At 33.4% G+C, this 108,223-nt stretch carries 94 protein-coding genes, 1 other RNA gene and 2 pseudogenes; 49 read left to right on the forward strand and 48 right to left on the reverse strand.

Annotated features, from left to right (window positions below; genetic code table 11):
• The 9 genes from ACNQGO_RS09055 to ACNQGO_RS09095 form a co-directional block, all read left to right on the forward strand.
• On the forward strand, positions 1-295 hold a 295-nt coding region (locus ACNQGO_RS09055; protein WP_417985052.1), incomplete at its 5' end, for a transposase.
• A gap of 119 nt (positions 296-414) precedes the next feature.
• On the forward strand, positions 415-1,104 hold the full coding sequence (locus ACNQGO_RS09060) for a hypothetical protein (protein ID WP_417947713.1): 690 nt from the start codon (positions 415-417) through the stop codon (positions 1,102-1,104).
• Between the two features lie 2 nt (positions 1,105-1,106).
• Positions 1,107-1,658, forward strand: a complete 552-nt coding sequence (locus ACNQGO_RS09065) for a fibronectin type III domain-containing protein (protein ID WP_417947711.1) — start codon at positions 1,107-1,109, stop codon at positions 1,656-1,658.
• Between the two features lie 48 nt (positions 1,659-1,706).
• Entirely contained in the window at positions 1,707-2,690 is a 984-nt protein-coding gene (locus ACNQGO_RS09070; protein ID WP_417947709.1) for a T9SS type A sorting domain-containing protein, read from the forward strand.
• A 28-nt stretch (positions 2,691-2,718) separates the two neighbouring features.
• Positions 2,719-3,798, forward strand: coding sequence for a hypothetical protein (locus tag ACNQGO_RS09075; RefSeq protein ID WP_417985053.1), 1,080 nt, complete (start codon positions 2,719-2,721; stop codon positions 3,796-3,798).
• 371 nt (positions 3,799-4,169) lie between these two features.
• Positions 4,170-6,203 carry a tetratricopeptide repeat-containing sensor histidine kinase gene (locus ACNQGO_RS09080; protein WP_417985054.1) on the forward strand — a complete coding sequence of 678 codons (2,034 nt, stop codon included), beginning with the start codon at positions 4,170-4,172 and terminating at the stop codon, positions 6,201-6,203.
• A 4-nt stretch (positions 6,204-6,207) separates the two neighbouring features.
• Positions 6,208-6,963: a response regulator transcription factor gene (locus ACNQGO_RS09085; protein WP_417985055.1), complete on the forward strand. Its 756-nt coding sequence runs from the start codon at positions 6,208-6,210 to the stop codon at positions 6,961-6,963.
• Positions 6,964-7,064: 101 nt separating this feature from the next.
• Complete coding sequence (locus tag ACNQGO_RS09090) at positions 7,065-8,174, forward strand: Lcl C-terminal domain-containing protein (protein ID WP_417947820.1); 1,110 nt, start codon at positions 7,065-7,067, stop codon at positions 8,172-8,174.
• A gap of 10 nt (positions 8,175-8,184) precedes the next feature.
• A complete protein-coding gene (locus tag ACNQGO_RS09095) occupies positions 8,185-8,745 on the forward strand; it encodes a HupE/UreJ family protein (RefSeq protein ID WP_417947819.1) in 561 nt (186 codons plus the stop codon).
• Between the two features lie 282 nt (positions 8,746-9,027).
• Here ACNQGO_RS09095 and ACNQGO_RS09100 read toward each other — a convergent pair whose 3' ends face one another.
• The gene (locus ACNQGO_RS09100; protein ID WP_417985056.1) at positions 9,028-10,077 is read right to left on the reverse strand and encodes an AMP-binding protein; all 1,050 of its coding nucleotides are present in this window, start codon (positions 10,075-10,077) and stop codon (positions 9,028-9,030) included.
• A 37-nt stretch (positions 10,078-10,114) separates the two neighbouring features.
• Positions 10,115-11,026, reverse strand: a complete 912-nt coding sequence (locus ACNQGO_RS09105; protein ID WP_417985057.1) for a CPBP family intramembrane glutamic endopeptidase — start codon at positions 11,024-11,026, stop codon at positions 10,115-10,117.
• 93 nt (positions 11,027-11,119) lie between these two features.
• Between ACNQGO_RS09105 and ACNQGO_RS09110 the strand changes: the two genes are divergently transcribed.
• Together ACNQGO_RS09110 and ACNQGO_RS09115 are read left to right on the forward strand one after the other, a co-directional pair.
• Entirely contained in the window at positions 11,120-11,464 is a 345-nt protein-coding gene (locus tag ACNQGO_RS09110) for an ArsC/Spx/MgsR family protein (RefSeq protein ID WP_417985058.1), read from the forward strand.
• Between the two features lie 97 nt (positions 11,465-11,561).
• Positions 11,562-14,084, forward strand: coding sequence for a TonB-dependent receptor (locus ACNQGO_RS09115; RefSeq protein WP_417985059.1), 2,523 nt, complete (start codon positions 11,562-11,564; stop codon positions 14,082-14,084).
• Between the two features lie 96 nt (positions 14,085-14,180).
• Here the strand turns inward: ACNQGO_RS09115 and ACNQGO_RS09120 are convergent, their stop codons facing one another.
• Positions 14,181-14,378 carry a hypothetical protein gene (locus ACNQGO_RS09120; protein WP_165150931.1) on the reverse strand — a complete coding sequence of 66 codons (198 nt, stop codon included), beginning with the start codon at positions 14,376-14,378 and terminating at the stop codon, positions 14,181-14,183.
• Positions 14,379-14,601: 223 nt separating this feature from the next.
• Here ACNQGO_RS09120 and fumC point away from each other — a divergent pair, with 223 nt between their 5' ends.
• A complete protein-coding gene (gene fumC, locus ACNQGO_RS09125; protein ID WP_417985060.1) occupies positions 14,602-15,999 on the forward strand; it encodes a class II fumarate hydratase in 1,398 nt (465 codons plus the stop codon).
• Between the two features lie 78 nt (positions 16,000-16,077).
• Here fumC and ACNQGO_RS09130 read toward each other — a convergent pair whose 3' ends face one another.
• Both ACNQGO_RS09130 and ACNQGO_RS09135 read right to left on the reverse strand, forming a co-directional pair.
• On the reverse strand, positions 16,078-17,139 hold the full coding sequence (locus ACNQGO_RS09130) for a hypothetical protein (RefSeq protein ID WP_417985061.1): 1,062 nt from the start codon (positions 17,137-17,139) through the stop codon (positions 16,078-16,080).
• Positions 17,140-17,462: 323 nt separating this feature from the next.
• On the reverse strand, positions 17,463-18,665 hold the full coding sequence (locus tag ACNQGO_RS09135; RefSeq protein ID WP_417985062.1) for an NAD(P)-dependent oxidoreductase: 1,203 nt from the start codon (positions 18,663-18,665) through the stop codon (positions 17,463-17,465).
• Between the two features lie 245 nt (positions 18,666-18,910).
• On the opposite strand from ACNQGO_RS09135, the gene ACNQGO_RS09140 reads away from it, so the two are divergent.
• Positions 18,911-20,110 carry a serine hydrolase domain-containing protein gene (locus ACNQGO_RS09140; protein WP_417985063.1) on the forward strand — a complete coding sequence of 400 codons (1,200 nt, stop codon included), beginning with the start codon at positions 18,911-18,913 and terminating at the stop codon, positions 20,108-20,110.
• A gap of 109 nt (positions 20,111-20,219) precedes the next feature.
• Positions 20,220-20,616: a transfer-messenger RNA gene (ssrA, locus tag ACNQGO_RS09145) on the forward strand.
• Here the strand turns inward: ssrA and ACNQGO_RS09150 are convergent.
• Positions 20,571-22,127, reverse strand: a complete 1,557-nt coding sequence (locus ACNQGO_RS09150) for a recombinase family protein (protein WP_417985064.1) — start codon at positions 22,125-22,127, stop codon at positions 20,571-20,573. The genes ssrA and ACNQGO_RS09150 overlap by 46 nt on opposite strands.
• On the reverse strand, positions 22,111-22,260 hold the full coding sequence (locus tag ACNQGO_RS09155) for a hypothetical protein (protein ID WP_417985065.1): 150 nt from the start codon (positions 22,258-22,260) through the stop codon (positions 22,111-22,113). Before ACNQGO_RS09155 ends, ACNQGO_RS09150 begins: the two co-directional genes overlap by 17 nt.
• A 942-nt stretch (positions 22,261-23,202) precedes the next feature.
• Between ACNQGO_RS09155 and ACNQGO_RS09160 the strand changes: the two genes are divergently transcribed.
• A complete protein-coding gene (locus ACNQGO_RS09160) occupies positions 23,203-23,595 on the forward strand; it encodes a single-stranded DNA-binding protein (protein WP_417985066.1) in 393 nt (130 codons plus the stop codon).
• A 45-nt stretch (positions 23,596-23,640) separates the two neighbouring features.
• Positions 23,641-24,708, forward strand: a complete 1,068-nt coding sequence (locus tag ACNQGO_RS09165) for a DUF932 domain-containing protein (RefSeq protein ID WP_417985067.1) — start codon at positions 23,641-23,643, stop codon at positions 24,706-24,708.
• A 322-nt stretch (positions 24,709-25,030) separates the two neighbouring features.
• Here the strand turns inward: ACNQGO_RS09165 and ACNQGO_RS09170 are convergent, their stop codons facing one another.
• The 9 genes from ACNQGO_RS09170 to ACNQGO_RS09210 form a co-directional block, all read right to left on the reverse strand.
• Positions 25,031-25,306, reverse strand: coding sequence for a molybdenum ABC transporter permease (locus ACNQGO_RS09170; protein WP_417944476.1), 276 nt, complete (start codon positions 25,304-25,306; stop codon positions 25,031-25,033).
• A gap of 176 nt (positions 25,307-25,482) precedes the next feature.
• Positions 25,483-26,394, reverse strand: coding sequence for a conjugative transposon protein TraN (gene traN, locus ACNQGO_RS09175; RefSeq protein ID WP_417985068.1), 912 nt, complete (start codon positions 26,392-26,394; stop codon positions 25,483-25,485).
• A 25-nt stretch (positions 26,395-26,419) separates the two neighbouring features.
• Positions 26,420-27,679: a conjugative transposon protein TraM gene (traM, locus tag ACNQGO_RS09180; RefSeq protein WP_417985069.1), complete on the reverse strand. Its 1,260-nt coding sequence runs from the start codon at positions 27,677-27,679 to the stop codon at positions 26,420-26,422.
• A gap of 226 nt (positions 27,680-27,905) precedes the next feature.
• Positions 27,906-28,529: a conjugative transposon protein TraK gene (gene traK, locus ACNQGO_RS09185; protein WP_417985070.1), complete on the reverse strand. Its 624-nt coding sequence runs from the start codon at positions 28,527-28,529 to the stop codon at positions 27,906-27,908.
• A gap of 19 nt (positions 28,530-28,548) precedes the next feature.
• The gene (gene traJ / locus ACNQGO_RS09190) at positions 28,549-29,541 is read right to left on the reverse strand and encodes a conjugative transposon protein TraJ (RefSeq protein WP_417948129.1); all 993 of its coding nucleotides are present in this window, start codon (positions 29,539-29,541) and stop codon (positions 28,549-28,551) included.
• Positions 29,542-29,543: 2 nt separating this feature from the next.
• Positions 29,544-30,176 carry a DUF4141 domain-containing protein gene (locus ACNQGO_RS09195; RefSeq protein WP_417985071.1) on the reverse strand — a complete coding sequence of 211 codons (633 nt, stop codon included), beginning with the start codon at positions 30,174-30,176 and terminating at the stop codon, positions 29,544-29,546.
• Between the two features lie 24 nt (positions 30,177-30,200).
• Positions 30,201-32,705, reverse strand: coding sequence for a TraG family conjugative transposon ATPase (locus ACNQGO_RS09200; RefSeq protein WP_417985072.1), 2,505 nt, complete (start codon positions 32,703-32,705; stop codon positions 30,201-30,203).
• On the reverse strand, positions 32,702-33,034 hold the full coding sequence (locus tag ACNQGO_RS09205) for a DUF4133 domain-containing protein (protein ID WP_417947155.1): 333 nt from the start codon (positions 33,032-33,034) through the stop codon (positions 32,702-32,704). Before ACNQGO_RS09205 ends, ACNQGO_RS09200 begins: the two co-directional genes overlap by 4 nt.
• 11 nt (positions 33,035-33,045) lie before the next feature.
• Positions 33,046-33,351, reverse strand: a complete 306-nt coding sequence (locus ACNQGO_RS09210) for a DUF4134 domain-containing protein (RefSeq protein WP_417947157.1) — start codon at positions 33,349-33,351, stop codon at positions 33,046-33,048.
• Between the two features lie 425 nt (positions 33,352-33,776).
• On the opposite strand from ACNQGO_RS09210, the gene ACNQGO_RS09215 reads away from it, so the two are divergent.
• Genes ACNQGO_RS09215 through ACNQGO_RS09225 form a run of 3 tightly spaced genes read left to right on the forward strand, consistent with a single transcriptional unit; the run spans position 33,777 to position 38,476 of the window.
• On the forward strand, positions 33,777-34,796 hold the full coding sequence (locus ACNQGO_RS09215; protein WP_417947158.1) for a hypothetical protein: 1,020 nt from the start codon (positions 33,777-33,779) through the stop codon (positions 34,794-34,796).
• Between the two features lie 2 nt (positions 34,797-34,798).
• The gene (locus ACNQGO_RS09220) at positions 34,799-35,236 is read left to right on the forward strand and encodes a hypothetical protein (protein ID WP_417947160.1); all 438 of its coding nucleotides are present in this window, start codon (positions 34,799-34,801) and stop codon (positions 35,234-35,236) included.
• 3 nt (positions 35,237-35,239) lie between these two features.
• Entirely contained in the window at positions 35,240-38,476 is a 3,237-nt protein-coding gene (locus ACNQGO_RS09225) for an NB-ARC domain-containing protein (RefSeq protein ID WP_417985073.1), read from the forward strand.
• Positions 38,477-38,800: 324 nt separating this feature from the next.
• On the opposite strand, the gene ACNQGO_RS09230 is transcribed toward ACNQGO_RS09225, so the two are convergent.
• Genes ACNQGO_RS09230 through ACNQGO_RS09240 form a run of 3 tightly spaced genes read right to left on the reverse strand, consistent with a single transcriptional unit; the run spans position 38,801 to position 40,640 of the window.
• Positions 38,801-39,433, reverse strand: coding sequence for a conjugal transfer protein TraD (locus ACNQGO_RS09230; protein WP_417947164.1), 633 nt, complete (start codon positions 39,431-39,433; stop codon positions 38,801-38,803).
• 22 nt (positions 39,434-39,455) lie between these two features.
• Entirely contained in the window at positions 39,456-39,860 is a 405-nt protein-coding gene (locus ACNQGO_RS09235) for a DUF3408 domain-containing protein (RefSeq protein WP_417985074.1), read from the reverse strand.
• A 12-nt stretch (positions 39,861-39,872) separates the two neighbouring features.
• Complete coding sequence (locus ACNQGO_RS09240; RefSeq protein WP_417985075.1) at positions 39,873-40,640, reverse strand: ParA family protein; 768 nt, start codon at positions 40,638-40,640, stop codon at positions 39,873-39,875.
• A gap of 714 nt (positions 40,641-41,354) precedes the next feature.
• On the opposite strand from ACNQGO_RS09240, the gene mobA reads away from it, so the two are divergent.
• From mobA to ACNQGO_RS09265, 5 genes are all read left to right on the forward strand, one after another.
• Entirely contained in the window at positions 41,355-41,795 is a 441-nt protein-coding gene (mobA, locus tag ACNQGO_RS09245) for a conjugal transfer protein MobA (RefSeq protein ID WP_417985076.1), read from the forward strand.
• The gene (gene mobB / locus ACNQGO_RS09250) at positions 41,792-43,108 is read left to right on the forward strand and encodes a conjugal transfer protein MobB (protein ID WP_417985077.1); all 1,317 of its coding nucleotides are present in this window, start codon (positions 41,792-41,794) and stop codon (positions 43,106-43,108) included. The genes mobA and mobB overlap by 4 nt, the downstream gene beginning before the upstream one ends.
• A gap of 104 nt (positions 43,109-43,212) precedes the next feature.
• Positions 43,213-45,213: a conjugal transfer protein MobC gene (gene mobC / locus ACNQGO_RS09255; protein WP_417985078.1), complete on the forward strand. Its 2,001-nt coding sequence runs from the start codon at positions 43,213-43,215 to the stop codon at positions 45,211-45,213.
• Positions 45,214-45,307: 94 nt separating this feature from the next.
• A complete protein-coding gene (locus ACNQGO_RS09260) occupies positions 45,308-45,598 on the forward strand; it encodes a helix-turn-helix domain-containing protein (RefSeq protein ID WP_417969219.1) in 291 nt (96 codons plus the stop codon).
• A gap of 49 nt (positions 45,599-45,647) precedes the next feature.
• The gene (locus ACNQGO_RS09265) at positions 45,648-46,898 is read left to right on the forward strand and encodes a type II toxin-antitoxin system HipA family toxin (RefSeq protein ID WP_417985079.1); all 1,251 of its coding nucleotides are present in this window, start codon (positions 45,648-45,650) and stop codon (positions 46,896-46,898) included.
• A 440-nt stretch (positions 46,899-47,338) separates the two neighbouring features.
• On the opposite strand, the gene ACNQGO_RS09270 is transcribed toward ACNQGO_RS09265, so the two are convergent.
• The 6 genes from ACNQGO_RS09270 to ACNQGO_RS09295 form a co-directional block, all read right to left on the reverse strand.
• Positions 47,339-49,417 (reverse strand): type IA DNA topoisomerase, encoded by a 2,079-nt coding sequence (locus ACNQGO_RS09270; protein WP_417985080.1) that lies wholly within the window; start codon positions 49,415-49,417, stop codon positions 47,339-47,341.
• Between the two features lie 21 nt (positions 49,418-49,438).
• Complete coding sequence (locus ACNQGO_RS09275; protein WP_417985081.1) at positions 49,439-50,479, reverse strand: DUF3945 domain-containing protein; 1,041 nt, start codon at positions 50,477-50,479, stop codon at positions 49,439-49,441.
• Positions 50,480-50,600: 121 nt separating this feature from the next.
• Positions 50,601-50,813: a hypothetical protein gene (locus tag ACNQGO_RS09280; RefSeq protein WP_417948093.1), complete on the reverse strand. Its 213-nt coding sequence runs from the start codon at positions 50,811-50,813 to the stop codon at positions 50,601-50,603.
• Positions 50,814-50,869: 56 nt separating this feature from the next.
• Positions 50,870-51,208, reverse strand: a complete 339-nt coding sequence (locus tag ACNQGO_RS09285; RefSeq protein WP_417948092.1) for a helix-turn-helix domain-containing protein — start codon at positions 51,206-51,208, stop codon at positions 50,870-50,872.
• A gap of 255 nt (positions 51,209-51,463) precedes the next feature.
• Positions 51,464-52,309 carry an RteC domain-containing protein gene (locus ACNQGO_RS09290; RefSeq protein WP_470303450.1) on the reverse strand — a complete coding sequence of 282 codons (846 nt, stop codon included), beginning with the start codon at positions 52,307-52,309 and terminating at the stop codon, positions 51,464-51,466.
• 128 nt (positions 52,310-52,437) lie between these two features.
• Positions 52,438-52,785, reverse strand: a complete 348-nt coding sequence (locus ACNQGO_RS09295) for a hypothetical protein (RefSeq protein ID WP_417985083.1) — start codon at positions 52,783-52,785, stop codon at positions 52,438-52,440.
• Positions 52,786-53,006: 221 nt separating this feature from the next.
• On the opposite strand from ACNQGO_RS09295, the gene ACNQGO_RS09300 reads away from it, so the two are divergent.
• The 4 genes from ACNQGO_RS09300 (at position 53,007) to ACNQGO_RS09315 (ending at position 56,288) form a co-directional block, all read left to right on the forward strand.
• On the forward strand, positions 53,007-53,390 hold the full coding sequence (locus ACNQGO_RS09300) for a DUF7793 family protein (protein WP_417985084.1): 384 nt from the start codon (positions 53,007-53,009) through the stop codon (positions 53,388-53,390).
• 37 nt (positions 53,391-53,427) lie between these two features.
• Positions 53,428-54,348, forward strand: a complete 921-nt coding sequence (locus tag ACNQGO_RS09305; RefSeq protein ID WP_417985085.1) for an AraC family transcriptional regulator — start codon at positions 53,428-53,430, stop codon at positions 54,346-54,348.
• 87 nt (positions 54,349-54,435) lie between these two features.
• Complete coding sequence (locus ACNQGO_RS09310; RefSeq protein ID WP_417985086.1) at positions 54,436-55,920, forward strand: MauE/DoxX family redox-associated membrane protein; 1,485 nt, start codon at positions 54,436-54,438, stop codon at positions 55,918-55,920.
• Between the two features lie 89 nt (positions 55,921-56,009).
• The gene (locus tag ACNQGO_RS09315; RefSeq protein WP_086452579.1) at positions 56,010-56,288 is read left to right on the forward strand and encodes a DUF6520 family protein; all 279 of its coding nucleotides are present in this window, start codon (positions 56,010-56,012) and stop codon (positions 56,286-56,288) included.
• A 44-nt stretch (positions 56,289-56,332) separates the two neighbouring features.
• Here the strand turns inward: ACNQGO_RS09315 and ACNQGO_RS09320 are convergent, their stop codons facing one another.
• From ACNQGO_RS09320 to ACNQGO_RS09330, 3 genes are all read right to left on the reverse strand, one after another.
• Positions 56,333-58,855 (reverse strand): S9 family peptidase, encoded by a 2,523-nt coding sequence (locus ACNQGO_RS09320; protein WP_417985087.1) that lies wholly within the window; start codon positions 58,853-58,855, stop codon positions 56,333-56,335.
• A gap of 64 nt (positions 58,856-58,919) precedes the next feature.
• Positions 58,920-60,329, reverse strand: a complete 1,410-nt coding sequence (locus ACNQGO_RS09325; RefSeq protein WP_417985088.1) for a RagB/SusD family nutrient uptake outer membrane protein — start codon at positions 60,327-60,329, stop codon at positions 58,920-58,922.
• A 19-nt stretch (positions 60,330-60,348) separates the two neighbouring features.
• A complete protein-coding gene (locus ACNQGO_RS09330) occupies positions 60,349-63,342 on the reverse strand; it encodes a SusC/RagA family TonB-linked outer membrane protein (RefSeq protein ID WP_417985089.1) in 2,994 nt (997 codons plus the stop codon).
• A gap of 879 nt (positions 63,343-64,221) precedes the next feature.
• Here ACNQGO_RS09330 and ACNQGO_RS09335 point away from each other — a divergent pair.
• The 6 genes and pseudogenes from ACNQGO_RS09335 to ACNQGO_RS09360 all read left to right on the forward strand — a co-directional run bounded on the left by ACNQGO_RS09335 (position 64,222) and on the right by ACNQGO_RS09360 (position 69,759).
• The gene (locus ACNQGO_RS09335) at positions 64,222-64,521 is read left to right on the forward strand and encodes a transcriptional regulator (RefSeq protein WP_417985090.1); all 300 of its coding nucleotides are present in this window, start codon (positions 64,222-64,224) and stop codon (positions 64,519-64,521) included.
• An 849-nt stretch (positions 64,522-65,370) separates the two neighbouring features.
• Positions 65,371-65,574: pseudogene (locus ACNQGO_RS09340) on the forward strand (peptidase associated/transthyretin-like domain-containing protein); the annotation flags it as partial.
• A gap of 28 nt (positions 65,575-65,602) precedes the next feature.
• Entirely contained in the window at positions 65,603-65,905 is a 303-nt protein-coding gene (locus tag ACNQGO_RS09345) for a hypothetical protein (RefSeq protein ID WP_417947237.1), read from the forward strand.
• A gap of 102 nt (positions 65,906-66,007) precedes the next feature.
• Positions 66,008-66,367 carry a phosphatase PAP2 family protein gene (locus tag ACNQGO_RS09350; RefSeq protein ID WP_417947244.1) on the forward strand — a complete coding sequence of 120 codons (360 nt, stop codon included), beginning with the start codon at positions 66,008-66,010 and terminating at the stop codon, positions 66,365-66,367.
• An 8-nt stretch (positions 66,368-66,375) separates the two neighbouring features.
• Positions 66,376-68,565 carry a TonB-dependent receptor gene (locus tag ACNQGO_RS09355; RefSeq protein WP_417947240.1) on the forward strand — a complete coding sequence of 730 codons (2,190 nt, stop codon included), beginning with the start codon at positions 66,376-66,378 and terminating at the stop codon, positions 68,563-68,565.
• A 9-nt stretch (positions 68,566-68,574) separates the two neighbouring features.
• Complete coding sequence (locus tag ACNQGO_RS09360; RefSeq protein WP_417947242.1) at positions 68,575-69,759, forward strand: MFS transporter; 1,185 nt, start codon at positions 68,575-68,577, stop codon at positions 69,757-69,759.
• Positions 69,760-70,029: 270 nt separating this feature from the next.
• Here the strand turns inward: ACNQGO_RS09360 and ACNQGO_RS09365 are convergent, their stop codons facing one another.
• From ACNQGO_RS09365 to ACNQGO_RS09380, 4 genes are all read right to left on the reverse strand, one after another.
• Complete coding sequence (locus tag ACNQGO_RS09365; protein ID WP_417985091.1) at positions 70,030-72,387, reverse strand: TonB-dependent receptor domain-containing protein; 2,358 nt, start codon at positions 72,385-72,387, stop codon at positions 70,030-70,032.
• Between the two features lie 58 nt (positions 72,388-72,445).
• Positions 72,446-73,813 carry an HTTM domain-containing protein gene (locus ACNQGO_RS09370; RefSeq protein ID WP_417985092.1) on the reverse strand — a complete coding sequence of 456 codons (1,368 nt, stop codon included), beginning with the start codon at positions 73,811-73,813 and terminating at the stop codon, positions 72,446-72,448.
• Positions 73,814-73,815: 2 nt separating this feature from the next.
• Positions 73,816-74,931, reverse strand: coding sequence for an imelysin family protein (locus ACNQGO_RS09375; RefSeq protein ID WP_417985093.1), 1,116 nt, complete (start codon positions 74,929-74,931; stop codon positions 73,816-73,818).
• Between the two features lie 72 nt (positions 74,932-75,003).
• Positions 75,004-76,233: a DUF4856 domain-containing protein gene (locus ACNQGO_RS09380; RefSeq protein WP_417985094.1), complete on the reverse strand. Its 1,230-nt coding sequence runs from the start codon at positions 76,231-76,233 to the stop codon at positions 75,004-75,006.
• A 159-nt stretch (positions 76,234-76,392) separates the two neighbouring features.
• On the opposite strand from ACNQGO_RS09380, the gene ACNQGO_RS09385 reads away from it, so the two are divergent.
• The 4 genes from ACNQGO_RS09385 to ACNQGO_RS09400 all read left to right on the forward strand — a co-directional run bounded on the left by ACNQGO_RS09385 (position 76,393) and on the right by ACNQGO_RS09400 (position 79,473).
• The gene (locus tag ACNQGO_RS09385; protein WP_417947381.1) at positions 76,393-77,559 is read left to right on the forward strand and encodes an imelysin family protein; all 1,167 of its coding nucleotides are present in this window, start codon (positions 76,393-76,395) and stop codon (positions 77,557-77,559) included.
• A gap of 66 nt (positions 77,560-77,625) precedes the next feature.
• A complete protein-coding gene (locus ACNQGO_RS09390; RefSeq protein ID WP_417985095.1) occupies positions 77,626-79,020 on the forward strand; it encodes a di-heme oxidoreductase family protein in 1,395 nt (464 codons plus the stop codon).
• A 41-nt stretch (positions 79,021-79,061) separates the two neighbouring features.
• Positions 79,062-79,328: a hypothetical protein gene (locus tag ACNQGO_RS09395; RefSeq protein ID WP_417985096.1), complete on the forward strand. Its 267-nt coding sequence runs from the start codon at positions 79,062-79,064 to the stop codon at positions 79,326-79,328.
• Positions 79,329-79,365: 37 nt separating this feature from the next.
• On the forward strand, positions 79,366-79,473 hold the full coding sequence (locus ACNQGO_RS09400) for a heavy metal-binding domain-containing protein (RefSeq protein ID WP_417948057.1): 108 nt from the start codon (positions 79,366-79,368) through the stop codon (positions 79,471-79,473).
• Positions 79,474-79,585: 112 nt separating this feature from the next.
• On the opposite strand, the gene ACNQGO_RS09405 is transcribed toward ACNQGO_RS09400, so the two are convergent.
• The 3 genes from ACNQGO_RS09405 to ACNQGO_RS09415 are packed head-to-tail and all read right to left on the reverse strand — an operon-like array spanning position 79,586 to position 82,481.
• Complete coding sequence (locus tag ACNQGO_RS09405) at positions 79,586-80,818, reverse strand: hypothetical protein (RefSeq protein ID WP_417985097.1); 1,233 nt, start codon at positions 80,816-80,818, stop codon at positions 79,586-79,588.
• A complete protein-coding gene (locus tag ACNQGO_RS09410; protein ID WP_417947720.1) occupies positions 80,815-81,255 on the reverse strand; it encodes a Rieske (2Fe-2S) protein in 441 nt (146 codons plus the stop codon). Before ACNQGO_RS09410 ends, ACNQGO_RS09405 begins: the two co-directional genes overlap by 4 nt.
• A gap of 2 nt (positions 81,256-81,257) precedes the next feature.
• Complete coding sequence (locus ACNQGO_RS09415) at positions 81,258-82,481, reverse strand: di-heme oxidoredictase family protein (RefSeq protein WP_417947721.1); 1,224 nt, start codon at positions 82,479-82,481, stop codon at positions 81,258-81,260.
• A 42-nt stretch (positions 82,482-82,523) separates the two neighbouring features.
• Here ACNQGO_RS09415 and ACNQGO_RS09420 point away from each other — a divergent pair, with 42 nt between their 5' ends.
• From ACNQGO_RS09420 to ACNQGO_RS09470, 11 genes are all read left to right on the forward strand, one after another.
• The gene (locus tag ACNQGO_RS09420; RefSeq protein ID WP_417947723.1) at positions 82,524-82,898 is read left to right on the forward strand and encodes a DUF6660 family protein; all 375 of its coding nucleotides are present in this window, start codon (positions 82,524-82,526) and stop codon (positions 82,896-82,898) included.
• Positions 82,899-83,006: 108 nt separating this feature from the next.
• Entirely contained in the window at positions 83,007-87,326 is a 4,320-nt protein-coding gene (locus tag ACNQGO_RS09425) for a CusA/CzcA family heavy metal efflux RND transporter (RefSeq protein ID WP_417985098.1), read from the forward strand.
• Positions 87,327-87,336: 10 nt separating this feature from the next.
• Positions 87,337-88,605 carry an efflux RND transporter periplasmic adaptor subunit gene (locus tag ACNQGO_RS09430; RefSeq protein WP_417985099.1) on the forward strand — a complete coding sequence of 423 codons (1,269 nt, stop codon included), beginning with the start codon at positions 87,337-87,339 and terminating at the stop codon, positions 88,603-88,605.
• Between the two features lie 98 nt (positions 88,606-88,703).
• Positions 88,704-89,396: a HupE/UreJ family protein gene (locus ACNQGO_RS09435; protein ID WP_470303449.1), complete on the forward strand. Its 693-nt coding sequence runs from the start codon at positions 88,704-88,706 to the stop codon at positions 89,394-89,396.
• A gap of 10 nt (positions 89,397-89,406) precedes the next feature.
• On the forward strand, positions 89,407-90,048 hold the full coding sequence (locus ACNQGO_RS09440) for a hypothetical protein (RefSeq protein ID WP_417947536.1): 642 nt from the start codon (positions 89,407-89,409) through the stop codon (positions 90,046-90,048).
• 5 nt (positions 90,049-90,053) lie between these two features.
• Positions 90,054-90,458: a heavy metal-binding domain-containing protein gene (locus ACNQGO_RS09445; RefSeq protein ID WP_417985100.1), complete on the forward strand. Its 405-nt coding sequence runs from the start codon at positions 90,054-90,056 to the stop codon at positions 90,456-90,458.
• A 29-nt stretch (positions 90,459-90,487) separates the two neighbouring features.
• A complete protein-coding gene (locus ACNQGO_RS09450) occupies positions 90,488-90,862 on the forward strand; it encodes a hypothetical protein (RefSeq protein WP_417947539.1) in 375 nt (124 codons plus the stop codon).
• Positions 90,862-91,476 carry a class I SAM-dependent methyltransferase gene (locus ACNQGO_RS09455; RefSeq protein WP_417985101.1) on the forward strand — a complete coding sequence of 205 codons (615 nt, stop codon included), beginning with the start codon at positions 90,862-90,864 and terminating at the stop codon, positions 91,474-91,476. Before ACNQGO_RS09450 ends, ACNQGO_RS09455 begins: the two co-directional genes overlap by 1 nt.
• Positions 91,477-91,714: 238 nt before the next feature.
• A complete protein-coding gene (locus tag ACNQGO_RS09460; protein ID WP_417985102.1) occupies positions 91,715-92,590 on the forward strand; it encodes a bestrophin family protein in 876 nt (291 codons plus the stop codon).
• 11 nt (positions 92,591-92,601) lie between these two features.
• Positions 92,602-93,069, forward strand: coding sequence for an MgtC/SapB family protein (locus tag ACNQGO_RS09465; RefSeq protein ID WP_417944434.1), 468 nt, complete (start codon positions 92,602-92,604; stop codon positions 93,067-93,069).
• A gap of 34 nt (positions 93,070-93,103) precedes the next feature.
• Positions 93,104-95,122 carry a heavy metal translocating P-type ATPase gene (locus tag ACNQGO_RS09470; protein WP_417985103.1) on the forward strand — a complete coding sequence of 673 codons (2,019 nt, stop codon included), beginning with the start codon at positions 93,104-93,106 and terminating at the stop codon, positions 95,120-95,122.
• A gap of 179 nt (positions 95,123-95,301) precedes the next feature.
• Here the strand turns inward: ACNQGO_RS09470 and ACNQGO_RS09475 are convergent, their stop codons facing one another.
• The 13 genes and pseudogenes from ACNQGO_RS09475 to ACNQGO_RS09535 form a co-directional block, all read right to left on the reverse strand.
• A complete protein-coding gene (locus ACNQGO_RS09475; RefSeq protein WP_417947802.1) occupies positions 95,302-96,408 on the reverse strand; it encodes a HigA family addiction module antitoxin in 1,107 nt (368 codons plus the stop codon).
• Between the two features lie 9 nt (positions 96,409-96,417).
• Positions 96,418-96,741, reverse strand: a complete 324-nt coding sequence (locus tag ACNQGO_RS09480) for a type II toxin-antitoxin system RelE/ParE family toxin (protein ID WP_417985104.1) — start codon at positions 96,739-96,741, stop codon at positions 96,418-96,420.
• Positions 96,742-96,926: 185 nt separating this feature from the next.
• Positions 96,927-97,781, reverse strand: a complete 855-nt coding sequence (locus ACNQGO_RS09485) for a hypothetical protein (RefSeq protein WP_417985105.1) — start codon at positions 97,779-97,781, stop codon at positions 96,927-96,929.
• Positions 97,782-97,894: 113 nt separating this feature from the next.
• Positions 97,895-98,383, reverse strand: a complete 489-nt coding sequence (locus ACNQGO_RS09490) for a hypothetical protein (RefSeq protein ID WP_417947896.1) — start codon at positions 98,381-98,383, stop codon at positions 97,895-97,897.
• Positions 98,384-98,403: 20 nt separating this feature from the next.
• The gene (locus ACNQGO_RS09495; protein WP_417985106.1) at positions 98,404-100,167 is read right to left on the reverse strand and encodes an ATP-binding protein; all 1,764 of its coding nucleotides are present in this window, start codon (positions 100,165-100,167) and stop codon (positions 98,404-98,406) included.
• The gene (locus tag ACNQGO_RS09500; RefSeq protein ID WP_417947472.1) at positions 100,160-101,473 is read right to left on the reverse strand and encodes an SIR2 family protein; all 1,314 of its coding nucleotides are present in this window, start codon (positions 101,471-101,473) and stop codon (positions 100,160-100,162) included. Before ACNQGO_RS09500 ends, ACNQGO_RS09495 begins: the two co-directional genes overlap by 8 nt.
• Positions 101,474-101,483: 10 nt before the next feature.
• Positions 101,484-104,654: an Eco57I restriction-modification methylase domain-containing protein gene (locus ACNQGO_RS09505; protein WP_417985107.1), complete on the reverse strand. Its 3,171-nt coding sequence runs from the start codon at positions 104,652-104,654 to the stop codon at positions 101,484-101,486.
• A gap of 629 nt (positions 104,655-105,283) precedes the next feature.
• A pseudogene (locus tag ACNQGO_RS09510) lies at positions 105,284-105,466 on the reverse strand (DUF4133 domain-containing protein); the annotation flags it as partial.
• An 11-nt stretch (positions 105,467-105,477) separates the two neighbouring features.
• Positions 105,478-105,780: a DUF4134 domain-containing protein gene (locus tag ACNQGO_RS09515; protein WP_417944460.1), complete on the reverse strand. Its 303-nt coding sequence runs from the start codon at positions 105,778-105,780 to the stop codon at positions 105,478-105,480.
• A 12-nt stretch (positions 105,781-105,792) separates the two neighbouring features.
• Entirely contained in the window at positions 105,793-106,167 is a 375-nt protein-coding gene (locus ACNQGO_RS09520) for a hypothetical protein (protein WP_417944461.1), read from the reverse strand.
• 75 nt (positions 106,168-106,242) lie between these two features.
• Positions 106,243-106,503: a hypothetical protein gene (locus ACNQGO_RS09525; RefSeq protein WP_417979724.1), complete on the reverse strand. Its 261-nt coding sequence runs from the start codon at positions 106,501-106,503 to the stop codon at positions 106,243-106,245.
• Between the two features lie 45 nt (positions 106,504-106,548).
• Positions 106,549-106,752 carry a hypothetical protein gene (locus ACNQGO_RS09530; RefSeq protein ID WP_417985108.1) on the reverse strand — a complete coding sequence of 68 codons (204 nt, stop codon included), beginning with the start codon at positions 106,750-106,752 and terminating at the stop codon, positions 106,549-106,551.
• A gap of 315 nt (positions 106,753-107,067) precedes the next feature.
• On the reverse strand, positions 107,068-108,223 hold a 1,156-nt coding region (locus ACNQGO_RS09535; protein ID WP_417985109.1), incomplete at its 5' end, for an OmpA family protein.

The following is a 108,223-nucleotide window of genomic DNA, read 5'->3' on the forward strand; positions in this document are numbered from 1 at the left end:
TTTCAATACAGATCAAGGAAGTCAATACACCAGTGAGGTTCACACCAATGTACTATTAAACAATGAAATAAAAATTTCTATGGACGGTAAAGGAAGAGCTATTGACAACATTTTTATAGAAAGATTATGGAGGACAGTCAAATACGAGAATGTATATTTACAAGCATATACTGATGGAATCAGCCTTTATAGAGGACTCAAAGATTATTTTGAATTTTATAATAAACGGCGAATTCATCAGTCACTAGATTATGGAACGCCTTATAATAATTATTACAAAAAAGAAGTGGCATAAAATCAGAATAACTTTTTTTGGCTTCTTAAAATAGCCAAAAGTTATCTCCGATTTTAACCAAGATAATAGAATATAAAACTAAAAACCTATCTTAAATCGTTGAGATTTCTGTCTGAAAAATGGGTACAGCATACTTTATTACTTTTGTAAAATCTTCTTTTTTAATAACCTCCATTTATTATGATACATATATTGTAGAAAAAGAAAATAATGATTTTGTTAATGTGCAAGTAAATGATGGTATTCTGGCAAACTTTAACAATAATTCCGAATTATTGTTGAGAAAATTAGTTCCCAATTCTGACGCAAAAATTGAAACAATTGTAAATAAATTGATTGATTTAAAGAATACTATCATAGCAAAACATCCTGAACTTTCAAGTATGCATACAGATAAATTGAAAGAAATATTTGAGGCCGCATGTGTTGAAAATACATTATTAAAAAATTGCCTTGATGTTATGAAAAATTGTTTCATAACAGTAGGAATATCGATCACTGCAATCACCGTGTGGACCGGATTAATGTGTGCCGTAAGTACAGGAGCCCAACAAAATGCATACATTTCAGTAAATGCGGATGACACAACAACGCCTCCAACAGCAGGATCTTCAACATATAGAAATAGATTGATAGTTTGTGTATTGACGCAATTTTCAAGCCTGGGTATAACAACATATAGATCTACAGTTGCTGGATTGGCTTGTGTTAGTAGTTTTGGCATATGTATGGGTATTGAAGAAATTTTTGCTCAAGGAAAAAGTGCACAGCTGGTTGAGGATGCTAAAAATTTAAGATATAGATTTTAGCTATGAAAAAGTCACTTATAATACTCGTCCAAGTACTCTTTACTTTTGTAGTAAACGAGGCACATTGTCAATCTGGTGCAATACAAGAACCACCTACCGACTTTAAGATATCTACTAATGTCACAAATTATTATAATTCAACGACAGTTTCGTGGACTGGAGCTCCAAATTCTGTCAATGTTAAATCTTATCAGATATATATAAGAAGGAGTACAGAATCTACATGGGTAGCTATAGACCAATCATGCGCAAGTACTGCGCGTTCATACACCCTTACATCAAATCAGTTGCCACCGCCAATGAATTATCAAATCTGTATCACAGCACAACCACTAAACGGTATAGAAAGTGCTAGAAGTAATGTTATTTCTTATGAAGCAAATCAGGGTGCAAATTCTCCTTTATTGGATAATTTAACTACAGGTACAAATGTTACTCCTGAAGGTTTTCTTGTTTCTTGGGCTGGAAATCAAGAGATCAATAGCAACACAGTTGGATATTATATATTTGCTAATGAAGTAATTGTTGGATTTACAAGCAACACCAGTTATTAAATTGTAGGCTTAAGACCAAAAACTTCGTATACTGTTAAAGTTGCTGCAATGGATCAATACGGCAATTTATCGCCATTCAGCGCTACAGATACTAATACTACAAATGACTACTGTGCACCCAATTCTTTAGACAGTAAACATTACAATGCAGATAACTTCATAAGTCAAGTAAAACTCAAAACGCTAAGCTTTCCCTACGCGAGTCAGGGTCCTGCAACTGTTCACTATGGTGGTACTTACAACAATTTTTCAGGTAATAGCAACATAACTGTGCCAACATTATTTATTGGTGGCGATTCAGCTAGTAATATACTAAGTGTAACAGTAGCAAATAAATCTCTTACAAGTGCTCACTTTTTAGTAGCTATTGATTTTGATTATAATGGTGTTTTTGATGTAAGTGAACAAATTCCAATGGGTTCTCTATTCTACAATGGCGGTATTTTACCTAACATAGCATCTATGTCTGGTAGTACAATAGCTGCGGGTATTCCAGTAACTTTTGTATCGGGGCCAATTAAAGTACCACTTTATGCGTATGAAGGAAAAGTTAAAATGCGAATCATGTATGCACGATATGCTGCCCCAATAGATAGTCAACAGTTTAACAGCTATAATAGAACTTGCGATTTCCTTACTTTTGGCAGTATCTCTGCAAGTGGTATACATACTACTTATATTGCAATTGGTGAAATAGAAGATTATGATGTACTGTTATCAAAATCACTTTCAGTAAGCCGAACTAGCACAAATATAAAAGCGTATGCCGCAGAGGACAAACCAAGTGTAACTAGCGGTGCCGATGCAATAAATTCTGTTTTGTATCCTAACCCTGTATCTGGCGACATTATGAATATTACACTAGTTGACGACAACACTCCGTATCGTATCATTAACATATTAGGTCAAGAAGTGGGTGTAGGTACAGTAAAAAACAGTACAATTTCAGTAGAAAAATTAAACTCAGGCACCTATTTAGTTGAGATACTAGTAGAAAATCAACGTATTGTAAAACGTTTTATTAAACAATAAATTAAAAAATTACTTAAATCAAAAAAATATGAAAAATATATTTAAATCAAAAAAAATACTTTTAGGCGCAGCTACAATGATGGCGTACTTAAATATTTATTCTCAAACAAATGTGCTACCTACTAGTGGAAATGTAGGTATTGGAATTACAAACCCAACAGCTAAATTACAAATAACAGTCCCGTCAGGAACTGCCGGTAATAATGAAACAAACGGTATTTATGTATACAATGGTAACAATACTGCAGGTAACGACGCAATTATTACAGCAAGGGTAAATGGTGGTTCAGGTGGTAATCCTTTTATTGCTTTTGATGTAAGGGGCATAGGTGGCTGGTCAATGGGTATAGATAACGCAGATAACGATAAGTTCAAAATTTCTGGACAGTGGAATAGTTTAACAACTGCTACTAAACTTACAATTGATAGAACCACAGGAAATATGGGGATTGGAACTACTAATGCAACAGCTCCATTAACTTTTGCTCAAAACACAATAAATAAAAAAATTGGTTTATTTGACTGGAGCGGTAATGACCATCAGTTTTATGGTTTTGGTGTAAACGCTTATCAATTAAGATACCAAGTTGATGGTGTAGGTTCAAATCATGTTTTTTGGGCAGCAACATCAGCAACAACGTCAAATGAGTTGATGCGCATAACAGGAAATGGTAAAGTTGGTATTGGTACGAATACTCCAAGTTGGACACTTGATGTTGCCGGTACAGGTTATTTTAATGGTAATTTAGGCGTGGGTGCTAATCCTACCCTAAACGCACAATATCGATTAGTCGTGGGTGGTACAATTGCAGCAACTAATTATGCAGTTGTAGCCGCTTTTGCAGCAGATTATGTATTTGAGAATGATTATAAGTTAATAACATTATCAGAAACAGAAGCATACATCAAAGCCAACAAGCACTTGCCAGCGTTCAAGTCGGCTAAACATTATGAGGCACATGGCTACACTATGACCGAAATGAACATTGCACTAGAGCAAACTGTAGAGGAGTTAACCCTTCATGCCATTGCACAAGAAAAAGAAATTAATGCAATGAAAAGTGAATTAGCAGCAATTAAAGCTATGTTACTGGCTAAAAAGTTATAGCTGTTGCAAACCGTTTAATTCTATTTTAGCAATAAAAAAGGTATGCTTTTATTTAAAACTGTCTGAGAAATAATTCTCGGACAGTTTTTTGGTTTAAAACTTTTGCACTTAAATTTTAACAGAAATTGCAATCTTAAATTCAAAATATTTTCAGATATTTATATTCGTTACTATATCGATATAGTATGTAACAAATACCTTTTTGTTGAAATAATAGATGTATTTATTGTGTTTTTTAAATTCTAATGCTGCTTAAGCGGTACATATATTTTAACAAATAACTGTACCGTTTTCAAGATTTAAGAACAATTAAATACCTCATAAATTTTACTCTAAAATAGAGTAAATCAATAGGCCTAAATCTCCAACCTATGAAGCAACTTTACTTATTACTTACTTTTTTATGCTGTGGTTTAATTTGTTTTTCTCAGAACGAAAAACAAATTGACAGCTTACTTGTTGTACTTAATGACAGTAAAAATTATAAATCACAAATAAATACATTACATTATATATGTTTAGAGTATGCTACAAATAGTAAAGCCAATTTAGAGAAATACAACCAAAAAATTTTAATTTTATCGCGAAAACACAAGTATGAGATAGGCTATGGTTTATATTATTTAAATTGTTCTCGTGTACATTTCTTAAATAATAAATACAAGAATGCATTACAGTTTTCTAAAAAAGCAGCATCTATTTTAATTAAAAATAATGCTATTGGCCTTTATCTTTTTAATGTTATTGAAATGGCTAAAATTTATATTGGGCTTGATGATAATCAAAAAAGCAAGCTAGTACTCAACCAAAATTTAAAACTAGCTTTAAACCATAAAAACAAAGATGTTCTATTAAATTTTTATAGATTATTGGGCGATAATAATTGCTATAAAGATTCTATAGCCAAATCGTTATTTTATTATAAAAAAGGTATACCATATTTATCAAAAGAAAAGTCGATTTCAAAAAGCTATTTTTTTCAAAGAATTTCAGATCAATATATTTCTTTAAACCAAAATGAAAAAGCATTAATTTACATCAATTTTTCTATAGAAAATTTAGATGAACAAGCACAATTTTTGGTCGAAGCAAAAAAAGCATTTCTACTTAATGAACTAGGAAGACACAAAGAGGCCTTAGATTTAAGTTTTAAAAATTATCAAACTATTCACAAATATAAAAGAACCAGCGAATGGCAATACAATTTAATTTTATACAATATTGTCAATGCGTATTATAAATTAAAAAAATATAATGTAGCTGTTCCTTACATAAACAAAGTAATTGATTCAAAAAATACCATTCAAGAATATAAAATTGAATGTTATGTTATATTGAGCAATATTTATTTTGATTTAAATAAAAAAAAAGAGGCTCGTTTTTACAGCAACAAAGGGCTTGTTTTTCATGACTCTTTGTATAAACAATTTGAAAATTTTGAATTGAATGCTAATGTATCTAAAATAGAAGAAGATTTAGGCAATTATAAAAAAGCACTCTACTATTATCGAAAACAAATAAATTTCACACAAAAACGAAACAATAAAATAAACAATGAAAATCACTTACTTCTCCAAATTGATTTTGATATAACCTTAAAAGATTATAATATAAAAACCTTGCAAGAACAAAAAACAATCAAAACCGTTGAGAATAAAAATCAAAAAGACCTTTTAACCTTCATATGTGTTTTGCTATCAATTGCTTTGGTATTTATATTTTTTTACATTAAAACAAATAAGACTATTAAAAATAAAAATAAAGTAATAGAGACCGAAAAAAAACGAACTCAGAAATCGCTTGTAGAAAAAGAAATATTGCTCAAAGAAATTCATCATAGAGTAAAAAACAATATGCAAATGGTTATTAGTTTACTAAAAATTCAAGCACTAGATGCCCAAAAACTTACTGTTGAAGATTTTATAAGCGTAAGCGAAGCCAGAATTAACTCTATGGTTTTAGTGCATGAAAACTTGTATCAAAGTCAAAATTTAAGTAAAGTTGAATTTAAAGAATACATAAACAATTTGATCTCATCTATTATAAGTTCCTATCAAGGTTTTAAAAAAATAGAATTGCAACTTGATGTACATGATATTTATTTCGATATTCAAACTGCCATACCTATTGGCTTAATTGTTAGCGAATTGATCAATAATGCGTACAAGCACGCATTTGTAAACAGATCATCAGGAACAATTAAAATTTCATTAAAAGAAAATAAGAAAAAATTTACGCTTTCTATAAGCGATAATGGTATTGGGTTTGAAAACAAACAAGAACAGCAAAACGGTTTAGGACTTGAACTAGTACGGCTTTTGGTGTCGCAAATAAAAGGTACGGTACAAATTGAAAATTCATTAGGTACGATTTTTACAATACAATTTAAAACAATAAAACTTTAATCTCATGAAATCAAAAATAATTGTTGTAGAAGATGAATTATTAATAGCACTTCATATTAAAAAAGTTTTAGAAAAAAACAACTACGAAGTTACTATCGATATTACATCGGTCGAAGACGCTATTCAATATATTGAAAAATCACCACCAGACTTGGTGCTTATTGATATTAACCTAAACAAAGATAAAGAAGGAATCGAATTAGGCAGTTATTTACTAAAAAAAGACACGATTCCTTATGTTTATCTCACGTCCTATTCTGACAAAAGCACTTTAGATAAAGTAAATATGACCAGACCGCAGGGTTATATTGTAAAACCATTTAAAGATGAAGATTTATTATCGACCGTTTCGATAGTTTTAAATAACTATTCGCACAAAAAAATAGATGCCAATCGTATAGAAAATGAAGAAATAAGCCCTATTCCATTTAAAGTAAAAGAAATTGTAAATTATATTAATAGCAATTTAGAAAAAAAACTAGATATTGAAGAATTAACCAAACTCACAAAATGGAAAAAGGACCATTTCTCTAGATTATTTTCTAAATATTTGGGTTTAACTCCGTACCAATATGTGCTTTCTAGAAAAATAGAGAAAGCAAAAATATTACTTTCAGATACTTTAATTCCTGTAAATGAAGTTGCTTATGAACTGGGTTTTGATAGCAAAAGTAATTTTTATCATATTTTTAAAAAAATGACCGACGACACTCCTGAAAATTTCAGGAAAAGAAATCAAAATTTTGTGCCAGATTTATAAATAGAAATCGTCTAAAATTATATTTCTAAATTAAAATTATGAAAAATTTACTAGTACTATTTATAACTACATTCTAATTCGCGCAAAGCGTTACAAAAACGATGAATTTGTTGCCCGATACCGGACAAAACACAAGTTATACAGCAACTTTCGGTGAAGACAATGATTACAGTATTAATGTGCCGTCGTTTACCAATAATGGCAACGGAACCATAATCGATACTGTAACAGGATTGATGTGGCAACAAGCCGATGGTGGCGAAATGACGATTGAATCCGCATATACGTATGCAGATAATTTAGTACTTGGCGGGTTTTCGGACTGGAGATTGCCAACACCAAGAGAAAGTTTTTCGATTTTGAATCACCAGAATACTAATCCTGCTCTAAATACTTCCTATTTTACAAACACAAATGCGGGCTACTGGTGGACAAATACCTATCAAACTGGCGATAATACCAAAGTTTGGGTTACAAATGCGGGCGGTGGAATTGGCAATAAACCAAAATCTGAAACTATCAGTGCAGGCGGAACTTCTAAATTTCATGCTCGTGCGGTTCGAGATATTACAACGCCTGCGGTTATCCCAAATCATTTTACAGATAACGGTAACGGCACCATTACAAATAATTTGACCCAATTAATTTGGCAAAAAGCACTAAATACAGCGGCCGTGACTTGGGAAAATGCTATTACTTATGCCGAAAGTTTATCATTAGCATCTGCAAATGATTGGCGATTGCCTAACATCAAAGAATTACAATCGTTGAATGACGAAAGTTTATCAAATCCGTCCGTGAATCAAACTTTTTTTGGCTCGATTGGAGTGAAAAATTATTGGAGTTCAACTACGGTTCAAAATCAAACACTTAATGCTTGGTTTTGGAATACCGAATTTGGAATAACAACTTTCGGATTAAAAACAACCGTAAATTATGTCATTTGCGTTAAAGGAAATCCTGTAAATTTGGCAATAAATTCGGTTGATTTAAAATCAAAAATCAAAGTTTTCCCGAATCCTTTTTCATCAAAAATAACGATTGAAAATGTTGTGGGAAACGAGTATTTTAAATTGTATAACGAAATTGGTTTAGAGATTTTTTCTGGCAAAAACATCGAGAAAAAAGATTTTTCAGGTTTGCTAAAAGGGATATATATCTTAGAAATTAAAGGTGAAACAGCTTTGAAAATTAAACTAATCAAACAATAAATTCAATTTTTTGGAAAATATATTAAAATATCTTCAACTCGGTTTTATTCACGTAATTCCTTTAGGATTCGACCATATTTTATTTATTTTGAGTATTTTTTTCTTAAATTCTAAACTAAAATCCGTTGTTATTCAATGTTCCGTTTTTACAGTTGCTCATAGTTTGTCTTTGGGTTTTGCAACTGCTGGATTTATTATTCCAAATTCTACTTATATCGAACCATTAATTGCCATTTCCATACTTTTTACAGCCATAGAAAATATTATAAGCCCGAAAGTAAATCCTTGGAGATTACTCCTTATTTTTGGTTTCGGATTAATTCACGGATTGGGTTTTGCAACTGCATTATCAGAAATTGGAATTCCTAAAAACCAGTTTTTTTCCTCGTTATTATCTTTCAATTTAGGTGTTGAAGTTGGGCAAATAACCATAATTCTATTAGCTTACTTATTAATTAGTAAATGGTTTTCTGATAAAGTTTGGTACAAAGAACGAATTGTTCTTCCAATATCAAGTATTATAGGTTGCATTGCATTATACTGGACAATTGAGCGAATATTATTACTTTAATTCAAACTGTTAGTTGTAAGTTGTAAAAAAATCAGAACTTTAACGATAAGGTAATAGTACCAACTAATCTTTATGTTAGCTTTAAAAAAATTTTGCTTGTCTCCTAAAATCTTCCGTTAATCAAAAAAAGATTTGGAGATTATCCCATTGTATTAACAAAACCCCAATAGATATTGGTTTTTTTTTATTATAAAGTGATCTAAAACCTAATATAACTAGCAAATTTAAAAGGATGTTGGGTACTAATTAACTGATATATTAAACAGCTCTCAAGCTATTACTTCAAATAGTTGCTGCAGTTTCTTTTCGCTTTATCTTTCCATTTGCAGTTTCGATAAATTGTGATACAAAAAAAACTTCTTTTGGTTTTTCATATTTATCTAAACTATCAAAGATAGTTGTATCCAGTGTCTGCTTTTCACCTTCAATCACCAAAATTAATTTTTCTCCAAGATCAGCATCTTCGGAACTTGTTACAAAAAATCTCGACTCAATTTTATCTGACAATTTTTCTTCGATTTTTTCTGGAATTAATTTAATCCCGCCACTATTAATGATGTTATCCATTCGTCCTAAAAAAACAAATTGATTTTCTCCCACTAATTCTACAATATCGTTAGTGCAAATTTGCTCATTTGAAATCAAGGGTGCATCTATAACCAAGCAATTGCGATCGTCTGTAGTGATTTGGATATTGGGTAAAACTGAAAAAGCACGTTCTCCTACTTCCTTTGCAGCAATGTGAGTTATGGTTTCGGTCATTCCATAGGTTTCAAAAACTTTTGAGTTTAATTTCGAAAGTCCGCTTTCTAGTATTTTGCTCATTTTCGCACCACCCACTATCATTTTTTTAACATTTTTTAATGCGGATAAGGAGTTTTGAGCTTGTAACGGAACCATCGCTACAAAATCATATTTGGTATCGTTATGTAACAGCGGATGCGAACTTGGTGCAACAAAATCAACTTCAAGTCCCAATATAAAACCGCGCACAAACATCATTTTTCCTGCAATGTATTTAGTAGGCAAGCAATGCAAAGCTTTATCACCAGGTTCTAATTCAAAAAAATCTCCCGTAGCTAGCGCTGAATTTACCATCGCTTGTTTGTCTACTCGAATCAATTTTGGTGCTCCTGTAGTGCCAGAAGTATTCATTTCGATGTACGATTTGCTATCAAACCAATCTAAAATAAAATCTCCTGCTGATTTTTCAAATTCCTCACCCTCTTTGATGAAACTATATGCTACCCTACACAAATCGTTACGATTTAAGTGAAATCCGTTGAGCTTAAAGAGATTGTGAACATTTTGATAGGTTATAGTAGCAATCATGATGATTTAATTTTAAAGTTTTAAACAGTACCATTAATTAAACTGAACCTGTTAATTTTTCTTTCCAATTGGTCCAATTGTATTTTTTACTAAAGATATATAAAAGTATTGGGTAAATAATAACCACCGGAAAAATAACGTCTAATCCAGCAGATGGTTCTGAAATATTTTTAAAAATTGAATTGGTTTGAAATGCAGACCAATCTGAGCTTATGAGCAAAGCACCCACTAAATTATTGGCTGCATGGAATCCTAATGCCAGCTCCATCCCTTCATCCATTAAGGTAACAATCCCCAATAACAATCCTGTACCAATATAATATACCAATATTATGTACCCAATTTTAGATACTTCAGGATTAAAAATATGCATCCCGCCAAAGATAACCGAAGTCATCAAAAGAGGAAACCATTTATTCCTTGCAAGATTAGCAAATCCTTGCATTAAATATCCTCGAAAGATATATTCCTCAGAGCTAGTTTGAATCGGAATTAAAACGACACCAATAATCAATAAAATTGCAAATGGTATGGGTTTAAAATTAAGGACAAAATCAGTTGGACTATAATAATACGAAAGTAAAGTTACTACTACTGTAAAAAGAGACCATATCACAAAAGCGAATCCTACTCTACTCCAATCCATATTTTTTCTTGAGGTGGTAACAGAAAGCATGGTCTGACTATGCAAATTACGAACGACCATTATAATCCCTAGTATTATAAATACAAATGAAAGCAACATCAAAAACAACATTACATTGGAATCAAAAAAGCGCATCAAAGCTGTATTATTTGTTGGATATGCTTTACCATTAAAAAGAGTTTCATAAATTATACCAATCATAAGTGGTAGTTGACCTATAAATGATGCTAAAATTAGTATCAATGAACCTACGATATACTTCCAAAACTTGTTCTCTGGTTTTATTCCTTGTTCTACAAACATTTTATTTTTGTTTAATATTATCGTTAATTAGTTTAACAAACCTTACTTTTGTTACAAATTTAATTCTTTTTAGATTCTGAAATGTACTAAAATATGATACAAATATACCATAATTCACGCTGTGGCAAATCCAGAGATTGCCTGGCTTTTATTGAAAATTCAAAAAAAGAATTCAAAATCATTAATTATTTAATTAATCCTCCAACATTTGACGAGTTGTCTGTTATTATTGAAAAATTACAACTAGAACCTCTTGATTTGGTTCGTCGAAAAGAAAAAATTTGGATTGAAAACTTTAAAGATCAAAAATTGAATGCACAAGAAATCATTCAAGCCATGGTCTCCAATCCAATATTAATTGAAAGACCCATAGTCATTAAAGAAAGTTCCGCCATTGTTGGACGAGATCTAAAAAAAGTCGCCGATTTTATCCTCTAAATCACAAGTTAATTTAATTAACATTTTTTTGTGAATTATAGTATTAAACCAAAACATACTTTTATAATCTAAACGCCATAACTAAAGTTTTTAACTAATGAAAAAAATCAAATCCGTTTTAATTATTGTATTATTATTCACCACTTTGTTTAGTTTTTCTCAACAAGTTGTAGTTGCTCCAAAAATTAAAATAACAGGAAAAGTTGTTGAAAAAATCAGTAAACAACCTCTTGAATATGCTACAATAACCTTTTTACTTCCAAATAATCCAAAACCTGTAGCAGGTGGAATTACAAATCCTAAAGGGGAATTTGAAATAGAAGTTAAACCGGGTACATACGATATAAAAATTGAGTTTATATCTTTTAAAATCACTGAAATCAAACAAAAAAACCTTCAAAAAAGCACTAGTTTAGGGTTAATTAGCTTAGATGAAGATGCAAATCAGTTAAACGAAGTTGTTATTCGTTCCGAAAAAACAACTGTCGAAATCAAATTAGACAAAAAAGTATACAATGTAGGGAGTGACCTTATGGTAAAAGGGGGAACTGTGAGCGATGTCCTTGATAATATTCCATCTGTTTCTGTAGACGTAGAGGGAAATGTGAGCCTTCGTGGAAATGAAAATGTACGGGTATTAATCGACGGAAGACCATCAAATGCCATTAATATTGCCGAAGCGCTCCGATTGATTCCTGCTGATGCAATCGAAAAAGTAGAGGTAATTACCAATCCTTCTGCTCGTTATGATGCCGAGGGCGGAGGAGGTTTACTAAACATCATCTTAAAAAAAGGAAAAAACCAAGGTTTAAATGGAACTATTATAGCTTCAGCTGGATATCCTGAAACGTATGGTTTGAGCGGTACTTTGAACTATAAATCAAAAAACTTTAATCTTTTTACTACTCAAGGATACAACGACAGGAGTAATCCAGGTAATGCATTTACAAATTCAAGGTATTTAAATGCTGATAATTCGACTCGTGATTATGTAAATGAAACTAGAGAAAACGAAAGAGACAATAAGGGGTATAATGGAACATTTGGAATTGAGTTGTACTTGAATGAAAAGACTTCATGGACCAATTCAATAAACTACAGAAAAAGTAATGGTATTAACGTCGATAACGTTTTCCAGAATAACTATGATGCCGATTTTAAGTATGACTACACCCGTAACCGGATCAATTTAGAAAATAGCGACAGTGAAAACGTAGAATTTACAACGAATTTTACCAATAAATTCAAAAAAGATGGTCATAAATTGACTTTCGACGGCTCGTTTTCGACTAGTGATGAACTTAATGATGCTTTAATTACAGATACCCGCACCAATACAAATGTGGTGAAATTTGACAATACCATTAATAATCAAAAGCAAAGTAGAAACTTACTACAAACAGATTATGTGCTACCCTTTGGGAAAAGCAGTCAGTTTGAAGCAGGATATCGTGGTGATTTCTCCGAATTGCTTACCGATTATAGTGTAGTTAATGATGGTAAAATCAATACAAATTTCACTAACACGCTACAATATAAAGAAAAAGTAAATGCAGTTTATACGCAATATGGAGTGAAATTTAATAAATTCTCTGCTCTTTTTGGATTGCGTTTTGAAGATTCTAATATTGAAATCAATCAATTAGCAACCAATGATTTCAATACTAAAAAATACAATAATTTTTTTCCAAGCGCCTTTTTCACTTACGAAATATCAGATAAGAGTAGTACATCTATAAGTTATAGCCGAAGAGTACAAAGACCTAGAGGACGATTACTAAATCCTTTTAACAACTTGTCAAGCAACATAAACATATTTGTTGGAAACCCTGATATTGATCCTGCTTTTACAGATGCATTAGATTATGGATACATAAAAAGATGGGATAAATTAACTTTTAATACTTCCTTATATGTAAACAAAACTACCGATTCCTTTCAGTTTGCTCGTAGAGAATCTGGTGAATTTGTTGTCACTATAATTGACGGAGAAGATACAGTTGTAAATGGCGAAGTATCACAAGTTAATGGTGGTGCAGACAAACGTACGCCTGTTATCATAAGCTCACCAGTAAACTTAGCCACAGAATATCGATTAGGATTTGAATTCACTTTGAACTATTCTCCTTTCAAATGGTGGAAATTAAATAGTAACTTCAATTTCTTTAGAAATGAAACTCAAGGAGATTTTACCTATATCGATTTTAAAAGTAATGAAATTGTGCAAAATTTTGATAATGTAGCAACATCTTGGTCTACAAGACTGACTTCAAAAATCACCTTGCCATACAAAATTGACTGGCAAACAAATGCTACCTATAATGGACCACAAAATAATGCACAAGGGAGAAGTTTAGGTGTTTTTGGTGCTAACTTAGCATTTAGTAAAGACATTCTAAAAGACAAAGGAACACTTTCATTCAACATCAGCGATGTATTCAATTCCAGAAAAAGAATGATGGAGACATTTCTTCCAGGTGTTGTAAGTTCTTATAGTGAAATGCAGTGGAGAGAAAGACAGTTTACGTTATCGTTCACGTACCGTTTTAACAAAGCAAAAAACGAAAGAGAACAACCTAAACGAAATCAACAAGATAGTGAAGGAGATTATCAAGGATAAATAAAAATAGGACTCGTGAGAAAGGGTCCTTTTTCTTTTTTAAGACATAAAAAAAAGGACTCATAATAGGAGTCCTTTTTTTATTTAACAAAAAGATTAAACTGATTGTTCTTGCTTCTTTTTTGCTCTTTTCTCTTTGTATGCCTCCCAACTTGCTCCACCTACCCAATAGGATACGAAACCAACTAGAAAAAACATCAACCAAAACCCAATAGTAAGAATGGTTAAGAAAAGTAAAAAGCCTAAATACTGTGAAAATTCAAACATGTTTTCCGGAATTTTGAATGTAGCCACAAATGTAAGTTTAATTCCTTTTCGTACCAATAAAAAACTATAAAAACTACCAATCAATTTTTATAAAAAAGGAATTATCCTTATTTTTGAACTCAGAATTTGGAGCTATTTCCCGCTGTACACTCCAATCTTTTATTTTTGAAAATAAAAATAAAAGGATTTCCATTTCCATCAGTGCTAAAAAACGTAATAAACAAAATAATTTTTTCTAAATAACAACAAAATGAAATTCAGAATAGAAAAAGACACCATGGGTGAAGTGCAAGTTCCAGCAGATAAATATTGGGGCGCACAAACAGAACGTTCCAGAAATAACTTCAAAATAGGTTCATCGGCTTCCATGCCAAAGGAAATTATTGAAGGTTTTGCTTATCTTAAAAAAGCAGCGGCTTACGCCAATTGTGATTTAGGAGTATTACCCCAAGAAAAAAGAGATGCAATAGGTGCCGTGTGTGACGAAATCCTAGCTGGAAAATTAGATAACGAATTTCCATTGGTAATTTGGCAAACGGGTTCTGGTACGCAAAGTAACATGAACGTCAATGAAGTAATTGCAAATCGTGCGCAGGTGCTGAAAGGATTTAATATTGGCGAAGGCGAACAATTTATTAAAGCCAATGATGATGTAAATAAATCACAATCTTCAAATGACACCTTCCCAACAGGAATGCATATTGCTGCCTATAAAGCAGTTGTAGAAGTTACCATTCCAGGTGTTGAAAAATTAAGAGATACACTACACGCTAAGGCTATTGAGTTTAATACTGTCGTAAAAATAGGACGTACACATCTAATGGATGCTACACCACTTACTCTAGGTCAAGAAATCTCAGGTTATGTAGCGCAATTAAACTACGGTTTGAAAGCGGTTAAAAATACATTAGCTCACTTATCAGAAGTGGCTCTAGGCGGCACTGCGGTAGGAACAGGATTAAATACTCCAGAAGGTTACGATGTAAAAGTAGCGGAATATATTGCTGAATTTACAGGACATCCATTTGTTACAGCCGAAAATAAATTTGAAGCATTGGCTGCACACGATGCTATAGTAGAAACACACGGAGCCTTAAAGCAACTAGCTGTTTCATTGAATAAAATTGCAAACGATGTACGTATGTTGGCTTCTGGACCACGCTCCGGAATTGGAGAAATAATTATCCCAGAAAATGAGCCTGGATCTTCTATTATGCCAGGAAAAGTAAACCCAACACAATGTGAAGCATTAACGATGGTTTGCGCGCAAGTTATGGGAAATGATGTTGCTATTACTGTTGGAGGAATGCAAGGTCATTATGAATTGAATGTTTTTAAACCCCTAATGGCTGCAAATTTCTTGCAATCAGCTAGATTGTTAGGTGATGCTTGTATGTCTTTTGACGAACATTGTGCGCAAGGAATTGAACCAAATTACAAACGCATCAAAGAATTGGTTGACAATTCATTGATGTTAGTAACAGCTTTGAATACAAAAATAGGCTATTATAAATCAGCCGAAATTGCACAAACTGCACATAAAAACGGAACTACTTTAAAAGAAGAAGCTGTTCGTTTGGGTTATGTAACTTCGGAAGATTTTGATGCTTGGGTTAAACCCGAAGATATGGTTGGAAGTCTCAAATAATAACCTCTGAATTAAACAAAAAGCCCTGTAATTCTTATAAATTACAGGGCTTTTATTATGTTTAATAATTTATGGAAATTACAATCTAGCTTTTAGCGCATTGTATTCTGCAGTTAAATCCATTGATCGATATAATTTAAGCAATATATCGGAAACAATTGTATTCTTGGGTTCGATTGCATTTGCTTTTTCTAAGTATAAAATTGACTCTTTAACGACATCATCCATTTTTAACTTTAGTTTATCATAGGCAAGCATTTCACTTGCAGAAGTGCCCAATAGACTCATTTGTTCACTTAAAGCTCGCTTTTGATCCAGCAAGGTGTATGCTAATTCAATGTACGGTTCCGCACTTTTAGGATTATAAGCAATCATCTCTTTGTAAATATTTTCAGCTGATTTTAAGTCCTTTTTTTCGCTGTAAATGAAACCCATATTCAGGAAAATTTCATTCTTTTTAGATTTAGCCGAAACATTTTTAGGTCTTTCATGTAAACCTGCTTTTATATTAATGTCTCTATCACTTACAGATAAAAACAACTCTTCTACATTTGTTTTCTTATTTACAGCATAGTACTCCATTCCTTTGCCTGTGTAGTTTATTTTGCGTAATAATTTGTAGTTCACAAGAGCGGCATCATAATCTTTAATCTTCATATAATAGGATGTAGACAAGTATAAATTAATAGTGTCTTTTTTATCTAATTCATACAAACTATACATTTTTTTTGCTGCGTCAGCGTACTTTTCAGCTTTAATATCCTTATTGGCACTATTTTCCATTTCAGTTTTAATCAACTTAATAGATTCTTTTGCTTTCAAAGTATATTTATATTGTTGGCCAAGATCTTCCTCAAACATCAATTGGTTATAAGCAGCAACAGCAGCAGTTAAGTTTGCCCCAGGGTCAATATTTTTGTCTGCAATACTTTTATAGATCTCTGCTTTTAATTTATAAAATTCAGACTTATCATCATAGGTTGCATTAATGATTAAATATTCACTTTTCACTAATGTAGATAAAGCTCCATTTAAGTTACCGTTTTTAAATTCGGCTTGAGCCTGCTTAATTTCATTTTTTTGAGCTAATCCAGTAAAAGAAATAAGTAAAAATAATAGTAAAGTAAAGTTCGTTCTCATTGGTCTTTTTGGGTTAATGGTTCCTTATATTAAAGACAATTCTTGATTTAACATATAATTAAGCATTGTCGAAGGCAAATTAAATTATTATTTTGGTTTTTAAAACTAATTAATCTTAAAATTTCAAAAAAAATCGATTTTTTATGTTAATATAGGAAAAGAAAGGCTAAAAAAGAAAAAAATCTTATTTTAGTATGTATTTTAGTAGTATACTAAAATTTAGAGATAACAAAAAAATTGATTTATAAACAATGCTTGCTTTCAAAAAAAAACAGTTGCAAAATTAATTTTACAACTGTTTTTTTAACGCATTAAAATAAAAATTACTTCCCATCTACAAAATCTTGCAGATAACTAAATCTAGGAGTCAATTTTCCTTGTTCAGTTATTTTAGCTCTTTTTAATACTTCATCTTTGTCACCATTGAAGAAAGAAGGAAAAACATGTTCTAAAAACATTTCTCCAAATCCCTCGCTGGCATCTTTTGGTAATTCACATGGCAAATTATCAACTGCCATAACTACGATTGCTGCGGGATGAAAAACATCAACTTCCTTATGCTCTGATGGCAAGTAACCATACAAAGGTTCTGCAATTGTAGATGATCGAAGCGTACAAGCAATAGGACCATTAACATCACAGGAAACATCAGCAACAACTTTAATTTTACAATCTTTGGATTGCAGCATCTCACGACTTAAAATTACGGGAGCATCATTAGCATGAAAATGCCCAGAAATATAAACATCAGAAATCGTTGTAAATCGCTCAAAATCTGAAATGTAGTCCTCTGGATTATCGTAAAAGTCATTAAAATCCAATACTTGTCCGTCTTTGCGTTTGTTATAATCCAATACATCAATCTGGGTGTAAACTGGTTGTGTATAGTTTTTTGTTAGATAATTTTCAACTGAAACTTCCTTAATTTTTATAGCATCCAAAATTTCTTTGGCACCATTTCCTACTTTTCCAGTTCCCGTAATTACAAATTTTAAGGGTGGTAAAACCAAGCGTTTTAAATGTGCAATTAAAGCCTCTTTACCAGATAATGTTTCTGCTTTTGGCAATTTGAATAACTCGAATTTTATCCCAAAAGCTCTAATGCTATTGTATGCACCTACGATTCCTGCATATCGACCAAAACCTATTAATCTGCGATTGTGTTCATCTACAATAGTTTCGTAATCATACAAATCAATATTTTTCTCTAAAATTGCCTGTAATAATTTTCTATTGTAGGGCTGTTTTTTTATGGTATGTGAAAAAAAGAAATAAGCCTTATTGGGTATTAAATTTTCTAGAGGAACTTCTTTAACTCCAAATAATACATCACAATCACTGATGTCAGTAGCAACTTCAATTCCTACATTTGTATATTCCGTATCAGTAAAAATCCGAATATCAGAACTTTCTACTTTTATGGAACAATTTTGGTACTGACTTTTCAATCTCGTCAGCTCATCTGGTGAAAAAATAACTCTTCGGTCTGGTGGATTTTTTCTTTCTTTTATGATTCCAAATTTCATATATTCTCTTATCTTATTATTTTAATATAACTTTATAATACATTATTGTTACAAATATAACAATTTAATCTAAAAATGATTTATTTTTTAGTACAATTCGGGAAGTGAGATACTTTTAAACACTGATGTACAAAACGATACAAAAACACAAGGAATGCTTAGTTATAAAGTACTGTTAAGGTTTCAAAAAAACAGGGTATCAAAAGACATTGATTCTATATATTTGCTTTTCTATCACTTTGACAATGAATTTTACAAAAAACACAAAGATACTACATATATCGCTTCTTTTTTTGGTTTTGAGCTCTTGCAATAAAGAGAAAAAGAAAATCGAATTAAACGATGCGCAACTCCCTAAAAGTACATTGCCTGTAATGAAGCCCTTAAAAGAATCTGAGCCAAAGTTAACCGCTCAATATATTCAAACAAAAAAGGCTTCTATCGACTCTTTTTACAAAAAAAAATGGCCTAATAATAGTGCGAACGGAAGTTTTCTTGTTGCTAAAAATGGCCAAATTATTTACGAACAGTACGAAGGGTATTCTAATTTTAGAGCTAAAACACTAATTACCAAATCTACTCCACTGCACATTGCCTCAGTGAGTAAAGTGATCACAGCCACTGCAATTCTAAAATTAGTAAATGCAAAAAGGATTGAATTAGATCAAAAAGTGAATACAATTTTAAAGGAATTCCCCTATCCCGATGTAACCATTCGAACCTTGTTGAATCACAGAAGTGGTATGCGTAATTATGCCTATTTTACAGATCGTGACAAAACAGTTTGGGATAGGCATAACATATTAACAAACCAAGATATTTTGAGCATTATGGCAACAAAAAATATTGGTTTAGAATTTAAGACAGACACGCGATTTAGTTATTGCAATACTAATTATGCGATGTTGGCGTTAATAATCGAAAAAATCACAAAACTTTCCTATAAAGATGCGATGCACCAAATTATTTTTCAACCGCTGGGCATGAAAAACACTTATGTTTTTGACTACGATAGGGATAAAGATTCTGCCGTTACCTCTTATAAAGGAAACAAAGTAGAAATTGGCAAAGACTACTTGGATGCAATTTATGGCGATAAAAATATTTATTCTACGCCACGAGATTTATTGAAATTTGATAGAGCCAGAAATAGTTCAAAATTTTTGACACCTGATCTTCAAAAACAAGTATATCAAGGGTATAGCAACGAAAGAAAGGGTACCAAAAATTATGGATTAGGTATTCGAATGATTAATTGGCAAACAGGACAAAACTTCTATTTTCACAACGGTTGGTGGCATGGAAATACATCATCCTACATTACGCTAAGAAAAGAAGGCGTCACTATAATTGCACTTTCGAATAAATTTACCCGAAAAACATACGACGTAAGGAAACTAGCAGTGTTGTTTGGAGACTATCCCTTCAAATTGAAAGACGAATAAAAATAAAAGAATAAAGTAATACTAATTGAGTATGGTTCTAGCACTACTTTTTCAAGTTAAAAAGTGTACATTTGCAGACTTAAATTCAGTTTTTGATTTTAAATAAAAAGGGGTCGACTGGTTTTGACAGCAAGTCGAATTGATCAGTAAGCACGTCGAGCATTGAGACCTTGCTCGTAAATATAAGATCTTACCATTTTACACGGCGAAAATAACTACGCTTTAGCTGCATAATCCGAATTATAGTACGATTACGCCACGTTCCTATCAGATAGGAAAGCTGGATTCTCCTTGAAAGCCTTGGTTTGTGGCGTTCAGTCCAGGAGAACCGTAAAAATAAACCTAGATTTCCATGAGCTTCGGGTGGATTTCAAAATTAAGAAGATAAGTAGCGTGTGGCTGTTTCTGGCCTAGCACACTATCGAAAACTCAATCAGGAAATAAACGCGTAGAAAGCTTTTTAGTTGCTTGTTTGGACCCGGGTTCGATTCCCGGCGACTCCACTGGATGGGATGATTGAAAAATCATCCCTTTTTTTATTGTATAAAAGCAAACCTTTTTCCTTCATTAACAGGTGATTACGAGATAATAAATCAATCATTGTAGGTGTTCGATAGATACCATCCTGATAGTATAAGTTGCTGTCGAACATCAGCTTTACAAATTCTCTCTTTTGAGTAATACTAGCTCGATTATATAATGATTTTAAATCAACAAGTAAATCCAAGTTTTTTTGTAAAATTGTAAATGCATGTTTATCTACATGGCTTAGACGAGTGATAGAATCTTTGCAAGATGTGACTTCGGTATTATAAGTGGTATACCATCTATCATATGTTTCTTTAGATATCTCATTTTTAATCCATTTCTCTTCAACAGAAAACATTTTTTCTTGAGTTGCATCTAGTAGAATTTTCTTTTGGTTTATTACAAGTTTATTAGATTTTAAATTCTCTTCCATTTTTGTAACAGATGACTTTTTAATATCAGATATTATATTTTGTGGCAAACTCATCAGCTCAAAAATTTCAGCAAGCTGATTGTGTGCTTTGAGTGCGCTAATATTATTATGTTTAGACGTTTTACACTTGTAGTAGTTAAAATACTTTCCAGATTTTCCTCTTGATGGAGCACCTGTAAGTATGTTTCCACAATGACATTTTAAAATCCCCCGAAGTGGTAAGTTTTCATCCAATATTGACCTGATTTTTTCAGGCTTTTTCATTTTATTTTGCACCAATTGCCAAGTTGTATTATCAATTATTGCCTCATGTATTGCGGGAAAGATTCCTCCAGGATACTCTTTATAACCCTGTACCTGCAACATACCTGCATAAACAGGATTTGTCAAAATCCTCTCAACGGCAGTATTTCCTCTCGCTTTAAACCCCAGTTTAAACGCTTGTTCTTTAATTACATAAAGTGGAATATCATGCAGATAAGAATCGTACATAAATTTAATTGTCTTGGCCTGAGACTCTTCAATTACTAGCATTCTAGCTTTTCCTTCACCAGATTTAACATAGCCGAAGGGAGCCTTAATTCCAATATATCGTCCTTCTTTTGCTCTAGCCGTATATAAACCACCTCTGATTTTAATACTTCTATTAATATTATCTTCTTCTGCTAGCAGAAGTTGTAGGCCCGCTCTAAAAAAGCTTCCTGGCGTATCATAATCGAATGTTATTCCTTCAGTGACACTTACAATTTGAATACTGTATTTTCGTTGAAGCATCTTAACCATACTCATTGCTTCACCGGCATCTCTGCTAAACCTGTCCATCTGATCTACCAGAAGATAATCAACACTTTTAAAATGTTTGGAAATAAACGCTTGAAGCTTTATAAAATCGGGGCGATCAAATGTTTTTGCACTTCTTCCGCGGTCAATAAAAGTATCAGCTAATTCAACATTGTTAAATTGTAGCCACTGATCTGTATAAAGCTCTTGCCTTTCAATCGAACCATTACTTTGCCCCAATTGACTGAATCTTAAATATCTAATCGCTCTTTTCATTTAATTCGTTTAATGTGATTGTGATAATAATATCGACCATCAAATTTACAAATTTTTGTTCTTTTTCAATATTATTTATATCTTTTAACAAGTCTATATCTATATTAATCAAGTCTTTAACTTCCTCTTCCATAAAACAACCTCCTATTCTTCTTTAAGCAACCAAATGATAATTGCAATGTTGACAATAAAATCAGTTGATTAAATTTAAAGAGAACCATTTCATAAATTGTACTCTGTCATCTAAAGACCCAATTTGACTACAACTGTCTATTATTTAATACAATCTTGACTTTGTACAACTTCTGTTTACTAGTAAATCGTAATTCCTTATTCCCAAAATACTACCAATAAAAGGCTGATGATTTAAGTCGTATTCTTTAGTTATTTCACACTAATCTAAAACATTAAATCACTTAAGAGGTATTTCATTTTTATGAAATTAGAATTATAAACAGTTTAAAGAGCAGCAATTATAATTCAATACGGATCCTCAAAGCACATTTATACTTCCGCTACGCTTCAGCACAAAAGAGCTTAGTCGGATAATCAATAAAAGAATCTTGAAAATTTAAGCGGCTACGTATCCATAATTTTCAAGATCCTTTTTCATGGCTTATCTAGCCATACCATTATTTTGGATAAATAGTTGATTGATAATATTACATACTATTTATTTGACGAGTCACCTTGTACTTTATAATCCCATACAATCCTCTTTGCAACCTTGCTTCCAGTCTATTACTATTCAAAAACCAGTATGCTAAATTGTCCCAATTCAAGAGCAAAGGTATTCTAGTGTTTTTAACGCAAAAAAAAAGGTCAAGCCCTGCGGGTTTATCAAAAAATCTCCACCCTTTCGGGTAGTATTTATTTGATAAAACCTTGTTTTTGCTAAACACTAACCTTTTATGCTCTCGAAACGAAACATAGCATACTCCGGCTCTTTGGACGAATAAAAAAAATGTCAACAATGAAATTTAATACTATTTATATTGGAATTAGAATGAAACAAAACAGCACCTCCTCTCATTACCGAATACATTAATTTAAAAATAATCCTAAAATAAAAATCATGAACATCATCGGAAGATTGACAAGGGATGCGGAAGTACACACAACACCGCAGGATAAAAAAGTAGTGAATTTTTCAGTAGCTATCAATGATAGCTACCGAAATAAGCAAGGCGAACGCATAGAGCAAACTAGCTATTTTGATTGCTCTTACTGGATAAGTCCAAATGTAGCAATAATACTCATTAAAGGTGCTTTAGTAGAGCTAACGGGAAGAGTAAGTACAAGAGCTTGGACTGCTAATAACGGGGAACTAAGATCTAGCTTAAATTTTCACACAGCTACTATTAAATTACATGGAAGTATAAAGAAAATAGAACATGCACAAGTTATCGTAAAACAAGAAAATACAAAGATCATTATAGAGGAACCTGTAGATGATCTACCATTTTAACACTAAATACTTAATCATTTTTTCAACTTTTAAAATTTTAATATCATGGCACACAATTTAAATTTCAATGAAAGAACAGGACGCTATTCCTTTTTTAGCGTACAAGAAAAAGCTTGGCACGGTTTGGGTCAAATAGTAACAGACTATCCAACAAGCGCGGAAGCAATTAAACACGCAGGACTTGATTATGAAGTTATAAAAAGTCCTCTTTATACCAAGGCATCAAACATAATTGATCCTACTGACAATTTAGCTATAGGTGACAACTACTTCAACGTACCCAATTATTTTGCTACTATCCGTAAGGATAACAATGCTGTTTTGGGTGTAGTAGGTAAAGAGTATCACATTGTACAAAATCGTGAAGCATTTAGTTTCTTTGATGCTATTGTAGGTGGTACTGATGGGATTTTGTACGAGACTGCAGGCGCTTTAGGAAATGGAGAACGTATTTTTGTCACGGCTAAATTACCGGACTATATTCGTGTGGGCAATGGTGATGATGTTACAGAAAAATATATTTTCCTCACTACTTCACACGATGGTAGCGGAAGCATTACGGCAGCATTTACACCTGTTAGGATTGTTTGCCAAAATACCCTAAACGCATCTCTTCGTAATATGAGTAATGTAGTACGCATACGCCATACTTCAGGAGCAAAACAACGTTTGGAGAATGCGCACAAAGTAATGGGATTGGCAAACGAATTTAGCAATCATTTAGAGGACATTTTTAATAATTGGGCAAAAGTAAAAGTGGCCGACAATGAGATTAAAAAAATGATCCAATTCGCACTATGCCCTAACAAAGAAACCTTACAACATCTAAAAACTGGAAATGATGACGAAATATCCACAGTATTTAAAAATACCGTTGAAGATGCTTTTGCCTATGCTATGACAAGTGAATCACAACAAATGAACACTACAAAAGGAACTTTGTTTGGAGCTTACAACGCTGTAACAGGCTACTACCAAAATGTACGTAGCTATAAGGATACCGAAGCCAAATTGCAATCTATTATTTTTGGGGGTACTGCTCAATTAAAATCTCAAAAAGCTTTTGAAATCTGTACTAATTTTCAAAAACTGGGTGTGAATTGTTTTAATTAGTAATCCTTTTAAAAACTATAGACGGCCCAATTTGATAGTGGCCGTCTATTTTTATTAGTTTTAAATTATTGTTTTAGGGAATATATATCTTACGATTTTAAATTTCAAAAAGACCTTCCCTTCCAAATGGTCGGGAAAGTCTTTTTGAAGAAAATAGTTGAACCATTTCAGAAAAAAGTAATCAGTACGCAACGCTTCCTTCTATTCTTTCTGAAAAGGTTCGAGTTGAATGATAGGATATTCGTTATCCTATTACTTATTTCTGCCTTCTTTTCTTTCCACAAAAGCGCCAAAAGAAAAGAAGCAAAAGAATGCCGCTTTATTATTGCAAATTTTCTACTTTGATTGGAGCTGGCCTCTTTTCGTTTGACTCCTTTTTCGAATAACTCCATAACATAAGAAGACCAAAAAAAATTAATCCAATGGAAATCCATTTGGTCACACTTTCAAAGAATGTTATTACTACTGATTTTTCGTAACTCGAAAACCCCTCAACTCCCATTGGACTTCGTCTGTAAAACTTTCGTCTGTTGATCCAATATCGAAGGCTTACACCTATAATTAGAGCAATTATACCTAAAAACAATGCAGGATTCATATTCAAAGATTTATAAAAATTACTTTATAAATTTACAAAAAAAAGCAACAAACTAGCAACAACCTAACAACAAGTATCTTATTTGAAGATAGTTACATTTTTTTATAATTTTTAAAATCAAAGTGACTGCTAAACTATATCTAGTAAAGCAATCAGTTGTTATTTAGTTTTGATCACTACTCTAAATCTTCCGCTATATGTTGCTTCTTAACTAACTTGGAATTAAGTAAGTGGCTGTTTTTGATTTCCAAAACTTGCAATCGGCTACCATTCTTTTCATGGAGTTCTATGCGAAGTACTTTGTCATCAGCGATCGTAAATTGATCCAAAACAAAAATATTTCTAGAAACCGTTTTTCCTTGTACCTCATCGATAGCGCTATAAACTCGTATTGGATGTTTAATTACTTCTTGTACAACCGTGCGTTTGGCTTTCTTTTTATCTATCACTTTAAAATTTATAAAATCAATCGGAAATGAAACGAAGCTTGAATTCTTAATTTGTGTATGAAAATAAAATTTATCATCGTTAATATAAATACCTTTCAATAGAAATTCTATTCCAAATTTTCTGGTACCAATTTGTTTTATAAAGTGCTTGTCTTGCTTGTATATTTCCTCCATTAATTCGTCGACCAGGTTGGGCGAATTCGTCCCAAGCTCTTTAAACAAAATTGGTTTTGAATTCCGTTCATGATCGCTTTTTTGAGTTTTAGTAAAACTGTAATTAGTAACCCTAGGACATGAATTGTAGGAGACATTAAAACTATAGAAAGTTCCGTCTTCCGTTATTACTGAAAAATTAGTTTCTTCTTCAAAATCCCGAACAAATGCTTTTACTCTCAAAACATTACCAGAATCATCAGCCTTACTAGCAACCAAGTTAGTACTACCTAAATCTACGTAACGAATACCAGAGGGAAATAATAGATGTGAGGTTTTATCGAATGTTACTTCTATATCGTAGGGTTCTATTATACTCAAGTATTTCTTTGCATTCGTGGACAAGGCCTCTTGCCCGTGCGTAATTGATGTGTATCCTAACATTAAAATTAGTACAATCAAAGTGTTTTTTACTGTTGTTTTCATTTTATATAATTTACATTTTAAACAATTATTTTTTTGAGACTAACAGTACTTGCAGTCCTGCTTTTAGGGTAACTTTCGGAGTTTTAATTTTTTTGGAGAAATAATTTGAAACACCTTGGACTAATCCACGGCTTAAATCCCCTGCGATCTGTTGTCCAGCGGAAGTTGACAACATTATACTGCTGCCAGAAGTTTGTCCCATATTGGCTGCCATGTCGGTCATAGCGGTACGTTCTGGAGAATAAGGTACTGCCAATCCCTGTTGTCCGTCCAAACCATAGATATTGAGTTCAATGGGGAGAATATTTCCCTCCAACTCAATAGAGCTGATCTTCAGTTGTAACCTACCTTGCTGAAACTTTGAATTTGCCGTTACAATAGTTCCGACAGGGATCGTTTTGTTCTGTATCCTTGCGGGCTCCAATAAACGCAAGCTAACACTAGTTTCTTCGGAGACGAGTTGTGTTTCTTGAACAACAGCACGAATACTATTCTTTGCTTGCTGTTGTTGATTATTATTTGTGAATTTACTATTGCTAGCCGCTACTACTGGATGTTCCTCAACTTTTTGCTCCAGGTTAGAAACGACCTTGTGCCTTTCTGGAATTATGGAAACAAAGGCTTCTTTTGGTGGTGAAGAAATTCCAGTTGCCTTGGTTTCGGGCGAAGCTGAACTGATCGGCAAATATTTAGCCGCCATCTGATACGATTTCTCCATTAACTCCAACTGATTATCAACAATATTAGTTGGTGTTTCTTCCTTTCTTGCCAGTTCTTCTTTTAGTTCCTCTAGTTGCTTGCGTAATTCCTGCGTTTCAGAATTATCATTATTGTAAAAACTGCCCAATGTATTTTGTGCATTGCGATAACTATTTAATGAGGCGTTAGTATTCCCTTTTTTTTCAGGAACATCTTGCAAAGATTCTTCTGTACTCCCTTCATTCCAGTAATCAGATAGAGATGTCAGGGCATTTTGTTTTTCTTGATTTTTCTGTTCTAATAATTCCTGTTCATAGGCTTTTTGTTTGTCATTTTCTAAACCAATAGTTGTAGCCTGAGGAACAGAGTCGTTAAGTCCTAGAATCTCAATATTTCTTATATTTTCTGCTGGTTTAAATATCAAATACATACAACCAAAAAATACGATTGCCATCAATCCAAAAATGATTGGCTTTTTAATTTTTTCGGCTTTACCCTCACTAATCACTTCCAGTCCTTCAGAAGCTGTATGTACACTGCCATCTGTAACATAGACTGCATTTTTCTTGTTTTCACTTTCTTTCATGTCTTTTCTTTTTTATAATTAGTATTAATGATCCCTCAAGGGATTGCACGCTACTGGAACTAAATCAAACTGATAAGAATACCAGCTATGCTGATCATTAGATAGACGGCAAAACAAACCATGATATATTTATACTGTTTCTGCAATGGAAGCATCCTCCATTTCACCTCAACTTCATTGATCCATAGATCAATATTTGTTCGAATCTCTTTCATCTTTGTTATTTTTAACGTTCAATAATTTCTAGGTCATTATTTTCTAAAACCGTAAACTTCTCCATATTGAATCCTTGTGGATTGTTATCAGAACGAACGGAATTCACTAGGTAGCACGAAGTGACGAGATTCCTTTTTGTCACATTACTGGATCGAATGATGAACTGCTTAGAGTACGTTTTCACAGCATAAGGATAGGTTTCAAAATCACATACCACACTATCCACTTCAAGTCGCTGTTGGACATTTCCCGAAATGATCCTATTGTAATATCCTTTTTCTGCTAAGTCTTTGTAATAATCAAAAGCACTTTTATCAGCAAGATTAAATGCTCTTTTCATATTGTTCTCAATTGCATTTTTATCTGGAGCTAGTGTAAAGAAAAGCTCGTGAAACCGACGAACATGCTCACGAGCCTCTACAGGGCGATTAATAGAAGCATCCTGAGCAAGAGCCAACATTAGCGATTTTCCATTATCTAATACATAGACTTTCTGACGTTGTAATTCAGCGAACCTGTAAGATTCCCAAACAGCATAACCCGATATACCAACACACAGTACTGCAAATACAAAAGCGTAAAGCCTAATTTGACTAAAACTATTTTCGATATTTCTTAAAGTTTTAAATTCCATTTTACTTTTATTTAAATTGTTATTTCATTAATCTACCGCCTATATTTCCAGCAACAGAGCCTGTACCAGCCCCTACTATATTCCCAGTTTTAGTAGTGGTTTGATTTATATTGCGGACAAAGTTTCCTGCGCCACCAGCCTGAATTATCCATCCAGTCACCGTAGGTATGGTAAAGTACCCAATGATGCCAATAATCATAAATATGATGTAAACAGTACTCGATGAATCGGGAATAAAATTGGGATCAGATAAACTGTCGATATCCTTTTGGAGTATTAAAGATTGGATCTTAGACAACATCGCACTAAAAAGATCTGAAACGGGTAACCAGAGATACACACTAATATACCGAGTCAACCACTGCGTTAATGTAGACTGAAATCCATCCCAGACTGAAATCGCAAATGCTAAAGGACCCAATATTGAAAGCACAATTAAGAAGAACGTTCGAATCGTATCTATGACTAATGCTGCTGCTTGAAAAAGCACTTCTAAAAATTCACGAAAACTATCCCGTATCATTTTTTTAACACCGTACATTTCTCTTTCAATATACATACCCGAAATGGTTGCTAGATCGGAGGGTGTCCATCCGAGTTCCTCCAACTTTTTATCAAATTCTTCATCCGATGCTAAATAGGCTGTTTCAGGATTACGAAGCATTGCCTCTCTCTCCAATAGGTCTTTCTGCTGCTGTAAAGCATTCAAATCTAAAACTTGACTTTCTAATATGCTATGCGTTCCTTGCACCACTGGACTCAATACTCCATTAAGCGTTCCCAATACAATCGTTGGAAAAAATGTAATACAGATACCCAAGGCAAAAGGCCTAAGCAAAGGAAAGACGTCTATCGGTTCGGCACTACTCAGCGCTTGCCAGACTTTTAATGCGACATAAAACAATGCACCCAATCCAGCCAAACCCTTAGCAACCGCTGCCATATCTGCTGATAATGGCATCATCTCGTCATAGAGCGAACGTAATACTTCGTGAAGATTATTAAATTCCATGATTACCAATATTTTTGGTTCGCTGTTCCGTATAAATCCAATACTCTTTGGCTGTTATTGGCTTTCTTGGCTCGCAGATAACTAACCGAAATATTTTTATTCGTGAAATAACGAACCAAATTGTGGTACTCTTTTACTTTCAGATACACTTGGTCAATAATGTCCATTCGTTCTTTGTCATTGAGCGACAAGCTGGAAGAGTTTACAATTTGTTTTAACTCCTTCAAAAGTTCTGTGCTTTCATTCAGTAAGATTGAATAGCCATTCGCAATGGCTGTTAGTTCCTGCTCATTGAAATTTGGATCGTTCAACATTTTTCCGAAATTGTTTACATACATTTCAGAAACATCTCCAACAAGTAACACAGTCTGTTGCACTTTTCGAGCATCTTTCACTAAATTGTTTACTGCCTTTAGTTTATCATAATATTCTTTACCTTGATTATAGACTTTTTGGACTTCTTTAAAGTTGTTAATCATATTGGTCGCTGTGGTCGAAGTTTGTATAATCTGTCTTGCAGAATTGACTATTCCTTGTGCCAAATTTGTAGGATCTGTGACCACCCACTGTGCTTTAGCATTCGGCATGACAGCGAATAAAATCACCATACATACCATAATTTTTAAATTTTTCATTGCTATTCGTTTTTAAAATTTTTACTAATTGTTTTCTTTTTCCCTTTTCTCAAGGGCAATCCTTTTGATAGCCTTTTCTACATTTCCATCTAATTGTCCTGCAAGTTGCATGACTTCCAACTTTTCTGTTTCTTCAGTGGTATAGGCTAAATATTCCTCGAAACTAACTTCTGTAGCATATACTGCCGAATGCGTACCGCCTAGTCCAATCCAAACTTCTTTGTAAAGTCGCTTGGGATCATTGTTCATATTGATGGAAAGTACTTGCGCTTTTTCTTTTTCAGTCAGACCAAGCATCGATTGGATATCGTCAAATTTGTTCATGTACTTTCTTTGATCCAGCAGTATTTTACAATCCGAATTATTGATAATACTTTCTTTCACAATGGGAGAATGGATGATATCATCAACTTCTTGCGTTACAACAATGGCTTCTCCAAAAAACTTTCGCACCGTTTTAAAAAGGTATTTGATGTACTCTGCCATCCCTTCTTTTGCAATAGCTTTCCAAGCTTCTTCAATCAGAATTAATTTTCGTACTCCCTTCAATCGACGCATCTTATTGATAAAAACTTCCATAATAATGATGGTCACTATTGGAAAAAGGATTTTATGATCCTTGATCGCATCTATTTCGAAAACAATAAATCGTTTAGAAAGTAAATCCAGTTGCTTTTCGGAATTCAACAAATAATCGTATTCACCTCCTTTGTAGTAAGGTTCTAAGACATTTAAGAAGTTGGCAATATCAAAGTCTTTTTCTCGTACCTTTTTATCTTCTAATACTTGCCTATAATCTCCTTGTACAAATTCATAAAACCCATTGAAAGAAGGAAAATCATCCTGCCGCTTGATTCGTTCGATGTAACCACTCACTGCATTTGAAAGTGCCACTTCTTCTGAGCGTGTTGGTGGTTCATCATCCCTTTTCCATAAGGTCAATATTAAAGTTTTGACACTTTCTCTTTTCTCAATATCGAACACGCCATCATCGGTGTAAAAAGGGTTAAAGGCTATCGGATTGTCTTCGGTATAGGTGAAATAAACGCCATCTTCTCCTTTGGTTTTTCCCTTGATTAATTCACATAATCCTTGATACGAATTACCTGTATCCACCAACAGCACATGCGCACCTTGCTCGTAATATTGTCTTACCATGTGATTGGTGAAAAAGGACTTTCCTGAACCTGATGGTCCTAATATGAATTTGTTCCTATTCGTGATAATACCGCGCTTCATGGGCAAATCAGAAATATCCAAATGAATGGGTTTTCCAGTCAATCGGTCAGCCATTTTGATTCCAAAAGGAGAAGGTGAACTTTTATAATTGGTTTCTTCAGTGAAAAAACAAAGCGCAGGTGCTATAAAAGTGTAAAAGCTTTCTTCACTCGGAAAGTCCCCTGCATTACCTGGCATTCCTGCCCAGTAAAGCGTTGCAACATCTGTAGTGTTGTGCCTTGGTTTACATTCCATCAACGCCAAAGCACTGCCGGTGTCGTTCTTTAGTTGTTTTAATTCCACTGGATTGTCGGACCATGCCATTACATTGAAATGTGCCCGAATAGAAGCATGTCCGAAAGAATGTGCTTCATTCAAATAACGTTCGACCCATTCCTTATTGATTTGATTGGCTCGGCTATACCGTGCCAAGGAATGCATATTTCTTGCTGATTTTTCGAACTTGCGCAGGTTGTCTTCGCTGTTATCTAAAAAAAGATATTGGTTGTAGATGTGATTGCAGCTTAACAACAATCCAACTGGTGCAGCAAAAGACAAGAGACAGTCACATCTATCGGTAGACAATTTTTCATAACGAGTTTCTGCTGATACTGAACTAGGCAAATCATCGGTATCGGATAAGGTGTGCAGACAAAGCCTTTTGTTTCCTATGCGAACTTCTTCTCCGCCCAAAGCAATATCTTGCAATGGCGTTCCCTCCTCTCTTGAAAGGCTTAGGTACTGTTCCAATAATCCTTGTTTGTCATCTGTTCCAATGATATCTTCCTCACTTAATCGTTCCAATTTTATAAAATCGGAATCGTTCACAATTCGCTCAAATTGCGCCACCGATTCCATAAAGCGAGAAATGGTTTCCTTATCTCTTAGCTCTTTTGGGATGAGCACTCCTTTGCAAAGCGAAGAGAAATTACTCTGCATTTGCATACGTTCTTTGGACGTTTTTGTTAAGAACAGATAACAATAATGATTGAGAAACGGGCGCTCATTAAAATGTTGCTGGTAGGACTTTGCCAAAAAACTCAAATCTTCTTTGGCAATATCAGGAGCATATTTTTCCTTAATGTACCAATCCTGTTTGTGCACCACCGTATAATTAGATAAGGTTTTTATAGCCTTATGCCAAGCGGAATGAATGGCTTCATATTCCGCAGAGGCTACTGTGAAAAGCTCTGGTAACTGTACTCGAAAACAAGCTGTGACATCAGCATCCTTAGAGATAATACAATTATTTTCTAGTGCCAACAACGGAAACTTACTTTCCAGTGTTGACGCTTTTGATTTATTTCTCATAGCTGATGCATTTTGGAATTCAACTGAAAATAGCGATGCACAGGCTTACGACAGATGATAAACCGTGGATGACGCTTCTTCGCTCCCACTTTCATCAAACCATGTTCACCGTACTTGTTGTTCAATGAAAAAGTTTGCCATACTAATAGCGATCCTCCACCGATTCCTATAAAGAGACACAGATAAGAATTGACTCCAGTCATGTACAAGATCATTATCAGGATAAGCATCCCGAGCAAACCACCTGCAAATAGGAACAAGTACTGCGCTTTGAGTCCTTTGAACTCCACCGTTCTTCCAATACCTTTATTAATATTATATATATTCATACCGCAAAAAATTATAGAAAGAAAGAGCGTAAAACAGTTGCCGCTACAATCAAAAAGATACAAGCTCCAAACCAACTAGCAGCAGTCTTGCTCGTATCTGGATCACCGCTACTGAACTTGTTATACACCTTCACTCCTCCAATGAGACCCACTACTGCTCCAATAGCATAAATAAGTTTGGTAGCAGGATCAAAATAAGAAGTCACCATTTGTGTCGCTTCCGTGATTCCTGCTGTTCCGTTTCCTTGTGCAACTGCACTAATTGTTGACAGCATAGTCACTGCTATCAACATCACTTTTTTAACTTGATTTCCCATGATTAAAACACTTTAAATTGTTGTTATTTTCCCGCAGCCTGCGGGTTTTCGACGACAAATATCTCACGGATAAGAAGGTGCTTTCGCAAAGTGGTAGTGAGAAGAATTATTTGGCAGTTAGGGGCATTTACAAATTGCATTTTAACACATTTCTTCAATGGCTCATCAAATGACCTTGACTGTACAGAATTCAACCCTTTAAAAGATTTAATGAGATACTATCTGAAGAATAATAGATTTTGGAAAATAGTAAAGTTTTTAGTTCCAATTAAAACTCATATTCTTAAATCGATAGTTTAAGGTATAATAAAATATATTTATTCCATCTTATCAGTCAACTATGATATTTACAATTGAGATTCGATAAACCAATAAAAAATATAATCCAAATAATGGTATATTTGTTAACTAACTTAAATGTAAGTATGAATAAATTGGATTTTTCAAAAATTGGATTTGATTATGGTCTGAAACCTCACCTAATGCTAGTGGGTGATCCTGAATTTTCAAATTTATTTAAAGCAGCAAAATGTACTGGTTTATGCTATGAGTTTTCAAAGGGCGTAAATGATTTAATCAAGCCAGAGTCACTTTTATTTATGTTTGAAAATGAAAAACCCGGTGAAGATTTTTTTAATATATTATTAAACTGGATTGATAAATCGAATGGAGACGGAAATGCCGTCGCTTTGGATTTTATTGAAACAAATGACGGTGGTTATGCACTGGGGATTACCCCTGATAGGAAAAGATTTATTGATCGAATGGTTCCAAAGAGCCATAAAGAAAAAATTACTCCTGTTGCCATGTTATATACCCAATTCAAGGAAATTCCTACTTTAAGCAAAAGTTACCTGGACTTTAAAAATAATATAAAACATATAAATAATTTTTCTATTGGATATGTTATTGCAAAAGGGGAAAAAATTGTCAAAAAAGGGGAAAAGCATTTTTTTAAAACAGAGTTTAATTTTTATGAAGAAAATAATATTTCTGAAGATAATATGGCGACGGTATATCATGCAACAAAAAATCAATCTGATTTTGTAAAAAAGACTAGGCCAAAATCTACTGAGTTCCCATTAAACGAACTTGGGGAACGAAGATTTTTAGAAATAAAGTCATATCTTCCTTTAACGTTGAACAGATTACAAAACAAGTGGCTGGAAATCATTATAGAAAAATTAGAGAAAGAATTTGAAAAAGATCAAGTAATGCAGGCTATTTGTAACTTGACAATATTTGAAAGACTAAAGCAAAATGCTGATCTCACTTGTGATTTTACAGGTCTGGGATATCCAAATCGTATTTTAGATTATCTTTTATTTACGTTCGAATCATTTGACAGCTACTATCCTGATGATGAATTTTATACAGAAGAGAGAATAATTCAACAAATCCAAAATGATAAAAACGAACTAACACAATATTTTAACAAACCCTAACTATGTTTACAATTTTTTCAGCCGTGAGTGCTTTTGTATTGGCTTATAAGGCTGATATCGCCACTAAAGTTATAGCCAGCGCTACTTATGATGTTTTAAAAAGCACAATTGATTTTTCGTCCTTAAAAGAAAGAATTAGGAAATTCTTTAAAAATGACACGGAGGTTGATACCTATTTAGAAACTATATGCAGCCAAGCGTCAGTAAATACTTCAAAACCAGAGAGAGACATTGAAGATGTATATGAATCAGTGTCTGGGGAAAAATATAATGAGGAAATGTTTACAGAGATTAAAGTATGGATCAAAGAAAATGAATCTGTATTAACACAGGTGTCCAAAATGGAATTTAGTAATACCAACGGCTTTAATATTGGAGTTCAAAACGCCAAAAAAAATATTATAAATATCTCTGGAGATTATAAACCAAACCAGAAATAATTTATGGAAATTATTGATATACCCTCACAGAGCGCCCATACTATATATAATGTAGCGGGAGGCTTGCACATAAATAATTCTCCTGAAATGCTTGAACTTCTTAATAAGCAAAAACAGGAGAAGCTTCAGGAATTATATTCCACACCGTTTTTTGAAGCATTGTCCGAGGGACTATCAAAAAAAAAACTTATTGAAAGAAAAGACAAAGTATCAAAAATTCAAAATGTTTTAGAAGAACATAATCAATTGATTTTTTACGGAGAGCCAGGTATGGGCAAGACAACCATATTGTATCAGTTTGCAAAAGACCTTAAAAAGGTTATTTACATTTCTGTTAAAGATAAATCTCCCATAAGTATCTTTTCATATTTAATAAACAAAATTCGCCAGCTAAACGATGAAGATTTGCTTGAAGTGGTTGATATTGATCAAGCCGTTGAATGGCTTCAAAGTAGTCTACAAAAAACGAGTGCTACGATAATCATTGATGATTGTGAGCAGCTTCCGGATACTGTAGCGAAAATTATACCCCTGCAAAAATTCAATAATAAATTTTTATTTGCAACCCGTAAAAAAAATCTTTTTTCAAAAGCGGGTGTAATAAATTATGAGTGCAAAGCTTTCACCGATTCGGAAATAAAAACTTTTTTAAACTCTCATGGTAAGATAGTTGGTGCTTTAGAATTCAATAAAATTCGAAAAGCATCAATAGGTAATCCTTTGTACTTATTTTACTTAACTAATTTTCAAATTACTTCATTGCCTGAAAGTTTAATAGCTTTTCAAGAAGTAATTTGGAGCGACTTAAGTATATATGAACAGGAAATTTTAATACTAATTTCAGCTCCTCATTTTAGCATAAATACTATCCAATTATCAGAAGCTCTTTCGTTTGCGTCACCATTGGAGTTTTCTAAAGTAATTGAAAATTTATCTACATTGGTCACTAATATAAATGGCTCATTACATATTTTTCATCCTACCTTTAAAGAGTTTATTTTAGATAAGATAAAAGATAAAGGACTACTTGAACATTATTTGATAAAACTTGGGAATTACTTTTTATCGAATGATGAAATAATTCAAGCAACTTACCTTTTAATTGACATAGCTCCAGAAAAAGTTGATAAGTATTTGTTTGATGTTTTTCCCAAATTATTAGATTGGGGAGAACTTCCTTTTGCTGTAAAAGTTATAAAAAGAACGCTCAGTAAGGTTAAGAAAAATATTGAAAAAGGATATTTATACTATCATTTAAGCCATGCAAATAATCTACTCGGAAATAAGGAAGAATCACGTTCGGAATTAGATCATTCAATTTTTTATCTTGAAAAAGTAAAAAATAAAAAAATGCTTGCTGCGGCATTGATATTTAAAGCAGCTGATTTAGTTGAACTAGGAAGTATTTCGGAAGCAACAGAAATGGCTGATAAAATTTTTTATGATTTAAAAGAGGAAAATAAAGAAGTAAAAGCTCCAATATTAGTTACTCTGTCCAAAATTTATGTTGATATGTCAGAAACTACTAAGGCTGCAATGGCTAGTAAGCAGGCTTTTGAAATTTTTAAAGATCTTGGAGACAGAAGAGGAATGATAAGCAGTTTAGCTAATTTAATTTCGAGTCTCGCTCTTGATGATCAGTATCAGGACGATGTAGAAAAATATGGTTTACAATTATTGGAAATTATAAAAGGCGATGATACTGAATTCTCCATTGAAGTAATCGTTTTAAATGCACTAACGTCAATCTATCGAAAAAAGAAGAAATTTGAGAGTGCAAAAACATATTGTAAAAAAGCAATAGAACTTTGTCAAAAATATGAGATGAAGGACAGAGCAATTTTGAATTTAATTAATTTCGGTAATATTTTGAGGGATGAGAAAAATATTGAGGGAGCCAAGGCGATTTATAAGGAAGCATTAGTTTACACTGTTCAGTATAATATAAAAAAAGATGAAGGCCGTATATATTGGATTTTGGCGAGTGTTGAAACAGCGGATGGAAATTTAGTAGGTGGTCTTGAATATGCTGAAAAATCTTTTACCGCATGTTCAGTAGTAAATTATTATTATGGTATAGCTAATGCATTAAATGAAAAGGCAGAAATATTAGAATTACTAGGAGACAATACCAAAGCGGCTCAGACGTATGAAGATTGTGCTAATTATTATGCTAAAATGGAGCAATACAACCAAAATTATAGAAGTAATATAGCTAAAGCTATAACTCTGTATAACTCTGCCGGAGCAAAAAATGAAGCCAATATTTTAACTACAAAATTAATCGAAAAGGCATTTGTTGATGAAGATTTTGATGATATTGAAGAGATAATAAGCAATGATCCCTCAGATGAATCTGTTGTAAAGAATTTTAGAATTTTATTTAAAAAATATTTTTCTCATTCAGATGTTCAAAGAAATATAATTCAGCAATTTTTATCTTTTGTTGAATTTTGTAAAAAGCAAAATAAAGGAGAGGGTAAGTTACTTTTTAAAGAATTCCTAAATATCATTATTTATAGCGGTTTTAAAGCTAAATATTCGTACAGTATCCTAGGATTAGCAATCGAACAATCTGAAGATTTATTATCACATCAGGATTTAGATTCTATCTTCTCTCTTCTTGGGAAATGTCTTCCTTTTTTGTCATGCAGAACTATTGACGAAGAATTTCTAATATTAGTGAGTATAAATGGCAAGATTAATTTAGAAATTAAAGCAATTGAAGATGAACTCATTACCAAAAAACTTGCTTTATCTCTATTGTTACTCCTACACGAAAGACCAGATTTAATAATTACTGAAGATGATATGAAAGAAAAAAAGTGTGTAATCTTTCTATTATTACATAATCCAGAAATCGAAGAAGCCTTAAAAAATAAAATTCCACCAAAAGATAAAATTTTTAGTGAACATTCACAGTCTGTTCATATGGGAAAAGCAGATTATTCTATATTTGAAATGATTATGATAAGTCCTGAATTTGACACATATTGTAACCTGTCAAAAAATCCTGACGGTAAAGGTTCAATGTATTTCTATGTTAATACCGTTTTAGGTTTAAGAGAGCATTTTTATCACAGTAAAATTAGAGATAATGTTACTAAGCGTAAACCTACTGTTCAAACAATTGCAGGCCTTCTTGGATATACCGATTTAGAAGATAAAAACCGTAAGAATGAAAATTTCTTTGTGGATTTAAGTAAAATTCCAGGGTTAGTTCGACTGCAAAAAAAGTAAAATTTAATTATTATGGAATTATTATCTTTATTAAATGATCTTCCAATGTACCAATTCGTCATAGTAATTAAGGCTTTAGAAATGCAGTCACTTTTAAGCGATTTTAAATCGATAGTAGATGAGACTGAAATGATATCCTTGCACACTGGTTTGAATACATACAGAAAATGAGTTTCGTACAATTAGGATAAATGAAGTTATAAATATCACCTGCACAACTGATTTGTAATTAAATAGAAGTAAAACAAAGGACAATATTTCTTTTTTGTTCCATCAAGCGAACATTATTAGATTTGAATCAAATTAATTTGATTTATAACTTATTCACACAAACTCCCCAATATCAAAATCTTCCAAATCATTTTTATGCAAAAAAGAAGAACCAGAATCCGTTTCTGAAGAAATTTTACTGTCTAGCAGCTTGGCTATTTTTTGAGAAGCATCTTCGATGGAATTTTCCAATAGGTCGAATAATTCGGTTCCTTGTATTTTCTGAAGTAGGACTGTTGCTGTTTCCTTTTGAGAGGGTCTCATTTTCTCTTTTTTTAACAACGTTTTTACAGTGCTTAATTCTTCAAAGGTAACCCCTTGGGCAAAACCATTATCGCCATCGGATAGTCCATAACTATTCCATTCTTCCTCCTCATTCTCAAAATCAGGTACATTCCCAAAAACTTCATCCAGCTCTTCTTGTGAAATTTGTAATTCGACTTTATTTTCGTCGATTTCTATATCAAAATTATCATTATGATGCTCTTCTTTTTGCACTTGACCGTCATTGGATTTCTTTGGCACAGAAAGGCTTCTTTGAGGCTTAGGCTGTCCCATAATATCCGGGAGACTAGAGTTAACTTTCTCTTGATTTGGTTGATGCTTATGATATTTTTTAATGACAATTTTATCCTTTGCCAAAAGGAAAATGACGATGAGCAGACAAATTACAATTACTGTTTCCATACTATTTAGTGTTATACATTGTTTAAAAAATCGGCTTGTTTCTCTCATTGAAAAATTCCTGGATTTCGGTTCCAAAATCACTGAAATGCTGTTCTAAAATGTTATCGATATAAGAATACAATGTTGTTTTCTCTTCCCTTGTCAATTGAACAATTCGAAGGAGTCGTTCGTGGTATTCAGGTCTTATATACACAACCTTCCCGCTACGACCAGACGGATATCTGTTAGTGAGAAATACTTCTTCATAATTCCGTTTTTTTTGAGCGCTTACACGAATTTTCTCTTTAGGTTTGTTTTCCTTAGCTTCGACACTTTGGCTTGTGTTTTTATCGTTGTTAACCGCTTCATCCCCACTCATAATATTCATGAGGTAATCTTCATCTACAACTGGTTTTTGAAAACCCTTATGCTTTTTATCAGATTCCATACAAGAAAAGATTTAAGGGTTTATGATTTTGAGAAATTCATTGACAAAAAGATCTAGCTTGGTTAACTTCATCAAATTAGGCTCAGCAGGAAGCAGGCTAGATCTAAAAATATAATTACTAGTATCATCCGTTTCCTTGCGGAAACGTTTACTATCCATTATTTTTGACTCCATTATAGAAAGCCCCAATTCTTCTATTACACCTTGATAGGCCTTATACAAACTAGTCTTCTCCCTCCTATCCACTTGATTCCAAAACAACCAAAATTTTAAATTCTTGTTACCTCCATCTGTTTCTGGAAGTTGTAGAAATGCTTTGGCAAATCCCAAAGTGCTTTCTACGACCAAACGATCAGCAGTAATGGGAGAAAAGATAAAGTCCATTGCTTTTAATGTGGTCAAAACGCCCTTGGTGTTGGCGGTTCCTGGAAGATCAAACAAAATAATATTCCAATCACTATTCGATTGACCTACATATTCTGACGCTTTTTCTAGCGCATTGTCGGCTTTACAACGAATGACAGGAAATGCTTTTTTATCAATCGACTGAAATTGCTTCACTGCCGCTCTCTTATGATACTCATTTTGCATCACGGTTTTAAGATCTCTGTCTCTCATATTGCCGAGACTATGCTGCGGAAAATCACAATCCAAAACCAATACATTAAATCCCAATCGATAATGAAGCACACTAGCTAAAAAGGTTGTCATTGTAGATTTCCCTACTCCACCCTTTTGGGTAGAGAAACTAATTTTTAAAGTTTTTTTTATTGTTTCCATTACTTAAAATTTTAAAGTTATCTATTTACTAAATTATTTCGCTTTACACCTACATACCTTCTTGTATTTCCATACAAGGTTTTGCCCTATTTATTTGCTTTAAGTATGTGTGTATTTACAATTACATATTCATACAATTTCCAACAGCTATGCCTTGTTTATTGGTAATATGCATGCTCATTTATAATACTGCTTTTATGCTTTTATAGTTGCATAGTTTTAAAACTTTATCGTTTTATACCTTACTATTTTACTAAATACTTGCTTACTCCTGCACCTTGGTATTTGTGTTTGAAATTGGATATAGAAACGTTTTTAAATATCCTTTTACAACTTTGAAACAAAGAAAGCTGGTAACTCCAAACCATCTCAGAACTATGAACTCATTGGCGTTACATGGCATTATTTGGCTACACATACTACTATACCATTCTAAAATTCAATGATTTACTTTGTTAAAGAAGTAAATAAATTAAAAAATGAAAGGCCCAAATCTATATTTGAATAAGAACAGGAACGGCTTAAAGCCATTTATCCCTGCTTTATTAAATCTGTTCCGCCGACAGGCGGACGGATTATCTGTTCACCAGAACAGAGCAAGTTGTGTTTTGAGGCACTCGAAATGAATTCCGTGCCTCAAAACAACTTGCCCTTGCAGGGGCTTAAAACTCCCTCCGAAGTCGGGGTTTTCTAAAAATTAAAGTTAGAATCACAATGGAGAATCAACAAAACAAAAAACAACACAAAGGCGGTAGAAATCCTAAAAAGAATCCTAGTATCCACCGCTATGTTTTTCGATTAACAGACCAGGAAAACGCAAAATTCCTTTCTCTTTTTGAAGCTTCGGGAGCGGATAGTAAAGCGCTATTTATCACTTCTCTCTTATTTGAAAAGCAAATAAAAACGGTTAAAGTAGATCTAGCAGCAATGGATTATTACATGCGCTTAACCACTTTGTATGGTCAGTTTCGTGCTGTTGGCGTTAATTACAATCAAATTGTCAAGATATTGTACCGCAATTTTTCTGAAAAGAAAGCAGCAGCCTATCTCTTTAAATTGGAAAAACAAACGATCGAGTTAGCGCAATTATGCCGTGCCATAACGCAATTAACAGAAGAGTTTGAAGTAAAACATTTGAAAAAAGGAGAAAAATGATAGCAAAAATTGGTCGTGGAGCAAATATAATTGGTGCACTTTCGTATAACCAACTAAAAGTAGATCAAGAAAATGGATCAATTTTATCGACTCATAGAATAAGAGAAACAGTCAATGGACAGTTTACTGTTAGCCAATTATACCCTTCGTTCGAACCTTATCTAATGGCAAACAAGCGAACAGAAAAACCTGTTTTGCATATTTCTCTTAACCCAAACCCAAAAGATAGTGTAAGTGACGAAGACTTTAAAAAAATCGCACAAGACTATATGGAACTTATTGGTTATGGAGACCAGCCTTATGTGGTTTTTAAGCATACCGATATTGAACGAACTCACATTCATATCGTTTCGACCTGCGTTGATCGTTACGGAAAAAAGTTATCTGATTCATATGAGAAATTACGTTCCATGAATGCGTGCCGTGCATTGGAGCAAAAATATCAATTACTTCCTGCAACTGAACAGAATCAAAAACCGAAGGAAGTAATTTTTAAACCAGTTGATTACAAGGAAGCCAATGTAAAAAGTCAAATAGCATCGGTAATTCGACATCTGCCAAAGTATTATCAGTATCAAAGTTTGGGAACTTATAATGCACTACTTTCTCTTTTTAATATTACTGCTGAGCAAATAACAGGTGAAATGCAGGGTCAATCTAAGCAAGGTCTTGTTTATTTTGCACTGAATGAAAAAGGAGAAAAAGTGACAAATCCTTTCAAATCCTCTCTTTTTGGAAAACAGGCTGGCATAGAAAGTTTGCAAAAGCATTTCGAACAATCCAAAGAAAAAATGAAAACAGCACCTGTTAAAGAAATCCTGAAAAATTCGATAGAGGTTGCCATGCACACCACTAACAATGAAACTGATTTCAAAAAACAACTAGTTGATCAAGGAGTTAATACAATTGTTCGAAGAAATGCTCAAGGTCGTATATACGGAATGACTTTTATTGACCATGAATCTCGCACTGTTTGGAATGGATCCCAATTAAGTAAAAATTTATCTGCCAACGTTTTTAATGATTTATGGAAAAATGAAGGGACTCAAAAAGTTCAAAATGAGAGACAGAAAACCAAAACAATTTCATCCACAGCTAGTAAAAATGAATCCAAACCAGAAACAGAAAAACCACATGCACTTTTTGATTTTCTTAATGGAAATTATTCAACCCATTCTATACCTGACTTTGGACTTATAGAAAGCCTTGTTACTTTATTACCAAATGCTCAAGGTGAAGATTATGAAGAGCAAGTATTTGCTAATCAAATAAAGAAAAAGACAAAACGTAACAATCATCACGGAAAGAAATAGTTTAGCGAGACAACCAACGCCAATGGATGCCAACGGAAGTCAATTGACTTAGATTCTTTTACGTTCGATCTACTTTCGCTTGTTACATTTTTAACTTTTTAATTATGCAAGGACAAGACGATTTAAGAGGGCTCGCCAAAATAATGGCTTTCATGCGCGCTGTAAGTATCCTTCTAATACTCATGCACTTTTACTGGTTTTGTTATAGTTTTTTCTTAGAAAAGGGCTGGACATTACAAATCATTAACAAGATACTAGGTAATTTTCAACGGACTGCAAGTCTATTCTCTCACAGCTTATACACCAAGATTTTTGCTTTGGTATTGTTAGCTTTAAATTGTTTGGGTACAAAAGGAGTCAAAAACGAAAAAATTACTTGGTCTAAAATATCTAGTGCCTTAGTCATTGGATTTATACTTTTTTTTCTCAACACACCATTGCTGAAGTTATCCGCTGATTTAGCTATTTCGTTATACATAACGACTACCTCAGCGGGCTATATTTCGTTAATGATGGCTGGCGTTTGGATCAGTCGACTGCTGCGTACCAATCTTATGAGCGATGTTTTTAATAATGAGAATGAAAGCTTCATGCAAGAAACCAAATTAATGCAAAACGAATATTCCGTTAATTTGCCAACCAAATTTTATTACAAAGGCAAATGGAACGAAGGTTGGATTAATGTTGTAAATCCTTTTCGAGCTTCCATCGTTTTAGGAACACCAGGATCTGGTAAGAGTTATGCCATTATAAACAACTATATCAAGCAGCATATCGAAAAAGGATTTTCGATGTACATCTATGATTTCAAATTCGATGATCTTTCTACCATTGCATATAATCATTTACTAAAACATTCGGACAAGTATACCGTTAAACCAAAATTCTATATCATCAACTTTGACGATCCTAGCAGAAGTCATCGTTGCAATCCTATCAATCCAGATTTTATGACAGACATCTCAGATGCTTATGAATCTGCCTATACCATTATGTTGAATCTTAACCGCAGTTGGATACAAAAGCAAGGCGATTTCTTTGTGGAATCTCCCATTATATTACTAGCCGCTATTATTTGGTTTCTGAAAATTTATGATAATGGAAAGTATTGTACATTTCCACATGCCATAGAGTTACTAAACAAGAAATATGTTGATGTTTTTACCATCCTTACTTCCTACCCTGATCTCGAAAATTATTTATCTCCGTTTATGGATGCTTGGCAAGGTGGCGCACAAGATCAATTGCAAGGACAAATCGCTTCCGCAAAAATTCCCTTGTCTCGAATGATTTCACCTCAACTCTATTGGGTAATGACTGGCGATGACTTTTCATTGGACATCAATAATCCGGATGAACCTAAAATTCTTTGCGTGGGAAACAATCCCGATAGGCAAAATATTTATTCTGCTGCCTTGGGTTTGTACAATTCTAGAATTATAAAACTAATCAACAAGAAAGGAAAATTAAAAAGTTCGGTGATAATTGATGAGTTGCCAACGATCTACTTTAGAGGACTAGATAATTTGATAGCCACAGCTAGAAGTAATAAAGTAGCGGTATGTTTGGGATTTCAAGATTATTCGCAATTGACACGTGATTATGGTGATAAGGAAAGTAAGGTTATCCAAAATACGGTGGGCAACATCTTTAGTGGTCAGGTTGTGGGAGAAACGGCCAAAAGCTTATCCGAACGGTTTGGCAAAGTATTACAGAAACGTCAGAGTCTAACCATCAATAGAAATGACAAATCAACCTCAATATCTACACAACTAGACAGCTTGATACCAGCATCAAAAATCTCTACGCTTACGCAAGGTGTGTTTGTGGGAGCTGTTTCAGATAATTTTGACGAACGCATCGAACAGAAAATTTTCCATTCTGAAATTGTGGTAGATAATGAAAAAGTAGCGGCAGAAACCAAAGCTTATAAAAAGATACCCGTTATTTTACCTTTCGTTGATGAAAACGGACAAGATAATATGAAAGTCGAAATTGAGGCTAATTACAAACAGATTAAGCGTGATATTGTTCTTATTATAGAAAGTGAATTGGAACGCATTAAAAACGATCCTAATTTGCAACATTTAGTGCAAGAGGGGTAAAATAAATGACCCTAAATAGAAGAAACACTTATTCAATGTTTGTTATTATGTACATATTTGCTATTTTTGTCCATATTAATGAACATTTATAAAAATGAGCGCGAAAAAGCAAGTCTTGTTCCCTAAACACCAACTCCTTTTAGAGCAAATGGGTGAGAATATTAAATTGGCTCGAAAAAGAAGAAAACTCACTGCAATACAAATTGCTGAAAGAGCCGATATTGCTAGAACCACTTTATACCAAATAGAAAAAGGAAACTCTAGTGTGGCTATAGGTGCCTATTTTAATGTTCTTAGAGTACTCGGTTTGCAAGACGATTTTTTAAAAATAGCTGCTGACGACGAACTAGGAAGAAAACTTCAAGACCTCGAACTATTAAAGTAATCCCGTGCTAGAAACAAATTAAACAGATCACTTATTCAAAACACACAACATGTCACTAAGTAAAACCGACATCTACGTTTACGCCCATTGGCAAGAAATGAAGGAACCTAAATTAATAGGTGTCTTATCTGCACAACAAGCCAAAGGTAAAAAAGCATTTAGTTTTGAATACGATAGAAACTGGCTCAAAACTGAACAAAAATTCCTTTTGGATCCAGACATTCAATTATATGCTGGTCCACAATACCCGAACCAAAAAGAGAACTTTGGCATTTTTTTAGACAGCATGCCTGATACTTGGGGACGTACCTTAATGAAACGCCGAGAAGCCCAGCTTGCTAGAGAAAGGAATGAAAAGCCAAAAACACTCTATGATATTGATTTTCTATTAGGTGTATATGATGAAAGTCGTATGGGAGCATTCCGATTTAAAATTGAAGCTAATGGTGATTTTTTAGATAACAATAAAAACGCTTCTACCCCGCCATGGTCTTCTATCCGAGAACTCCAAAATGCAGCCGCTAATTTCGAAAACGACAAAGATAATGAAGAGGTCAATAAATGGCTATCTGTTCTTATGGCGCCTGGATCTTCATTAGGTGGTGCAAGACCCAAAGCCAATATTTTAGACAACGATAAAAGTCTTTGGATTGCTAAATTCCCCTCCAAAACAGATACTGTAGACAAAGCAGCTTGGGAATTTTTAGCCTATAAATTGGCCACTAGTGCTGGAGTTGATATGGCACCCTGTCGAATAGAAAAAATCATGGGCAACCATCATACTTTCTTTACCAAACGCTTTGACAGGGAGAACGGTGAAAGAATTCATTTTGCGTCGGCTATGACAATGACAGGCAACAATGAAGATACTATAAGAGATAATCCTGCAAGTTATTTAGATATTGCCGAATTTATTAGTAATCAAGGTGCAAACGTAGAAGAAAATCTTCACCAACTATGGCGCAGAATCGTTTTTAATATAGTCATTTCTAACACCGATGACCATTTGCGTAACCATGGATTTATTTTAACCAAAGAAGGTTGGATACTCTCCCCTGCTTACGATCTTAACCCCTCCATAGACAAAGATGGTTTGGCTCTCAATATTGATATGGACAACAATGCACTGGATTTTGAATTAGCTATAAGTGTTGGAGAATATTTTAGATTGAATACTTTACAAATGGAAAACATCATTCAAGAAGTTATACAAGTTACAAGCAACTGGAAAGCGATAGCCACAAAAATAGGAATTTCTAGAGCAGAGTTGGAAATGATGGAAAAAGCTTTTATTTGGTAGTGATAGTTTAAATAATCAGTCTCACTCCAGTCATTCATTTTGCTCCGTTCGGCTGCTCCAGTCGGTATGCCTTCATGATTTAAGGTGTAAACGAAATCTATTTTTCGACATACCTACCCTTCGCAGGCACTTCACAGTCCATAAAAAAAACAGCAGCTTAAAAATAAGCAGCTGTTTTTTTTAGGCTGTTGCGTTTCTCAGCTCCGCACGTTCATTCCTTGCGTTCGGTCAAGCTTATATAAGCAGGATAAAGCTTCATTGCGTTGCGCTCCGTGCCCACGCTCCACTGCATTCCAGCCCTATCCAACTCATAGCCTTCCTTTTTATAATTTGAGTTGGAACTCAAACATATTACCTTTAATTTCTTTCTTCGAGAACTGCAGCATTTACAGATAGTTACATTTTACTAAAAAGTAACTAGAAATCAGTAAACCACTTTATTAACCTTTCTTCTTTTGAGGAAAAATGAAAGAAGTATCGCCTCCTTCATCCATAGCTATAAAAGCATCGAATTTCTTACCTGATTTACTTATCATCCCTTTTAAGAGATTGGTCTTTGCTTTAGTTATGAGGTCTTCCAGGTCCACATGACTGAGTTGTATGCCACATATATTTCGGAACTGAACCCAATTACATTTTTCGTCCCTGCATTTTACCAACTTGTCCCGAATAATCAATTTTTGGACCTTACATTTTGGACAAATTAGCTCCGGTTGTGGCTCTACTTCTATTACTAAATCAAGTATTTCTTGAGTTAAAGACTTTGTATAAGTTTCTATTTCTCTCTGGAAAGTTGCTAAATTAGATTCATTATTTTCTATTTGTTTCAGAGCTAGTTCCCAGTTTGCAGTCAACACTACATTGGCAATATTTTTGTCTTTTACCAACTCATAGACCTTTAATCCTTTTTCAGTAGGCAGTAGTAATTTCTTATCGCGTTTTACATATTCCCTTTTAAAAAGTGTTTCAATAATAGCTGCTCTAGTAGCTGAGGTACCTATTCCTACACCTTTTATTATTTTACTCTCCTGCTCGTTTTCAATCTGATTCCCCGCATTTTCCATTGCAGAAAGCAAGCTTGCTTCCGTATGAATAATTGGTGGTTTGGTTTTCTTTACCAATACTTTTGCTGTCTTAATCTTTACTTCATCACCAATTTTTAGTGCTGGTAATTCTTGAATTGGATCTTTATCTTCATCGCTAAAATCACCTTTAATAGCTCTCCAACCTGCATCAAGAATTTTAATTCCTTTTAATCCAAAATCATAGTGTGCCACCTGTAGTACAATGTTCGTTATTTCTTTAGTACAAACAGGAGAAACTGATTCTAATAATCGATACGCAATCATTTCATAAATTGCCTTCTCCTTAGCTGATAAAGCCGATGGAATTTTATCCGTGATTAATATACCATGATGATCGGTCACTTTTAAATCGTTTACGATTCGTTTATTCAAACGGTTCAATTTCAATTTAGCAGCTATAGCTTTGAATTTCTCAATCTCTTCAGTAATCCTTATCATCTTAGGAATTTCTTCCCACATGTCTTCAGGAATATATTTGCTCCCAGTACGTGGGTAACTAATGAATTTTTTCTCATAGAGACTTTGAGCGATATTGAGCGTTTCCTCAGTCGTTAGATTTAACCTTATGTTAGCTTCCTTCTGCAATGCAGTAAGATCAAATAACAATGGAGGCTGCTCATTAACAGTTTTGGTTTCTGTGGTAATTACTGAAGCCTTTCCATGTTTGTGCACTATTTTCAATACATAATCAGCCTTTTTACCTTCATCCCATTTAAGATTAGAAAGACTCTTAAAATCAACGTACTCTTTATTATGTTCCAATTCAATTTGCCAATATTCTTCAATGTTAAACAACTTGTTCTCCAAAAAACGTTTACAAATTAGTGCAAGTGTTGGTGTTTGAACCCGACCCAGCGAAAAAATACTACTACCGCTCTTAACAGTTAGTGCTTGCGAAGCATTAATACCTACTAACCAATCTGCACGGCTCCTTCCTACTCCTGCATCATGCAAACTATCAAAGTCTTTTCCTGATTTTAGATTCTCAAATCCTTTAAGAATTGCCTTTTCAGTTAATGAACTAATCCACAATCGTTCGAAAGGTTTAGAGCAGTTTAAATATTCATAGATGTACCGAAAAATAAGTTCTCCCTCTCGCCCAGCATCCGTGGCCACAATGATACTCTCGCACTGTTTAAATAGTTGATCAATAGTATTCAGTTGTTTCAATGCTCCAAGATCACGAATATAAGTCTTGTCTTTTTTTACTTTACGTACTGTCAATAAGAATGGATTAGGCAATATGGGCAAAGCTTCACTTTTAAACCCACTAATTCCATAATCTTCCGGCATGGCTAAAGACACTAAATGTCCGAACGCCCAGGTTACCTGATATCCATTTCCCATCAAGTAACCGTCTTTCTTTTCTGTAGCTCCTAACAAGAGAGCAATCTCCCGAGCAACACTTGGTTTTTCTGCAATTACTACTTTCATGTGAACAAGTCTTTAGGGTAATTACATTTTTCTACCTTTAGCTTTAGCAGCTACTTTGGGTTTCTCCTGCTGTTCTTGCTGTTTTGTATTATCAGGATTATTCTGCTTGCTTTTCAAAGGTTCTTTAATTTGCTTAGTCGTCTCGTTAGTTTTAGCCTCAGAATCAACAGCAACTTGGGTTTTACTTTCCTCTTTAGGTTGTGCTTTCTCCCCTGGTTTATTGGGATTGTCAAAAGAAAAGCATGTTTTTCTCGTATCCTTATCGAATGTGATGTATCCTTGGTATTCTTTGCCTTTCTTATCAACCAATCCACTGACATAAACTGTTTGCCCGTCCTTAAATTTTTCGAATTGTGCAGTATCTAGTTCTTTCCCACGAAAGGTTTTTGGAGCTTCAATATCTTGCTTTTCAGCTTGCTTGTTGCCACTTCCTCTATCGAACAAAAACTCAATATATCGCTTATCTGCATTAAACTGTACTGAGGTATTAAAAGGTTCTCCATTTTTAGAAATCATACCTTCTAAATACAATGGTTTTCCTTCTGACAATGTAGTTTTTTGTTGATCATCAAGCTTAATGCCTTTGATTTCTTCTGGAATTTTAATGAGGGTTGTTCGAAGTGCAATAAGTTCATTGGTTAACTTGTCAATACTTATGATTGATGGGATTGTTTCCCCTGTTTTGGGGTTTGTCAAGTCCACAACTCGCCCCATATTTCCATTTTTAAGCAAATTATCTTTGTCCTCTTTTGTAAATTCATGGCCGAAAAACTTAAAGTACAATTGGGGTTCTTTTCGAATTCCGTGAATTGCCATTACTACTTGACCATCTTCTTTTGCTTGTAGTGAAAGCCTAGCGTCCATTCTAGTGATTGATGTCCCTAAATCAAGAGTGACAGGAACTAATTCATTCGTTTTGTAGCCTTTCAGCAAAGGTTCAAGGACATTCATTTTTTCAAGTCGTTCTTTTGTTAATCCCAGATTAGCCATTGCTTTCCAATCGATTTGTTCTACTTTGTAACGGTTTTCTCCTGTTTCTGTTGTACTCTGTGTTGATTCCATAATATTTAGATTTTAAAAGTTGATATTAGTATTTAGGCTATTTCTTAAACTACTCTTTTCAGAAAAAGAGTAACCTTATTTATTATTTTCTGTTCTACATAAATGCTTTTAGAGGTTTGTATTACTTTTTAAAATCAGAAAAAAAGTCTGAGAATAAATCACCTTGTTTGTCCACGCGCTGAAAATCTTTTTCCTCTTTTTCTCCTATGGCTGTAGGCAATTCCATAGGATCGATTTTTACTATATCTTGGGATTTATTTTTACTATTATTAGTCTTTGCTTCCTTAGAAAGAGAACTTTCTCTTTTAATCTCTTCCTGTATATCCTTCTTCATTACTTTTTCGTTTAAAAATTAATTCATTCGAAAATAGCTACATATAAAATAGAGGTTTAGGACTTGGCATTTATTGGAACACCATGTCTCAGATTGTCTTTGCATCTGTCAAAAGGTGCATTAAAACTATCCCGTATAAATTGATGAACATCTGATAATTTATAATAGATCTTGCCACTAATTGTATAGTAAGCCAGTTTACCTGAGGATCTATAGCGTTGTAAAGACCTATTGCTGATTTTTAACATTTGAAGTACGTCTTGATTATCTAGCAATTCTTCTCCATCAATATTGTTTCTACTTTTTTGGACATCATTAATTTGATCATTCATTAAATCAAATCGGTCCATGATACGTTCCATCCAACTTATAAATTCCATTCTATCAATATTCATATAGATATGTTTTAATCATTTATACAAAGTTGGAAAACATTTGTACTATATTATGCCAAGGTTCGCCAATTGAAAAGAAAATTTTTGAATTTCTAAAAAACATATAGTTGATTGTTTTTCAGATTATTAAGTTACTATTTTGCACGAGAAGTTTTGTGTAGAGAGAGCTTTACCAATGGGTCTATATGGGTAGCTATTATAAAAAAAGCAATATTTAAAAAACACTGCCTTAAAATAATAGAAGATTATAATTATTTATAGATCTCTATCCATATACTGCTCTAAAGAAGATTTGAGTTGGTCTAAAAATAAAGTGCGATTACCAGCGCGGTCTTTCATGCGATGAAATGCATGGTGAATATCTCCCAATTGGACACGAAATAATAGCTGGAAAATTAAACTGATTTTACGGATTCCGACCTTACCATTAGAAATTGCTCCAGATGCGTAAAGAGCATAAATTAATTCTATCAGTGCATTTTTAGATTCTGTCCAGAAAACATCTTTGGTAGATTCGGCATTCTGTAAAGCCATACCCGGCTTGTCTACAGGATTTATTTTGATAATTAAATAATTATAAAGCAGTTCATCCGCTATAATACGGGAAACTTTGTAATCATAATATGTAGAAAATTGGGTATCAACTTCAAAGATAAAACTGTTAAGGCCCGTATTAAGATTTATCTTCCCCAATTTAAAAAAATCGTGGTCCCTGTCAGTTCTTCCAGAACGGTAATATCGGTAAAAATCAGAATTGCAAATATGTTCCTTATATTCCTGCTTTAGCTGCTGTAATTCACTGGAATAATATTTATAATACATTTTTCCTGTACTCACTGGACAAGAGGTTTCTATTCTGTACATCTTGTTGTAATAGATTAACTTACCCAGAATTTGCGGTTTTATGATTCTGAAGAATTCAATTTCTTCATTTTCATCTGTAAAATGATGCTCTAAAACATGGTTTTTCATACCTGATAATAAATCCTGAAGGAATTTAGTCATACGATAGGATTCGTCTATTACATGCACTGATTCCAAACTTATTTCCTCTTCTTTTTTTAGTATACTGTAAAGCGCATCTTTATAAGTGGACTGCATCATACTGACAATATTAAAGTGAATAAGTAATTCATGTAGGTCCCAAATTTTAAGTTCGGTACTGTTTTGTTCATAATGTCATTCCGCAACATATCTTTCCGAGCGTCAGTTCGTTTGCTTTAATAATTTCATTTCAGACAGCATAGTGGCTTTCGCACAACTTGTGAAATAGCCTCTTTTTTCATTTTTTGTTCTAGTTCATTATAAAGCGGATGCGAAATATATGACTTAGAAAGTGGGAATTGTGTACCATAATTGTTTATGGCTGCTATTGCGGCCTCTTTCAACCGAATGTCTTGTTCGAGTCCCAAGTAACCGGTTGTACCAAAATGAAACATTTCCTTTCCCTTAATTTGGATTGTCCTACCCGTCAATTTTTTGTCTTCTGCATATAGATGAAGTACTCCTTCTTTTTTTGCTCCTGATAAAACCTCATCGACTGTGTCAATGAAATTATTGTGCTTGATTTTTGCCATCTTTAAATTATTTAGGTTGTTTTAAAAATTAGATTTCTAAAATTCATCATAAAAATTTAAAGTTATTTCATCTTATACCTCAATACTCCCAATATAACAAGTCAAAGTCCCAAATTGACAACTAAAACAGCCAAATTGCAACAAATAATCCCAAATTGGCAAGTGACTTATTAATAGATGTTTATATTTTTGTTAAATTAGAAAAATTAAATCCATAAAACATGATTGCAGCACATGATTTTTATGAGAATAATTTCGCCAGATTTTGGATCTCTGGTGGCATTCTCTTTTTTGAATACAAACCTAATACAACTATTGATTTAAGGGTAGCCCAGCGTGTAATAACCGATAGAATCCATTTTCAAAACGAATGTACTTATCCTATTTTATGTGATATTAGAGGTGTTGTAGCTACTGAGAAAGCTGGAAGAGATCATTTAGCACAGTCGGGCTCTATTTTGACGCAAGCAGTAGCACTAATTGTACATGAAAAAGTTTCCTTAATTATTAGTGCTTTTTATGTAGAGATTAGTAAGCCTTCTGTACCCACTCAAATTTTTACTAAAGAAGATGACGCTTTAATTTATCTAAAAGGGTTTGTTTAGCGTTTAGTTTAAGAAAAAGAATTAAAAGTTGAATCTTATGAATAAAACGTACAACGAAGAGCGTATTGTTACAATTCATCAAATGTTATTTGAAATGGCACGTGGCAATTTCAACAGTCGCATTCCTTTAAGTTCAAATGATGAAGAATTGGAAACGCTAGTTGTTTTAATTAATATGGTTGCGGAAGAAATGAAAGAGTCCATTTTTCAAATTGGGTACGTGAATACACATAGGACAAATCAATTTACAGCTTTAAGCACAATAGTTTTAGATTCATCTTTTCTTATTAATAGTTTTACACCTGAAGTTATTCTTTTTTTGGGTTATTCAGAATCGGAGTTGCTAAACTTATCTTTGGCGGATATTATTACAAAAGCCTCTTTTGAACAATTTCAAGAAGTACTTGAGACAAATAGTTCTTTGCTTACAACAATTACATTAGATTTTACACCTAAAGAACATTTACCTATTTCGGTCGCAAGTAACATTGTACGGTTGGTTAATCGTTCGGAAATTATAATGAATCTGGTTACTCCTGCACGTCAAGATCCTTATAGTCCTTTATTGTATGGGAATGAAAACGAGAAACATAATAAAACTCGAAAGGCAGATGCACTATTGATTCAAAAACTTTATGATTATATTTTAGCACACCTTGAAGAACCCCTTCCCTCATTAAAAGTGCTTTCATCTAAATTCGGAACAAATGAACATAAATTAAAAGATGGTTTTCGCCATTTTTTTAAGACTAGTATTTATCAGTTTTATAATCAAGAGCGACTCAAAAGAGCTTTCTTTATGATTGAACATACTGGAATACCGTTAAAAAATATTTCTGTCATGAATGGTTTTAATAATTATCCAAATTTCTCAAAATCTTTTAAAAAACAATTTGGTTTTTCTCCCAACGAATTAAAGCGAAATGAAGTTGGTTTTATTTCGTCAGATGAGGATTAAAGTTATCCGTTTTAGTCATCTCTTACTCCCAAAAAGACAACTGTAGTCATTTTATAATTCAGAATTTTGCTTTAAATAAAAAGTACTATGAAACTGAATATTAAATTACAAAATGTATTTTTAGAGATGGTCTGCTTCCTGTATATCATTTTGTTTACGTATGCTGCAATCAGTAAACTAATTGATTTTGAAAACTTTCAAACACAATTAGGCCAGTCGCCACTTTTAAGTGCTTATGCTGCTTCTATCTCGTTTCTTGTAATTTTTGCGGAATTGGGACTAGTACTTGCTTTATCTCTGCGAGTAAGTCGAATAAAGGCCCTTTATTTATCAGTGGGCTTAATGACTGTTTTTACTACATATATTATTTTGATTTTGAATTTTAGTTCGTTTATTCCATGCTCTTGTGGTGGAATTTTAGAAAAGTTAGGATGGACTGAACACTTGATTTTCAACCTTTTTTTCATTTTCATAGGTAGTTGTAGTCTGTTGCTTCATCAATATGATAAAAAAGGGATTATCTCACTGTTATTAATTGTAGTATCAAGTGTGCTTTTCGTTATTTTTTTATTACTATCATCAGAGGATACTATGCAGAAGCAAAATCCATTTATTCGTCGATTTACTCCCAACATTGCATCAAGGACTTTAATAAAAAACTTAAATAATTATGGATTTTACTTTGCCGGCCACTCTAAAGGAAAGATCTATTTAGGAAATACTATTTCTCCTTTAACTATCATTGAGTTTGACAGCACATTGCAACATAAAAAACAATATTCTATTCAACTTATTCCGGATACTTTACCTTTTAGAGCCGTTAAAACAAAAATTGTGGCTGCTCATTTTTTTCTTTATGATGGTTCTATTCCTATCATTTATCGGGGTTTAGTTTCTGATTGGAAAGCTACCATTTGGGTTACCAAAAAACCTTATTTTACTACATTACAACCAATTGATTCTGCTCTTTGTATATTTAGAGGACAACAATTAGGTACTTACGAAAATATATTGGGTACAATAGCTTTAAATGACTCTTTAAAAATTAGAAAGCAAAAGCACTTATTACAAAAACAAATAGACGGTATTTTTGACACGGACGGAACCCTGACTTATAGTGAAGGTTTAAAGAAAATCGTTTACACTTATTTCTATCGAAATCAATTTATTGTAGCCGATACAGCTTTGCAACTTGTCCATCGCGTTACGACTATTGACACCACTACCGAAGCTAAACTAAAAGTAGTCAGAGTCAAAAAATCAGGGGATAGTAAACTTGCAGCTCCGCCTTATACTGTTAATTTACGAAGTGCTGCCTTTAATCAACTTTTGTTCAATCAATCTGGGCTTCGTGGCAGTTATGAAAGTAAAAAAAATTGGAACTATGCTTCTATAATTGATGTTTATGATATTACGAATAAAATCTATTTATTCAGTTTCTACATCTACCACGAAAACAAAATGAAAATGAGTGATTTATTGATAACTGAAAAGGCCTTGTATGCAATAGTAGGACATCAAATTGTAAAATATACTTTTGGAGCCACAATTTTAACGCAACTAAAAAAATAAAATTAAAGATATACTGGCCAGTATCAGGGGTAAGATCGAAAACCTGAAGAAAAGAGTAGATCGAAATAATAATTATTAATTTTTTTATTATGAAAACAGATTTTTTAAAATTGATGGTGCTTCCAATGGTAGCATTCTCATTGGCTAGTGCTGCTGCTGTAACCACTAGCACGGCAAAAGAAAGCCAAACGGCTACTGCAATTATTAATGGTTATATCCATTCACCACTCCCTTCCAGTTGTAAACTGGTAAACGTAGATTGCGATGTTACTGGAAATGCTTTTTGTATGAGTGGTTCTTCACAAGTATTCGATAAAGATAGTGAAACGACCTGTTCTACGCCGCTTTTTAGAACTGTTAATCCGTAGATTAACGAATAAGTGCAGTTTTAAAAAACTGCACTTATTTATTTTTATTCCTTTAAATATCGGTCAAACCAATCGATAATTCGTTTTGTAAGGTCCATTTTATTCTCCTTGATTACAATTACATGCTGGTCTTTTGGATATACCAATAAAACATTCTTTTTCTTTGCTCTCCTCAATGCATTATAAAAAAGTAAACTTTGTTCGTAGGGTAAATTAGTCTCCATTTTACCAACCCAAGACAGTAATGGTGTAGTAACATTATCTGCATAAAGTATTGGTGAATTTTTCAGGTATAACTCTTTGTCTTCAAAAATAGATTTTCCTATTCTCCATTGTTGCGATTCACTTCGCCATAATTCCGGGATATTGAGACTTTTTGAGTTACTAAAATACCAACTTACCATGTCTGAAATTGCTGCACCCGATACTGCCGCTGCAAAAATTTTCGATTTTGTAATGATGTAATTTGTTTCATAACCTCCGAAAGAATGCCCTATCAAACCAATTCCCTTGGTGTCAATCATTCCTGTTTTTACAACTGCATTATTTGCAGCAACAACACAATCCAGTGCGCTATTTCCAGTTTCTCCTCCATAATATTTCACATCAGGCATCAATACAAAATAATTCCGTTGCACAAAATGTTTCACATTAAAACCGGTATCGTTGTATAAAGTCGGAATGCAATAATCATACAATGAGTTAGTGATTTGCGAGTACACATTGATTATCATCGGATATTTTTTGCCTACTTCATAATTTACCGGATAATATAGTAATCCTTGCAGTTTGTCTCCTTTTGAATTCGAAAATGAAATTAGTTCTACCTTTCCTTGATTAAAATTTTTATCATGGGTATTGCTTTTAAATAAAACCTTATTTACACCGTTTTTTAATGATACAATTCTTGGAGACTGATTGTGTGATTGTTCTCGATAGACATAGACTTCATTATTGGCTCTACGCAATTCATCTGATTTTGTATCATTGTTTGCTACTGGAATTAAAGTGTTGGATGTAGAAATTAATTTGAATTGTTGTGCTTTAGTAGTCGCATTTCTTGAAGAGACGATTAAATCATTAGTCGCATTAATTTCAGTAAGAGCCCAACCGTTGTAATTATCATTTCCTATTTGCTTGATGTTCGAACCATCTACAGTGAAGTACGTTCCGCTTTCTTGTCCGCTTGTAATCCGTTTTAGTTTACTTGTTTTTATATCAAATTTAAAAATATCAAACTCATCTTGTACCAAAAGATATTCTCCATTATCACTCCATCCTTTCATTCCAAAAACATGTGGTCTTGTTATGTACTTTAAATCATTTGAAACCCATTCGGAACCTGCAGGTGGAACAATTGACACCGTAGATTGTGTTTTTATATTGTACAGCCACCAATTTTTATCTTTAAAATAGCAGATGTACGCTCCATTTGGGGAAAAAGACAATAGGTAATTTTCGCCAGGTTGCTTTTCTAAAAACAACTTTTTGGTGCCATCAGCCAGGTTGTACAAGAAATAGTCAACCTCACCATAGCGCTTAAAATGAGGTGCATATGCAGTTGGATTGTAAAGTAATGCAACTGATTTACTGCCGCTAAGCTGTACAAAAGGAAGTTCTTTACTTGTAATTGTTGTCCACCGATTTTCTTCGATAAACCAGACAGACAAAGTTGAATACCCCTCAAGATTTTCCCTACTTGCTTTTGGATAAATCCATAAATCTTCTGTATCCCAAACCTCGACATCATCTTTTTTTGGTGTTGCACCATCTTTAAGTTTTGCGATTCCAAAAAATACCCTTTTGCCGTCACTTGAAATTTTGAAAGATTTTGTGGTAACAATTTCATGCTTTTCTGGAAAATTTGAGAATGATCTCGGTTCAAATGCCTGAATACTATTGTCTTGGGTTCTGTAGAAGTTCAGTTTTGTGCTTTGCTCGTTGATGCCCTCTTCGCGCCAAAAAGCACCTTTTCCATATTCTGCTAATGTCAGACCAGATAATTTGTTTTGCGTTGTGTTATATTCTGTTTTTTGGTTTGTCCGAAGCTCTATTGTTCCGAAACTACTTTTCCCTTCATGGCTAGTGAGATAAAACAGGATATCGTTAGGCTGATCCAATTGGTATTCCGTTACATTTGGAAGTTGGATGATTTCTTTATTTTTTATGGTCCTTACCATTAATTCCCCATCACTGGAATAGCTCACAATAATTTTCCCACTATTTGCAAATTCAAAAGCAGCACTATTAGATATAATAATGTTTTCACTACTTTCTAAGTTGGTTACTATTACTTTATCTCCTTGAAAAGCACCAAATGCAATTTCACCGCCAAATTTGCCCTGTGTTCCTAGTGGAAAACTAAATCCAATATTTTTCTGCGTATGTTTTACAAATAATGTATCTAAACCATTGCTGTACTGCATATCAAATGATATCCAGTTTCCTTTCTGGGAAATAGCTCTATTTTCTAATTTGCCCCATCTTTCATACTCTGCATCAGCAATATTCTTTTTGGAATTATCCTGCCCGTAAATAGAGCAGGATAATACTATCCAAAATGTCAAAATTGTTTTTTTACAAGAATAACCTAAAGTGTGATTACTATGGTTTTTTAATAGCTTCATAACTTTAATATCCTGTGTTTTGCGGTTGTAAATTTGGATTTGCGTTCAATTCTAGCTCTGGAATAGGCCACAAAATATCTGAACTGTTCCAGCCTGGTTTTGAAACAGATAGTATTCCATCGACTGCTCCACTGCGCTTTAAATCAAAAAAGCGATGGCCGTGTTCAGTAAAAAACTCAAATCTTCGTTGTTTTTGAATTTCAGACAAAATTTCAGTGGCGATAGATGATGTAGTTATTGGTAAGCCAGCGGTCACTCTTATTTTATTTAAATCTTCTTTTGCTCCCGCTATATTGCCTTGTTTTGCTCTTGCCTCTGCTCTGATCAAATATTGTTCTGCTAAGCGCAACACAATAGAATATTCCTGTGAACTTGTTGTTGCGGTGCGTAGTTTGTATTTATTGGGATGATACCAAGTATTTAGTCCGGTGGTAACTGACTTTGTCCAATTCACTTTGCGTTGGTCGCCTGTTTCAAATGCGTTCATAAAATCGGTACGAAGCGCACAAACTGGTGGCGGTCCTGATACGAAAATAAAAGTTGTACCTTCATTGCTATTTCGCACCGCTGTTGCTGATGCTAATTGCCAAATAGTAGTTTTACTATTTCTTAAAAAAATCTTATTTAAATCCGTTTCCCAAGCATAAAGCGCACTATTGATAACAGTAGTTGCTTCATTTGCTGCTTCTGTATTTTTATTCATGTATAAATATACTCTCGCCAACATGGCTTTGGCCACCATTTTATTGGGTTTGGCACGATCCGAAGAACTATAATTTTCAGGCAATCTAGTACTGGCACTTTCTAAATCCTTCGCGATTGCTGCATATACTTCATCAGCAGAACTACGCCTAACTTTTCTATTAATTTCATAATTGGTTCCTGTAATATAGGGGATGCTACCATAAATTTGCAACAGATAAAAATGCACTAGAGCACGAACGAATAGTGCTTCACCCGACACTCTGTTTTTAATCGCAATAGGTAACCCGGTCGAATTTTTAATACCTTGAATAACCGAATTTGCGTTATATATTTGACTATAGCTTGAAGTCCAAAGTGACGTCACAGTAGCATTATCAGCCGTAAGCGCATTGTTGTAAATAGGTAGGGAAATTGTAGAGTTGGTATAATCTTGTAATTCATCAGCGTACAATCCCATTCTAACAGATGCACCAGTAGGTAATCCAGATAGGATGCCGCCGTCACGAAGTTGTGCATAGATTTGTGCCATTGCTGCATTTGCTGTCAATTCACTTTCAAAAACTGTAGTTCCTGTAAGCTGAGAATTAGGTAATGGAACCTCTACAAAATGACTACAGGAACTTGAAGACAGCATCAGTGCCAAAACAAAAAGAATGCGATACACCTGAAATGGCTTTATTAGTACCATTATAAATTGTAAATTTTTCATATTACTATTTTTTTGAGGATTAAAAGTTTAATGTCATTCCGCCACTGATCACTTTTAGCGGAGGGAGGAATCCTGAGAACTTAAACTCGGGATCACCTGCTTTGTAGGGTGTAAATGTCAGTAGGTTTTGACCTTGAATAAAAAGTTTGCATTTTACATTAGTGGTCGTTTGTAACGGAATATCATAGGAAAGTGAAATATTCTTTAGTCTGATAAAAGAGCCGTCTGTAATTACAGCATCACTTTCTATGTACCTATAATACGTGCTTACCGCTGCACCATTTAGTCCCGTAGTGTGCAGTTGCGAACTGCTTTGATCCCCAATTTGCTGCCAAGCATCACCACTACTGTTGCTTTGGTTTACTTGACCTCCTCCCGGAACATTTGAAATGTAATCGTAATTGTCTCTTTTTACGAATTGCAATAGAAAATCCAATTGCCAATTTTTATAGTCCAATTGGTTTTGGATGCCTCCAAAATATTTAGGAGATAAGTCTTTGCTAATTTGCTTGTCGCCTGCTGTTATGCTTCCATCCCCATTTAAATCTTCAAAATCGTATAATCCTGTTTGTGGATTAACACCTTTGCTTTGGTATAATTTTACTATATCAATTGATTGTCCGATCACATACCGATTTGCAAAAGTGGAACCTGAAAGATTCGGAAAAGAAAGTAGTTTATTTTTTGCCACGGCCACATTGAAGTTCGTTGACCATTTAAAAGAGTTTGAATCAATATTTAGGGTTCTAACGGAAAATTCAAAACCTGAATTTTCAACGGTAGCATCAAGATTCGCATTTAATGACAAGAAACCTGTTGTAGCTGGCATAGGAATACCCACCAATTGATCTGACGAACGATTCCTATACAACGCTAGCGTACTAAAAATTCTGTCTTTAAAAAAACCAGTTTCTAAAGCTAATTCTAGTTTACGATTGGTTTCCCATCCAAAGTTGGCATTGTAAAGTCGTGTAGGTTGTAACCCAATTATGCCCTGATAATTAGCACCAGTTGTACCGTAGGTATCATAAAACTGATAATCTCCAATTTGATCATTGCCCGTAGTTCCATAACTAAAACGGAGTTTTCCAAAACTCATTTTACTATTTTCTGGATTGAATTTTTCTTTGCTAAAAATCCATGCAGCACCAATAGCACCAAAATCCGCATATTGTTTGCCTGGTCCAAATCGGCTGGAGCCATCCCGACGACCTGTAAAGTTTAAAAAGTATTTTTCGTCGTAACTGTAATTGATGCGACCAAAAAAAGCTTGATAACGGTATAAAAAGGTATCGCTATTGGTTGTGTTTTTTGTAATTGCAGAAGCTAAGTTGTTAATCAGATTGTTGTTTGCAAAACCAATACCCGATTGAAATAGGCGTTCTGTACGTTGTTGCTGGCTTGTCATCCCCACTAGTATATCAAATTTGTGGTTTTCAAAATTTTTGAAACTTCTTAGTTGTGGCTCTATAATCCATGATTGTCTGCTGGTAAGGTTTAAGTACAGTAAGGAATTGTCACTCCCAACTTCGTAAACGGGATTGTAAATGGTGGATGGTATCGTTCGGAGTTCTTTGGTTTTTAAATCGGTAAAACCAAAATTTGATTTAATTTCTAAACCTGGAATTAGTTCATAAGACAACACGCTATTGGCAACCAAGTCATTGGTGTTCGCACGGTAGGTGCTTTTTAGAGGTGCTAAAGGATTTTCGAAGGTATCATTTTCCCAGTTTATATTACCATTTGAATCGTAGAGTGCGGGAGCGTTTGGTGCCAAATAACGCGCTGTTAACGTCAAATCTGTCGCTGCTTGTAGATTATCTTGTGCAGTGTAATTTCCCGAAAAAGAGATTTTGAATTTCTTATCTACAGAAGTGTGGTTTATTGAGCTAAGAAAACCTCCTTTTATGTACCTGAAATCTCCCAGAAGGACTGTTCCCTCGGTTCTGTAATTCCCACTAATCAAGAATTGTGTTGTTTCACTACCACCAGAGATACTGGTTCTAAAGTCATTGATTGTTGCTGAACCGCCTAATAATTCCTTTTGCCAATTGGTATATCGAGTTTGATCCCAAGTCCCATTTACATCATAATCAGTATCTGATATTGGAATTCCATCATTGATAAATGCTTGTTTACGCATCGACAGATACTGCTGCGTATTCATCAGATCTACAAATTTAGTCGCTGTACCAACGGCTGTTGAGGCAGTTACTGAAATGTTAGTTTTACCTGACTTTCCTTTTTTTCGAGTAATTAAGACCACACCGTTTGCACCTCTTGACCCGTAAATTGCCGTCGCATCGGCATCTTTTAATACTTCGATACTTTCTATATCATTGGGGTTAATACTGTTCAGCGGGCTGGCTTGGCTTGGTAATGCTGTTGAAGTGTTCGCACTTCCTATGGACTCGTTAGAATAGGGAACTCCATCAATAATGTATAATGGTTCATTTCCATCAAGACGAATGCTGTTGCGGCCTCTAATTTTAATTTGGAAACCACCGCCAGGAGTTCCCCCATCTTGAATGATATTGACACCTACCATTCTTCCTTGCATTGCAGCTAGTACGTTTGTGACAGGTTGCTTGTCGATATCTTTTGCAGTCATTCTTGCAATGCTACCCGTTTGCTCTTTTTCTTTAATAGAATAATATCCGGCATTTATTATGATTTCTTTTAAAGTCGTTGCATCTTCAGTCAATTTTACATTGATAGTTGCTTGATTTGCAACTACTATTTGCATCGTTTTATAGCCTAGATAGGAAAAAACCAAAACATCATTCTCCGCTGCTAGTATGGTGTAATTTCCATTTTCATCAGAAAATGTTGTTGTTGGCTTGTCGTTAACCTTGATGGTTACGCCGGGAACTGTGCCGGTATCATCGGTAATCTTACCTTTGATAGATCGTGTTTGAGCATTTAATCCTGTTATGAAGCACAGGAAAAGGATGCAGTACAGTTTGGACAGTTGTGTTGTTGTCCAAAACTTCAAAAATGATTTTTTTTTCATACTTTTGAATTGGTTTAGTTAGACTTCGGTTTAGTTTGCTTTGGTCCTCTATTCGTCCGGCAAGAAGAGTTAGAGGACCTTTTTTTTTGTGATTAGCCACGAAAGTACTAAGGCATAGATTTTTATTTTTTTAAGTCATAGGCGTTATCTGTATTTTGTAGGTTTTGTCATATCTAAGCAAGCTGTGTGATGTGAAAATAAATAGTTATTTTTCTTAGTTATTTTTCTTAGTTATTGCTGTTTATATAAAAGCGTTGCAACCATAAAGCCAACAAATTATCAGTGTAATGAAAGCTAGAATTAAAGTAACTTTTATAGTTTTATAGTATTTCATCTATTCGTTGTTTGTTTCCTGTTTTTCAATTTATTATTTCGATTTGTGCTACTGCTGTTACCACAGATCTTGAGAGCACTCTTTTTTGGGTGCAAAGGATTTTGAATTTATGTTGTTTTTTTCAGGAAAGTACACTGCCGTTGCCAGTTGCAGCCCAACTCAGGCAGTGCGTTTCCAAACAAACTAATTCAATTAATTGATTGATTTACGATACTGTAAAAAAGAAGATTTGCTTAGAATAAAAGCGAGTAACTTTTGCGCATAAAAATGGCATGGAACTCAGCTTATTGCACCGTGGGTACTGGTATACCTTGCAACAATAAGTGAGCCCACGCCATGGGACGTGAGCATCTTACTTATCATCTCGTTGCTAAAATTACCAGTTTTACGATGCGAGATTCAAAGCGAATGCTTCAAATATTTTATATGAAGAATCGCAAAAATACATTACATATTTGTATTAATATAACAAATATAACAAAATACTTTTAAACGCGCACTAAAGTACGCGCTATTTTTTGATCATTGACTTTTCTTTGCTAAAAATGACAGAGACTAGCAACATTATTTGTAACTATATTTTCAATAACTGGATTAAATCTTATAAATCTCAGAGGTCTTTTGCATTGGATCATAATATTGAAGAAAGCATAGTTAGAAAAATTAAAAACACTTCGCTTAATATCGAAGGTTCAAATTATAATATTCCTGTAAATACTCTTAAAAAAATTTGCGAATCAAGAAATATCAAGCTTTCTGAGTTTTTTAAATTAATTGAAGAACAATCTGGTTCTAAGACTAATGATGATTTTGTTTTGAAAACAAACACAAAAAAAGATGCGTAAGCATCTTTTCCCGTTTTTAGCGATACGGAATACTTGTCAATTAGGAATTAAAACTTGCCAAAAACGGTGGAATTGATTTGATGCTAAAAAAGTAGCTCTTTATACGTTCTACATTTGAGGAATGGAATGTTATGAAATTATAAAATTTATTGGGGTTTTGTTTTTATGTCTTTATCTGAGAGGTAAAATTTATAAGTCTAGGAGAAATAGTCACTAAAACGACAGCTGGAAGAGTAGGGATAAGAAGTAAAAGATACTGAGATGGACCTAACCCAAAAATGTGGACGTTTAACCTAATCCTTCATTTATGAATTACAGTCAATTTGCCAACAAAATAATATTATTGTTTGTACATTTGCAACGATGAAAGGATACATTAAAATATTACTTCTACTTTTGATATCTTGTTGCTATGTCAACACGGTATTTGAATTTTCGGATACCGAGGAGAAGGCTAATTTTGAAAATGAAAGCCATACTTATATCCAAAAATTTGATAATGAGTCATTTTCAAATAGTATAACACAAAGTATTCCGCATTGCGACATTAATTTTAACACCCCAATACTATTCCATTTAAGTGCAATTACACCTGCATCTAAATGCAATTCATTCTACAAAAGTTCTTTCTTTCCAAAGCGGAATAAGCTTTTTATTCTGTATTCTTCTTACTTGATTTGATGAATTTCTGATTTGACTTTTTTAGGCAATTGCTACGCAGTTGTCTGTTTTACTATTTCAAACAATTCTATTTAAATCCAAGAAAAAAAATATTCATTCTTTTGCTATTTCCTTTTTAGCAACAGCCCAAAATACTTTTAAAGCAATCATCAAAATAAAAAAACAAAAGAGGCAATTACGAATGTTTCTGTATTTTTAGAGGGAACTCAAAAAGGTTCTATCTCCGATGAAAAAGGATTTGTAACAATCGAAAATATTCCCAACGGAAAGCAAACCATTGTTTTAATCCTATTGGTTATAGTAAAAAAGAGAAAACTATTACATTCCCTCAAAATGATAACATTGAAATATTTTAGAACCAATAGAGTGTAAACATAGCATTCTAATTAAACTAAAAAAAATGAAAACATTGAAACAAAACATAATTTTACTTATTATACTTTTAACTACAATTTCTTTAACCGCTCAAGAAGTAGTTAAAAAGGATAGTATCAAACAAAATTTAAAGTTCAATTACAAGCAACTTATTATTCCAACTTTTTTAATTAGTTATGGAGCTATAGGAATTGAAAAAATCGACTACCTAAAAGAATTAAATTTTGAAATTAGGGAAGAAGTTATAAACGATATTGACAGAAAAACCACTTTTGATGATTTCTCACAATATGCTCCTGCTTTAACAGTTTACGCATTAAATAACTAAGGAATACAAGGAAAGAATAACTTAAAAGACAGAAGTGTTATTTTAGCTACATCTTTTTTATTAGTTTTTACTTCCGTAACAGCATTAAAACGAATTACAAACATTGAACGTCCGGATGGTTCTTCATATTCTTTTCCATCAGGACATACTGCGACCGCTTTTGTTGGTGCCGAGTTTCTTTGGCAAGAGTACAAAGACAAATCTATCTGGTACGGAATTTCAGGTTATGCTGTCGCAACTGCAACTGGTCTTTTTAGAATAACTAATAATAAACATTGGCTTACAGATGTTGCCGCAGGTGCAGGCATAGGAATACTAAGTACTAAAATTGCTTATTGGCTAAATCCGTACATTAAAAGAAAAATATTCAAATCGCCTGGAGAGAAAAAAACAGTGTCAATGATAGCCCCTTTTTATAATGGTAAAGAAATCGGATTAGGGCTAATAGTAAATTTAAAATAAACATACAAATGAAAAACGCAACAAGTAATAAACATAAAATTCTATTTATAATATTCTTTCTTTTAAATCTAAATTTAATTTTTGCACAGAACACCTTAAAGGCAATCATCAAAAATGAAAAAACAAAAGAAACAATTACGAATGTTTCCGCATTTTTAGAAGGAAATAAAAACGCTTCTGTCCCAGACGAAAATGGATTAGTAATAATAGAAAATATACCTGATGGAAAGCAGACTATTATTTTTGATGCTATCGGATATCGAAAAAAAGAAAAAACTTTACTATTTCCTCTAAATGATGCCATAGAGATATTCTTAGAACCAACAGCGGAAGAATTGGAAGAAGTTAAAGTTACTTCTACAACAAGAAGCAGCCGAACAATCAAAAATATCCCTACACGGATCGAAACGATTGCAGCGGGCGAATTAGACGAAAAATCCTCAATGCAACCAGGGAATATCAAAATGTTACTTACCGAAAGTACCGGAATTCAAACGCAACAAACCTCCCAAGTTTCGGGAAGTGCAAGCATTAGAATTCAAGGATTAGATGGGAAGTATACACAACTTTTACAAGACGGATTTCCTTTATATTCGGGTTTCGCAAGTGGTTTGAGCATTTTACAAATTCCACCTTTGAATTTAAAACGCGTAGAAGTAATCAAAGGCTCCACTTCAACACTTTATGGCGGCGGATCCATTGCGGGATTGATAAACTTGATTACAAAAGAACCAACCGACACAAGAGAAATTTCATTTTTGGCAAATATAAATCAAACACAGGCATTGGATTTAAGCGGTTTTTATGCCGAAAAATACAAGAAATCCGGGCTTACAATTTATGCTTCAAGTAATTCCCAAAAAGCATACGATGTGAATAACGATGGGTTTTCGGATATTCCAAAATTCGACAGATATACCATAAGTCCAAAATTTTTCTATTATCCAAATGAAAAAATAACATTTAGCTTAGGTGTTAACGCAGGATTTGAAAAACGAATTGGTGGAGATATGCAAGTAATAGACAACAAATCAGATGCTACGCATACGTTCTTTGAGCGAAATAACAGTAATCGATATTCGACACAGGCAAAATTTGAAAAAACATTTGACAATAAAAATATATTGACAATTAAAAATAGTGTTGGATATTTTAACCGAAAAATAGAAAAACAAACTTATAATTTTGAAGGGCAACAAGTAGCCACTTTTACAGAAGCCAATTATCTGATTCCAAACGAAAAATCAGAATGGAATTTGGGAGCCAATTTAGTTTCGGATAATTTCAAACAAATTAATTTAGTCGCTGACAAATTAGATTATTACAATGCTACATTTGGTATTTTTGCTCAAAATAATTTGAACATAACCGAAAAATTTATTTTGGAAAGCGGTTTACGTTTAGACATTTCAAACAGAAGCAATGTTTTTGTTTTGCCTCGTTTGTCATTATTGTATAAGATCAACGAAAAATTATCTTCACGATTTGGCGGTGGTTTAGGTTACAAATCACCAACCATTTTCTCGGAAGAAACCGAAGAAAAAGCATTTCAAAATATAAATTCACTTGACTTTTCAAAAATCAATCCTGAAAAATCGTATGGATTAAATGCTGATGTCAATTACAAAACTACCATTTTTGACGAAGTAAGTTTTGCCATTAATCAAATGTTTTTTTACACCATTATCAAAAACCCGTTAGTTCTTAATCCAGTTCCTTCGACGGTTAATTATGCCTTTGAAAATGCCAACGGAAATATAGAAACCAAAGGTTTTGAAACAAACGTAAAACTTCGTTTTGAGGATATTTCTTGTTACATTGGTTACACTTACATTGATGCACAAAGAAATTTTGATAATAATTCAATAGTAAATCCATTAACGGCGAAACACAGAATAAATGCAAACTTAATGTATGAATGGGAAGAAAAATTGCGTATTGCTTACGAGGTTTTTTATGTTGGAAATCAATATTTGACAAACAACGAAAAAGTAAGGGATTATTGGGTTATGGGAGTGTCAGGGGAATACAAATTTAAGTATTTCAGCATATTTTTGAATCTTGAAAACTTTTTGGACAGCCGACAATCGAAATGGGACAATATGTATTCGGGAACAAATCAAAATCCAAAATTTAGAGAAGTTTACACACCAACAGATGGATTTATATTAAACGGAGGAATTAAAATTAAGCTGTGAAAAAGCCAAATGAAAACAAAAATTATCACACGAACCGTTTGGATATTATCTATAGTCAGTTTATTTACTGATGCAGCAAGTGAAATGCTGTACCCAATTATACCAATTTATTTAAAAACAATCGGATTTTCTATTGTATTAATTGGTGTTTTGGAAGGTTTTGCAGAAGCTTTGGCAGGCTTAAGCAAAGGATATTTCGGGAAATTATCGGATAATTCCGGAAAACGTGTTCCGTTTGTTCAACTCGGTTATGCATTAAGCACTATTTCAAAACCAATGATGGCAGTTTTTACTTTTCCGCTTTGGATTTTCTTTGCGAGAGCTATAGACCGCTTCGGGAAAGGAATTCGCACAGGTGCAAGAGATGCTATTTTATCGGATGAGGCAACATCTGAGAACAAGGGAAAAATCTTTGGTTTTCATCGATCAATGGATACTTTTGGAGCAGTTATTGGGCCAGCATTGGCATTAGTGTATCTATGCTTTTATCCACAGGATTACAAAACACTTTTTTATGTCGCTTTTATTCCTGGTCTACTAGCTGTATTGGCTTCCTTTTTTTTGACAGACAAAACGAAAGACCATCCAATAGAAACAAAACCGACACCTTTTTTCTCCTTTCTAAATTATTGGAAAACAAGTCCGTTACAATATCGAAAATTAGTAATCGGGTTACTTGTATTTACATTATTTAACAGTTCTGATATTTTCTTGTTATTAAAAGCAAAACAGGCAGGGCTAACTGATACAGCAGTAATTGGAGTTTATATTTTTTACAATTTGGTTTATGCACTTTGCGCATTTCCAATAGGAATTTTTGCAGACAAAATAGGATTAAAGAAAATGTTTGTTTTTGGGCTTTTTTTGTTTGCAATCGTATATTTTGGGATGGCTTTCAGTACTAATATTTATAGTATTGCAATGCTGTTCTTTATTTATGGAGTTTATGCAGCGGCAACCGAGGGGATTTCCAAAGCTTGGATTAGTACAATTTCCGACAGAAAAGATACGGCAACAGCAATCGGAACTTATTCAGGTTTTCAAAGTATTTGTACAATGTTAGCGAGTTCATTAGCAGGATTAATTTGGTATCAATTTGGTGCAAATGCCACATTTATAATTACTGGAATAGCAATAGTTTTTATTAGCATTTACTTCTCATTTTTTGTGGAAAATAATAAAAACAAAAATTAAATAGCATAAAGAAAATAAAAAAGCCTCATTTATTCCAAAATTTTAGGACATTAAGCGAGGTTCATTTTTGATTTGATTTTTTTGTAAAATTATTTATAAATATTAAATTTTATAAGGTTCTTGATGTGAGTTGATTCTATTTTATTACCCAACTTCTTGGATTAAAGATCAATTTCGATGTGGATTTAGCATTTCAAGACTTTTTTAATTAAGAAAGGAAAACAGGTAAAAAATGCTTATTGGATTCTCAATCAGCATTTTTTTTAAACATTAAAAAACAAACTCAAGCGTAGTATAATAAGTTCTAGTATCAGACGGAATGATTCCGGGACCGGGATAACCAGTCGCTCTTCTTGTAAAGTAACTATTGTTTGTAAAATTGGTTATTCCAGCTTCCAGTTTCCAGTTTTTCCATTTGTAGGAAGTTGAAAAATCAACGACGTAATAAGCAGGAATTTGACCAAAAATGCCATACGTATTGTCATTTGCATCTGTTTTACTGTTGTTTGCTTCCGTAAATTGAGAAGAAACATAGGTGAATTGTACACTCGAAATGAAGTTTTTATACCCAATCCCTGTTCCTGTTTTTATGTTGTAAAGCGGTACGAATTCCACTTTATTTCCTTCAATATTTGGTGCGTCCGATTTTAAATATTCCGAATCTGTAATAGCGATATTGGAGAAAACATTCCAAACGAAGTTTTCTTTTTGTTTGAAAAAAGTTTTATTCAAACTCCAATCGAACATCGTTTCAAAACCATAAGTAACAGCAGTTCCAATATTGTCTCTAAACCTTACAATTGCTGCCGAACCATTTGGATTTCTAGTTTCGAATTCACCAATTTTATCATTATAATACAATCCATAAATGCTTGCATCAAAAGTTACTTTATCCCCTATTTGTCCCCGAATTCCAATATCAGAAGTATAGCCTTTTTCATCAGAAATATTTTCATCAATCACCTGGCTTGGACTTACAGTTCTGATGTCATTGAACGTTACCGAGCGATAATTTTGTGAAACATTTCCATAAAATTCTATTCTATTCAATGGTTTATAGCTTAATCCAACCCCTAACAAAACAAAGTTTCTGTCTTTTATATTATTCTCAAACTTGGTTTCATCTAAAATTACATTTCCGGCCAAATCCTGATTTATTTTTCGATAAGAACCTTCTGCCTGTGTTTTTATTTTTTCAAATCTAAAACCTGGTGTTACAGAAAAATTAGAAGTTATTTTGAAAATATTCTCTCCAAAAACCGATACATTCAAGTTTGGATACGTATAATTGGATTGGTTGGCATAAAAAGGAAATTCTGCATCAGCAACATTAAAATTGGCATCACTGCCCGAGGTTCCTGGACTTTGAACTCCTAAATTTTTAGATTGATAATATTTGGCTCCAATTAAAAAAGCGCTGGTGTTGTTTTTTATTTTATAGCGTTTTAAAAATCGTGCCTCCGCTCCCCAATTGACAAATTCCCCAATTATTAAATCTCTTTCCGTACCTACTCCATCAGGATTTGAAACCCTATTAGAACGATATCCAACTGCTTTTCGACTTGCATCTAACCCAAATAATTGCAATGAAAAATCGGTATTTGCATTAAATTTATGTTTTAATCGCAATGCAAATAAATTCCAGTTTACTGCAAACCAATTTCGGGTTCTATTGCTTTGTGTTGGATCTTCATTAAACATCACATCAGTTAATCCGCCAGCTTGTTGGGCTAAATAATTAAAATAAGTATAATCAAAATGCAATGATGTTTTTTCGTTGAACTTATAATTCAAATTCCCAAAATAGTTTTTGCTTTCAAATTCAGAATTGTGTCTAAAACCATTTCCTTGTTTGTAATTATAAAAGGTGTAGTAACTGAATTTATCTTTTGTACCGCTTAATGAGGTAAAAGTGGTAAACAAACCATAAGAGCCAAAAGTGTTTCTCGTTGCGAATTCAAATGGTTTTTGGCTTGGTGTTTTTAGTTTAAAATTGACTAATCCTCCAAATTGAGTTCCGTATTGCAATGATGCTGCACCGCGAACTACCTGAATTTCTTCGAGGGCTTCAGTGGGTGTAGCATAATAACTTTCAGGATAACCAAGAACATCTGCACTTATATCATAACCATTTTGACGGGTATTAAAATTGGAGGTTCGGTTTGGATCTAATCCTCGTCCACCAATACTTAATTGTAACCCACCATCAGAACTCTCGTTGATTGTTAATCCTACAACTTGAGCAAATATTTGACGTGCATTATTGGTTGCTTTATTTGCCGTAATTTTATTTAACGAGATTACTTCGGTTTTTTTTCCAGCGTAAATAGCAGTTTCATCAATATCTTTTAATTTATTGAGTGCAAATATTTTTTCTTTTTGTTTATTGATAACTACTTCCGAAAGGTTGGTGACTTTATCCAAAAAAATAACAATGCTTTCATCGGATGTTGCAACTGTTTTTTCTAAAACCGCATAGTTTTCTTTGTAAAAAACAAGTTCATAATTCCCTAACTTGTCAAATTCTATTGAAAACTCTCCTTTAGAATTAGATAGATATTTAGTTCCGGAAGTTTTATTATATATTTCAACGGAAGCTAGTACTGTACCATTGCTAGCTGCAGTCATTCCTGAAATTTTATATTGGGAAAAACTATTTATTGTAAAAAATAAAAGTAGAATACAACTAAAATCCTTTAATTTCATCGTTAAAAGGTAATATCCAAGTTTTGTGATGGAATGTTTCATTTTCTTTGGCTAAATTTATTGTTGGATTGATATATTTTTGACTTAATCTTCCATTGAGAGCAACATAGCTTTCTACTCTAACTTCGGGGTCGTTAATGCCTTGTTTTTGATAATAATCGTGTAAAAAATGTGCATATTCCAAAATAAAATCTGGTTGGAATGACATTTGCTTTTCCTGAAAAGTGGTTAAGAAATGACTGTTATTGATCACTATATATTCTTTCGTTTTAGTATCGGTAACACTAAATTGGGTATAACCAGCTTTTTCCATAAGCATCACGCGCCACGAAAACCGAAAACCTTCTTCTGTCCAAAATAATTCATCTGGATACAATACATATCGAAAAGGAAACAGTAACTGAAAAGATAAAAAACAGGTTAAAAAGGCTATTTTAGTATTATAAACTCCATTAAAATGCTGAATTTTTTCTTTTCCGTTCTCAAAAACAGTCATACTGAAATTGAATAATTTTGAAATAATTTGTAAACCCTTTTTATGAAAATCCGCATTAAAAAAGAGCAATGAACTTACAATCATTATATACGGAAAAACACCAATGGGAAATAAAATTTTAGTCAGAATATGAAAGACTACCACTAAAACAAATGCAAATAAGCGAGTTCTTCTATAAAGTAATAAAAAAGGTATACTTAAATCATAAATCATCCCCGTCCAGCTAAATGCGTAGTGCACCCAATTCTCGTTTAATAAAGAACCAATTAGAGGTAAATTAGAATTATTGGGTAACCAGATTTTGAGTGGCATCGCTTCAAAAAGCCAGTCGGAATTAAGTTTTGCCAAGCCAGCATAAAAATATACAATACCTAACAACAGTTTTAAAATATCAGTAGTCCATCTCGGGATTTTCTGATAGGCAATTCTAGGGTTTCTATACGCATCGATTGAAAAATAGACATTAGCAGGTAAAAAAATAAGTATAAAACTCACCACCGTAATAAAATAATAATGATTCAGGTAAGTGGTTTTGTCCATAAATTCAATGTAAGTAAAACTCAGGAAAAAGGTAATTATCGATATTTTGTATTTGTATCCTATTGCGACAAAAAAAGCTGCCAACCCTGAAACAAAAAACAATATATACGTGTAATTCCCTAGCGGTTTAACCCACTCAAAGCCATAATACGTGAAGTGAAATTGGGGTTGGATATAAAATTTATCAATCCAACCATAACTCACAAATCGGATAAGACTTAAAACCATCATAAAGCCAAACGCTAGCCTAAAAAAAGCTAGCGTTGATGCCTCTGAATATTTATTTAGATATTTTGTTATACTTAAACCCATAATTAATCGCCATCGCCATCTACATAATCAATAGTAATATTTAATGCTTGCATCATATCTAGTTTTGTATAGATTACATTTTGCTGTAAAGCATCATATGCGGCAATCATTTTTGAATTATCAGCATTTACTTGCTGAGAAAAACTATTGTTAAGCGCATTGTTTACTGTATAGATAGTAGCAAATTGATTATTTATAATATCACTTAACTTCTGATTGTTCCTAATAGCATTTAAAAAATCTAAATACGTTTTTAGACCTTCGCCAGTTGTAGTACTATTAAAATGTTTTCCATTAAAAAAATCTTGCTGTGCTTTTATTGAAACATTCAACAACTCTTTAGAAATATCATTTTTATAATACCCTTCTACTTTTTCTGGAAATTTGGCGCCACTTGAAAAAACACCTGCTGGAATTCCTAATTTACCCGTACGAATATCCTTTTCAAGATTTTTTACAAACAAATTTGTTGTTTTATTCACTGAACTACTTACCGAAGTCCCATTGTTAGCAATATAACTATTTCTAAAACCTGAATTCCAATTGATTACAACTGCATCAGCATTAGTTTTTAGTTTGTTAACAACAGCTGTTAAATACTGCTTGTAATTTGCAGCATTTACATTTGTAGCATAAAAACCAACAATTGACGCATTATTTGCACCCAATCCATTAACTAAATAATCCAATGCCGGAAAACCTTGTTTGTCAAATTGAGACAACAATTCCAGATTATAAGTTCCAGATGAAATATTTGATTCTATACCGATTGTATTTGTTGGATAAGTATTGGAAGCCATATTAAGATTAATCTCTTCCGCTTTACCCAAATTATACATCGATATATATTGATATGCTTTATAAGCCTCTAACCAAGAAGTTCTCAGAATTTGAAGATTTGCTTCAGTTGGAGTTGCAACAAAAGTATTTGTGCTAGTTACCAATATTTGAACTTTCGCTTGATAATTTACATAACTTGGAATAATAATATTATCAGCCCAGTTTGTTAAAAGTGCTGTTCTATCGTAATTATCCCCGTCCGTATTATTTTCACCATCATTTGATGAGCAAGCTACAAATACGGCAACAAAACTTAAAACTAATAGTATCTTTTTCATATTCTTAAAAATTTAAGCAAAAGTACAAAAGCAAGAGGGTTAATTTCTCTTGCTTTGTTATTTTTTACTGAGTTAATTTACTGTGGTAGCTTGAGCAACTGTAAACCCAAATTTTGCTGCTATTTGTGTAGATATGGTATCTAATTTTGCTCCTAAAGTATCGATAGCCCACAAACCATTTGTTCCGCTTACCATAGAAGCTAACATTGCATCTACTTCTGATTTGGTAAAATAAGGACTATTTGTTCCTGGTTTATTTGTATATCGCAGCGACATAATAAATCCATAACCTTCAGACAAAGCGTGAAAAGCTTTTGCTCCCTTATCAGTTGCTAATTTACCTTTCCCTTCTTGCAAATAAAATACAGCTCTCACTGCTGAAACCATTGCTAGTTTTGATTTGATAATATCGATTTGAGCATCACGAACTTTATAATCATTAGCTACGATTGCTGCTCTACCTTTACGGAAAGCCAAGTCAATATCTGCTTTAAGAGTATTAAAATCAGTATCGGCATTAACTTGATTGATATAACTGCTCCAGAATTTAAAAGTGTTTGGCGTAACAGTTAAATTATCCGCTCCATAGATATAGCCATAAGCTTCATCCCAGTTGTGCTCCATTTCAGTATAACTCTTTCCTGTTAACAATACTTTGTTTGTGTTGTCAACTTTATTAGTACCGCCATCAAGCTTATTTAGACTTAAATAATTATTAGCTATTTGATCCATAAAGCAAGCCCCCATCATTCCTTTTAATAATACTTGTTGGGGCTCTAATCCATTTGCTGCAAATAAGCGCTTGCTTGTTCCATCTAGATAAACACCTGCAACACCCGCAGAAGCTGTTGCTCCTTGACTTGCAGCATCACCATTGTCAAATTGGGTTTCAAATAAATCACGAACACTTACTTGTTCAGCTATTGAACCACCACCAAGATATAATGAAAAATAATCTTTTGAAGCAGCCGTTTTATCTTTTAATTGTTTTCCTGAAGCGTTTAAACCTCCGCCAGTATAACGGTTATTTACATTAGCATACATGTCTGATAGTACTGCGTCATCAGCGACAGTGCCGTTTGTTGCGGCTGTACTAAAATATTTCCCCATCTCATCAAGCATTAATAAGCGGCTCGATTGCCCAGAATAATCTACAGAAGTCACGGCATTTCTTTCGAATGTGTAGTTTGCTGGAACAGTATAATTATACGTATCTTCAACTGTAGCATCGTCATTTGAACAAGATGCAAGCGCTAACAATAAAATTGGGAATGCGGAAAGAGATAATTTTTTAAAGTTCATTTCAGTTAATTTAGATTGAATTAAAATAATTTCTGCAAATATAAAACCTAAATTAGAACAAACAAATTTTTATTTAAATTTATTCTAAATAAAATTTGGCGATTTAATAAAAGTTTATATTTTTGCGTTAAGTTTATTCATTCTAAATAAAGCAAAACTATGAGAAAAATATTTTTAAAAGTTTCAATACTTTTAACAATGGGGGTTTTAATTACTTCTTGTAATACTAACGATGATTCTTCCACTACTTCTAATGTTACAAAAAAACAAGTTGTGGAAAATTATGCAAACATTGCTTACGCCAATTATCAAAAAGCGTATGATGATGCCGTAATACTAGAAACAGCAATAAATACATTTACAACATCACCAACTCAAGTCAATTTTGATAATGCTAAAAGCAAATGGAAAGCTGCAAGAGAAAGTTATGGTACTACCGAAGCCTTTCGTTTTGCTGATGGACCAATTGATAATGCCGATGGACCAGAAGGATTATTAAATGCCTGGCCATTAGATGAAAATTATGTTGATTATGTTCAAGGGGCTACAAATGCTGGAATAATCAATGATTTTACAACATTCCCAACAATAAACAAATCTCTTTTAGAGCGTTTGAATGAACAAGGTGGAGAAAAAAATATCAGTGTTGGATATCACGCTATAGAATTTTTACTTTGGGGACAAGATTTGACAGCTCCTTCGGCAAACCTAGCTGGATTGAGAGCCTATACGGATTATGTTGTTGGGGGAACAAATTCAAATCAAACAAGAAGAGCAGCTTATTTGAAAGCATGCGCTGATTTATTGACCGATAATTTGGAGTATTTAGTAAACCAATGGAAAGTTGGCGGTACCTATAGATCTAAATTCCTTGCACTACCTGATGATGTCGCTGTCAGAAATATTTATCTTGGGATAACTACACTTGTGTCTGCAGAATTACCAGTAGAGCGTATGGATGTTGCACTTGGAAATGCAGATCAAGAAGACGAACATTCTTGTTTTAGTGATAATACTCATAGAGATATTGCTTTGAATCTTCAAGGAGTAATCAACGTGTATAAAGGGAATTACGGAACTGTTGATGGAGCATCACTGGAAGATTTGGTTAAACAAGCTAACACAAATACATACAATAGTACAGATGTAGCATTAAATGCTGCCGTAACTAAAATTAGTGCGATAGTAACACCTTTCGATTTAGCTATTTCTGGCGGTTTAACCTCTACAGAAGGTGCGAAAGTTAGAATGGCAGTTTTACAGCTGAAAGATTTTGGTTCTAATTTGCTTGCTGGTGCTTCGAAAATTGGTATCACTGTAAATTAATGAATTCGTAAATTCAGGTTTAATCAAAGTGTCCTTGTAACTGGACACTTTTTTCTATTTAACAAAATGAAGAACACTTTCAAAGGTCTCGCTTTTCTAATTTGCTTTCAACTTTTTAGTTGTGCCAATACTGACGATGAATATGTAGCATTAACACCCGAAGAGAGGGAACAATATTCTGGTGGAGAAATTTCTGTTTTTAATACTTCGGAAGAAGCTTTTGGCTTTTCTGCTCCCAACTTGACATTCGATGAGCAATCCGATTTTGGTATAGGAAACTCTTTTTTTAGACAAAGTTGGGTTTCTGCACCCTCCTCTACAACTGCTAGAGATGGTTTGGGACCGTTTTTTAATGCAATAGCCTGTGCAAGTTGTCATTTTAAAGACGGAAGAGGAAGAGCTCCTATATTTGATGGTGAACTTGGTCATGGATTATTATTAAGATTAAGTATTCCCGGTACAAACAGCAATGGAGGTTCACTTCTAGATCCAATTTATGGAGGACAATTACAAGACAATGCCATTCTTGGTCAAACCGTAGAGGGGACATATGGGATTACTTATCAATCCATTACCGAAACTTTTGCAGACGGAACTAGTGTAATCCTACAAAAACCATTCTATCAAATCAATAATTTGGGTTATGGTTCATTGGCAAACAATGTACAAATTTCGCCAAGAGTAGCTAGCCAAATGATTGGTTTAGGATTATTGGAAGCAATTCCAGAAAGTACAATTTTAAGTTTTGTAACCAATAATACTAGAGATGGTATCTCAGGAAAAGCAAACTATATTTATGATGTTGTTTCAAATAGTCAGAAGCTTGGTCGTTTTGGATGGAAAGCAAATCAACCAAATGTTCGTCAGCAAGTTGCAGGTGCTTTCTTAAGTGATATGGGAATAACAACGAGTTTATTTCCTAATGAAGATGTCCCAACTGTTGTTGTTGCTACGACAATACCAAATGGTGGCACACCCGAAATTTCAGATTTAAATTTAAACCGAGTCGTTTTATATTCCAGTACATTAGCAGTTCCGGCACGGAGAAATTATTCCGATCAAAATGTTTTGAAAGGAAAAAAAACATTTGAAACTGTAGGTTGTACCAATTGCCATATTCCTAAAATACAAACAGGAAATACACACACTATTGCAGCTTTACGTAACCAAACCATTCGTCCGTTTACGGATTTATTATTGCATGATATGGGAGAAGGATTAGCAGACAATACACCAGATTTCTTGGCTACTGGCAATGAATGGAGAACGCCTCCTTTATGGGGTATCGGACTTATTAAAACTGTAAATAATCATACCAATTTATTGCACGATGGTAGAGCAAAGAATGTTGAAGAAGCTATTCTATGGCACGGTGGCGAAGGTCAAAATGCCAAAAACAAATACAAACAACTTTCTGCAAAAGACAGAAATGATTTGTTGAGTTTTATAAATTCATTGTAATCTATTATCCTGATAATAAATTAATGTAATTTCCAAAAGTTATGATGCAAGCAATGATGAACAGTTATAAAGGAAAAATGATGATGACAAATCACGAAAATATGTTGAAAATGATGAAGGATAATCCAGATATGATGAAAGGAATGATGACCGAAATGATGGAAGCATCTAAAACAGATACTACGATGATGTCTGAAATGTGTAAATCGATGATGGATAATCCTAAAATGATCGATATGATGAAAGATAAAAAAATGCAATCACACAAAATGACTGGAATGGATAAAAATATGGATATGTCCAAATAATACAAATACAAACAATATTAAAATATAGATAAAAAAAATGGAAACTCAAAAAACGTACACCTGCCCAATGTACCCAGAAGTTACCTCGGATAAACCCGGAAAATGTCCCAAATGCGGAATGAATTTAGTGGAGAAAGAAGAATGAAAATTCTATTAGCTACCTATGGTTTTGGGGTATTGGAATTCATAAAAATACTCCCAAATAGTATCTAACTTTTTGGGGGCATTTGATATATGGAGCGTTTTTTAATGAAATTTTAAAAATAACTAGAAATTCCAAAGTTAAATCCGTCAGTAATTGATGGCGGATTTTGAAAAATATCACGTTGTTTTTGATACCTATAATTCAAGCGAATGACAGACTGTGAAGTAGGTCTAAAACTAATAGCAGGTACAATACTCCAAAGATCTTCTCCAATATTTTCATTTGTTTCCACAAATTTACCAACATTCCAATCTACATATTGCAATCTACAGGCGAAGTTAAAAACGGCTTTTTCCCAACCCAAAATTGTTCTTGAAAAAACGGGTTGAACAATATCAATAAATCCTCCGTGCTGTTTGTTTCCAAATTGTTGTGAATAGGTTTCTGGTACGTTTACATTGACCCAAGCAAATTCTGTGGTAATATAGGTTTTGATTTTAGGAATTGTAGTGTTGAAATCTACGGCAAAGACTGAAACGCGTCTTTTTTCATCAATAACAATTCCATCGTCTTGAAATTTATTATAAATCCCTCCCATATACGAAATTCCAAGCTCCCCCACTTTATTGTTTCTAAGAGCAAATTTTCCAGTAAATAACGGTTCTCCGCTGTTTATTTCTTCAAATCGTTCGGGATTGTTCTTAGAGGCCGGTAAAAAAGTTTTGTTTTCGGTATTTTCAATTATGGAATTATCAAAACTGCCTGACAAGTAAGCTTCGTAGCCAAACATCCAATTTTTAGTGTATTTTTTTCCAAAAAATCCAACTCCTGCATTACTAAAAGTACTAGGTAACATTTGTGTCGCAGCTATTGGTCTATCCGTAAACTCCCATTTGGGGCCGTCATGATTTTGATTGAACGCTCCAATCGGATTTAAAATTATTCCGGCTCTAAAATTCAATAGCGGATCAAGCTCTACATCAATGGAAGCAAATTCAATTGCAATTTCTTTACCAGCATCCTCAAATTCAATTTCACTTAAAAACTTTACTCTTCTACTTATTGCTGATGACATAAAAATGGACAATCTTCTCGCTTGAAATTGATGCCCTTCTGACACTCCATCGGTTGTCATTTTTTGCCAATTCATTTCAACGTAACCACCAATAGAAATAGGAGTTTTGTTTATTTTCAATGTGGGTCTGTTATATAAAGCATCCATATTCAGAATGTTTTTTACAGTGTCCTTCGGGATTCTTTTCAATAAACTTGGATCTATTTGGGCAAAAGAATTCAAATTTAATAACAGTGCTGCAACTAAAATAAAGGGGAGTTCTAATCTCATTTAAGGGATATTTTTAAGGTGTTGTTTTCGATCAATATAGGAAATTTCCTTAAATCAGTATTTGCTGGACCATTTTCCAGAACCCCTCTGTTACTAAATTCGCTTCCGTGTGCAGGACATTGAAGTTTATCACCAAAAACTTGAAGTTCAGCTCCTTGATGCGTACAAGTCATTAACATGGCTGCATAATCTGTTGCATCAAATCGATATACACAAATCGGGGATTTTAATATTTCGTTTTGAATAATGACATACTTTTTAAATTCTGTTTCCTTTTTATTTTTTATTTCAAAACTAGAAATTTGCACTAAAATATCTGAATCCTTAATTACTGCAGAAATACTTTGCGAAGTATTGCAGCCTTGTAATAATGTTACTCCTGTAATTCCGGCTAAACATCCAAAACTACATGTTTTTAAAAATTGTTTTCTATCCATGATTACAATGATTTTATAAATTTCAATAACGCATCTTTATTCGATTGTGTTAGCTTTTGAAACGCATTTTTACTATTTGTTGCTTCTCCACCGTGCAACAATATTGCTTGTTCAATACTGCTTGCTCTACCATCATGCATCAAAAATAAGTTTCCGCCTTGAGAATTTTTTGAAAGTCCGATTCCCCAGAGTGGCGGAGTTCTCCATTCGTGCGTTTTAGCACTTCCTTCTGTATAACCATCGTCTAAGTTGCTCCCCATATCATGTAAAAGCAAATCAGTGTAAGGAGCAAAAATTTTGTAGGAAAGAGAACTTATTGGAGAATAGCTTGTTTTAAGTTCCGCTTTATGACAACCAATACAGTTAATTTGGTCAAATAAATTCTTGCCTTGACGCACAATTTCATCCGAGGAATTCCTTTGAATTGGCGCTTTTAATGTTTGTAAATAAAAAACAACATCGTTCACTTTATTGTTTGTAACTTCTGGATCTATTTCTAAATTCGAATAATGATCTATCGGACTAAATGCAGATGTAATTCCCATGTCTTGATTGTAGGCGTTAACCGTTTGGTGTAATAAATCGAAGGCAGATGCTTTTTTACCAAATCGTCCAATATGTTTACCATTTTGGGTTATGGCATTAGATAAAGGGATAGAATAGCTTGGAATACCAATCCAATTAACAGTTCCTGAAATACCGTCTCCATTACTGTCATTTGGATCGGTCATAGCCAGTAAATCTTCATCTGAAACATATTGTAAAAAGCCTAAACCTGTAATTGCTGGTGGTGTAAATTTTGAAAAAGTTGCCCCATTGGGTATTTGTTCTGGTAAGAAACCGGGCAATGCTCTATTTTGCAATTGTGGCCCACCTTGATTTAAAAATTGATTTCCCGTTTCATCAATTTGACCAAAACGGGTTAATGTGGTAAATAGATGCCCTTTACCATCACCAGCATGACAATTGATACAACTGGTTCCCACAAATGTTGACCCAAGACCTGTTTCTCTAGTGAAGACCTCATTAACAGCGACATCACCTCTCAAAAACCGAGAGGACTCTGAACTTGAAAGTCCTTCTATAGTACCATCTAATAATTCATCATCAGAGGGCACATCTATATAACTGGTTTCGCACGATGTAAAACTGATACAGAATAAAAAAAACAGGAAAGATAGATTGATTAATTTATTTTTTATATCACTTAAATTAAATTTAGACAAAACTAAATAAATATTTTGATATATATTTAAAAGAATTAATAAATGAATCAAAAATTAAATCATCTAAATTTTATTCTTACTTTTACATCCGTGAAATGGATTATAACTATAGTATCAATTTATCTAATAGCACTTTCGTGTTTGCCTTGCGCGGATATGGAAGTGAATAGTCCTGCACATGATTTGACAGAACTAGCGTCAAATAATGAGGAACATTCCCACGATAAAGAAAAAGATTCTTGTTCACCCTTTTGCTTTTGTAATTGTTGTGGTGCACAAGTATTAAGTTACGAGCCAGGTATTTCTTTTGGTTTTTCAGCAGTTTCTGCTATGATAACCATTCAACTACCTACTTATAAATCCGTTTTTGCTTCCAGTTTCTTCGGAAGTATATGGCAACCACCGCAAATAGTATAATGAAGCCAGTCCCGACACTTCGGTATTTGGGATAGAGAGTTGTGGGTTTTCCACAATGTTCAATGGACAATTTATTGTCCAAATTTCTCATTCATTATAAAATAAAAAATGTTAGATAAAATCATACAATTTAGTATAAAGAACAAGTTCATTATACTTTTACTTACCCTTGTACTCATAGCTTGGGGTAGTTATTCCCTTAAAAATTTACCATTAGATGCCTTACCTGATGTAACTAATAATCAAGTCCAAATCATTACTACCGCTCCCACGTTGGCCAGTCAGGAAGTAGAGCAATTAATTACCTACCCTTTAGAACAATCCGTAAAAACAATCCCAAAAGTAATTGAGCTTCGAAGTATTTCTCGTTTTGGACTTTCGGTAGTTACAGTTGTTTTTAAAGACGATGTTGATATTTATTGGGCAAGAGAACAAATTTTTCAACGCCTACAAGAAGCCAAAGAAAATATTCCTGCTTATGCTGGAACACCAAGCTTAGCTCCTATAACAACTGGTCTTGGCGAAATATATCAATACGATGTCTATGCCAAAAAAGGATATGAAGATAAATATGATGCCGTCCAATTAAGAACCATTCAGGACTGGATTATTATACCACAATTACAAGGAATTGAGGGTGTAGCAGAAATTAGTACCTGGGGAGGAAAACTAAAACAGTACGAAGTTGCTGTTGATCCTAATAAACTCAATAGTTTAGGAATAACCATAACCGATATATTTGATGCCTTAGAGAAAAACAATCAAAATACCGGAGGCGCCTATATAGAAAAAGACCAATATGCTTACTTTATTCGTGGTGTTGGGATGGCAGCAGGAATTAAAGATCTGGAAAATGTGGTGGTTGCAAATAAAAATGGTTCGTCAATTTTAGTTCGAAATGTTGCCGAAGTTCGAGAGGGAATATCATTACGATACGGTGCAGCTACAAAAGACGGAAAAGGTGAAATCGTTTGTGGTTTAGCTTTAATGCTCAAAGGTGAAAACTCAAGTGCTGTTGTGGATCGGATTAATGAAAAAATGATCCAAATCAACAAAACTTTACCTGAAGGGGTTGTTGCCGAAGCTTTTATCGATAGAGGAAAATTAGTCGATAGTGCCATAGGAACAGTCTCTAAAAATTTACTCGAAGGAGCCTTAATCGTGATTTTTGTACTGATCTTATTTCTTGGAAATCTACGTGCCGGATTAATTGTTGCTTCGGTAATTCCATTAGCAATGCTTTTTGCAGTGATATTGATGAATTATTTTGGCGTAAGCGGAAACCTGATGAGTTTGGGTGCCATCGATTTTGGAATTATTGTCGACGGTGCGGTAATCATTGTCGAAGCAACGATGCATCATTTACAAAAACTCAATAGACAAAAGACCTTAACGCAATCAGAAATGGATAGCGAAGTATTTAAATCGGCATCCAAGATTAGAAATAGTGCTGCTTTTGGGGAGATAATCATCTTAATTGTGTACCTGCCCATTTTAGCATTAGTAGGAACCGAAGGGAAAATGTTCCGACCAATGGCAATGACCGTAGGCTTTGCTGTCATTGGTGCATTTATTTTGTCATTGACTTATGTTCCTATGATGAGTGCATTGTTTTTATCAAAAAACACAGAACACAAACCTAATTTTAGTGATCGAATGATGGCTTGGTTCGAAAAAATATATACGCCATTTTTAGAAAGTGCTTTACGTTTTAAGAAAGCGGTATTGGCTTTTACCATAGCAATTTTTGTTTTTGCCATCATCGTTTTTCAAAATATGGGAGGTGAATTTATCCCAACCATTGAAGAAGGCGATTTAGCAATCAACGCAACCATTATGACAGGAAGTTCACTTTCGCAAATGGTAAAAACAACTACGGAATACGAAAAAATCCTAAAAGTAAAATTCGTGGAAATAAAAACAATAGTTACCAAAATTGGTTCTGGAGAAATCCCAACTGATCCGATGCCTATCGAAAGTGGTGATTTAATTATTGTACTTAAAGACAAAAGCGATTGGACTGGTGATTATGACAATTGGGAAGATTTAGCCAATGCTATGAAAGAAGAAATGGAAGCCATCCCAGGCGCTACTATCGAAATTTCGCAACCTATCCAAATGCGTTTCAACGAATTAATGACAGGAAGCAGAAGCGATATTGCTATCAAGATTTTTGGAGATGATTTAGATGTTTTAGATGCAAAAGCAACAGAATTGATTTCAAAAGTAAATAGCATAGAAGGGATTGGCGATTTAAAGGCCGATAAAGTAACGGGGTTACCTCAAATAACGATAAAATATGATTACAATAAAATTGCCTTGTATGGTTTGAATATTACCGATATCAACCAAATTATTCGTTCCTCATTTGCTGGTGAAAGTGCGGGTAAAATTTACGAAGACAGCAAGCGATTTGACGTAGTTGTTCGAATGGATGCTGCCAATAGATCAGACATTACTGATGTAAGCAATTTATTTATTCCATTACCAAACGGGCAACAAGTGCCACTTTCACAAGTTGCAAATGTGGCTTTCGAACAAGGCCCAGTACAGGTTTCTCGTGAAAATGGAAAACGTAGAATTACCGTTGGTTTGAACGTGCGCGGTCGCGATATTAAAAGTGTAGTAGAAGAAATTCAAGCAAAACTGGATAAAGATTTTAAACTTCCCGCAGGTTATTATGTTACTTATGGTGGTCAATTTGAAAACTTGATTGAAGCAACAAAAAGACTCTCAGTAGCCTTGCCTATTGCTCTTGGATTAATTTTAGTATTGTTGTTTTTTACCTTTAATAGTATGAAACAAGCTGCATTGATTTTTACAGCTATTCCGTTATCAGCAATTGGAGGCGTATTTGCTTTGTGGTTGCGAGGTATGCCGTTTAGTATTTCGGCAGGAATTGGCTTTATTGCTTTGTTTGGTATCGCAGTTTTAAACGGAATTGTATTGATTTCTTATTTCAATCAGCTCAAAGCCGAAGGAATAACCGACCCATTACAACGGGTTTTAATAGGAACAAAAACAAGATTACGCCCCGTTTTAATGACTGCTGCTGTTGCATCATTAGGATTTTTACCAATGGCATTATCAACCAGCGGTGGTGCCGAAGTCCAAAAACCATTAGCAACAGTTGTTATTGGCGGATTATTTTCGGCAACCTTGCTAACGTTAATCGTTTTGCCAATTTTATATTTACTATTTGAAAAAGGAATTAGAAGAAGAAAAAAAATGACAACACCAATAGTAACAATGATTGCTTTATTGATAAGTAGTTTTTCGTTTGCCCAAAGTGGTCAACCAACAACACTACAAAAAGCAATAGAAATGGCAAAAACCAATAACATTGATTTGAAAATTGCTACTAAAGAAATTGAAAAACAAACTGTTCTCAAGAAGACCGCTTTTCAGATAGATCCATTGCAAGTACAGTATCAAGGAGGGCAATTCAATAGTATCGATTACGACCACAATGTTTCAGTGCAACAATACTTTCCCATCGGTCGAATTACAAAAGCCAACAGACAATTGCAAGAAGAATTGGTAAAACTTGCCGAAAAACGAAAAGCACTATCCGAATATGAAATTGAAAAAGCAGTTACCATAGCGTATTATCAGTATTTGTATGGCATTTCTATTCAAAAACTAAATATGGATTTGTTAGAAATTTATTCCAAATTCCTTAAAAACGCAGAACTTCGTTTTGAAACTGGCGAAAGCGGAAATATCGAAGTCATTAGTGCCAAAGCAAAGTCTAAAGAAATCGAAACGCAAAAAGTACAACTCGAATATGACATGGCAATTTATCAAAAACAATTGCAATATTTCATTCAAACCGAGGAGAATATTGTACCTGATACTGCTACACCAATGAAGTTTGCAATGCTAATGAATGATAACAAATCAAAAGTGGAAACGTTAGTAACCGATTATTACACACAACAAATTTCGGTATATCAAAAAGAAGCTAATACCTTCAAAGCATTGCGTACACCAAAGTTAGGATTGGGTTATTTTGCCCAAACAATTGATACAAAATCATTATTTCAAGGATTTACAGCTGGATTGCAAATTCCTTTATTTGGTGGGGTCAATACCGCTAGAGCTAAAGCATCGGAAATTAGTATATCACAATCTCAATTGGAATTGGATAAAAATAAATTGACTTTAAAATTGCAACTGCAAGAATTAAAAAACGATTTCGATAAGCAAAATAAAGCTTTAGTATATTACCAAAATGAAGGGTTGCAATATGCAGAACAAATCATAACAACAGCTCAAAAAAGTTATGCTAATGGTGATATGAGTTACTGGTCTTATATCAGTTTTTTAAACCAAGCCATTGATATTAAAAAGCAAAATGCCGAAGCCACAAATGCTTACAATCAAAGTGCTATTCAGTTGCAATTCCCATCCATTTCTAACAAATAAAATTTCTAAAATGAAAAATATATTTATAAAATCAAATCATAAACTAGTTTTTTTCTTCAACCTCTCTATTCTATTTTCTATCCTCTTTGTGCTATTTTCTTGTGGCGAAAAGAAAACCGAAGAAACTGGTCACGAAGAAGAAAAAGTAGAAAACGAAGTAGCATTAACCGCTGCACAATTCAAAACTGTTGGCGTTGCAACAGGGACAATAGAAAATCGAAACTTGAATTTAGTAATCAAAGCCAATGGGTACACTACAGTTCCACCACAAAACATGGCAAACATTTCTACCTTAATTGGGGGAACGGTTAAAGATATTTTTGTATTAGAAGGTACTTTTGTAAATAAAGGAAAAGTTTTGGCAACCATTCAAAACTTGGATGTTGTCGAAATGCAGGAAGATTATAGCTCAGCTGTTGCCAATATTGAATATTTACAATTAGAATTCAATCGCCAAAAAAAACTAAGTGAGGAAAATGTAAATCCGAGAAAAGTATTCCAAGAAGTAAAAGCAAAATTAGCGGTTGAAAGAGCCAGAGCACAAGCTGCCAAAAACAAATTGCAAGCATTAAATATGAGTACCAATGGTGCTAGTTTAGTGCCAATTGTTTCCCCAATTTCAGGTTATGTTGGGAAAATTAGCATCGCAAAAGGCGCCTTTGCAGAAACGGGAGTACTCCTTTTTGAAGTGGTTGATAACAGCCAAATGCACTTGGACTTAAATGTGTATGAAAAAGATTTAGGTTCAATTTCAGTAGGTCAGGAAGTAGATTTTGTTCTAACCAACCAATCGAATAAATCAATCAAAGGAAAAATATTTGGTATTAATAAATCGTTTTCTAACGAAAGTAAAACGGTAGCGGTTCACGCCAAAATTAATACCGAAGATGCCAAGGGCTTGATTTCTGGTATGTATGTTTCTGCAAACATTAATATTACTAATGCTACCGTTCCAGCTTTGCCTAAAGACGCCGTTGTAAAAAACGGAGATAAATATTTTGTTTATGTGCAACAAGTACATCAGGATAAAGTAACTGGTAAAAAAGCGGAAGCTCACTTACATAAAGAAGGCGAAGCACATTCTGACGAGGCTGTTGGAGAAGAAGAAGGACATAATGAAGTTCTTTTCAAAGCGATAGAAGTTATACCCGGAACAACCGATCTAGGGTACACTGAAGTTAAATTTGTAGAAAAAATTCCTGCTGATGCTAAAATTGTCGTAAAAGGAGCGTTCTATCTCTTGTCAGCCATGAAAGGTGGTGGCAGTCATGACCATTAAAAAAATGAACACTAATTAAGATAAAAAAAACCTGCCGGATGTAGCTACATAAGAATACTACATCCGACAGTTTATGAATATTTAAATCCATACTATAGATGATGAATAAAAATAAGATACCCTATTTGTTGGTATTTGTCTTTACGTTGTTAAGTTGTACAAACGTATTCGCTCACGGTGTTGATGACAATACAAAAGTATTTTTGATGGATAATAATGGGGCTGCTTTTATGCCTTTTTTATACATTGGTGCCAAGCACATGCTGACAGGTTATGATCATTTGCTGTTTTTAGTAGGAGTGATTTTCTTTCTCTACAAGCCAAAAGAAGTATTGCTATATGTTAGTTTCTTTACCATAGGTCATAGCATAACCTTATTATTGGGCGTATTGCTCAATTTTCAAGTAAATGCTTATTTAATCGACGCTGTAATTGTGTTGTCAATTGTATATAAAGGTTTTGACAATTTAGGAGGATTTAAAAAAATCTTTAATTTCCAACCCAATACAAAAATGGCAGTACTCCTTTTTGGTTTGTTTCACGGTTTGGGATTGGCTACTAAATTACAAGAGTTTAATTTTGATAAAGAAAGTTTGTTTACCAACTTAATCGGTTTTAATATCGGTGTAGAACTTGGACAGTTTATAGCACTTCTGTTTGTACTTATTCTGATCAGTGCTTGGCGAAAATACAGTTCATTTTCTCGTTTTTCTACTATTACTAATACTGCCCTAATGATGGCTGGTTTTGTTCTAATGGCTTTTCAACTTTCAGGTTACTTCAATTCTTAAATAAATTAAAATGACAAATAATAATTCGCAACCCAACCTCACTTCGTCACAAATAATCAAAGCAACTGTTATTGCTTTGGCAACTTCATTTGTTATTACAATAGTTGCGGTTCTACCCGCTGAATATGGTAAAGATTATACTGGTTTAGGTAAAATGTTAGGCTTTTCCCGCTTACATCAAAACGATAATGAAGTTGAAAAAAAATTGGCTGAAAATGAAGCAATAGCACCCATTTTTAAAGAACTCACACTTAATAATGTAGGTTCGGAACCGGCAGAACAAAAACCCAATGAAGCTAATAATCCCGCTCCTGTAAAACAATATGAAAACAGAAAAGACAGCATAAAAATTACTGTTCCTGCCGGTAAAGGTTTAGAATATAAAATAGCTGTTTTAAAATATGGACAGGTAAAATATGCTTGGAAAACCAACAATGGCATTCTTTTCGTTGATTTACACGGGGATGTAAAATCGGCAGACACAAAATCTGGTTATTTTGAAAGCTACACCGTTGCCAATTCTAATAATATGGCAGGATCTTTTATAGCACCTTATGAAGGAAAACACGGTTGGTATTTTAAAAATAAAACCAGTCAGGACATAGAAGTAAATATAAATTTAACAGGTCAATATCAATTAATAAAAAAGTAATAAAAATGGAATCAAAGATTATTGTATCTGTTCGCCTTTTAGGCTCGGGTCACGAAAACCAAAAAACAATAAAAATTATGAGTAAAAAATCAATCGTAATGATGGCATTGGCTATCGCAACTTTAACAGTAGTTGCTTGTGGGAAAAAAGAAAATAAAGAAGCTACAAAAGAACTGGAAAGGCACGACCACAAAAAAGGAGAAGCTCATCAATTAGCATACGTTTGTCCAATGGATTGTGAAAAAGGAAAAACTTATGATAAACCAGGGAAATGTCCTGTTTGTAGCATGGATTTAATTGTACAAAAACATAAAGAAGGTGACGGTCACGACAATTCTAAAAAAGAAACAAAATCTGTAGAGGAAATAGAGCACGGACATTCTCACGGAGAAGAAGGACATGGTCATTAAAAAACATAGTAATCATAAATTATTTTAAAATGAGACATTTAAAATTAAGCACTGGTTCTTTAATAACCATATTGGTAATTCTATTTTCAATCACTTCATCATTCGCACAAGAAAAAAAGACAAATAGGAAAGCGGTTATAAAAACGGTTTTAAACTGTGCCCATTGCAAAGAATGTGAAACCTGTGGACAAAAATTTAAAACAGAAATGTTAAAAATTAATGGAGTGAAAATGTACACTCTTGATGATAAAGCAATGGCATTTACAGTATATTTTAACCCTAAAAAAACAGATTTAGAAGCTATAAAAGTGGGTATTTCAAAACTGGGTTATGATGCTGATGATGTAAAAGCAGATCCATCAAGCTTCGCAAAATTAGATAATTGTTGTAAAGGACTGAAATAATGGACCAAAACAAACAACATTGGGAAAATGTATTTAGTACCAAATCCCCTAATGAAGTAAGTTGGACACAGGACTATCCTACCACTTCTATGAATTATTTAGAAAATTTAAACCTATCAAAAACTGCCAATATTATTGATGTTGGCGGTGGTGATAGCAATTTGATAGATGCTTTATTAGAAAAAGGATATCAAAATATTTGGGTTTTAGATATTTCAGAAGCAGCGTTAGAGAGAGCAAAAAATAGGTTAGGTGATAAAGCTAATAAGGTCCATTGGATTGTTTCAGATATAACCGAATTTAATACAGCTATTAAATTTGATTTTTGGCACGACAGGGCAGTTTTTCATTTTCTGACTGATGCGATAAGTATTGAAAAATATGTAACATTAGTGGGGAAATCAATCGCTGAGAATGGCAATTTCTTATTAGGAACTTTTTCAGAAAATGGTCCTTTAAAATGTAGTGGATTAGAAATAAAACAATATTCTGAAAACACAATGAAGAATACGTTTAAAGAAAAATTTAATACTGTAAAATGTTTTACAGAGAATCATTTGACTCCTTTTGAAACAATACAAAATTTTCAGTTTTGTGGATTTAAGAAATTTTAAAATAAAAAAACAATTGCTAATACTATCCGTATCGTTTGCTTTTTTTCCTGCAATCAAAATACAGAAACAAAAACAGCGCAAGGCGATTGAATAATAAACACTGCAGTCGAAAAAATTATAATTATTGAAAAACAGTTTTTTGCTTTTATAGTTTTAGGTGGCTCATTACTCGGATATTTATTGACATTTATATAATTAAAAAACAAGTATAACATAAGTATTTTTAATCTAAACAAATATGCTACTAAATAGAAAAATATCAATTTTTACTTTTATAAAAGAAATTAAGTATGATATTCTTGCAATTGTAACTTATGCAGTAGTTGTGGGCATTGTAGATCAATATTCTTTTCTGTCCAAGATATCAATACCTACTAATATGACAGCTATTATAGCTACCACCTTATCATTTTTACTAGCGTTCAGGACAGCACAGGCTTATGAAAGATGGTGGGAAGCAAGAATAGTTTGGGGAGCAATAGTAAATGATTCTAGAACATTGATACGACAAGTCATACAATTTGTTCCACAAAATAATGCTAATAGTAAAACAATTGAAATATTTGTACATCGCCAAATTATTTGGTGCTATGCCTTGGGAGAATCTTTACGAGGATTGCCTTTTACAGACAAAGTACAACAATACATTAATGAGCAACACATTACGGACAAAAATGTTCCAAACGCAATTTTAAATCTGCATAGTGTTGCATTGTCTCAAATGGATATAAGTGAATTTAAACAAGTACAGATTGACACTACTTTAAGCCGTTTGTGTGATGCTATGGGAAAGTGCGAACGCATTAAAAACACAGTGTTCCCTAAATCCTACAGCTTGTTAATACATTTATTGATTTATGTATTCGCTACACTACTACCTTTTGGATTAGATGATAAATACATCATTGAAGAGATTTTTTTAACTACATTATTGCCATTAATTTTCATTACTATAGAGCGAACAGCTATAATATTGCAAGACCCTTTTGAAAATTCACCCTCAGATACACCAATGACAAATCTTGCAACAACTATTGAGATTAATCTAAAAGAAATGATTAACAATACAAATTTACCAATACTAGAAAAACCAACCTCTTTTTACTTAATGTAATACTATATGAAATGATAGAAGCAGATATAAAATTTGAACTTATAATGGTAGCCAAAATACTTATGGCTGCTATACTTGGTTGCATAATTGGGTACCAGCGAGAGCGAGAGAATAAAAATGCCGGAATACGTACTTTTGGCGCAGTAAGTGCCGGTGCCGCACTGTTTACCGCTGTTGGAATGCATTTTTCAGAAACCGATGATTCATCAAGGATTATTGCCAATATCATTACAGGCGTCGGTTTTCTGGGTGCCGGAATTATTTATAACAAACAGCAAAGCAACGAATCCAGCGGACTCACCACGGCTGCGAATATATGGGCAGTTTCTGCCATTGGTGTAGCCGCTGCTTTGGGATTTTATGTAATATCTGTTGTGACTACGGCCCTACTGTACTTCATGTTGTCGCTCAATCATTTTAGTTTTTATAGAAATTGGCAATCCAGGATTCAAAACGATAAAAACCCAAACCAAGACTAATACCGATACTAATTGTCAAATTAAAAATTCAATCATGAAACACATACATAAATACGATGCAAACGGCAAGCAGCTTTGTTGCACACTGGAAGAAAAAATAAACAGCAAAACCGATAAGCAATCAGGATGTTGTACCGTTGATTATAAATCTGAACATTCAGATGATGACGGCCACGACCATTCAGGCGGTGATCAAACCACATTTCAAATGTTTTTGCCCGCAATTATTTCATTCATTTTACTCCTTGTGGCCATTGGTTTTGACAACTACTTTACACAAACCTGGTTTACAGGTTGGGTCAGGTTAATTTGGTATATAGTTGCTTATGTTCCAGTTGGCTTCCCTGTTCTAAAAGAAGCATTGGACAGTATTCGCAAAGGAGAAGTGTTCTCGGAATTTTTATTGATGAGCATTGCTACCATTGGTGCATTTGCAATTCGTGAATATCCTGAAGGTGTTGCTGTAATGCTTTTTTATGCCGTTGGTGAAGTGTTTCAAACCTTGGCTGTTCAAAGAGCAAAAACTAACATCAAATTATTATTAGACCAAAGACCTGATGAAGCAACAGTAATGAATGGAGAAAATGCGACTGTAAAAAAAGCATCTGAAATAATTATTGGAGAAATTATTCAGTTAAAACCAGGAGAAAAACTAGCATTAGACGGTAAGCTACTTTCGGATACCGCTTCGTTCAACACTGCAGCACTAACAGGAGAAAGTAAACCAGATACCAAACAAAAAGATGAAACCGTTCTTGCCGGAATGATCAATCTCAACACGGTCGTTTTAGTCGAAGTAACGACAGCCTACACCGATAGTAAATTATCTAAAATCTTAGAAATGGTGCAAGAGGCAACTGCCAAAAAAGCACCAACTGAATTATTTATTAGAAAATTCGCTAAAATCTATACGCCAGTGGTCGTGTTTCTGGCCATAGGGATTTGTTTGCTTCCAATACTATTTGTTGAAAACTACAATTTCAACGATTGGTTGTACAGAGCCTTAATTTTTCTGGTTATCTCCTGCCCTTGCGCATTGGTTATTTCAATTCCATTAGGCTATTTTGGGGGCATTGGCGCAGCAAGTAAAAACGGGATTTTGTTTAAAGGATCCAATTTTCTGGATTTAATGGCAGCCATCGAAGTAGTGGTTATGGATAAAACAGGAACGCTGACCAAAGGTGTTTTCAAAGTACAAAAAGTGGTTGCTGTGGATATTTCCGAAGCCGACTTAGTAAAATATACAGCTGCACTCGAAACCAAATCGACCCATCCCGTTGGAACAGCAATTATCGAATATGCTAAAGGAACCGAAAAAAATGCAACCGTTACTGACGTAGAAGAAATTGCAGGTCATGGACTAAAAGGAAAAGTGGACGGAAAAGAAATTTTGGCAGGAAATGTAAAATTGATGAAAAAATTCAACATCAGTTATGATGTCGAAATCGATACTACCCCTTTCACGATTATCGTTATTGCAATCAATCAAAAATATGCGGGGTATTTTTTAATTGCTGATGAAATCAAAGAAGATGCCAAAGAAGCGATTCAGAGTTTACACAAAATAAACGTGAAAACCGTAATGCTTTCGGGCGATAAACAAGCCGTTGTAGATGCAGTGGCCAAAGAATTAAACATTGACCAGGCATATGGGGATTTATTACCGGAAAACAAGGTTGAAAAAGTGGAGGAATTGAAATTACAAAATCTAAAAATTGCATTTGTTGGTGATGGTGTAAACGATGCGCCAGTAGTTGCCCTTGCCGATGCCGGTATTGCAATGGGTGGTTTAGGAAGCGATGCAACAATTGAAACAGCTGACATTGTGATTCAAAACGATCAACCTCATAAAATATTCACAGCCATAAACATTGGAAAACAAACCAAGAAAATTGTGTGGCAAAACATCACTTTAGCATTTGTGGTAAAAGGGATTGTTTTAATACTCGGTGCAGGTGGTTTAGCCACCATGTGGGAGGCCGTTTTTGCCGATGTGGGCGTAGCTTTATTAGCCATTTTAAATGCGGTTAGAATACAGCGAATGAAGTTTTAAATCTGATATAAATAAGAAGCGTCCCTTAACAGGGGCGCTATTTAAAATATTTATGATTTTTTTGGAGGTGTTTTTTCTTCTCCATAACATAAACCATGTTTACTACTAGACTTTTTCTCTGTTCTTACTGTACTACAAATAGGAACTCATTTATCTTTTATTTAGAGTTTTTTAATAAATTAATTGATATCATTACTAATCGAAGTGTAGCTGCGGAAATTATTTAGCGCAAAACAAACTCGGCCTCTTACTATACTGGGATGGATTTTGACTTGTTTGGCAAAAGACATCATTGCTACATCGTTGTTATTGTGAGGCAAATTTTTTTTGAATTTGTTCCAATCGTCCTCTATAATCAGACTATTTTGGGCAAAATGATCAGCTTGTTTTTCTTCTGTCGAGTTTTTGTATTCTTCCTCTTCGTTTTTAGTTTCCAGATCGATAAACTCGGCGGTGTCGTTATTTACCAAATGTTTGAAAATATGTCCCAATTCGTGAAACAAGGTAAATGCAAAATTATCCAAACGATTGTGTCTTAGTGTCATTCCAATGGCCGGATTTCCATTACTCCAAAAAGAGACTCCATCCACCGGTGTTTTTTCTCCTTTTGCCTGATAGATCAACTTGATGCCATAGTCGTGCAATTTGTTTTGGACTTTATTTAGCGTGTCCTTATTTTTTAGCAAAATGGCTCTTAAATCAGCTATTAGTTGCTCCAGGTTTTCGTGATTGAAAGTAGGGACTATAACCTCCGAAGCTTTGTATTGCACCAGTTTTACCCAACCCATAATGTTCACCACATCGGTTTTGAGTTTAGTCGATTTTTTGAACCTGTGGTAATGGCTTTGTACGCTCATTGTTGCCAGTTGGTCCAAGTTTACCACTCGGTATATTTCCCTGATTTTTTGATTGTCGGTTACAGGATTTCCAGAAATTACTTGTTCTTTTTTATAGAATGATACCGGAATGAATGCTTTGGCGACATTCCAGATTTCTATAGCTTCTAATTGTGCTTTGTTTTTAGCCTCAATTCTTGCTTTGTCGAGGTCGTAGTTTTTTTGTGCTTCCATCCAGAAATCGGCATCGATGCCCAAGGCTTTTTCTAACAATAATGCCAAGTCTGCATTGATGTTCCGCTTGCCTCTTATGATTTCGTTAAGTTGGCTGCGTTTAATGTCTATGAGTTTTGCAAGGTCAATTTGAGAGTATTCATTTGCTTCCATTTCGTCCGCGAGTATTGTTCCGGGATGCGTGGCAAATGATGGGATACGGTTTTTTGTCGTCATTTTTTGTCGTTATTTTGCGTAATGTTTACTTAAATCTTCGATTTCTAATACATCGATGGTGAGATCTCCTGAAGCAGAAGCTACTTCATTAAAAAGAATACGGTATTGTTTATTGACATAAACCGCACTAACGCCTTTGAGGTCGCCTTCTTTTTTTTCATAGTGTAAACTTTTAATTTGATACAACTGTTCAATACGAGTGACGGATTTTAACATATTGATTTTTTGCACATACTGTTTTACCAATTGAGGGTTGGATTTATATTCCTTGTGGGGTTTTAGAATTCCCTGGTACAGGTCTGATAAATACGGTTTTTTAAAGATAATCTCCATAATTGGTTTTGCAAAGATATATAAATGTTCACATATTTGTGAACAAATATCAATTAATTAATGTATATTTTTTTAAGCCTTTATTTTATAAGGGTTTGAATTTGTTTGTATTAGAATTTTAAACCCTATTTTGGGTGATTATTTGTCAATAAATCTATGTATATAAGCATAAAGAATGTGCAATTTTATTGAGAGTTGAATGCTATTTTTAGAGTTTTTCTATCAAGATCTGTAAGTAAATCAGAGATATACTTTAAGAGGGAGATAACTTTTAGACTATTAATTTCGGTTCCATAATCTGTGCTAGTTCCGTGCAGAATCCGGTGTCGATTTAAATGACAGGGAAATTTCGAAACATCCTCTTCTCGTACCATAATTGGAGTTTGGTTTTGTAAAGGTGAAAGATATAATTTCAAAAAACTATTTATTGAATATTCTAATTCGGAAGCTATTTGAGACAAATATTTATTATTTTTTTCTTTAATAAAAAACTTCTTTTTTGTAAAGTCAAAACAGATACCATCTACTTGTGTTAAAACACAGGGAATTAAAACGCTGTGATTTCCATTTTTATAAGACTTTAATATTTGATTTAATATTTCTTTTCTATTGGGATGTCTCATTACTAGATTTTCAATTATTCTTTCAAGATTTAAAGAGTAATATTCCATCAATAATTTATTTGCATTTTCTGTTGAGTCCTTTTTAATCTCATAAGCTATTTGGGAAGGCAAACTTAATTCACTATCTAATTCGATAAACCAGCCATTTTGTGCTATCAGTAAAAGATAAGCTGGTGTTTTTTCTGCGTATTCCTTTAATCGCAATCCAATCTGGCCGAAAATATCTCTCTGTTTTAAAAGTGGATTTTCAAAATTAGGGATTGAAACAATTAGTTTATTTATATTTTTAATCGATTTTTGAAAGTCTTTCAGAGGTTTTTCTAAAGATTTTTGAAAGTCCGTCATTGGTTTGGTAATCTTTTCGATATCCCGAAAAGGTTTCATCATTGGATCGATATGTTTTGTTAAATCTTCCATTTTTTAATTAATGACAACTTTATATTTGATTAATTATTTAGCAATTTTAGGTTATTTACACGAACAAGAAGTCTTCTACAGTTTGGCTGTGACTCTCTCATAGGAGAAGAGTCTTATTTTTCTATAACTACTTTATAATTGTTATTGTCAACTTCTAATTTATATTTTTTTACATTATTTCCTTTTAAATACGCGTCTAACCTGCTATGTTTTATTAATTGGACATATTCAATGTTTTCCTCTCTATTATAATCTAACATCACATATGTTATTGAAACCATATTATAATAGGCTTCAGCTTTTTTTGAAACCATTTTCCCAGAGGGATAAATAAAAGCAGTCTCAACAAATTCAATATTTTCTAATCTTAAACCTTTCATATAATTCAACCCACAATTTCGCAAAATTATGGGTTTATTCATTTCAGATTTATAAACTTCCATTTCTAAATTATCTCTTAAATAAAAGGTTGATTTAACGTATGTATCACATATGGAGTGAAGCTTATTTTTAAACTTTGCATTAGGTGAAAAAAGTGTATTGGTGATCTTTTTTATCCTAATAGGGTTGCTTTCAAAATGTATTATTTTATAGTTGTCCATATGAAATTTATAGTTTTAAATTAAAAAAGTGGTGTGTCAGAATTTGGTTTTATTTTAGGTAAATCTACCTTTAACATAACAGGCATAGGGAAATCAACGCCCATTAAAATTGCTTCTCCAGAACCTAAAACTGGTAAAAATGCAAGAGTATCACGATTTGCAGAAGAACAAGCATTAGCAATTGCTTCTTTATCTTGATGGTTGATTAATCTGTGCGCTACAAAAGTCCCTATTTGACTTAATGTGCCATTTGGAATATCTCTTGGCATTTGAGTAGCGATACAAAGAAACAAACCGTATTTTCTACATTCTTTAGCAATACTATCGAAAGAGCTTAACTCTGTGGTTTCAAAATACTCATCTTTTACTTTTTTATTTAAAAATTGATGAGCTTCATCAACGAATAACACAAGGGGATTTTGTTTGAATTTTTTCTTTCTAGCTAATTCTAACAAAAATTTACCTACTGCGTTTGCTAATATTTCTCTAGCTTGAAAATCAAAACTTACTTCTTCAAATCCAATTCGCAAAATTTTTAAATCACCATTTATGAATTCATTAATTCCACTTATAAGTTCAGAAGCATCATTTTTTTGTTTTTGAAAACCAAAAATCTTATTGAATTCAGGGTTGTTTATAAGATTATTTACTCTAAGTATTAGACTTATGCAGTTTGTTGCGTGATTATTATTTTGACCTCCCCATTTATTATGATTATTAAAATCTACATCATTAATACATTCCTTCATGAGTTGAAATGAAAGAGCTTCAATATTGAAATCTGAATTTAAACCTTCTATTTCATTTATAAATTTTGAATACACTCTATTGAAAGGCCTCATTAATTGACCCGCTTTCAAAATGTTATTATTACTAACTTTAATTTCCTCCCATAATACTTCCGTTATTTTAATAGAATAAGTGTTTTCATCTGGTTTTGTTATAAAATTGTTATCAATATTTTTTTCTAAGATTCTTAGTATTTTTAACGACTTTATAGCTTCCATTAATTTTGGTGATTGTACTTGACCAGAAGGTCTTAGAAGAACAAATAAATCTGAAACTGTTAAATTCGAATAATGAAAAAAAGCATCATTTGATAATATTAAAGGTTTACAAGAAATCTCTGTGTTAATATCAAAATTTGAATATTCTCCCGTTGGATCAATAATGATTGCTTTATTTTTATTTTCGATTATACCTTCAAGTAGTTTACTAACGGTATAACTTTTACCTCCGCCAGTTGTCCCAACTATAGCACAATGTCTTCCAAAAATAGCTTGTTGCGATAATTCTACAATAGTAGTTTTATCGTACGTTAAATGCCCTAATTTTATTACTGGTGCAGTACCTAAATTTTCTTTCTTTACACCAAATCCTTTAAAATATCCTTTGATAAATTGAGAGGAACAAATAAAAACTTTTGCTCCAATCATTGGTAAAGAATTTAATCCTTTGTCAATATTAGATGGTTCAAAAAGTTCAAAGGATAACAAGATTTCTATTTTTCCTGTTGGATGAAATTCTTTAGTGTTAAATGATTTTTCACTTAATTCTAGTCTTTCTTTTTCGGGTAAACTTAATTCTAATATTTTACCAAGAAAGCCATATTTTTCTCCTTCAATTACGACATAATTACCAACTAAACCGCCTTTTAATTCTTCTCCATAAAAGGTGAAAGATTTCATTAATATGGAAGAAGGAAAATGAACTTTTACATACTGTGGAGTAACTTGATTTATGTAACCAATGAAATGGCTATGATTGAAAGGATTATTACTCATTATTAGCTGTGTTTAAATTGAGAATAATCTTTTTAGCATCTTCTTGATTGTATGATTTTAGATCTGGAAAGTGATTGGCAAAATCTTCAAATAATTCATCAACCAAAACAATATTATTATGTTTTTTTGATGCTTCAAAAATTGAAATAAATGTTGCCGTTTTTGTGTCAATGTCTTTATTGACTACCATTAATTGAAAGCCCGGGTTTTGTTCTAACGCTTCAATTATAGCTGTTACTATATGCTTATCGCTGAAACTAAAACCAATACAAATTAATAATACATTCTCATTTCTTAAGTTTTGTTGAAAACGGGACATCATTTCGAAATATGGCTGCTCATAAGAGCTCTCATATTTGCTGTCTTTTGGAAAAATCATTAATGGGTTTTCAACACCATCTTTTTGTATAATTTCATTTCCATCTATAGTCCAATCAACCGAACCGTGTGGCTTGTATAAATGAAAAACTTTTTGAACAAAATTGTCTTCCTCTTTTACTCTACTAGAATTTCTTGAAACAATATCTAAATCAAAATTTCTTCCACTAAATGTTCTTGGATGTGAAAATGAAAAACCATCAATTATTGTAAAGTTCTTTTTTCTGCCAGCTTGCTCAAATAAAGTATCATAATTCAATGTAAACACTTTTACTCTAGGTAGTGTAACTTTTCTTTTCGTTATTTTTTCTATAAAAACTGAATGTGCAGCGTTTTCTGGAAGTCTTAAAGTGCAATTGACTTTAATGATTTTTTCAATTTGATTTATTATATCTTCAATATCTAATGCTTTTTCCTCTTCCAAAGGCACATCAGTTACATAATTTCTAGCAATATTTGCAAGTGATAAAAGCTTTTCTAAATTTTTAATATATTTTAAATCAACATCTTCTTCCTTTTCTTTGTACTTGTCATCATATTTTACCAATACACAAAATCTATTCAGAATTGTCTCGGTAATTGCCATAGATACGTCATCCCAAAGTTGAGCCAATAATCTTCCTTTTCTTTCTGTTAAAATATCTTCGATAAGGATGTTTTCACCTACACCAACCGATGAACCTGCTCCAGTTAGAATTATTAAATTTTCAAATTGATTGTTTAAAAATTCTGCATACTTCTTTCTCTTTGTAGCCAAAGCATATGCTAACTTATTTGGATTATCTTTATCATCTTCAAATTTGTGTATAGTTCCATCAATGTAAATATTATAACTAACTACTTCACCAATTTCGTCTTCATCAACAGTTTTAATTGTTTCAATTTCAACAGATTTTTTTCCATTGATATAAATATATTTTCTTTCCATAATATAGTTATTAGCTGTTTTCAACAATTTTTATCTCCTCCTCACTCAAACCATACAACTCATACACCATTTTATCAATTGCTTTTTCTGTGGTTTCTATTTGAGATTTCAGGGTTTGAGCTTGTTTTGTGTAATCTTCAAAAAGATCCATCCATTCGATTTCATCTTTTTTGGTGAGTGGTGTTTGTCCTATTGTTTTAATAGCCTTGTTGAGCTCAGTAATAAATTCAGCAAATGATAATTCTTGCCAGTTTTGAAGTTTTCTCGATATTTCAGTAAATTTAAAATTCGAAGTTAAATATTTCAGTAATTTTTGCCTTAATCCAAAATGTTCATCTGTAGATAAGATGATGCTTTCTACTAATTCACTTACTCGAATTTTAATTGAACTTTCGAAAATTTTTATTGGAATTTTTTCTAAATATTGTACTTTATATTCTTGATAACCACCTCTTCTAGTTATTGCCCATTGTCCCATTAAGAATTTAATTAATTTTGAATTTAAAATTGCTAATAGAACTTTATCATTTGATGGAATTATAAAACCAGTCATATCAATAACATTTCCTTGAGACAGAGTGAAATTATTTCCCAATGAAACATTTGGATAGACAATATATTCTAAATTGAAGTTTATTTTTTTATTAATTTGTTGATATTCAAACCATTTTTTATTACCCTTTTTAACCCCTTCATTTATTATGGCTCTTGAGATTAGTTTGCTTTTGTTTGAATTTAAATACTCTATTTCTTCTTTTAAATCGTCTTCTGAACATAATTCATATTCACCATTTAAATTTTTGTAAGGAAAAATTATGTTGTTATTTGATTTAGGTGTTAAATATCTTTTTAAGTCCTTACCAAAAACATAATTTTTAGAATATTCTGTTTCTTCAAAAGTTATAAAACCATCATTAAATCCAGTTTTAACGCCAACTAATGGTAAAGAAGAATATGATTTTAATGATTTAGAATTATTTGATATTTTTTTAATCATTTTTGAAACTTCCCTAGAATAAAATTGAAAATCACTTTCTATAAAATCACTAATATGAACTGGATTATATGGGAGATTAAAAACGGCATCTTCAATTCTATTAAATTCTAATTTTGGTACAAATACATAATTGAATTTATAATCTTCTTTATGTTTTGTTTTTAGCGCAGTGAAAATTAATGGATAAGCACTTATTCCTTGAAAGACATCTAGATCATCAAAATTTATTACTTCTATAAAGGTTAAATTTTCAGTTAGAAATTTTACCAATACTTTTCCGTAGCTGGCTTCAAAAAATTTGCCAGAAGAGATGTAAGAAATAATTCCATTCTCCTTTAAAATATTTGATCCTTTCTCATAAAAATATGTAAACAAATCTGCCTTTCCTGAGTATACTCTGTAGTTTTTTGATAGAAATCCAGAATGTTCCTTAAATAATTCTTGTCTAACATAAGGTGGATTCCCAATAATCACATCAAAACCACCTTTGGCAAACACTTCCGGAAATTGTTCCTGCCAGTTGAAAGCTTTGTCACCCGCAATGGCTTTGCTATCAATGAGCGAGTTACCGCATTTGATATTGTTGTTTAGGCTTGTCAGTTTACGTTTTGGTTGGGCAGTGCGCAACCACAAAGAGAGTTTCGCAATCTCGATACTTTCTTCGTTGAGGTCAACGCCATAGATGTTATGTTCCAGGATTTGGTTTTCAATATCAGGGAAAGCAAAACCACCGCCAAACAATTGTTTGTTGAGTTCGTCTATATAGGCGTGTTCCCTAATCAGAAAATCCAAGGCTTGGTTTAGGAAGGCTCCCGAGCCACAAGCCGGGTCACAAATGGTGAGCTCCAAGAGCCATTCGCGGTAATCTTTGAGTTGCTGCTCGAGTTTTATAATTGTTGTTGCCTGGCGGTTCTTACGGCCTTTGGCGTATTCTTCGTCAATAATTCCTAATTCTAATTTTTTCTCGGTGCAGAGTTTACCAACGGTATTGTCGACAATGTACTTGGTGATGTATTTTGGGGTATAAAACACCCCGTCTTTCTTGCGTTTGGTTTTTTGTTTGTCAAAATCAGTTCCTTCAATTTCGGCATTGACACTTTCGATTTCGTTTAACGAATGTTCGAAAATATGTCCTAAAATATTCACATCGACCTGACTTTCGAAGTCATAGGTCGATAGTTTTTTTGTGTGACGGTAGAGCATTTCGCTGTCAATCACAACTGCATCCAGAATGGTATCTGGCTGGAACAGTCCACCATTATAGGCGAAAATTTCTTCTTTTTTGTCGGTGCCTTTACGTCCGGTGTCGAGATAACGGAAGTATTGTTTGTAACGATCGTATAACGGCACATCCATATCCAAATCAGCTAATGCTTTCCATTCTTTGAGAATGGTGTTGATGGAGTTTGGAGCCAATAAACCAAGGTCTTCAGCAAAAAGAATAAACAGAAAACGGTCGATCAGTTTTTGTGATTTTTTGAAAAGGGTCAGCTTAGAGGTTTTTTCGCTTAACTCCGTAAGCATGATGTTATTCCTGTTTTGCTTGACTAAATCCCGATATAACTCCCGTTTGAAAAGCGAATAATCGGCATAGAATTTTTTGGTGATATTTTCTTCTTCCACCACAGAAGCTTCTTTTATGCTGAGAGGTTTATTGGACAGGATATTGTCTTTAGCCAAACACAAGTAGAAGATTTCGAATTCGAGATGGGATAAGGTAAAGAGGTTGAATTCTTCATAGTCCACCGCATTGTTGATGTAGAACCTTAACTTCTCGAAGTTGGAGGTAATGACATAGATACAGCCTGTTTGATTGGCTTTATAATCAAAGGCTTGTTGACGGATGCTTTCCAGATCTTTGGTATTGGTTCCCTTAAGTTCAATTACTGCTAGAGCATTTCCGTCTTTGAGGATGGCGCCATCCACTTTTTTGGCGCCCTTTATGTTTTTGAGTTCCGTGGTCAGGTTGAATTTTGGCGTTGGATTCAGGGTGTAGCCCAAGATATCCACAAATAACTCCCGCAGAAATCCTTCTTGGAATTGTTCTTCTTTACTGTTACGAATGTTTTCTTGAATGGCCGCATTATGAAAATACTTGCTGTATTTTTTATAGGCTTTCTGAACTTGATCTGTATCTTGTTGGCTCAAATATTTTTTGAGTACGGAAGGCTGAAATAATGACATTGGTAACGCTTTTTTTTGAGAATCTAAAAATACACAATTTGAAAGTAGTGTAAGAATTATGTTATTAACAAAGCAGATTGATAAATGATACTACTTTCGAAATTAGAATTTAAGTGATATCTCAAACCTAATAATACTTCAATTAATTAATTTACGGTTTCCCACATTTGAAGAGTACAAATATTTATTATTCGTTTTATTTCCATTTGTTTTATGTCATTTTACATCCTTTTGACCGTTAAAATGTAAATAAACGGTATTTTACAGGATTAAACAATACCCACTTTTGGTGATATTAAGTCATACCTTTACATTTCAAAAAAACTAAAACCAAATTATAACATGATATACGTCAGTTTTTTGATTAATCAAAAGAAGAATTAATCCTAAAACAAATAAAATTTTGGTATTTTTTAGCAATTAAAAATTCTAAATTTAAAGTAAAACAGATTTATAGATGATAAAATTAATAACAGTTATGTGCGAAACTGTAACTTTTATAACGGCATTGGAGCCTCATTCTGTACAAGAAAAAAAGCTTAACGAATCATTTTTTTTGGCTTTAGACTTAATATTTAAAATCATAATTTCAAGCTCTCAAAAAATGTTAATATCGGAATTAGGTGTTCGATTGTGATCCCGCTCAGTCCTATAAACATACACAGATAGGAATTGACTCCAGTGATGTACAAGATCATTATCAGGATAAGCATCCCTAGCAAACCACCAGCGAAGATGAACAGGTACTGCGCTTTCAGTCCTTTGAACTCCACTGTTCTTCCAATACCTTTATTAATAGTATACGTATTCATACCGCTAAAACTTATCGGAAGAAAGAACGTAAAACAGTTGCCGCTATAATCAAAAAGGTACAAGCTCCAAACCAACTTGCTGCCGTCTTGCTCGTATCTGGATCACCACTGCTAAATTTATTATACACCTTCACTCCACCAATGAGGCCCACTACTGTTCCAATAGCATCAATAAGTTTGGTAGCAGGATCAAAATAAGAATTGACCATTTGCGTCGCCTCCGTGATTCCTACTGTTCTGTTTCCTTGTGCAACAACACTAATTGTTGATAGTACGGTCACTTCCAACACTATTTTTTTAACTTGATTTCCCATGATTTAGATAAATTAAATTATTCTATATTTCTGCACTTTGTGGGATTTCGTGACAAAGGTATTATAGAAAAAGGGGCGTTGAAATAATTTAGCAGTCTTTGGAATCACTTGGTTGTTGCTGGCTTTTACAACTTTAATTTGAAGGTAAAATTGAAGTATTTCTTTTAGATTTACATAAACTCTTCGATACAAGATCTTGACAGCTCCTTCAACTAATGACTTATCTCGTGGTTTGTTAGCCCTGGCAGGCAAGATTGTAGTTTGATAATGCTCGGCTAAATCAGCTAAAGTTTCATTGATTGTGGGTTCAAAACGACTACTTTTTATTACTGCAGATTTTAAATTATCCGGAACAATAGCCGCAGGAGTACCTTCAAAAAAACGCATAGCATTTTCTACCGATGTAACAAAATATTCCTTTTGTTAGCTCATGGAAGCTTCTGCACAGGTGTATTGACTGGCTCACAATATGGCTACAAAAAATTGTACTTCTTTGATTTCTCCCGTGTATTTATCAATAATGGAGAGTGTTTTTCCAGCATAATCCACATACATTTTATCGTCCACTTTGTGCTTTATGTGCATCACTGGATTGACTCTTTTGCTCCATGTTTTATAATGATGTCCAAATTGCGAGCTTCTGTAACACTTAGGATTTAGGGCAATATATTGCTCCCACATGTGCTGTATGGTAACGACAACTTTTTTTAGTTCGCATTCCATTTTAGGAAAAAAAGCATCAAGACTTTGCAGTTTGGGACAGATTGATTATACAGTGGTGGGTGAGAATAAAAGTTCTAACTCAGCATCTGTTTTTTCGTTAATTACTTCAAAACTTAATTCTAGTAATTTAAATAAAGAAATATAGTTTTTTACCGTATTTCTAGAAATAGATAAATACTTACTTTTTCCGTTACAGTAGAATTTAATTGCTTTTCTAATTTTACTTATATCTCTTATTTTGTTTGCCATAAACCGTATTTTTAAGGAATGAATGGTGCTAACAATATGAAAAAGTTGGTAGTTTTTAATGTCCAATTTTAGCCTAAAATCAGATGGTCAATTTGAACTGGAAAGTGGTGGTCAGTTTGCTCCGAAACTGGTGGTCAATTTGACAGGTTTTCCACTACTCCAATTCAGTCAGTATTTTATATAGCGTAAAAATTGGCAATTTATCTGTTAATCAGACCGTATCCAATGGTTTTATATTTTCAATTTATCAACCACCAAAAAAGGCTATCCAAGTTTCTGGATAGCCTTTTTTGATAGTTGTTGTTTTGACAAGGTTTATTGCATAGAAACAATAATAAACTCACTTCTTCTATTGGCTTGGTGTTGCTCCTCTGTACAGTTTGATTGGTTCGTTGGTTCACATCCACAATCGTTTAAGAGCTGTGATTCTCCGTAACCTTTGGCCGTTAATCTATTTGCGGCTATTCCATTTTTCATCAACCATGCCTTGGTTGCTTTAGCTCTTCTGTCAGATAATGCTTGGTTGTAAGCTACGGTTTGTCTACAATCTGTATGTGATCTAATGTCGATAATCATCTTTGGGTATTCTTGCATGACTGCTAGTACTTTTTCAAGCTCAAAAGCTGCATCTTTACGGATAAATGACTTGTCTAAATCAAAATACAAAATCGGAATATCTAAGGTTTTAGCTAAATCTGTTCCTACTTCAATTGCTTTTTTTCGTGGCTCTAAGGCCAATGGACCTTGTGTTACTCCAGATACTTTTGCTATTACAAGCTTATTCTCTTTGGTTTCATATTCTGGCTTTTCTCCACGTAAATAATACGTTTTGCCACATTCAACCTCAAAAGTATAGTCCCCTGATGATGAAGTTGTAATTTCCTTGATTAATTTGAAATTATTATCAAACAAACTTACCTTAGCATTGGACAAGACTAAACCTGTATCCTGATCCTTGATGACTCCTTGAAGTGCTTGATTACAAACAGGAACAGGAAATTTATTAAATCTATAAATATCATCAGATCCTAATCCACCCTCTCTATTGGAAGTGACAAATCCTTTTTTATTCTCTGCATCTATCACAAATGAAAAGTCATCTTGGGTACTGTTTATTGGTGTCCCTAAGTTTTCAATGGTACTACCTGGAGTTTGCGATGACAAATCCATCACAAACACATCTAAACCTCCAAGTCCAGGATGTCCATCACTGGCAAAATACATCTTATTATCTGGTGAGATATACGGAAACGTTTCTCTTGACTCTGTATTAATAGGCAATCCTAGATTCTCTGGCGTGCCGTACGTATCATTTGGATTGATGCTTACTTTAAAAAGATCTGATAAGCCCTTTGTACCTGGCATGTCTGATGCAAAATACAAGGTTTTCTCGTCTACACTCAACGCTGGATGCGCTACACTATATTCATTACTATTAAAAGGTAATTCTTGTACATTTACCCATTTTCCG

The organism is Flavobacterium frigidum (genome assembly GCF_048286735.1).
Classification (GTDB): Bacteria; Bacteroidota; Bacteroidia; order Flavobacteriales; family Flavobacteriaceae; genus Flavobacterium.

Excerpts from the sequence above, each read along its gene's own strand:
- ACNQGO_RS09235 (WP_417985074.1), bottom strand. The coding sequence starts at position 39,860 with ATGGAATCTGATAAAAAGCATAAGGGTTTTCAAAAACCAGTTGTAGAT.
- ACNQGO_RS09380 (WP_417985094.1), bottom strand. The coding sequence starts at position 76,233 with ATGAACTTTAAAAAATTATCTCTTTCCGCATTCCCAATTTTATTGTTA.
- ACNQGO_RS09310 (WP_417985086.1), top strand. The coding sequence starts at position 54,436 with ATGAAACTGAATATTAAATTACAAAATGTATTTTTAGAGATGGTCTGC.
- ACNQGO_RS09230 (WP_417947164.1), bottom strand. The coding sequence starts at position 39,433 with ATGGAAACAGTAATTGTAATTTGTCTGCTCATCGTCATTTTCCTTTTG.
- ACNQGO_RS09485 (WP_417985105.1), bottom strand. The coding sequence starts at position 97,781 with ATGGAAGATTTAACAAAACATATCGATCCAATGATGAAACCTTTTCGG.
- ACNQGO_RS09265 (WP_417985079.1), top strand. The coding sequence starts at position 45,648 with ATGTCACTAAGTAAAACCGACATCTACGTTTACGCCCATTGGCAAGAA.
- ACNQGO_RS09220 (WP_417947160.1), top strand. The coding sequence starts at position 34,799 with ATGTTTACAATTTTTTCAGCCGTGAGTGCTTTTGTATTGGCTTATAAG.
- ACNQGO_RS09335 (WP_417985090.1), top strand. The coding sequence starts at position 64,222 with ATGACAGAGACTAGCAACATTATTTGTAACTATATTTTCAATAACTGG.
- ACNQGO_RS09105 (WP_417985057.1), bottom strand. The coding sequence starts at position 11,026 with ATGTTTGTAGAACAAGGAATAAAACCAGAGAACAAGTTTTGGAAGTAT.
- ACNQGO_RS09085 (WP_417985055.1), top strand. The coding sequence starts at position 6,208 with ATGAAATCAAAAATAATTGTTGTAGAAGATGAATTATTAATAGCACTT.
- ACNQGO_RS09465 (WP_417944434.1), top strand. The coding sequence starts at position 92,602 with ATGATAGAAGCAGATATAAAATTTGAACTTATAATGGTAGCCAAAATA.
- ACNQGO_RS09065 (WP_417947711.1), top strand. The coding sequence starts at position 1,107 with ATGAAAAAGTCACTTATAATACTCGTCCAAGTACTCTTTACTTTTGTA.
- ACNQGO_RS09325 (WP_417985088.1), bottom strand. The coding sequence starts at position 60,329 with ATGAAAAATTTACAATTTATAATGGTACTAATAAAGCCATTTCAGGTG.
- ACNQGO_RS09445 (WP_417985100.1), top strand. The coding sequence starts at position 90,054 with ATGGAATCAAAGATTATTGTATCTGTTCGCCTTTTAGGCTCGGGTCAC.
- ACNQGO_RS09215 (WP_417947158.1), top strand. The coding sequence starts at position 33,777 with ATGAATAAATTGGATTTTTCAAAAATTGGATTTGATTATGGTCTGAAA.
- ACNQGO_RS09440 (WP_417947536.1), top strand. The coding sequence starts at position 89,407 with ATGACAAATAATAATTCGCAACCCAACCTCACTTCGTCACAAATAATC.
- ACNQGO_RS09225 (WP_417985073.1), top strand. The coding sequence starts at position 35,240 with ATGGAAATTATTGATATACCCTCACAGAGCGCCCATACTATATATAAT.
- ACNQGO_RS09525 (WP_417979724.1), bottom strand. The coding sequence starts at position 106,503 with ATGGAATGCGAACTAAAAAAAGTTGTCGTTACCATACAGCACATGTGG.
- ACNQGO_RS09435 (WP_470303449.1), top strand. The coding sequence starts at position 88,704 with ATGATGAATAAAAATAAGATACCCTATTTGTTGGTATTTGTCTTTACG.
- ACNQGO_RS09300 (WP_417985084.1), top strand. The coding sequence starts at position 53,007 with ATGATTGCAGCACATGATTTTTATGAGAATAATTTCGCCAGATTTTGG.
- ACNQGO_RS09260 (WP_417969219.1), top strand. The coding sequence starts at position 45,308 with ATGAGCGCGAAAAAGCAAGTCTTGTTCCCTAAACACCAACTCCTTTTA.
- ACNQGO_RS09505 (WP_417985107.1), bottom strand. The coding sequence starts at position 104,654 with ATGTCATTATTTCAGCCTTCCGTACTCAAAAAATATTTGAGCCAACAA.
- ACNQGO_RS09385 (WP_417947381.1), top strand. The coding sequence starts at position 76,393 with ATGAGAAAAATATTTTTAAAAGTTTCAATACTTTTAACAATGGGGGTT.
- ACNQGO_RS09070 (WP_417947709.1), top strand. The coding sequence starts at position 1,707 with ATGGATCAATACGGCAATTTATCGCCATTCAGCGCTACAGATACTAAT.
- ACNQGO_RS09135 (WP_417985062.1), bottom strand. The coding sequence starts at position 18,665 with ATGAAATTTGGAATCATAAAAGAAAGAAAAAATCCACCAGACCGAAGA.
- ACNQGO_RS09150 (WP_417985064.1), bottom strand. The coding sequence starts at position 22,127 with ATGAAAAGAGCGATTAGATATTTAAGATTCAGTCAATTGGGGCAAAGT.
- ACNQGO_RS09270 (WP_417985080.1), bottom strand. The coding sequence starts at position 49,417 with ATGAAAGTAGTAATTGCAGAAAAACCAAGTGTTGCTCGGGAGATTGCT.
- ACNQGO_RS09140 (WP_417985063.1), top strand. The coding sequence starts at position 18,911 with ATGAATTTTACAAAAAACACAAAGATACTACATATATCGCTTCTTTTT.
- ACNQGO_RS09470 (WP_417985103.1), top strand. The coding sequence starts at position 93,104 with ATGAAACACATACATAAATACGATGCAAACGGCAAGCAGCTTTGTTGC.
- traJ (WP_417948129.1), bottom strand. The coding sequence starts at position 29,541 with ATGGAATTTAATAATCTTCACGAAGTATTACGTTCGCTCTATGACGAG.
- ACNQGO_RS09330 (WP_417985089.1), bottom strand. The coding sequence starts at position 63,342 with ATGAAAAAAAAATCATTTTTGAAGTTTTGGACAACAACACAACTGTCC.
- ACNQGO_RS09520 (WP_417944461.1), bottom strand. The coding sequence starts at position 106,167 with ATGCGTTTTTTTGAAGGTACTCCTGCGGCTATTGTTCCGGATAATTTA.
- ACNQGO_RS09360 (WP_417947242.1), top strand. The coding sequence starts at position 68,575 with ATGAAAACAAAAATTATCACACGAACCGTTTGGATATTATCTATAGTC.
- ACNQGO_RS09460 (WP_417985102.1), top strand. The coding sequence starts at position 91,715 with ATGCTACTAAATAGAAAAATATCAATTTTTACTTTTATAAAAGAAATT.
- ACNQGO_RS09165 (WP_417985067.1), top strand. The coding sequence starts at position 23,641 with ATGGCACACAATTTAAATTTCAATGAAAGAACAGGACGCTATTCCTTT.
- ACNQGO_RS09395 (WP_417985096.1), top strand. The coding sequence starts at position 79,062 with ATGATGCAAGCAATGATGAACAGTTATAAAGGAAAAATGATGATGACA.
- ACNQGO_RS09155 (WP_417985065.1), bottom strand. The coding sequence starts at position 22,260 with ATGGAAGAGGAAGTTAAAGACTTGATTAATATAGATATAGACTTGTTA.
- ACNQGO_RS09295 (WP_417985083.1), bottom strand. The coding sequence starts at position 52,785 with ATGGCAAAAATCAAGCACAATAATTTCATTGACACAGTCGATGAGGTT.
- ACNQGO_RS09450 (WP_417947539.1), top strand. The coding sequence starts at position 90,488 with ATGAGACATTTAAAATTAAGCACTGGTTCTTTAATAACCATATTGGTA.
- ACNQGO_RS09515 (WP_417944460.1), bottom strand. The coding sequence starts at position 105,780 with ATGGGAAATCAAGTTAAAAAAATAGTGTTGGAAGTGACCGTACTATCA.
- ACNQGO_RS09240 (WP_417985075.1), bottom strand. The coding sequence starts at position 40,640 with ATGGAAACAATAAAAAAAACTTTAAAAATTAGTTTCTCTACCCAAAAG.
- ACNQGO_RS09285 (WP_417948092.1), bottom strand. The coding sequence starts at position 51,208 with ATGAATATTGATAGAATGGAATTTATAAGTTGGATGGAACGTATCATG.
- ACNQGO_RS09390 (WP_417985095.1), top strand. The coding sequence starts at position 77,626 with ATGAAGAACACTTTCAAAGGTCTCGCTTTTCTAATTTGCTTTCAACTT.
- ACNQGO_RS09405 (WP_417985097.1), bottom strand. The coding sequence starts at position 80,818 with ATGAGATTAGAACTCCCCTTTATTTTAGTTGCAGCACTGTTATTAAAT.
- mobC (WP_417985078.1), top strand. The coding sequence starts at position 43,213 with ATGCAAGGACAAGACGATTTAAGAGGGCTCGCCAAAATAATGGCTTTC.
- ACNQGO_RS09170 (WP_417944476.1), bottom strand. The coding sequence starts at position 25,306 with ATGAATCCTGCATTGTTTTTAGGTATAATTGCTCTAATTATAGGTGTA.
- mobB (WP_417985077.1), top strand. The coding sequence starts at position 41,792 with ATGATAGCAAAAATTGGTCGTGGAGCAAATATAATTGGTGCACTTTCG.
- ACNQGO_RS09345 (WP_417947237.1), top strand. The coding sequence starts at position 65,603 with ATGAAAACATTGAAACAAAACATAATTTTACTTATTATACTTTTAACT.
- ACNQGO_RS09475 (WP_417947802.1), bottom strand. The coding sequence starts at position 96,408 with ATGACGACAAAAAACCGTATCCCATCATTTGCCACGCATCCCGGAACA.
- ACNQGO_RS09275 (WP_417985081.1), bottom strand. The coding sequence starts at position 50,479 with ATGGAATCAACACAGAGTACAACAGAAACAGGAGAAAACCGTTACAAA.
- mobA (WP_417985076.1), top strand. The coding sequence starts at position 41,355 with ATGGAGAATCAACAAAACAAAAAACAACACAAAGGCGGTAGAAATCCT.
- ACNQGO_RS09110 (WP_417985058.1), top strand. The coding sequence starts at position 11,120 with ATGATACAAATATACCATAATTCACGCTGTGGCAAATCCAGAGATTGC.
- ACNQGO_RS09480 (WP_417985104.1), bottom strand. The coding sequence starts at position 96,741 with ATGGAGATTATCTTTAAAAAACCGTATTTATCAGACCTGTACCAGGGA.
- ACNQGO_RS09200 (WP_417985072.1), bottom strand. The coding sequence starts at position 32,705 with ATGAGAAATAAATCAAAAGCGTCAACACTGGAAAGTAAGTTTCCGTTG.
- ACNQGO_RS09430 (WP_417985099.1), top strand. The coding sequence starts at position 87,337 with ATGAAAAATATATTTATAAAATCAAATCATAAACTAGTTTTTTTCTTC.
- ACNQGO_RS09355 (WP_417947240.1), top strand. The coding sequence starts at position 66,376 with ATGAAAAACGCAACAAGTAATAAACATAAAATTCTATTTATAATATTC.
- ACNQGO_RS09425 (WP_417985098.1), top strand. The coding sequence starts at position 83,007 with ATGTTAGATAAAATCATACAATTTAGTATAAAGAACAAGTTCATTATA.
- ACNQGO_RS09090 (WP_417947820.1), top strand. The coding sequence starts at position 7,065 with ATGAATTTGTTGCCCGATACCGGACAAAACACAAGTTATACAGCAACT.
- ACNQGO_RS09455 (WP_417985101.1), top strand. The coding sequence starts at position 90,862 with ATGGACCAAAACAAACAACATTGGGAAAATGTATTTAGTACCAAATCC.
- fumC (WP_417985060.1), top strand. The coding sequence starts at position 14,602 with ATGAAATTCAGAATAGAAAAAGACACCATGGGTGAAGTGCAAGTTCCA.
- ACNQGO_RS09315 (WP_086452579.1), top strand. The coding sequence starts at position 56,010 with ATGAAAACAGATTTTTTAAAATTGATGGTGCTTCCAATGGTAGCATTC.
- traK (WP_417985070.1), bottom strand. The coding sequence starts at position 28,529 with ATGGAATTTAAAACTTTAAGAAATATCGAAAATAGTTTTAGTCAAATT.
- ACNQGO_RS09375 (WP_417985093.1), bottom strand. The coding sequence starts at position 74,931 with ATGAAAAAGATACTATTAGTTTTAAGTTTTGTTGCCGTATTTGTAGCT.
- ACNQGO_RS09060 (WP_417947713.1), top strand. The coding sequence starts at position 415 with ATGGGTACAGCATACTTTATTACTTTTGTAAAATCTTCTTTTTTAATA.
- ACNQGO_RS09210 (WP_417947157.1), bottom strand. The coding sequence starts at position 33,351 with ATGGGAAATCAAGTTAAAAAAGTGATGTTGATAGCAGTGACTATGCTG.
- ACNQGO_RS09305 (WP_417985085.1), top strand. The coding sequence starts at position 53,428 with ATGAATAAAACGTACAACGAAGAGCGTATTGTTACAATTCATCAAATG.
- ACNQGO_RS09160 (WP_417985066.1), top strand. The coding sequence starts at position 23,203 with ATGAACATCATCGGAAGATTGACAAGGGATGCGGAAGTACACACAACA.
- ACNQGO_RS09500 (WP_417947472.1), bottom strand. The coding sequence starts at position 101,473 with ATGGAAAGAAAATATATTTATATCAATGGAAAAAAATCTGTTGAAATT.
- ACNQGO_RS09410 (WP_417947720.1), bottom strand. The coding sequence starts at position 81,255 with ATGGATAGAAAACAATTTTTAAAAACATGTAGTTTTGGATGTTTAGCC.
- ACNQGO_RS09420 (WP_417947723.1), top strand. The coding sequence starts at position 82,524 with ATGAATCAAAAATTAAATCATCTAAATTTTATTCTTACTTTTACATCC.
- ACNQGO_RS09130 (WP_417985061.1), bottom strand. The coding sequence starts at position 17,139 with ATGAGAACGAACTTTACTTTACTATTATTTTTACTTATTTCTTTTACT.
- ACNQGO_RS09490 (WP_417947896.1), bottom strand. The coding sequence starts at position 98,383 with ATGGACAACTATAAAATAATACATTTTGAAAGCAACCCTATTAGGATA.
- ACNQGO_RS09290 (WP_470303450.1), bottom strand. The coding sequence starts at position 52,309 with ATGCAGTCCACTTATAAAGATGCGCTTTACAGTATACTAAAAAAAGAA.
- ACNQGO_RS09370 (WP_417985092.1), bottom strand. The coding sequence starts at position 73,813 with ATGGGTTTAAGTATAACAAAATATCTAAATAAATATTCAGAGGCATCA.
- ACNQGO_RS09115 (WP_417985059.1), top strand. The coding sequence starts at position 11,562 with ATGAAAAAAATCAAATCCGTTTTAATTATTGTATTATTATTCACCACT.
- ACNQGO_RS09400 (WP_417948057.1), top strand. The coding sequence starts at position 79,366 with ATGGAAACTCAAAAAACGTACACCTGCCCAATGTACCCAGAAGTTACC.
- ACNQGO_RS09205 (WP_417947155.1), bottom strand. The coding sequence starts at position 33,034 with ATGAATATATATAATATTAATAAAGGTATTGGAAGAACGGTGGAGTTC.
- ACNQGO_RS09080 (WP_417985054.1), top strand. The coding sequence starts at position 4,170 with ATGAAGCAACTTTACTTATTACTTACTTTTTTATGCTGTGGTTTAATT.
- traN (WP_417985068.1), bottom strand. The coding sequence starts at position 26,394 with ATGAAAACAACAGTAAAAAACACTTTGATTGTACTAATTTTAATGTTA.
- ACNQGO_RS09495 (WP_417985106.1), bottom strand. The coding sequence starts at position 100,167 with ATGAGTAATAATCCTTTCAATCATAGCCATTTCATTGGTTACATAAAT.
- ACNQGO_RS09530 (WP_417985108.1), bottom strand. The coding sequence starts at position 106,752 with ATGGCAAACAAAATAAGAGATATAAGTAAAATTAGAAAAGCAATTAAA.
- ACNQGO_RS09100 (WP_417985056.1), bottom strand. The coding sequence starts at position 10,077 with ATGATTGCTACTATAACCTATCAAAATGTTCACAATCTCTTTAAGCTC.
- traM (WP_417985069.1), bottom strand. The coding sequence starts at position 27,679 with ATGAAAGAAAGTGAAAACAAGAAAAATGCAGTCTATGTTACAGATGGC.
- ACNQGO_RS09365 (WP_417985091.1), bottom strand. The coding sequence starts at position 72,387 with ATGACTGCAGCTAGCAATGGTACAGTACTAGCTTCCGTTGAAATATAT.
- ACNQGO_RS09075 (WP_417985053.1), top strand. The coding sequence starts at position 2,719 with ATGAAAAATATATTTAAATCAAAAAAAATACTTTTAGGCGCAGCTACA.
- ACNQGO_RS09195 (WP_417985071.1), bottom strand. The coding sequence starts at position 30,176 with ATGAAAAATTTAAAAATTATGGTATGTATGGTGATTTTATTCGCTGTC.
- ACNQGO_RS09280 (WP_417948093.1), bottom strand. The coding sequence starts at position 50,813 with ATGAAGAAGGATATACAGGAAGAGATTAAAAGAGAAAGTTCTCTTTCT.